101 protein-coding genes and 1 riboswitch (2 of these 102 cut by a window edge) are annotated in these 115343 nt (G+C 45.5%); of the genes, 63 read left to right on the top strand and 38 right to left on the bottom strand.

Going from position 1 to position 115343, the window contains the following annotated elements:
• From CLV59_RS19800 to amaB, 6 genes are all read left to right on the top strand, one after another.
• Nucleotides 1-1305, top strand: partial view of a RagB/SusD family nutrient uptake outer membrane protein gene (locus CLV59_RS19800; RefSeq protein WP_111593801.1) — the 3' portion only. The gene continues 222 nt to the left of window position 1, outside the view; 1305 of the gene's 1527 nt are visible here — the last part of the coding sequence; the start codon falls outside the window, past its left edge; its stop codon occupies nucleotides 1303-1305.
• Nucleotides 1306-1371: 66 nt separating this feature from the next.
• Nucleotides 1372-4455, top strand: coding sequence for a glycoside hydrolase family 2 TIM barrel-domain containing protein (locus CLV59_RS19795; RefSeq protein WP_170137827.1), 3084 nt, complete (start codon nucleotides 1372-1374; stop codon nucleotides 4453-4455).
• A gap of 5 nt (nucleotides 4456-4460) precedes the next feature.
• Complete coding sequence (locus CLV59_RS19790; protein WP_111593844.1) at nucleotides 4461-6365, top strand: MGH1-like glycoside hydrolase domain-containing protein; 1905 nt, start codon at nucleotides 4461-4463, stop codon at nucleotides 6363-6365.
• Between the two features lie 4 nt (nucleotides 6366-6369).
• Nucleotides 6370-8667 carry an aminotransferase class III-fold pyridoxal phosphate-dependent enzyme gene (locus CLV59_RS19785; protein WP_111593799.1) on the top strand — a complete coding sequence of 766 codons (2298 nt, stop codon included), beginning with the start codon at nucleotides 6370-6372 and terminating at the stop codon, nucleotides 8665-8667.
• 12 nt (nucleotides 8668-8679) lie between these two features.
• Complete coding sequence (locus CLV59_RS19780) at nucleotides 8680-9570, top strand: DUF1338 domain-containing protein (protein ID WP_111593798.1); 891 nt, start codon at nucleotides 8680-8682, stop codon at nucleotides 9568-9570.
• Nucleotides 9571-9572: 2 nt separating this feature from the next.
• A complete protein-coding gene (amaB, locus tag CLV59_RS19775) occupies nucleotides 9573-11096 on the top strand; it encodes an L-piperidine-6-carboxylate dehydrogenase (RefSeq protein ID WP_111593797.1) in 1524 nt (507 codons plus the stop codon).
• Between the two features lie 65 nt (nucleotides 11097-11161).
• Here the strand turns inward: amaB and CLV59_RS19770 are convergent, their stop codons facing one another.
• The 4 genes from CLV59_RS19770 to CLV59_RS19755 all read right to left on the bottom strand — a co-directional run bounded on the left by CLV59_RS19770 (nucleotide 11162) and on the right by CLV59_RS19755 (nucleotide 12979).
• Nucleotides 11162-11638 (bottom strand): SRPBCC family protein, encoded by a 477-nt coding sequence (locus tag CLV59_RS19770; protein WP_111593796.1) that lies wholly within the window; start codon nucleotides 11636-11638, stop codon nucleotides 11162-11164.
• A gap of 103 nt (nucleotides 11639-11741) precedes the next feature.
• Nucleotides 11742-12155 carry an SRPBCC family protein gene (locus tag CLV59_RS19765; protein ID WP_245950905.1) on the bottom strand — a complete coding sequence of 138 codons (414 nt, stop codon included), beginning with the start codon at nucleotides 12153-12155 and terminating at the stop codon, nucleotides 11742-11744.
• Nucleotides 12156-12158: 3 nt separating this feature from the next.
• Nucleotides 12159-12662, bottom strand: a complete 504-nt coding sequence (locus tag CLV59_RS19760) for an SRPBCC family protein (RefSeq protein WP_111593794.1) — start codon at nucleotides 12660-12662, stop codon at nucleotides 12159-12161.
• A complete protein-coding gene (locus CLV59_RS19755) occupies nucleotides 12659-12979 on the bottom strand; it encodes an ArsR/SmtB family transcription factor (protein ID WP_111593843.1) in 321 nt (106 codons plus the stop codon). The genes CLV59_RS19760 and CLV59_RS19755 overlap by 4 nt, the downstream gene beginning before the upstream one ends.
• Before the next feature lie 220 nt (nucleotides 12980-13199).
• On the opposite strand from CLV59_RS19755, the gene CLV59_RS19750 reads away from it, so the two are divergent.
• The gene (locus tag CLV59_RS19750) at nucleotides 13200-13829 is read left to right on the top strand and encodes a class I SAM-dependent DNA methyltransferase (RefSeq protein ID WP_111593793.1); all 630 of its coding nucleotides are present in this window, start codon (nucleotides 13200-13202) and stop codon (nucleotides 13827-13829) included.
• 253 nt (nucleotides 13830-14082) lie between these two features.
• Here the strand turns inward: CLV59_RS19750 and CLV59_RS19745 are convergent, their stop codons facing one another.
• Nucleotides 14083-14403 carry a KGG domain-containing protein gene (locus CLV59_RS19745; RefSeq protein ID WP_211323983.1) on the bottom strand — a complete coding sequence of 107 codons (321 nt, stop codon included), beginning with the start codon at nucleotides 14401-14403 and terminating at the stop codon, nucleotides 14083-14085.
• A gap of 268 nt (nucleotides 14404-14671) precedes the next feature.
• Here CLV59_RS19745 and CLV59_RS29235 point away from each other — a divergent pair, with 268 nt between their 5' ends.
• The 3 genes from CLV59_RS29235 to CLV59_RS19730 all read left to right on the top strand — a co-directional run bounded on the left by CLV59_RS29235 (nucleotide 14672) and on the right by CLV59_RS19730 (nucleotide 16509).
• Entirely contained in the window at nucleotides 14672-15199 is a 528-nt protein-coding gene (locus CLV59_RS29235) for a DUF6496 domain-containing protein (RefSeq protein WP_262511905.1), read from the top strand.
• A 96-nt stretch (nucleotides 15200-15295) separates the two neighbouring features.
• Entirely contained in the window at nucleotides 15296-15550 is a 255-nt protein-coding gene (locus CLV59_RS19735) for a hypothetical protein (RefSeq protein ID WP_111593792.1), read from the top strand.
• A gap of 5 nt (nucleotides 15551-15555) precedes the next feature.
• Nucleotides 15556-16509 carry a mechanosensitive ion channel family protein gene (locus CLV59_RS19730; RefSeq protein WP_111593791.1) on the top strand — a complete coding sequence of 318 codons (954 nt, stop codon included), beginning with the start codon at nucleotides 15556-15558 and terminating at the stop codon, nucleotides 16507-16509.
• A gap of 17 nt (nucleotides 16510-16526) precedes the next feature.
• Here the strand turns inward: CLV59_RS19730 and CLV59_RS19725 are convergent, their stop codons facing one another.
• Nucleotides 16527-17663 (bottom strand): histidine decarboxylase, encoded by a 1137-nt coding sequence (locus tag CLV59_RS19725; RefSeq protein WP_111593790.1) that lies wholly within the window; start codon nucleotides 17661-17663, stop codon nucleotides 16527-16529.
• 162 nt (nucleotides 17664-17825) lie between these two features.
• On the opposite strand from CLV59_RS19725, the gene CLV59_RS19720 reads away from it, so the two are divergent.
• Entirely contained in the window at nucleotides 17826-18290 is a 465-nt protein-coding gene (locus CLV59_RS19720; protein ID WP_111593841.1) for an Lrp/AsnC family transcriptional regulator, read from the top strand.
• 2 nt (nucleotides 18291-18292) lie between these two features.
• Here CLV59_RS19720 and CLV59_RS19715 read toward each other — a convergent pair whose 3' ends face one another.
• A complete protein-coding gene (locus CLV59_RS19715) occupies nucleotides 18293-20314 on the bottom strand; it encodes an ATP-binding protein (RefSeq protein WP_111593789.1) in 2022 nt (673 codons plus the stop codon).
• A 190-nt stretch (nucleotides 20315-20504) separates the two neighbouring features.
• Between CLV59_RS19715 and CLV59_RS19710 the strand changes: the two genes are divergently transcribed.
• From CLV59_RS19710 to CLV59_RS19695, 4 genes are all read left to right on the top strand, one after another.
• Complete coding sequence (locus CLV59_RS19710) at nucleotides 20505-21731, top strand: TCR/Tet family MFS transporter (protein WP_111593788.1); 1227 nt, start codon at nucleotides 20505-20507, stop codon at nucleotides 21729-21731.
• A 64-nt stretch (nucleotides 21732-21795) separates the two neighbouring features.
• Nucleotides 21796-22977 carry a BamA/TamA family outer membrane protein gene (locus CLV59_RS19705; protein WP_146616250.1) on the top strand — a complete coding sequence of 394 codons (1182 nt, stop codon included), beginning with the start codon at nucleotides 21796-21798 and terminating at the stop codon, nucleotides 22975-22977.
• A 100-nt stretch (nucleotides 22978-23077) separates the two neighbouring features.
• Nucleotides 23078-24103 carry an outer membrane beta-barrel protein gene (locus CLV59_RS19700; protein ID WP_111593786.1) on the top strand — a complete coding sequence of 342 codons (1026 nt, stop codon included), beginning with the start codon at nucleotides 23078-23080 and terminating at the stop codon, nucleotides 24101-24103.
• Nucleotides 24104-24214: 111 nt separating this feature from the next.
• Nucleotides 24215-26728 carry a LamG-like jellyroll fold domain-containing protein gene (locus tag CLV59_RS19695; RefSeq protein ID WP_111593785.1) on the top strand — a complete coding sequence of 838 codons (2514 nt, stop codon included), beginning with the start codon at nucleotides 24215-24217 and terminating at the stop codon, nucleotides 26726-26728.
• Between the two features lie 54 nt (nucleotides 26729-26782).
• Here the strand turns inward: CLV59_RS19695 and CLV59_RS19690 are convergent, their stop codons facing one another.
• On the bottom strand, nucleotides 26783-28723 hold the full coding sequence (locus CLV59_RS19690) for a glycoside hydrolase family protein (protein WP_111593784.1): 1941 nt from the start codon (nucleotides 28721-28723) through the stop codon (nucleotides 26783-26785).
• A gap of 58 nt (nucleotides 28724-28781) precedes the next feature.
• Nucleotides 28782-29732, bottom strand: coding sequence for an aldo/keto reductase (locus tag CLV59_RS19685; RefSeq protein WP_111593783.1), 951 nt, complete (start codon nucleotides 29730-29732; stop codon nucleotides 28782-28784).
• A 76-nt stretch (nucleotides 29733-29808) separates the two neighbouring features.
• On the opposite strand from CLV59_RS19685, the gene CLV59_RS19680 reads away from it, so the two are divergent.
• The 5 genes from CLV59_RS19680 (at nucleotide 29809) to CLV59_RS19660 (ending at nucleotide 36862) form a co-directional block, all read left to right on the top strand.
• Nucleotides 29809-30618: a DUF6630 family protein gene (locus CLV59_RS19680; protein WP_111593782.1), complete on the top strand. Its 810-nt coding sequence runs from the start codon at nucleotides 29809-29811 to the stop codon at nucleotides 30616-30618.
• An 84-nt stretch (nucleotides 30619-30702) separates the two neighbouring features.
• Nucleotides 30703-31062, top strand: a complete 360-nt coding sequence (locus tag CLV59_RS19675; protein ID WP_111593781.1) for a hypothetical protein — start codon at nucleotides 30703-30705, stop codon at nucleotides 31060-31062.
• A 48-nt stretch (nucleotides 31063-31110) separates the two neighbouring features.
• On the top strand, nucleotides 31111-32514 hold the full coding sequence (locus tag CLV59_RS19670) for a TolC family protein (RefSeq protein WP_111593780.1): 1404 nt from the start codon (nucleotides 31111-31113) through the stop codon (nucleotides 32512-32514).
• Between the two features lie 30 nt (nucleotides 32515-32544).
• Nucleotides 32545-35781, top strand: coding sequence for an efflux RND transporter permease subunit (locus CLV59_RS19665; protein ID WP_111593779.1), 3237 nt, complete (start codon nucleotides 32545-32547; stop codon nucleotides 35779-35781).
• A complete protein-coding gene (locus CLV59_RS19660; protein WP_111593778.1) occupies nucleotides 35768-36862 on the top strand; it encodes an efflux RND transporter periplasmic adaptor subunit in 1095 nt (364 codons plus the stop codon). The genes CLV59_RS19665 and CLV59_RS19660 overlap by 14 nt, the downstream gene beginning before the upstream one ends.
• Nucleotides 36863-37189: 327 nt before the next feature.
• Here the strand turns inward: CLV59_RS19660 and CLV59_RS19655 are convergent, their stop codons facing one another.
• From CLV59_RS19655 to CLV59_RS19645, 3 genes are all read right to left on the bottom strand, one after another.
• Nucleotides 37190-37834, bottom strand: a complete 645-nt coding sequence (locus CLV59_RS19655) for a MarC family protein (RefSeq protein ID WP_111593777.1) — start codon at nucleotides 37832-37834, stop codon at nucleotides 37190-37192.
• A gap of 56 nt (nucleotides 37835-37890) precedes the next feature.
• Entirely contained in the window at nucleotides 37891-38502 is a 612-nt protein-coding gene (locus CLV59_RS19650) for a trimeric intracellular cation channel family protein (RefSeq protein WP_111593776.1), read from the bottom strand.
• Nucleotides 38503-38578: 76 nt separating this feature from the next.
• Complete coding sequence (locus tag CLV59_RS19645; protein WP_111593775.1) at nucleotides 38579-38836, bottom strand: hypothetical protein; 258 nt, start codon at nucleotides 38834-38836, stop codon at nucleotides 38579-38581.
• 288 nt (nucleotides 38837-39124) lie between these two features.
• On the opposite strand from CLV59_RS19645, the gene CLV59_RS19640 reads away from it, so the two are divergent.
• Both CLV59_RS19640 and CLV59_RS19635 read left to right on the top strand, forming a co-directional pair.
• Nucleotides 39125-41308: a S9 family peptidase gene (locus tag CLV59_RS19640; protein ID WP_111593774.1), complete on the top strand. Its 2184-nt coding sequence runs from the start codon at nucleotides 39125-39127 to the stop codon at nucleotides 41306-41308.
• A 158-nt stretch (nucleotides 41309-41466) separates the two neighbouring features.
• Nucleotides 41467-41856, top strand: a complete 390-nt coding sequence (locus tag CLV59_RS19635) for a hypothetical protein (protein ID WP_111593773.1) — start codon at nucleotides 41467-41469, stop codon at nucleotides 41854-41856.
• Nucleotides 41857-41860: 4 nt separating this feature from the next.
• Here CLV59_RS19635 and CLV59_RS19630 read toward each other — a convergent pair whose 3' ends face one another.
• Genes CLV59_RS19630 through CLV59_RS19620 form a run of 3 tightly spaced genes read right to left on the bottom strand, consistent with a single transcriptional unit; the run spans nucleotide 41861 to nucleotide 44048 of the window.
• A complete protein-coding gene (locus CLV59_RS19630) occupies nucleotides 41861-42502 on the bottom strand; it encodes a VIT1/CCC1 transporter family protein (RefSeq protein ID WP_111593772.1) in 642 nt (213 codons plus the stop codon).
• 28 nt (nucleotides 42503-42530) lie between these two features.
• Entirely contained in the window at nucleotides 42531-43772 is a 1242-nt protein-coding gene (gene rocD, locus CLV59_RS19625; protein ID WP_111593771.1) for an ornithine--oxo-acid transaminase, read from the bottom strand.
• 18 nt (nucleotides 43773-43790) lie between these two features.
• Entirely contained in the window at nucleotides 43791-44048 is a 258-nt protein-coding gene (locus CLV59_RS19620; RefSeq protein WP_111593770.1) for an acyl-CoA-binding protein, read from the bottom strand.
• A gap of 153 nt (nucleotides 44049-44201) precedes the next feature.
• On the opposite strand from CLV59_RS19620, the gene lepA reads away from it, so the two are divergent.
• The 5 genes from lepA to CLV59_RS19595 all read left to right on the top strand — a co-directional run bounded on the left by lepA (nucleotide 44202) and on the right by CLV59_RS19595 (nucleotide 50516).
• The gene (gene lepA / locus CLV59_RS19615; RefSeq protein ID WP_111593769.1) at nucleotides 44202-45998 is read left to right on the top strand and encodes a translation elongation factor 4; all 1797 of its coding nucleotides are present in this window, start codon (nucleotides 44202-44204) and stop codon (nucleotides 45996-45998) included.
• A 213-nt stretch (nucleotides 45999-46211) separates the two neighbouring features.
• Nucleotides 46212-46421: a heavy-metal-associated domain-containing protein gene (locus CLV59_RS19610; protein ID WP_111593768.1), complete on the top strand. Its 210-nt coding sequence runs from the start codon at nucleotides 46212-46214 to the stop codon at nucleotides 46419-46421.
• Between the two features lie 78 nt (nucleotides 46422-46499).
• Nucleotides 46500-47042 (top strand): thioredoxin family protein, encoded by a 543-nt coding sequence (locus CLV59_RS19605; protein WP_111593767.1) that lies wholly within the window; start codon nucleotides 46500-46502, stop codon nucleotides 47040-47042.
• Between the two features lie 57 nt (nucleotides 47043-47099).
• Complete coding sequence (locus tag CLV59_RS19600) at nucleotides 47100-49520, top strand: AsmA family protein (protein ID WP_111593766.1); 2421 nt, start codon at nucleotides 47100-47102, stop codon at nucleotides 49518-49520.
• Nucleotides 49521-49565: 45 nt separating this feature from the next.
• Entirely contained in the window at nucleotides 49566-50516 is a 951-nt protein-coding gene (locus CLV59_RS19595; RefSeq protein WP_111593765.1) for a quinone oxidoreductase family protein, read from the top strand.
• 68 nt (nucleotides 50517-50584) lie between these two features.
• Here CLV59_RS19595 and manA read toward each other — a convergent pair whose 3' ends face one another.
• Entirely contained in the window at nucleotides 50585-51793 is a 1209-nt protein-coding gene (gene manA, locus CLV59_RS19590; protein WP_111593764.1) for a mannose-6-phosphate isomerase, class I, read from the bottom strand.
• Nucleotides 51794-51842: 49 nt separating this feature from the next.
• Here manA and CLV59_RS19585 point away from each other — a divergent pair, with 49 nt between their 5' ends.
• On the top strand, nucleotides 51843-52196 hold the full coding sequence (locus CLV59_RS19585; RefSeq protein WP_111593763.1) for a YraN family protein: 354 nt from the start codon (nucleotides 51843-51845) through the stop codon (nucleotides 52194-52196).
• A 181-nt stretch (nucleotides 52197-52377) separates the two neighbouring features.
• Nucleotides 52378-52701 (top strand): hypothetical protein, encoded by a 324-nt coding sequence (locus CLV59_RS19580; RefSeq protein WP_146616249.1) that lies wholly within the window; start codon nucleotides 52378-52380, stop codon nucleotides 52699-52701.
• Nucleotides 52702-52773: 72 nt separating this feature from the next.
• On the opposite strand, the gene purB is transcribed toward CLV59_RS19580, so the two are convergent.
• The gene (gene purB, locus CLV59_RS19575; protein ID WP_111593761.1) at nucleotides 52774-54111 is read right to left on the bottom strand and encodes an adenylosuccinate lyase; all 1338 of its coding nucleotides are present in this window, start codon (nucleotides 54109-54111) and stop codon (nucleotides 52774-52776) included.
• A gap of 36 nt (nucleotides 54112-54147) precedes the next feature.
• Here purB and CLV59_RS19570 point away from each other — a divergent pair, with 36 nt between their 5' ends.
• Both CLV59_RS19570 and CLV59_RS19565 read left to right on the top strand, forming a co-directional pair.
• On the top strand, nucleotides 54148-54903 hold the full coding sequence (locus tag CLV59_RS19570) for a menaquinone biosynthetic enzyme MqnA/MqnD family protein (protein WP_111593840.1): 756 nt from the start codon (nucleotides 54148-54150) through the stop codon (nucleotides 54901-54903).
• 60 nt (nucleotides 54904-54963) lie between these two features.
• Nucleotides 54964-55623, top strand: coding sequence for an NADPH-dependent F420 reductase (locus tag CLV59_RS19565; protein WP_111593760.1), 660 nt, complete (start codon nucleotides 54964-54966; stop codon nucleotides 55621-55623).
• 129 nt (nucleotides 55624-55752) lie between these two features.
• On the opposite strand, the gene CLV59_RS19560 is transcribed toward CLV59_RS19565, so the two are convergent.
• Nucleotides 55753-57387 (bottom strand): M1 family metallopeptidase, encoded by a 1635-nt coding sequence (locus CLV59_RS19560; protein WP_111593759.1) that lies wholly within the window; start codon nucleotides 57385-57387, stop codon nucleotides 55753-55755.
• A 45-nt stretch (nucleotides 57388-57432) separates the two neighbouring features.
• Between CLV59_RS19560 and CLV59_RS19555 the strand changes: the two genes are divergently transcribed.
• Together CLV59_RS19555 and CLV59_RS19550 are read left to right on the top strand one after the other, a co-directional pair.
• Nucleotides 57433-59079 (top strand): ABC transporter substrate-binding protein, encoded by a 1647-nt coding sequence (locus tag CLV59_RS19555; protein WP_245950903.1) that lies wholly within the window; start codon nucleotides 57433-57435, stop codon nucleotides 59077-59079.
• Nucleotides 59080-59181: 102 nt separating this feature from the next.
• Nucleotides 59182-59961, top strand: a complete 780-nt coding sequence (locus CLV59_RS19550; protein ID WP_111593757.1) for an acyl-CoA desaturase — start codon at nucleotides 59182-59184, stop codon at nucleotides 59959-59961.
• Between the two features lie 64 nt (nucleotides 59962-60025).
• On the opposite strand, the gene CLV59_RS19545 is transcribed toward CLV59_RS19550, so the two are convergent.
• From CLV59_RS19545 to CLV59_RS19530, 4 genes are all read right to left on the bottom strand, one after another.
• Nucleotides 60026-60640 (bottom strand): HAD family hydrolase, encoded by a 615-nt coding sequence (locus CLV59_RS19545; RefSeq protein WP_170137826.1) that lies wholly within the window; start codon nucleotides 60638-60640, stop codon nucleotides 60026-60028.
• Complete coding sequence (locus CLV59_RS19540) at nucleotides 60637-61368, bottom strand: SDR family oxidoreductase (protein ID WP_111593839.1); 732 nt, start codon at nucleotides 61366-61368, stop codon at nucleotides 60637-60639. The genes CLV59_RS19545 and CLV59_RS19540 overlap by 4 nt, the downstream gene beginning before the upstream one ends.
• A 129-nt stretch (nucleotides 61369-61497) precedes the next feature.
• Nucleotides 61498-62829, bottom strand: a complete 1332-nt coding sequence (locus tag CLV59_RS19535) for an FAD-binding oxidoreductase (RefSeq protein ID WP_111593755.1) — start codon at nucleotides 62827-62829, stop codon at nucleotides 61498-61500.
• On the bottom strand, nucleotides 62829-63716 hold the full coding sequence (locus tag CLV59_RS19530) for a decaprenyl-phosphate phosphoribosyltransferase (protein WP_111593754.1): 888 nt from the start codon (nucleotides 63714-63716) through the stop codon (nucleotides 62829-62831). Before CLV59_RS19530 ends, CLV59_RS19535 begins: the two co-directional genes overlap by 1 nt.
• Before the next feature lie 102 nt (nucleotides 63717-63818).
• Here CLV59_RS19530 and CLV59_RS19525 point away from each other — a divergent pair, with 102 nt between their 5' ends.
• From CLV59_RS19525 to CLV59_RS19510, 4 genes are all read left to right on the top strand, one after another.
• Nucleotides 63819-65462, top strand: a complete 1644-nt coding sequence (locus CLV59_RS19525; protein WP_111593753.1) for a hypothetical protein — start codon at nucleotides 63819-63821, stop codon at nucleotides 65460-65462.
• A gap of 321 nt (nucleotides 65463-65783) precedes the next feature.
• On the top strand, nucleotides 65784-66401 hold the full coding sequence (locus CLV59_RS19520; protein WP_170137825.1) for a CGNR zinc finger domain-containing protein: 618 nt from the start codon (nucleotides 65784-65786) through the stop codon (nucleotides 66399-66401).
• On the top strand, nucleotides 66402-67307 hold the full coding sequence (locus CLV59_RS19515; RefSeq protein ID WP_211323981.1) for an EamA family transporter: 906 nt from the start codon (nucleotides 66402-66404) through the stop codon (nucleotides 67305-67307).
• A gap of 276 nt (nucleotides 67308-67583) precedes the next feature.
• Nucleotides 67584-69758, top strand: coding sequence for a bifunctional alpha,alpha-trehalose-phosphate synthase (UDP-forming)/trehalose-phosphatase (locus CLV59_RS19510; RefSeq protein ID WP_111593751.1), 2175 nt, complete (start codon nucleotides 67584-67586; stop codon nucleotides 69756-69758).
• 87 nt (nucleotides 69759-69845) lie between these two features.
• On the opposite strand, the gene CLV59_RS19505 is transcribed toward CLV59_RS19510, so the two are convergent.
• Nucleotides 69846-71627 carry a glycoside hydrolase family 15 protein gene (locus CLV59_RS19505; RefSeq protein WP_111593750.1) on the bottom strand — a complete coding sequence of 594 codons (1782 nt, stop codon included), beginning with the start codon at nucleotides 71625-71627 and terminating at the stop codon, nucleotides 69846-69848.
• 168 nt (nucleotides 71628-71795) lie between these two features.
• Between CLV59_RS19505 and glk the strand changes: the two genes are divergently transcribed.
• The 7 genes from glk (at nucleotide 71796) to CLV59_RS19470 (ending at nucleotide 78438) form a co-directional block, all read left to right on the top strand.
• Nucleotides 71796-72848: a glucokinase gene (gene glk / locus CLV59_RS19500; RefSeq protein ID WP_245950902.1), complete on the top strand. Its 1053-nt coding sequence runs from the start codon at nucleotides 71796-71798 to the stop codon at nucleotides 72846-72848.
• A gap of 12 nt (nucleotides 72849-72860) precedes the next feature.
• Nucleotides 72861-72934: riboswitch (Fluoride riboswitch) on the top strand.
• A 45-nt stretch (nucleotides 72935-72979) separates the two neighbouring features.
• Nucleotides 72980-74293 (top strand): voltage-gated chloride channel family protein, encoded by a 1314-nt coding sequence (locus CLV59_RS19495; protein WP_111593749.1) that lies wholly within the window; start codon nucleotides 72980-72982, stop codon nucleotides 74291-74293.
• Between the two features lie 35 nt (nucleotides 74294-74328).
• Nucleotides 74329-74997, top strand: coding sequence for a RipA family octameric membrane protein (locus CLV59_RS19490; RefSeq protein WP_111593748.1), 669 nt, complete (start codon nucleotides 74329-74331; stop codon nucleotides 74995-74997).
• Between the two features lie 474 nt (nucleotides 74998-75471).
• Nucleotides 75472-75819 (top strand): hypothetical protein, encoded by a 348-nt coding sequence (locus tag CLV59_RS19485; RefSeq protein WP_111593747.1) that lies wholly within the window; start codon nucleotides 75472-75474, stop codon nucleotides 75817-75819.
• A 38-nt stretch (nucleotides 75820-75857) separates the two neighbouring features.
• Nucleotides 75858-77162, top strand: coding sequence for an AAA family ATPase (locus CLV59_RS19480; protein ID WP_111593746.1), 1305 nt, complete (start codon nucleotides 75858-75860; stop codon nucleotides 77160-77162).
• Entirely contained in the window at nucleotides 77155-77787 is a 633-nt protein-coding gene (locus tag CLV59_RS19475; protein ID WP_111593745.1) for an HNH endonuclease, read from the top strand. The genes CLV59_RS19480 and CLV59_RS19475 overlap by 8 nt, the downstream gene beginning before the upstream one ends.
• A 27-nt stretch (nucleotides 77788-77814) precedes the next feature.
• Nucleotides 77815-78438: an SMI1/KNR4 family protein gene (locus CLV59_RS19470; RefSeq protein ID WP_111593744.1), complete on the top strand. Its 624-nt coding sequence runs from the start codon at nucleotides 77815-77817 to the stop codon at nucleotides 78436-78438.
• Here CLV59_RS19470 and CLV59_RS19465 read toward each other — a convergent pair.
• Genes CLV59_RS19465 through CLV59_RS19455 form a run of 3 tightly spaced genes read right to left on the bottom strand, consistent with a single transcriptional unit; the run spans nucleotide 78428 to nucleotide 82444 of the window.
• Nucleotides 78428-80020 (bottom strand): MFS transporter, encoded by a 1593-nt coding sequence (locus CLV59_RS19465; protein WP_111593743.1) that lies wholly within the window; start codon nucleotides 80018-80020, stop codon nucleotides 78428-78430. The genes CLV59_RS19470 and CLV59_RS19465 overlap by 11 nt on opposite strands.
• Before the next feature lie 5 nt (nucleotides 80021-80025).
• On the bottom strand, nucleotides 80026-81102 hold the full coding sequence (locus CLV59_RS19460) for an HlyD family secretion protein (protein ID WP_111593742.1): 1077 nt from the start codon (nucleotides 81100-81102) through the stop codon (nucleotides 80026-80028).
• Between the two features lie 4 nt (nucleotides 81103-81106).
• Nucleotides 81107-82444 (bottom strand): TolC family protein, encoded by a 1338-nt coding sequence (locus tag CLV59_RS19455; RefSeq protein ID WP_170137824.1) that lies wholly within the window; start codon nucleotides 82442-82444, stop codon nucleotides 81107-81109.
• Between the two features lie 86 nt (nucleotides 82445-82530).
• Here CLV59_RS19455 and CLV59_RS19450 point away from each other — a divergent pair, with 86 nt between their 5' ends.
• Together CLV59_RS19450 and CLV59_RS19445 are read left to right on the top strand one after the other, a co-directional pair.
• The gene (locus CLV59_RS19450) at nucleotides 82531-83349 is read left to right on the top strand and encodes an AraC family transcriptional regulator (protein WP_111593740.1); all 819 of its coding nucleotides are present in this window, start codon (nucleotides 82531-82533) and stop codon (nucleotides 83347-83349) included.
• 80 nt (nucleotides 83350-83429) lie between these two features.
• Nucleotides 83430-84968, top strand: coding sequence for a S10 family peptidase (locus CLV59_RS19445; RefSeq protein ID WP_111593739.1), 1539 nt, complete (start codon nucleotides 83430-83432; stop codon nucleotides 84966-84968).
• Between the two features lie 81 nt (nucleotides 84969-85049).
• On the opposite strand, the gene CLV59_RS19440 is transcribed toward CLV59_RS19445, so the two are convergent.
• Entirely contained in the window at nucleotides 85050-85817 is a 768-nt protein-coding gene (locus CLV59_RS19440) for an outer membrane beta-barrel protein (RefSeq protein WP_111593738.1), read from the bottom strand.
• Nucleotides 85818-85832: 15 nt separating this feature from the next.
• Entirely contained in the window at nucleotides 85833-86903 is a 1071-nt protein-coding gene (locus tag CLV59_RS19435) for a PCMD domain-containing protein (protein ID WP_111593737.1), read from the bottom strand.
• A gap of 41 nt (nucleotides 86904-86944) precedes the next feature.
• On the opposite strand from CLV59_RS19435, the gene CLV59_RS19430 reads away from it, so the two are divergent.
• From CLV59_RS19430 to CLV59_RS19415, 4 genes are all read left to right on the top strand, one after another.
• The gene (locus tag CLV59_RS19430) at nucleotides 86945-87469 is read left to right on the top strand and encodes an FUSC family protein (RefSeq protein ID WP_111593736.1); all 525 of its coding nucleotides are present in this window, start codon (nucleotides 86945-86947) and stop codon (nucleotides 87467-87469) included.
• 54 nt (nucleotides 87470-87523) lie between these two features.
• Nucleotides 87524-88372, top strand: a complete 849-nt coding sequence (locus CLV59_RS19425; RefSeq protein ID WP_170137823.1) for a phosphatase PAP2 family protein — start codon at nucleotides 87524-87526, stop codon at nucleotides 88370-88372.
• 318 nt (nucleotides 88373-88690) lie between these two features.
• Complete coding sequence (locus CLV59_RS19420) at nucleotides 88691-89131, top strand: hypothetical protein (protein ID WP_111593735.1); 441 nt, start codon at nucleotides 88691-88693, stop codon at nucleotides 89129-89131.
• 21 nt (nucleotides 89132-89152) lie between these two features.
• The gene (locus CLV59_RS19415) at nucleotides 89153-89689 is read left to right on the top strand and encodes a hypothetical protein (RefSeq protein WP_146616248.1); all 537 of its coding nucleotides are present in this window, start codon (nucleotides 89153-89155) and stop codon (nucleotides 89687-89689) included.
• Between the two features lies 1 nt (nucleotide 89690).
• On the opposite strand, the gene CLV59_RS19410 is transcribed toward CLV59_RS19415, so the two are convergent.
• The 5 genes from CLV59_RS19410 to CLV59_RS19390 are packed head-to-tail and all read right to left on the bottom strand — an operon-like array spanning nucleotide 89691 to nucleotide 93914.
• A complete protein-coding gene (locus CLV59_RS19410) occupies nucleotides 89691-90353 on the bottom strand; it encodes a phosphatase PAP2 family protein (RefSeq protein ID WP_111593733.1) in 663 nt (220 codons plus the stop codon).
• 3 nt (nucleotides 90354-90356) lie between these two features.
• Nucleotides 90357-91346, bottom strand: a complete 990-nt coding sequence (locus CLV59_RS19405; RefSeq protein ID WP_245950901.1) for an MBL fold metallo-hydrolase — start codon at nucleotides 91344-91346, stop codon at nucleotides 90357-90359.
• Between the two features lie 4 nt (nucleotides 91347-91350).
• Nucleotides 91351-91794, bottom strand: a complete 444-nt coding sequence (locus tag CLV59_RS19400) for a DinB family protein (RefSeq protein ID WP_111593732.1) — start codon at nucleotides 91792-91794, stop codon at nucleotides 91351-91353.
• Nucleotides 91795-91841: 47 nt separating this feature from the next.
• On the bottom strand, nucleotides 91842-93437 hold the full coding sequence (locus tag CLV59_RS19395; RefSeq protein ID WP_111593731.1) for an MFS transporter: 1596 nt from the start codon (nucleotides 93435-93437) through the stop codon (nucleotides 91842-91844).
• 24 nt (nucleotides 93438-93461) lie between these two features.
• Nucleotides 93462-93914 carry a MarR family winged helix-turn-helix transcriptional regulator gene (locus tag CLV59_RS19390; protein ID WP_111593730.1) on the bottom strand — a complete coding sequence of 151 codons (453 nt, stop codon included), beginning with the start codon at nucleotides 93912-93914 and terminating at the stop codon, nucleotides 93462-93464.
• A gap of 127 nt (nucleotides 93915-94041) precedes the next feature.
• Between CLV59_RS19390 and CLV59_RS19385 the strand changes: the two genes are divergently transcribed.
• Together CLV59_RS19385 and pncB are read left to right on the top strand one after the other, a co-directional pair.
• Nucleotides 94042-94872 carry an ion transporter gene (locus tag CLV59_RS19385; protein WP_111593729.1) on the top strand — a complete coding sequence of 277 codons (831 nt, stop codon included), beginning with the start codon at nucleotides 94042-94044 and terminating at the stop codon, nucleotides 94870-94872.
• Nucleotides 94873-94898: 26 nt separating this feature from the next.
• Nucleotides 94899-96077: a nicotinate phosphoribosyltransferase gene (gene pncB / locus CLV59_RS19380; RefSeq protein WP_111593728.1), complete on the top strand. Its 1179-nt coding sequence runs from the start codon at nucleotides 94899-94901 to the stop codon at nucleotides 96075-96077.
• On the opposite strand, the gene ypfJ is transcribed toward pncB, so the two are convergent.
• Entirely contained in the window at nucleotides 96074-96943 is an 870-nt protein-coding gene (gene ypfJ, locus CLV59_RS19375; protein WP_111593727.1) for a KPN_02809 family neutral zinc metallopeptidase, read from the bottom strand. The two genes, pncB and ypfJ, sit on opposite strands and share 4 nt — an antisense overlap.
• 160 nt (nucleotides 96944-97103) lie before the next feature.
• Between ypfJ and CLV59_RS19370 the strand changes: the two genes are divergently transcribed.
• The 6 genes from CLV59_RS19370 (at nucleotide 97104) to CLV59_RS19345 (ending at nucleotide 103490) form a co-directional block, all read left to right on the top strand.
• A complete protein-coding gene (locus tag CLV59_RS19370; RefSeq protein ID WP_111593726.1) occupies nucleotides 97104-97877 on the top strand; it encodes an ABC transporter ATP-binding protein in 774 nt (257 codons plus the stop codon).
• A 27-nt stretch (nucleotides 97878-97904) separates the two neighbouring features.
• On the top strand, nucleotides 97905-98666 hold the full coding sequence (locus tag CLV59_RS19365) for an ABC transporter permease (RefSeq protein WP_111593725.1): 762 nt from the start codon (nucleotides 97905-97907) through the stop codon (nucleotides 98664-98666).
• An 85-nt stretch (nucleotides 98667-98751) separates the two neighbouring features.
• Nucleotides 98752-99762, top strand: a complete 1011-nt coding sequence (locus CLV59_RS19360) for an NADP-dependent oxidoreductase (RefSeq protein WP_111593724.1) — start codon at nucleotides 98752-98754, stop codon at nucleotides 99760-99762.
• 37 nt (nucleotides 99763-99799) lie between these two features.
• Nucleotides 99800-100630, top strand: a complete 831-nt coding sequence (gene fdhD, locus CLV59_RS19355) for a formate dehydrogenase accessory sulfurtransferase FdhD (protein ID WP_111593723.1) — start codon at nucleotides 99800-99802, stop codon at nucleotides 100628-100630.
• Between the two features lie 15 nt (nucleotides 100631-100645).
• Nucleotides 100646-102940, top strand: a complete 2295-nt coding sequence (locus tag CLV59_RS19350; RefSeq protein ID WP_111593722.1) for an FdhF/YdeP family oxidoreductase — start codon at nucleotides 100646-100648, stop codon at nucleotides 102938-102940.
• A gap of 1 nt (nucleotide 102941) precedes the next feature.
• Entirely contained in the window at nucleotides 102942-103490 is a 549-nt protein-coding gene (locus tag CLV59_RS19345; protein WP_111593721.1) for a putative glycolipid-binding domain-containing protein, read from the top strand.
• Between the two features lie 110 nt (nucleotides 103491-103600).
• Here the strand turns inward: CLV59_RS19345 and CLV59_RS19340 are convergent, their stop codons facing one another.
• Together CLV59_RS19340 and CLV59_RS19335 are read right to left on the bottom strand one after the other, a co-directional pair.
• Nucleotides 103601-104686, bottom strand: a complete 1086-nt coding sequence (locus CLV59_RS19340; protein ID WP_111593720.1) for an NAD(P)H-dependent flavin oxidoreductase — start codon at nucleotides 104684-104686, stop codon at nucleotides 103601-103603.
• A 27-nt stretch (nucleotides 104687-104713) separates the two neighbouring features.
• Nucleotides 104714-106633, bottom strand: a complete 1920-nt coding sequence (locus CLV59_RS19335; protein ID WP_211323980.1) for a BamA/TamA family outer membrane protein — start codon at nucleotides 106631-106633, stop codon at nucleotides 104714-104716.
• A gap of 239 nt (nucleotides 106634-106872) precedes the next feature.
• Between CLV59_RS19335 and CLV59_RS19330 the strand changes: the two genes are divergently transcribed.
• A complete protein-coding gene (locus CLV59_RS19330; protein ID WP_111593834.1) occupies nucleotides 106873-107034 on the top strand; it encodes a DUF1328 domain-containing protein in 162 nt (53 codons plus the stop codon).
• A 55-nt stretch (nucleotides 107035-107089) separates the two neighbouring features.
• Here CLV59_RS19330 and CLV59_RS19325 read toward each other — a convergent pair whose 3' ends face one another.
• A complete protein-coding gene (locus tag CLV59_RS19325; protein WP_111593718.1) occupies nucleotides 107090-107851 on the bottom strand; it encodes a DUF695 domain-containing protein in 762 nt (253 codons plus the stop codon).
• 424 nt (nucleotides 107852-108275) lie between these two features.
• Here CLV59_RS19325 and CLV59_RS19320 point away from each other — a divergent pair, with 424 nt between their 5' ends.
• Nucleotides 108276-110762, top strand: coding sequence for an outer membrane beta-barrel family protein (locus CLV59_RS19320; RefSeq protein WP_170137822.1), 2487 nt, complete (start codon nucleotides 108276-108278; stop codon nucleotides 110760-110762).
• A 30-nt stretch (nucleotides 110763-110792) separates the two neighbouring features.
• The gene (locus CLV59_RS19315; RefSeq protein ID WP_111593716.1) at nucleotides 110793-111266 is read left to right on the top strand and encodes an acyl-CoA thioesterase; all 474 of its coding nucleotides are present in this window, start codon (nucleotides 110793-110795) and stop codon (nucleotides 111264-111266) included.
• 65 nt (nucleotides 111267-111331) lie between these two features.
• Here the strand turns inward: CLV59_RS19315 and CLV59_RS19310 are convergent, their stop codons facing one another.
• Nucleotides 111332-113110, bottom strand: a complete 1779-nt coding sequence (locus CLV59_RS19310; RefSeq protein ID WP_111593715.1) for an ABC transporter ATP-binding protein — start codon at nucleotides 113108-113110, stop codon at nucleotides 111332-111334.
• A gap of 417 nt (nucleotides 113111-113527) precedes the next feature.
• Between CLV59_RS19310 and CLV59_RS19305 the strand changes: the two genes are divergently transcribed.
• Both CLV59_RS19305 and CLV59_RS19300 read left to right on the top strand, forming a co-directional pair.
• Entirely contained in the window at nucleotides 113528-114193 is a 666-nt protein-coding gene (locus CLV59_RS19305; protein WP_111593714.1) for an MgtC/SapB family protein, read from the top strand.
• 1 nt (nucleotide 114194) lies between these two features.
• On the top strand, nucleotides 114195-115343 hold the 5' portion of the coding sequence (locus tag CLV59_RS19300) for a DUF763 domain-containing protein (RefSeq protein WP_111593713.1). Its footprint extends 51 nt past the window's final position; 1149 of the gene's 1200 nt are visible here — the first part of the coding sequence; the start codon lies at nucleotides 114195-114197; the stop codon falls past the right edge of the window.

Here is a 115343-nt window from a genome sequence, read left to right as displayed (position 1 = left end):
TTCAAAGCCGATGATATCGACAACAATAAGAATGAACCTTACGGTAAGAACATGGCAGCATTTGTAAACGGTACCGACGAATCAGGTCCCTGGAACCTCTGGGCTACCTGCTATGCTGGTATTGGCCGCGCTAACCAGGTAATTGAAAAAGTGCCTGGCATTACCGTAATGACAGATAAAGAACGCAACGAAATTATTGCGGAAGCTAAATTCCTACGCGCTTACAACTATTTCATTCTGGTAAATGGATATGAACATGTGCCACTGGTACTGAAATTCGAAAAAGACCTGAATAAACTGCAGGTGCCACAAGCGCCAGCTGCCGATGTTTGGGCCCAGATAGAAAAAGATCTCACAGAAGCAGAAGGCGTATTACCTGACAGCTATTCCAGTGAATACAAAGGTCGCGCTACTAAAGGAGCTGCAAAAGCGCTACTGGCAAAAACCTACCTGTACCAGGAAAAATGGCCGCAGGCGGAAGCCAAGTTCAGAGAGATCTATGGTAAATATTCCCTGAATACCAACTACGTAGATAATTTCAACGGTACCCGTGAAAACGGCCCTGAGTCTGTGTTTGAAATACAGTTCACCGGCGATCGCTCTGTTTCTGATGAAAGACATCCTTTCAACTTTGAAGCGGCGCCTTACGCGCTGGACGGCTGGGAAATTTTCTATCCATCTGATTGGGTGGTAGCAGAAATGAAGAAAGATAAAACCGATGCAGGTGGCTATAGCGACAGGGTTTATGGTAATATCTTCTTCAATGACCCTAACTCAAAAATGTGGGATCTCGGTACGCCGGCAACACTGGTGCCTTATGCAGATGTTGCAGGTAGCCTTTCCCGCCCTGCTTACTATAATAAATATACCTATCCGAACGACAGAAGCGGCGCTTATGTAGGTTACAATATTCCGCTGATCCGCTATGCAGACGTATTGCTGATGCTGGCAGAAGCTGCCAACGAAAATGGTAAAACGGATGAAGCGATCGGTTTCATCAACGAAGTACGTGCACGTAGCCATGCGAAAGCCATTACAACAGGTAGTTTGAATAAAGATCAGCTGAGAGAGCAGATCCGTAATCACGAACGTCCTGTGGAACTGGCAGGAGAATTTGGTATCCGTTGGTTCGATATTGTTCGCTGGGGCCGCGGTAATACTGCCAAACAAGCGATCAAAACGCTGATGCAGAATCACCAGAAACCATTCGCCAACAACTTCGTAGAGGATAAGCACATTCGCTTCCCAATACCACTGAGAGAAATAAACACCAATCCGCTCCTGAAGCAGAACAATTTGTATTAAAAATCTTTGCCGGCAGGGGATTGCCTGCCGGCAAAATATTTTTTCATAAGCACGGAAATAGAGATGATGAAATACAGTATTGGATGGATAGTGGCGCTATTGTTCTTTTTAAAGACAAGCGCTCAGCAAAACCCGCAACCATGGTGTAACCCAAAGGTTCAAACCGAAAATGCCCTCGCGCCTCATGCCTGGTTTATTCCCGCAGTGTCTGAAACTGCTGCATTACAAAATGCACCTTCGCCGTTCCTGATTTCACTGGATGGTATATGGAAATTTCGCCTGGACTCCGCGCCGGCAGCACGTCCGCAGAACTTCTTCGCGGATAATTTTGATGTGAGCAACTGGAAAGATATTAAGGTGCCAGCCCACTGGCAAACAGAAGGTTTCGATCGTTTTATTTTCACAGACGTGGAATACCCGATCCCTGTAAACCCGCCATACCCGCCGGAAAACAACAATCCTATCGGTTCCTATCGCCGGAATTTCACCATTCCCGATAACTGGAAAGAAAGGAATGTTATTCTCCACTTCGGCGCAGTGAATTCATTTTTCTTCTGCTGGGTAAATGGAAAATATGTTGGGCTGGGAAAAGACAGCAAAACAGCTACCGAATTCGATATTACCCGCTTCCTGCGCAAAGGACAGAATACCGTAGCTGTACAGGTATTCCGCTTCAGCGATGCTACCTACCTGGAAGGACAGGACATGTGGAAACTAAGTGGTATCGAACGTAGCGTGCAACTCATTGCCCGACCAAAAATCGCTGTACAGGACTTCTTCGTAAAAGCAGGACTGGACAGTACTTATACCAATGGGCTCCTCAACCTGGACGTAGCATTCAACACTGCCGCTGAAGGTGGATACATACAAGCAAAACTCCTCGATGAAAAAAATACGGAGATCTGGAAACAACAACTTGCCCTCAATGGTAATGAAAAATATCATTTCACGGCAGCGGTGAGCAAAGTGAAATCCTGGAATGCAGAAAATCCGTGTCTCTATAACTTATTGATATCTTACTACGATAAAAACGGCCGACTGGTAGAAGCCATCCGTCACAAAACCGGCTTCCGAACAGTGGAAATCCGCAATGGGCTGTTGTTAGTGAATGGGGTAGCTGTAAAGATAAAAGGAGTGAACCGCCATGAACATAACATGTACACCGGCAAAGTGATCAACAAAGAAGGCATGCTGGAGGATATCAAAGTGATGAAACAATACAATATCAACGCGGTGCGCAGCAGTCACTATCCTAATAGTCCCGACTGGTACGCACTCTGCGACGAGTATGGTTTGTACATCGTGGATGAAGCAAATATTGAATGTGATGGTATGTCATTCTCCCCGTTGAAAACATTGTCCGACAAACCTGAATGGAAAGATGCGTACATGCATCGCACCCGCAGGATGTTTGAAACAGATAAAAACCATTGCTCCATCATCGTTTGGTCATTAGGCAACGAAAGCGAATTTGGTGAAAACTTCATCGCTACTTATCAATACCTGAAAGGGATAGATAATACGCGCCCTGTGCAATACGAAGCCGCTGGCAGAAATGAATACACCGACATCGTATGCCCGATGTATAAATCTCCCAGTATCATGCTGGAATATGTGAAGAGATGGAATACACGCCCTTTCATTCAATGCGAATACGCACATATGATGGGCAATGGCGGCGGTAACCTGAAAGATTACTGGGACCTGATTTACCGCCATCAGCAATTGCAAGGCGGTTTCATCTGGGACTTCTCCGATCAGACGTTTAAGAAAAAAGATAAGAACGGTCGCGATATCTGGGCCTATGGCCGGGATATGGGACAGGTAGGCCTTACCAGCGATACCAGCTATTGTGCCGATGGATTATTTGCGGCAGACAGAACTCCGCATCCGCAGGCCTTCGAATTGAAGAAAGTGATACAGCCAGCTACATTCGAAACAGTTCCCTTATCGCCGAATCAACTGCGTATCATCAATCGTTTAGACTTCACCAACCTGGATCAGTACCAGTTTTCCTGGTATATCCGCTCCAATGGTGAAACTATTGCAAAGGGACCGCTGGAAGTAGGCGCTATTGCGCCACATGGCGAAAGAACAGTGTCTTTAACACTGCCTGCTCTGAAAGCTAAGCCTGGCACAACCTACTTCCTGACAGTAGAAATGAGAACTAAAGTAGCTACAGCTGCCGTACCAGCAGATCATCTGCTGGCATGGGAACAATTTGAACTGCCATCTCCTCTACAAGAATCTACTGCGCCAGTAGTAGAAAAGAAAGTGAACATCCACAAAGAAGCAGATCAGATAATAGTTACAGGAGAAGATTTTGAACTGGCATTCAATAACCATACTGGCTGGTTATCGGCCTACACCTGGAAACAGCAGCCTATCATGCAATCCCCGCTGGAGCCGCATTTCTGGAGAGCTCCAACGGACAATGATATAGGAAACAGTCAGCAGATACGCTGTGAAGTTTGGAGAGACGCCATTCAATCAGCCCGCCTGGATTCCATGACAGTAACCCCAGAAGGTCCTTACAGCGTAACCATTCGTACCTGGCATTCCCTGCCAACAGTGAAAGCTACCTACCTGGCAGTTTACACCATTACAGGTGAAGGCGCCGTACAAGTGCAGGTGGCCATGAAAACAGGAAAAGAAACCATGCCGGAGTTACCTCGTTTTGGTATGCGTACTATCTTGCGCGGAGAATTTGATAATGTGGCATGGCTGGGCCGCGGACCTTTTGATAACTACCCCGACAGGCACACTGCGGCGGCAGTAGATCTGTATCGTATGAAAGCAGATCAGTTATTCCATCCTTACCCACGTGCTCAGGAAAGTGGCTACAGAACAGGAGTTCGATGGATGTCGCTCACCAATAACCAAGGGATTGGCCTGGTGGCAAAAGGTACGCCACAGATCTGTACCGGCGTACTGCATTTCAACATGAACCATATGGAATTCGACCGGGATGCTGCTGAAAATAATCACGGTGGCAGTATGGTCAATGAAGATCTGGTATGGTGGAACATTGATTACAAACAATCCGGTGTAGGAGGAGATAATAGCTGGGGCGCTACGCCACATGCAGAATTTATGTTGCCTTATCAGGACTATAATTATTCATTTATACTGAGTCCCGCTATAAAATAATGAATATGAGAAGATGGTTGATACTAATACTCGGACTTTCCCTGCAACAGGCAAATGCACAGCGCAGTAAATTTCCTGATGTATTAAACCTGCGCGCAGAGCCGCCAGCGGGCAAAAGCATACTGACGAATGTGTTCAGCGATATGGGGGCATGGCATGCATATGCCTTGCCTTCCAGGAAAGAAGATAACGGCGCTTTTATTGGTCCATTGGTAATGGGCATGGAAGGTAAATGGCTCTCGGGCTCCTTCTCCAGACTAGCGCTCAGTGAAAACAGGCAGGCAGTGGACTTATCGTCTGCCAAAGCTGATATCAGCTATCTCCCTGGTATGCTACAGCAAAAGTTAGAAATAAATAATCTGATCATCCTGCAGCAATTGATTTTTGTTTCAGGAAGAGAAGCCTTGCTGCATACCACTATCACCAATAAAGGAGTTAGCGCAAGAACGCTGAATATCCGCTACTATGGACAATCCAGAAAGAGCATTACAGTTGACAACGGAACGTCGTCTGTCCAATCTGCTGGCTTTGTATCTGTATTCCCATCAGGAACGGTACTGACGGCAGATAGCATCAGTTACAGCGCCAGCAATGATGGAATTGTCATCGCAGCTGGCAAAAGCTATAAACAAACACAAGTACAGGCTTACTACCCTGATTCAGTGCGTATTCCTGCTACATATGATTTTGGTAAATCTTTGCGGGAGAATGAGATTCGGTGGAATACTTATATCTCCCGCTATATCTCCGCTGCTCCGCATCTGACGGACTCACAGAAACGATTGGCCGTGAAATGTATGGTAACATTGATCACCAATTGGAGGAGCAGTGCCGGAGATATACTCCATGACGGCGTTTTCCCATCCATCAACTACCAGGGCTTCTATGGCGTCTGGAGCTGGGATAGCTGGAAACAGGCCGTTGGAATTGTGACCTTCCATCCCGAACTGGCAAAAGATAATATTCGCTCCATGTTCGATTACCAGGATGAACATGGTATGGTGGCGGATTGCATCTATGCGGATAAATCAGAGAATAACTGGCGGGATACTAAGCCGCCGCTGGCCGCATGGGGCGTTTGGGAAGTCTATCTCCAAACAAAGGATACCTCTTTTGTAAAAGAAATGTTGCCTAAACTGATCCGCTATCACGAATGGTGGTATGCCAATAGAGACCATGACCAGAATGGTTTATGCGAATATGGATCTACAGATGGCACCCGTATAGCGGCAGCATGGGAAAGTGGTATGGACAATGCAGTACGATTTGATAGCGCAGTAATGCTGAAAAACAATGAAGGCGCATGGTCGCTGGATCAGGAAAGTGTAGATCTCAATGCATACTTATACGCAGAGAAATTATATCTTGACAAGTTATTGGCCGTAGCCGGAGAAAAGGCCCGCTATAGTGCACAAGCAGCGAAACTGGCGGAACAGATCCGCAGTAAATTCTATGATGCTAAAAGAGGATACTTTTATGATCTGCGCACAGCAACTGCTACACTGGTGACAGTTGATGGTCCTGAAGGCTGGATTCCGCTGTGGACCGGTGTAGCAACCAAGGAACAAGCGGCAATGGTGTTACGGAAGATGAATGACCCTCGGAAATTCAATACCAAAGTACCGCTGCCCACACTCGCAGCCGATCATCCTGCATTTGACCCAATGAAAGGTTACTGGCGAGGACCGGTATGGTTGGATCAGGTAGCCTATGGCGCAGCAGGCTTACGCCGCTACGGATATAAAAAAGAGGCGGCGAAATTTGAAAAGCAACTCCTGGAAAATGCCGCAGGACTGCTTACAGACGGACCAATATGCGAAAACTATCATCCGCTTACCGGTAAAGGATTGAATGCGAAAAATTTCAGCTGGTCCGCAGCACATTTGTTAATGATACTGAAAAATAAATAACGTCATGGAATTTACAGCAAACGAAGTAAAGCAGCTGGTACAAAAAAACTACCTGCTGGCAGTAGAGGTGGACCCTCTCCAGGGTTACGATGAGTTCAATTACAAGATTACTGATACCTCCGGGCGGAAATTTATCCTCAAAATAACAGGGGAGGAAAAACAATACTCCTTCCTGGACGCACAATTGCGAATACTCGATCATCTAACCGTGACAGAAGTCGCATGGAAATTCCAACAGATATTAAGGAATAAAAATCGGCAGGAACTGACTCCCGTATTTAAAGACGGTAAACAATACTACGTCCGCATCCTCACCTGGCTGGAAGGAGATTGCTGGGCAAGGGTTCCGGTGAAAAACAAAGAACTCTACCTGGATCTGGGCCGCTTCATGGGCAAAACTGATGAAGCCATGAGAGAATTCCAACACGATGCCCTCCATCGGCATTATACCTGGGATATCAGCACGGCAGCGGATTGTAACAAACTGCTCCCACATATTCACGATCATGAGAAGAGAAGACAGGCAGGATATTTCCTCCTGGCTTTCGACACAGAAGTAGTGCCCGTGCTGCAAGAGCTACGCCATGCCTGTATCCACGGCGATGCAAACGACTATAACGTGCTGGTGCAGGATGGAAAAATCAGCGGCCTCATTGATCTCGGCGATATGGTGTACACTGCGCTCGTGAATAATGTGGCCATCGCATGTACCTATGCAATGTTCAGAGCGGAAGATCCATTGCAGGCTGCCGCTTGGGTGATACAAGGCTATCATGAAGCATTCCCGCTCACAGCGCAGGAAGTAGATCTGATCTATTATCTGATCGCAGCGCGTATGTGCATCAGCGTTACACAGTCGGCCTACCAGGCCTCCCTGGGCTCTTCCAATGATCATCATTTTGTTACCGAGAAAGATGCATGGGATCTGCTGAATACACTCATTCGAATCAACCCATTGCGTGCAGCAGATACCTTCCGCAAAGCATGCGGTATGCCTGCTCTGATCAATAAAGCAGATGATTACAGCCAACTCCTGGAAGAAAGGAAGGCTGTCATTGGCCGCAACCTCAGCATCAGCTACCGTAAGCCGCTGAAGATTGTTAAAGGCGCATTGCAATACCTCTACGATGATAAAGGAGATACCTACATCGACTGCGTCAACAACCCTAGCCATGTAGGACACTGCCATCCGGTGGTGGTAAGAGCTATGCAGCGACAAATAGCAACACTTAATACTAATAGTCGCTATCTGAGCGACCACCTGGTGGAATACGCTGAAGAACTGCTGCGCACATTGCCATCCAATCTTGCAGTGGTATACTTTACAAATTCCGGTAGCGAAGCCAATGACCTGGCTATTCGTATGAGTCGCCACTTCACTGGCCGCAAAGACGTAATGGTACTGGATCATGCCTACCATGGTACCTCTACGGTAGCGATGGAAATGAGTCCTTATAAATTCGATGGTAAAGGCGGTTTCGGACAGATGCCTTATATCCATAAAGCGGTATCGCCCGACTTATACCGTGGCGAATTTCGCTACGATGATCCACTGGCAGGTGAAAAATATGCTATAGATGTACAACAAATCCTGGAGAAAAATCCTGGAAAAATTGCTGCATTCATATGTGAAACTTTGCTCGGCGTAGGTGGCCAGATTCCTTTACCAGACCATTACCTGGAGAATGTATATAAGCATATTCGGGCCGCTGGCGGCGTTTGCATTGCAGATGAAGTGCAGGTAGGTTTTGGAAGAGTAGGCGAAAAATTCTGGGGTTTCGAACTGCAGGATGTACAGCCCGATATCGTTGTATTGGGTAAGCCAATTGGCAACGGTCACCCACTGGCCGCAGTGGTGGTAACAAGAGAAATAGCAGATGCCTTCAATAATGGAATGGAATACTTCAATACCTTCGGTGGAAACCCGGTATCCATGGTGACTGGCAGAACGGTACTGCAGGTAATCCAGTCGGAACAAATGCAACAACATGCCCTCGAAACGGGTAACTTCCTCATGGAAGGACTGCGGGACGTAATGAGCAAGCATCCCATCATCAGCGATGTACGCGGATATGGATTATTTGTAGGCGCAGAAATGGTGAAAGACAAAACCACTATGGCTCCGGCAGTGGATGAAATCAATGCAGTAGTAGAGAAAATGAAGGAAAGAGGATTCCTGCTTTCTACAGACGGACCACTGTATAACGTACTGAAAATAAAACCGCCAATGGTATTTAACAAACAGAACGCGGCAGATATGGTACGTCACCTCGACGAAGTATTAACTGAACTTAATTTCTAATAAATCATTGTCATGAATAATCTGGAATTAATCCTGGACGGATTGATGCGCCGCTACAAAGAGCGCGTACCGGATGTGAACCGGGTAATATCAGCCATGATAGCAGAAGGGCTGATCAAAGAAGAACAGGAAATCGAAAACGACCATATTGCTTTTCGCACCATCGGAGTGCCGCATCTGGGGATACAATCACTGGAAAAGATTTTTATCCATCACGGCTATACGAAGAAAGATTATTATTTCTTCGAAGAGAAAAAACTGGACGCATACTGGTATGCGCCACCAGATCCCGCACTGCCACGCATTTTCATCAGTGAGCTGCGTGTGAAAGATTTATCCGCTACAGCACAACAAATCATTCATAGCTACACCGATGAGGTAACGTCCGATCCTGTGGATGCACTAAACCTGGATAATCCTGCACAGGTGGATGAGTTCCTGCATAGCGGTCTGTGGCGACTCCCAACATATGCGGATTTCTCCGCGCTGGCTGCAGAGAGCGAATACGCTTCCTGGACTATCTATAACCGGTATTACCTGAATCATTTCACCATCAGCGTACATAACCTGCAAGAAGGGTATAATCATATTGAGCAATACAACCAGTTCCTGGAGAAACATGGACTTAAACTCAACGATGCTGGCGGTAAATTCAAAAAATCTCCCGATGGTTTGCTGTTGCAGAGTTCTACAGTAGCAGGTATGATCGAAGCCGCATTTGCAGATGGAGAAAAACATCGTATCGCAGGTTCCTATGTAGAGTTTGCAGAACGGAGATTGCTTCCGGAATATCAGCAGTTGCAAAGTATGGAAGTGCGCAGAGAACATCGCCGCGAAGGCTTTGAGGCTGCCAATGCCAATAAGATTTTTGAAAGTACGTATTCATCTCAAACTAATAAGTAGTAATGAAATTCTTAGCAGAATTAGGTATAAAGGCAGAGAACCCGGGCGTCAGCACTGGTAGAAAGTGGATGCAGGGCAGCGCAGGAAGTATCTCTTCCTGGTCGCCGGTAGATGGCCAGCTGATTGGACAGGTAGGCATGGCGGGAGAGGAGGACTATGCGCAAGTAATTGCCACCGCCGCCAAAGCCTTTGAAGAATGGCGCACCATACCCGCTCCTCGCAGAGGAGAAGTAGTACGTCAGATTGGAGAAGCCTTGCGTGCCCAAAAGCAGGCACTGGGCAGCCTGGTGAGTTACGAAATGGGTAAGAGTTTACAGGAAGGCCTGGGGGAAGTACAGGAGATGATTGATATATGCGACTTCGCGGTGGGATTGAGTCGCCAGTTATATGGCCTCAGTATGCACAGCGAACGCCCTTCTCACAGAATGTATGAACAATGGCACCCACTTGGTATTGTTGGCATCATATCCGCCTTTAACTTTCCAGTGGCGGTATGGAGCTGGAACGCTATGCTGGCGATGGTTTGCGGCGACGTGTGTATTTGGAAGCCTAGTGAAAAAACGCCTTTGTCCGCCATTGCTTGTCAACATATAATAGCAGAAGTACTGGAACGTAATAATGTTCCGGAAGGAGTACTCTGCGTTATCAACGGAGGCCGTGAAACAGGTGAGCTGCTGGCTGCAGATCTGCGTGTTCCGTTACTATCAGCCACTGGTTCTACCCGCATGGGCAAAGCCGTAGCAGCTACAGTTGCGGCAAGACTGGGCCGTAGCCTGCTGGAATTAGGCGGTAACAACGCTATTATCGTTTCCCGTGATGCGGATCTGGATATGGCGCTGATCGGAAGTCTCTTCGGAGCTGTAGGTACGGCAGGACAACGTTGTACCACCACGCGCCGATTGATTATTCATGAATCAGTATATGACAGCTTTAAGGAAAAACTGGTAAAAGCATACGGACAACTTCGTATTGGTAATCCGTTGGATGAAACCAATCATGTTGGACCACTGATTGATAAGGACGCTGTGAATGCTTACCTGGCGGCGATTGCAGCCTGCAAAGAGCAAGGCGGTCATTTCGTGGTAGAAGGAGGCGTATTGAGCGGAGCCGGTTATGAAAGCGGATGTTATGTGAAACCATGCATTGCAGAAGCCAAACCAGATGATGCCATTGTGCAGACAGAAACCTTTGCGCCTATACTTTACCTGATGAAATATAGCACGCTGGATGAAGCCATTGCTATTCAAAATAATGTTCCTCAGGGACTGTCGTCCGCAATTATGACCATGAATCTCCGGGAAGCTGAACTGTTCCTCTCCGCTGCTGGTAGCGACTGTGGAATTGCCAATGTAAACATTGGTACATCAGGAGCAGAAATCGGTGGCGCTTTTGGCGGTGAGAAAGAAACTGGCGGTGGCCGCGAAAGCGGTAGCGATGCCTGGAAAAATTATATGCGCAGGCAAACTAATACCATTAACTACGGTACGCAGTTGCCATTGGCGCAGGGAATTAAATTTGATTTATAGGTGTCAACTGATAGATGAAAAAAAGGTCACTTTCCTGGAAAGTGACCTTTTTTATGCGGTTGTATTTACTGCTTCGGTTGATGTTGGCGTTTGACATACGCCGCCAATTTCTCCAGTGATTGCTCCGTACCTTTTTCATTGTCTTTAGGATCAATACCGGAAGGAATTTGCTTAAAGGTCATAGTCACCAATGTAGCTACAGGGCCTTTCTCCTCCAGTTGCACCTCCATGATCATCTGGCCTTCAAATTTACTCTTATCCGAATCGAAGCGAATAGCCTGTACAATTTTTTCATAAGGCTGCAACTCCAGGAATGTAGACTCGAAGCGGTCTTCATTACCAGTTGTCTTCCCGCCAGATTCACTATCCAGGTAAAACAATGACATCGTATATCCTCCACCTACTTTCAGCTCAAAATGATGCACCTTTCCCTCCATGTTGTTTGGGGCGAGCCAGTATGCCAATGCAGTTTTGTCAGTGAAAGCATTGTAAACTGTTTCCCTGGAAGCTGGAATCAATTTGGAATTCGTTGTGGTGGCCATATGATTTGTTTTTTGGGATATTAGCCATTGCACAACTTTCATTCCCAAAAATAGGACAGGCCCGTATTTCACGAGCCTGTTTCCTATGTGTACTACTTTTCCCTTAGTTATTTTCTGCGTACTGCTTAAAGTTATTCAGGATTGCCTGCCAGCCATGTTTTTGCATTTCTACCGGGTTTTGATCCTCCGGATCAAAAGAAACAACAATATCTGTTTGGTGGCCGTTGCCATTGAAATCAACAGATGCCTGTCGGCCATTGGGCATGGTATACGTAAAGCTTTTACCAGGAGTGATGGCGTCATAGGTTGCTTCGAAATCAAATCCGAAACTGCCATCTTTAGCTTCCATTCTGGCTACATATTTTCCGCCAATACGCATGTCATTAGTAGCGGAAGGACATTGCCAGGAAGGATCTGCAAAATTCCAATGTGTAATATGTTCAGGTGTGGTATAATAATTCCACACTTTGTTTGCATCTGCGTTGATGGTGGCATTCACCGTTACTTTGCTACTCATTATTTATTTTTTAAGCGTTAACAATAATTCATCGAGTTTTTCCAGGGTAGACATCATTCCTTCTTCCATTCCCATCTTAATCACTGCTTCCAGGTCGGAAAGGGAGTTGAAAGTAACGACTGTCTCCACTAATGTATTTTCTTCTTTGTCTTTGAAGGTGACAAACCATTGGGCAGGAGGGAGGTCCGTATTGATATTGCCTGCCTCATCACAGAAGGCATCCTTGGCAGTATACCAGTCAATCGGATGTATTTGCTGATATTGGGTCAGCCCCCAGTATTCAGTGCCGTTGGGTTCCACCATGGCATAATGCCATCTGCCGCCTTCCCGGAAATCCATTTCCTTTGTTTTTGTTGTTAGCGGCTTTGGTGCAAACCACTGATCCAACAATTCGCTTTTAGTATAACAATCCCACACCAATGGGCGCTCTGCTAAAAATTCACGTCTCATGGTGAGGGTGTTGTCGGCTTTATTTACCAGGAAATCAAATTGCAATTGTTGTCTCATTTTTGCTGTTTTTTTATGGCGGATAAAAGATCGTCGAGCTGACTGAAACGAGTTTCCCAGATTTTGCGGAATTGTTCCAACCATTTATCAATCTCTTTCATTTTCTCTATTTCTAGTAGATAGTAAATTTCTCTTCCCTGATATTGCTGTGTCACCAGCTCACATTCTGTCAATACTTTCAAATGCTTCGAAACCGCCTGCCTGGTAGTGTCGAAATGAGTTGCCAGGTTGTTGGGCGTCATGGCTTGTATCGCCAGCAGAGCGATGATGGCTCTCCTTGTCGGATCTGCAATTGCCTGAAATATATCCCTTCTCATCTGTGGTATTATTTGTATGAAACCAACTGGTTGCAAATATACGTGCAACTAATTGGTTTCGCAAAATTATTTTTGAAAAGGTAGAGGAGTGATAGTAGATTACCATAGCCAGCAAAAGAATGAATTGTACGGCAGGTCAATATTTGCAGACTTTTAACCCTGTTTTTTTCTGCAACAGAAAACGCAAAAAAAGATTAGTTTTACATAAATGCAACGGAACATGTCTATTAGAGAATCCTATAATAGCTGGGCGTCACAGTACGACTCCAACATTAATAAAACCCGTGATATGGAAGCCGTATCCCTGAGGGAGAACCTGCATCCATTTACTTTCAATAATATTCTTGAAATAGGCGCAGGTACCGGAAAGAATACTTCCTGGCTGGTGGATCAGGCGCCGAAACTCACAGCGGTGGATTTCTCCGAAGAGATGATGGCCATAGCCAAAACTAAATTTCAGGACCATCCAGGTATCCGTTTTGTACAGGCGGATATCACTACTCCCTGGAACTTTACCACCGAAAAATTCGACCTGGTTACCTTTAGTCTTGTATTGGAACATATCGAGAACCTGGATCATATTTTTGCGGAAGCCTCCAAACTCCTGAATAGAGGCGGTATCGTCTATATCGGGGAATTACATCCATTCCGCCAGTATGGAGGCAGTAAAGCGCGTTTTACCACAGAAGAAGGCGAGAAGGTATTGGAAGTTTACATCCACCATTTATCCGAATTTGTGCAAACGGCTGCATGTCATGGATTGCAGGTCTTTGATGCAAAGGAATATTTCGATAATGATGATAAGACGACTGTGCCGCGTATTCTCGTTTTGTTACTGAGCAAATCTTAATCACAAGTACCAGATGCGCTGTTGTGTGGGAAAGATTCCCCACCATGGCACTTGTCGCGGTTTAATAATAGATGAGGCAACAGTTAAAGAGATAACACGTATCTCCCGATACCTGGCCTTCTATTTAATTAGGATTCCTTTTTAAATAATTTTCCGGATATAGGGAGACACGATCTTCCTGCTCCGGAAACGATACAAAATTACAAAGCCTGTCGTGCGTGCGACAGGCTTTGTAACTTATATCTTTCAGGATTTACAGTACATGTTGCTGTTGATCCTTATGTTTGTTTTTTCCGCGATTGGTGCCCCCTTTACGGCCGATAGCAGCCATATGTTCCCTGTTGCGACTAACAGCTTCACCACCTTTCTTACCTGCTGCGCGGGCTTCCTCAGAAGTGAATTTGTGGGCAACTCCTTGTTTATGGGCGGCACGACCACCTTCTCTGGATATGGCTCTCTGCTGCTCTGGGTCCATAGATGCGAAACCCCTTTTACTATGACGAGGTTTTTCTACCGCACCATGCTGCGGATTGGGATTGCCTTGGGGAAATGATTGATAAGTCATGTTTTCCATACTGCAATTTTTATAGTGTAGTGAACAAATAACTAGTAGGTGGCTATCAATATTGGTGCCATCGGCTGAAAGTCAATGCCATACAGCCTTTTTTTGAGGTGTTCCACTGTGGTATTAGTGCAATTCATTACACACTTAATAGAAAAATACACACACTGCCCACCCTGATTCCACATATTTACCCCCCAAACCCCCTGATATTTACTGGCTTGTGTTTTGTAGCATTCACAAGTGTTATCACTTTTTATAACCCATTCAATCTTCTATTATGGCAAAGTATTCGAGCGCTGTACAGCGGAAAGTGAAAAAAGTCATGGATGAAATGAAAGCAGGGAAACTTAAAAGTGGCAGAAGTGGAAAGAAAGTCACCAACCAAAAACAGGCTATCGCAATTGGCTTATCTAAAGCCCGTGCTGAAGGTGATAAAGTCCCCAAAAAATCATCTTCAATGAAATCTTCTTCCTCCCGGAAGACCACCACGAAAAAAGCAGCCGCAAAAAAGACAACGTCACTTAAAAAAGCAGCAACAAAATCAAAAATGACTGCTCATAAACCGATGGCTAAAAAAGCTACCGCTAAGAAAGCAATGGCTAAGAAAGCTATGGCTAAAAAAACAACCGCCAAAAAGGCAACTGCTAAAAAGGCGACCGCTAAAACAGCTGCTGGCAGAAAAATGACTGCCAAAAAAACAATGGCAAAAAAAAGTATCAAATCCGCCGCAAAAAAAGCAGCGCCCCGTAAAAAAGCAGGTGCCCGGAAAATGGCCTCCATTCGCAGGAAAGCAGCACACGCCTGATATATCCTGCTTTATAGATATTTATATACGAAAAAAGACCGGTATCTGGATGACACCGGTCTTTTTATATGGCATATACCTTGCCGCTGATATAATATGGAACAACATCATGTAACAGTTATTATCAATGGCAGGTCATATGGACTAAACATCACGGTAAATAACCAGATGCATGAAACCTTTTACGAGGTAGTGCCAGATGTGAGACCATTTGTATTAGAGGATTTTTCTCCCCAGTATACCCAGTTTACCGCCGATCATACGGACACAATAGCAGAACGAATCAGGATTGTGGAAACGGAACAGATTGCCCGTATTATCTGGACAGAAATCCTCAATAAAATGGGTTAATCCCAATGACCCCAAGCCTTCCCATCATACCACTGCCATTTGGCAGTAATGTACACCATTTGTACATTTACAATCCTATGATGGTAACAGACGAAGTTTATAAGAAGAAAAACCAAAAGGAACGGATGCTGTTCCTCGCCAAACTATTGGTATACCTGGCAATTGTTTATTTTAACCTGGATCACGCGGCTGTATATAATAAATTTACCTGGCTGTTCAGAATAACAAATGCCATGTCCTTTTTTCTGGGCGCCAACCTCGTCATCTCGCTGGCATGGCTGGTTATCCTTTCCTGGTATACCCGCCGCCGCCTCAATAAACCGGTAGAGAAAGATAACTTCATGCTGGGGTTAAATCGCATCAGCTCTGTTCTAAATACCATCTTCTTCTTACTCGCGGTAATGGTCCTTTTTGGGATAGACCTCTTTAAGTTCGTTACCAGTATCACTATCGTGGCCGCCGCCGTAGCCCTGCTATCGAAAGACTATATCACCAACATGATCAATGGCCTCATTATTATGTTCTCTGATCAGCTCTCCCTCGGAGATCATGTCCGTATCGGCGACTATAAAGGCAAAATTCTGGATATCACCCTCATCAATCTGATCCTGCTCAACGATGACGACGAACAAATTCTCGTGCCCAATTCCCTCGTATTTACAGCCGTAGTAACGAACCAGTCCAAACAAAATGTTAAAAAAGTTACCATCGAATTTGAACTGGACCGCAAACTACCTTATACGCCCGACCAGATTGAAGAAAGATTGAAAAAGTCCATCGAAGGCTATAACAACACCTATGTAAAAGATAGCTTCCGCCTCCGTACGATGGACATTAAAAAAGATCATGTTGTCTTCAAAGTGCAACTCACGCTTCCTTTTGTTGATAAAGCCCTGGAACAGCGATTACGCCGTATTCTAAACACAGAAATAATTACCATCGCTGAAAAAGGGGGCTGATAAGTCCCGGGGCATTATTATCCTACCAATACTGCCGCTGCTGCCATCTCCGCGATGAAGCTATCTATCAATGCCCTGGTAACACCTGGCATACAGATGATATGCGACCATCCATTTTCAGATGCCAATTGCCACTTACGACGGATATGCTCCTCCGGCTCCGGAAATACGACCGTTAAGGTGTCTTTATTCCGCCACGCAGGTATGCCAATGGCCTGCAACTGCTCCTCTGCATAAGCGGCTATTTCCAATGCCTGATGCGCCCTGGCAGCCAGTCCTTCCATACCCATACTCTTCACCGCATACCAGAGGAAGAGTGGACTATGACCATTGCGGGAGCCTGTGATGGTGGTATCCAGCGTACCGATGTAGGCCACACTACGGGCGATACGGTCGCGGTACGACTTCTGTGCCACCACCACACCGCATGGAATGGGGGAACCAATGAACTTATGGCCGGATATCGCAATACTGTTGGCGCCATCAGCAAAATCAAATGCCGGACGATCCTCCAGGAAAGCGCTGTAGCTACCAGATAAAGCGCCATCTGCATGGATATAATGCTGACGGATGGCCATACGGTTCAAAATATGCTTGATCCGTTTGACATCATCACGCGCTTCTGTCATGGTAGTACCAATATTAGCAAGCACTATCGCCGGTAAATGACGGTGCATACTGATCATATTTTCTAAATCATCATAATCCATCTCCCCATTTTCCTGGGTACGGATCACTATAGATGGCATATTGAGCAGATGTAGATTCTTCTGTACGCTGTAATGCGTTGCGCCACTATAATAAACCATCCCCTTTGGATATAATTCCCTGGCCAGATATAAGGCATATAAATTCCCCTCAGAACCGCCATTGGTAACATATCCCCACCAGTCACTGGCAGGAGCCCTGAAAAGACGCGCAAAAAATTCTACTACTTCTTTTTCCAGTTCCCGGGTGCCCACACTATACGTAGAAGGAATAAACGGATCGCCCAAGTTATTCAACGGATATTGGAGAAATGGCATGAGCGCGGAGTAATCAAATTCCTTCGCAACAGGATATCCCAGAAAGTTGGCTGTGCCAGCTCCAACGGAGGCCAGCAACGCCTCCAGCTTCGATTTGTCGGCCGGTGGCAAAATGGAACTAGTATTCATGGTAATTACAGGTGTATGATGCTGCGAAGCTATTGATATATAATGCAATAAAACTACCTATATGTGTATTTCAGAAAATATATACTAATTTTGAGGAAAATATAGGGAGACACGACTACGGCCTGCGGCAATTTGCCTTCCCGGCAGAAAAATCAAACTACCATGGATACGCTGGATAAAACAGACAGACACATTTTGCAAGTCCTCCAACAGGATGCAAAACTGAATACAAAAGAAATAGCATATCGTATAGGCCTCTCCGTTACACCCACTTATGAGCGACTGAAAAAGATCGAGAAACTGGGGATTATCAAAAGTTATGTTACACTGCTGGATGGAGAGAAACTAGGCAAATCGCTGGCAGCCTATTGTAACGTAAGCCTGCAGTTACACTCGCTGCCCTTACTGCGGAAATTCGAAGCGGCGGTACGCTCGCTGGAAGAAGTAATGGAATGCTATCACCTGGCCGGAAACTATGATTACCTCCTGAAAGTAGTGGTGGATGATATGAAAAGTTATCAGCATTTCATTACCAATAAACTGGCAACCATTGAGAATATTGCACAAGTGAACAGTTCTTTTGTAATGACAGAAATTAAGCACACTACGGCTTTTCAACTGGTTTAGCGCTACTGGTTCAATACGCTCATGCCACTGCTCCCACGATCCTGCACAATAATCGTGTAGCCGCGATTGTTACTATCCGAATCTTCAGACAATGGAACGGTAAAAGAAAAGCTACTACCACTGCCTGGGGTACTATGAAACCAGATACGCCCCTGGTTGCGCTCCACAAAGTCCTTCGACAAATGTAATCCCAGTCCGCAGCCCTTTTCATTGCGGGTACCGGTAGTGGAGTAATAAATATTGGAGAAAATACGATGTTGATTTTCCAGCGGTATCCCCGTACCATTGTCTTTCACTATCACTTCTGCAAAAGTACGGTCAATACGGGCACTCACTGTAATACGACCGCCACCGGGCGTAAATTTAATAGCATTATTAATTAGATTGCGCAGTACCATTCTGATCATTTCAGGATCTGCGTACACCATTACTGCGCCTGGGATTTCATGTTGCAGGGTAACCTCTTTTTGTTTGGCTAACGTCTGTAATAATTCAAATTCCTGATTGAGCAATAAAGTCAGATCAAAATCATCTGCCTTTACCCCGATACCCTTCATCTGATTGCTGGCCCACTGCAGCATATTGTCCATCATATAGGCGGTGTTCTTTACATCTCTCCATAACTCGTCTGCATAAAAACGAAACTGGGCGGCATCGATTTTTTCATCCCTTAATAAAAAGAGCAAACCCTCCAGTATGGCGAGGGGAGACCGCAGATCATGCGATATCACAGAAAAGATTTTATCCTTTACCTGGTTGAGACTTTCCAGTGTAGTATTCTGTTCCAGGATGATATGATTCTGCAGAGATACTTCCTGATTTTTACTGTTCAGCGCACGGGTCAGTTCCTGTTGTCGTTTATACATACGGTAAAGGATAAACGTAATGATCAGCAGAATGACGAACAGCAGGGCCGCTGAAAGTACCAATACCCGCTGTTGCTGGATGGTGGCCAGATGTATCTGTTGTTCCTTTTTCAGGAGTATATTTTCTCTTTGCTTTTTTTCCGCTTCATATTTTTCCTGGGATCTGGATATTTGCCGGCTCTTTTCCAGGTTGAAATAGGCCATATTACGCTCCGTGAAGGCCTTGTAATTATTGAAGGCAGCAAGGTAATCTTTACGGGCGCTATCCAGTTCATAACGGATCTTATAATAGATCATTTCATTCTTCACATTCTTCAAAACCCGGTTGATTTCATAAGCCTTACGGAGATTTTTCTCCGCCGCCGGGAAGTTCCCCATAAAGGTCTGGACTTCTGCCAGGTTCAGGTTGGATTTGACAATGCCCAGCTGGTTGTCGGCCGACAGATAACAAGATGCAGACAGCTGATGATAGTGCAAGGCATCCTGCAGGCGATGTTCCAACATGGCCACCAATCCCAGGTTCTCGTAGGTATATGCCAATCCCCGCTGATCATTAAGCGCCAGTTTCAATTGTTCCGCCTGATGTAAATAAATAAGGGAAGAGTCCAGAATATGCAATGCCAGGTAAGCAGAGCCAATATTGTTGAGGGTTTTACTAATTTCCGGGGCTTCTTGTAATTTTCTTTTGATGACCAATGACTTATGTAGAAAGGGCAGTGCATCACGCGGACTATTCTGTTCCGTAAAGATATTGCCCATATCATTATAGAGGATGCTTAGCGTATGTTGTTCGTTCAGTGCCTCCGCGAGTTTGAGGGAACTGAGCGTTAATTGCATTTGTTTGTCCAGGTGACCACGGGTATTTTCCACAAGGGCGAGGTTACGCTGAGCCCAGATCCGGCCATTGGTATATCCCAGTTGTTCACTGATATTCAGGGCTTCCTTGGCATATTTTTCTGCGATGCTTGCGTCGCGGGTGAAATAACTGCGGGAAGCGCTGTTGAGGATATCTACCCGGGCATTATCTTTTTGAGGGTGCTGGACTAAGGCAACTGCAAAGCTGTCGGAAACAGGTGTTTGTGCGCGGCTTCCGGGACTGAGCAGCAGCAGGTAAAGGGGGAGAAGTAGGCATTTTCTCAAAGGATTGGCCGGGAGCATATCGTCTGATTATTGTTGGCATTGGTGGAACGATTCAGGGGTCGTCCACGAAATTTGAGATAAAAATAATCATAATGCGTGATGATTCAAAAACTGAATTGCAAATCATTGTACTTTCCGCGGATTTTTGTGAACGGAACAACTGATATTCAATTAGCTTTGTATCTTTCCAAAAAATTTAACCTGCCACATGCCTGTTAAAAAAAGCGCCGCTCTGGGCTTCATCTTTGTTACTCTACTTATTGACGTTATTGGATTTGGAATTATTATACCGGTTATGCCTAAGCTGATCGAATCCCTCACAGGGGAAGGTTTAAGCGGCGCTTCCTGGTATGCTGGATGGCTGACATTCGCCTATGCTATAACGCAGTTTTTTATGGCCCCTGTGATCGGGGGACTAAGTGATGCCTATGGCCGCAGGCCAGTATTGCTGTCCTGCCTGATGGCATTTGGCCTGGATTATCTGTTCCTGGCCTGGGCGCCCAATATCGCCCTGCTGTTCGTAGGCCGTATTATCGCTGGTATCACTGGCGCCAGTATGAGTACAGGCGCTGCGTATATCGCGGATATCAGCGCTCCGGAGAAAAGAGCGCAGAACTTCGGTATGATCGGTGTTGCCTTTGGTCTGGGCTTTATTATTGGCCCGGGATTAGGCGGTATCCTCAGCCACTGGGGACCACGCGCGCCATTTGTGGCCGCCGCCGCGATCACCTTCCTGAACTTCCTGTATGGCTTGTTCGTATTGCCGGAATCGCTGGCCCCAGAAAACAGAAGAGCTTTCGATCTCAAACGCGCCAATCCATTTGCCGCACCTGCGCAGCTACGCAAGTATCCGGTAATTTCCGGACTGCTCGTCTCCCTGATACTCATCTATATCGCCAACTTTGCAGTGCAGTCTACCTGGTCTTTCTATACCATGGAGAAATTCAAATGGTCAGAAGAATGGGTGGGTTATTCCCTTATGTTCGTAGGACTCATGGTGGCAGTTGTGCAAGGTGGAATTATTCGTATAGCCATTAAGGTATTCGGACAAAAGAAATCCGTTATTATCGGATTAGGATTATATACGGTGGGACTGGCTTTGTTTGCATTCGCATTCAAAGGCTGGATGATGTTCGTAGCACTGGTGCCGTATTGTTTGGGTGGTATCTGTGGTCCATCTCTACAAGGGATTATGAGTAGCCAGGTGCCGCCAACAGAACAAGGAGAACTGCAAGGCGCAATGACTTCATTAGTGAGTCTTACTATGATTATCGGTCCGCTGATGATGACCAGTATCTTTACCGTTTTCACGAAAGCCAGTGCACCAGTATATTTTCCTGGAGCGCCTTTCCTGACAGGATGCGTACTAATGATACCAAGTATTGTTCTGGCTATCATCTCATTTAAAAAGAAACATGCGCCTGCAACTGTCTGAAAATTAATCGAAAACTAACCGGCTACTGCGCGGTATAATGATATTCCCTTTACATTTGCAGACTATGTACAGGAAACTATTTGTTGCGGCCCTATTGTCTTTATCGGCCATAGAAGTGAATGCTCAACAGGATTCGTTGGCTTACCGGGAAAAACCTCTTTTTGGAACACTGGATACGGTACCCCGTAAACGAAGTTTCTTTCCATTACCAGTATTAGGATATTCCCAGGAGAAAGGCCTGGAAATAGGGGCGGCAATGTTGTATTCCTTCTACACAGACAACAAAAACCCATCTCCATTTACAAGGAATTCTTCTATCAATCTGATTCCGGCGGTTACAACGGAACATCAGTTCAAGGTAGATCTGAAAGCAAATATCTGGACAAAGGATAATCTCTGGCATTTCAGAGGGAACCTTCGTTATCAGAATTTTCCATTGTATTTTTTTGGTATGGGAGACACGACGCTTCAGGCCAACAAATCGTTACTCAATAACATCCGTTACAGGTTTGCATTTGATGGAGAACGCAGATTTGGAAAGTTTTTTTATGCTGGCGCCACCTTATCTTACCAGCATGATACCTATAGCAGTTCTGATATGAAAGGGATCTATCAGACAATGCCGCTGGTCGACAAATCCGGTGGATACGTTACCTTCATTGGTCTCACAGGTATTTTTGATAACCGAGATAATCAGAACTATACCCGCAGAGGTACCTGGTTAAGACTGAATGTGGCCTATGCGCCTTCTTTTCTCAGCAGTCAGGAACTCTGGAAGATAGATGCACAAGGCGTGCATTTTGTTACCATCTCCAGGAAAAGTACCCTTGGTTTCAATGGCCAGTTTAATTCCTTACAGGGAAGCGCATTGCCATTTTACCTGGTGCCAGAAATGGGAAATGATAATATGATGAGAGGCTACTACCAGGGAAGATACCGGGATCAGAACCTCCTCGCCGGTCAGGCAGAATATCGTTACCTGATCGATCCGAAAATTCGTATACGCGTCTGGTTTTTAGATGTACAACCTAAATTTGCATTGGCTGCTTTTGCCGGAGCAGGCAGCGTTTTCAATAACAGGGATTTTCACCTCAACGGGTTTAAACCCAGCTACGGCGCAGGTATCAGGTATTTCTACGACGAAAATTCCCGGCTCACTGTTCGTATAGACTATGCCGTAGGAGAGAAGCGTCCGGGCGAATCCCGTCAGAAAGGTCTTTACTTGTCACTCGCAGAAGCATTTTAATTTTAATCAAGGATAGGTCGCTTGTTATGTGGTAACAATTCTTTAACTTTCAATTAGCTGTGAAAAATTACAGCCTGTTATATCACCAAAACCACTGTTTATGAAACGACCTATCCTGGCAACCGCAATGGCCCTTGCGTTTGCCGTCACAACCTCCGTATCTGCACAGGAAAAATCCACGCGGCCCCCACACTCAAAATTCTATCTGAAAGCTAGCGGGGGGTATTTTTTTAGTATCACACCCGGACAATTTCCAAACGTTGGCCCATATCCTCCACAGGATTTGCATACCCAGTATAATCCTGCTAATGCTAACCCACTGGATACCCTCAGTCGCAAAGTACTGACAGGTTCCTATGGTCAGGGCGTACGCGGCGGCCTTAGCGTGGGCTACAACATCAATAAATATATTGCCGTTGAAGCCTCGTTCAACTACTACCACAGTAGTAAAAACCTCATGACGCGCACCCTCACCACTGTAGTGGGTACCAACCAGGTATTGGCACAGATTAACTCCCACGGCTATGTGAATGCAGTCGACTTTGCGCCAAGTGTCGTATTCAGTCCAGGATTTGAGAGAGTAAATCCGTATGTACGCTTTGGGGTGGTAGTTCCTCTCTGGGGCCGACTGTACATCGAAACAGATGCACTAAATACCTCTAATCCGCCAGCCGGCGCACCATTACCTCCAGGTACAGTAATCCGTACAGAAATCCATCGCAAGGAAGAAATAAAACCGAATATCACCATCGGTATGCAAGGCGCCCTCGGCGTAAACTTCAATATCTCTCCCCGTTTCGATGTTTTCGTGGAAGCAGAATACCGCAACGTACCTGTTAAAAGCAAAAGCAAAGAAGTTACGAAATACTCCGAAACTAATACTGCTGTCAACGGCTCTACAGGCGCAGTTATCGCCGTGGTTAGTACCCGCAATCTCAGCCAGCTGAGCGAAGCAGAAAGATATACAGACTACGTAACCACCCTGGATAAAAATTCCAATACGCCCGTTTCTCAACAAGGTACCGTTACGATCTATAAAAATAATAACGCTCCTGCCAACGATCTGAAATCTTACATCAACATCGGTGGTATGGGCTTCAACGCAGGACTGAAATTCAGACTGTAAAAAACACTAGCTGATAATCAGGGCATTGTAAATAATTGTAATATTTGTTTAGTTTGGGTAAACATTTGTTTATATTAGTAGGATATCCTTTTGTTTTAAATCCTATTGACAATGAAAAAATGTTATGCCCTTTTGCTGGCCTTATCATGCATACAGCCAGCGATTTCCCAAACTAAGAAAGTATTACTGATAGGCATCGACGGCTGCCGGCATGATGCGGTGCTGGCAGCTAACGCGCCTACCCTCGATTCCCTACTGAGCAACAGTATTTCCAGCGTGGATGCACTAACAGAAACCCCCACCTGGAGCGGCGTAGGCTGGAGCGCCATGCTAACAGGCGTCTGGCGCAATAAAACAGGCGTTATCGACAACACCTTCTCCGGCTCAGATTACTCCGTTTACAAATCATTCCTCGAACGCGCAGAACTAACAACAGCCGCCCGCAGAACCGTTTCCATCGTCCACTGGACGCCCCTCAACACCTATATCATCAAAAACATCGATGCAACAATCAACCTCACGACCGACCTGGACGTGAAAAATGCTGCAGTAACGGAACTCACCTCCAATAATCCTGATGTCCTGTATGTTGATTTCGACGATGTAGACCATGCGGGACACTCGTATGGGTTCAGTCCCACCGTATCCCAATACACCAACGCCATCGCTACTACGGACACGTACATACGAAATATTCTGACTGCCTTAAAAAGCAGACCAAATTATGCGAATGAAGACTGGCTGGTGGCTGTATCTACAGACCATGGTGGAAATATGGCCGGCCACGGAGGAAGCTCCTTCGAAGAACGGAATATCTTCACCATCTTCTCAAATCCTCATTTCACCCCCACCACCATTTCAAAGAGTATAGTACAGTTTAATATGGGAGGCAACTATCTCTCTTTTACCAATGGCGCCTACGTAAAATCGCCCGCCGCGATTTACAACTTCGGTACTGCCACTGATTTTACTATCGAGTGCAGAGTGAAGCTGAAAGCAGGTTTCAGCGGAGACCCCGTTATCATTAGCAATAAGAACTGGGCCAATGGAAAGAATAAAGGTTTTGTTCTATCTGCCATCAATGGAAACTCCTGGAAGTTTAACCTGGGCGACGGTACAAACAGAGTAGACATGAATGGTAATATCATTGCAGATGGGAAATGGCATCACCTGGCTATCGTCTGTAAACGCAACGGGGATGTACGCATGTACGAAGATGGCACCCTGGTAGGAACACAGCCACTGGCAAGTATAGGCGATGTTAACAGTAATTTGCCCCTGGCTATTGGCCAGGATGGAACCTTGACCTATGGCTACCACCTGGATGGAAATGTAGCGGAAGTACGCATCTGGAACAAAGCTACCGAGGAGTCACAACTGATCGCCTGGATGTCGCAGCCAGTAACTACAACACATCCCGGCTGGAGTAACCTCCTCAGTTACTGGAAAGGTAATGATGGCAGCGGATCTTCCTGGGCCGAACTGAAGGGAGGCAATAATGGTATCATAACGGGCACGCCTTTGTGGCAAGGACCCGCGTCTGCGCCAGCGGCACTAAATTTTGCTGCGGCCTACGCTAAACCTGTCACCAGCTCTACTTATCAATTTGACACCGGAAATTTCACCATGGAATGTAAAGTGAAAATTGCTTCCTGGTCCGGGGACCCGGCCATACTGGCGGATAAGAACTGGGCCAATGGTAAAAACAAAGGTTATATCCTCGCTGCCACCAGTAGCGGCGGATGGAAGGTAAACATCGGGGATGGTACCAACAGAGCGGATGTAAATGGAGGTACGATCGCAGATAATGCCTGGCATCATATAGCCTTTACCGTTACCAGAGGCGGTAATCTGATCACCTATCAGGACGGCGTTCAGGTAAGCTCCGCTTCCCTCTCAGGCGTAACCGGCAGCATTGCTTCCGGATTACCTTTTGCCATTGGCCAGGACGGTACGCTGACCTACAGCTATAAGTTTCCTGGTAATATCAGCGATGTCCGTATTTGGAATAAGGCCCTCAGTGCAGCTACTGTCAATACCTGGAAAGATTCGGCAATCACTGCAAGTCACCCGGATTATAGTATGCTTTCCGGCTACTGGCCCGCACATGAAGGAAACGGCACTACGCTATATGCTACTGGTCCTGTTGTAAATAATGCCACAGTTTATGGAACCGCTGCCTGGCAAACTGCGCCTCCGGACACAAGTTTTACCTATGGCGTTTTCAATAACACACCCAGACAAGTAGATATGGCGGTGACCTGCCTGGATTTCCTGGGGATTCCTATTGATACTGCCTGGCACCTGGACGGTAAAAGCTGGATACCCGCTACCACCGCATTCATGCAGGCAAAATCGGCCGGAGTAACCGAAGCGTCTTTGATCATCACGCCCAACCCTGTGCACACGCATCTACAGATGCAGCTGTCATCTCCCAATGATCATCCTGCAATTGTATCTATCTATAATCTCCATCATCAGGTGGTTAAATCCTATAAAATTCAGCCGAGAAAAGGAGTGCAGCAGTTGCAGCTGGATCTGCCACAACTGCCGACCGGCATGTATTTGCTGGAAGTACAAGGTACTGGCTACCGCCAAACTGCTAAAGTAATGGTGGTACAATAATAATTGAGCCTAATGAGAACGGTCGGTACAAGTTAGTGCCGACCGTTCTGATTTTTATAATGCTCTGCTTCGTGTAGAGGATGCTTTACTATTTGCATGAAATGATAAAGTGATATCTCCCTCAGACGCTGCTATCACAAATGGGATGGCTTCCAGTCCAGGTACAAAATTAAAAATTCGTTTACCCGTTACCGGTAGTATGCCGAGGGCATGTCTGGAGGTCACTACCACCTTGCCACCAGGTTTTATAATCTCGTAGGTATTGGCATTGATACGATTCCAGGGTTCTGCCGAAGCGGAAATCACTGGCAGGATAAACTGCGTCGGCAACTGTTGGGCATCGCAGGAGTACTTGATCTGTACTGCATTTCCTTGAAACGTATAGCTGATATCCGCCTGTATTTTTCCTGTATCAGGCGATTGCTGATCGCCATTAACCAGTGTAGACCGGGTATGTATAATGGTATCAGTACCTTTTTTATCATTGTAAAATGTAGCGCTCTGGTCCTGAATATTCATATAGGTTTGACCGTTATGAATGAGTTGGAGTCGTGGTGTAAGTGGCATCGAATTGGGATCGTTGTCTGCCTGCATATTATCTGCCTCGAACATTTGGTATTCGTTCATGCTGGCGCAGAGAATTACACCCAGCTGCTGATGCCAGAGCATAGAGAGTGCGCCGCCGGAAGTGTGGCCCGACTTAAATTTTTTATAATTTCTATCATAGGTAGTTACAGTGGCTCTTAGCTTGTCTGTCGCTACCAGTATGGTTTGCAGGTCTTCTATGAATTTTGTTTGATGGGGAACCTCTCTGGGCAGTTGAATGCTTTCCGGGTTAGTTGCTGGAATTTTATATCCTTTTTCTACCGTTGTTACCAATGCTTTAATATGGCAGAAAGTATGATGCAGACAAGGCGTAATGTCATGGGAATGATAGTGCGGCCCTCCATACAAAATACCATCATGGGTATGCTGTTGTAAAAGTCTTGTATTTTGTAATGCAGCTTTATAGAAGGCAGGGTCTTTATGTGCCAATAGTGCAAATGCAGGCTGGCAGCCGTCAGACGTCCTGCTACCCCAATAGGTCCATTTGTAGTTACGGGTACCCCAACTATTGTCCCAACCGCCATCCGGTAGCATAAATTGCAGGTGAGCCTTCAGGGAAGCAGTGAGTATTTCCAGCAGTTCATTATCCTTATTGAGGATGGCGTATTGTATCAGTGAAGGAAGCGATTCTTCCACATTATAGCCCAGATCCACACTGAAGCACCCTTTAGGACTTGGAATATCAAGTGGGCCGCCTTCACCGCTTAGCAAGTGATCTTTCTTAGTGAAGTACTTAACGGCAACATCTGCCAGTGCCTTTGCCTTTTTACGATAGGATGGTACATCCAGCAGTTCATCCAATAACGTTAACGCATATGTGGCAGCAATTGGATAATTGATATTACCATAGTCAATAGAGAAATTTTGGGAGATGTAATCTCCGCTTTTATGCAGCCGGTCTCTTATTTCCTGTCTGAAGTTATTATCCAGCAGATGTCCATAATGCAGCAGTGATTCTGCCAGGGCGATAGTGGTAAACACGGTGGTGCCTTTCCAGGAACCTGCTTTGGGCTCATTGAGCCAGGAGCCATCTGGTTGCGAAACGGTGCGCTCCATCCATCTGTAAAGTATTACAGCCGCATCTGCATAGGCATGATTCCCTGTAGTGGAAGCCAGGTGCAGGAATGGGTGAATAGTATCTCCGGAGCGGCCATGGATGGCATTTTCAGTAGGTAGAATAATAGTGCCGTAATTTTGACTGTGGCTGTCTTTCACCTGGAGCTCCAGTAGCTTTGTACCCCAGGTGGAGATCAGGGATTTACATACATCCCCTAATGGATCTTGAACTACTGTATTCGGAAATGCAAGACTGCTACCAGCGTACATGGAAACTGCCAGGCCGGCAGTGCCGGCAGACAGGTGTCGGATAAATGTTCTTCTTGTTGGCATATCGTGGAAAGAATAAGGGCTGATTAATGATATTCATCAGCCCTGAAAAATGAATCGGTTAGTATGCACTTGATTTATTTAACAATGCCAGATCTTCCTGATCTAGCGTCATGGTAACTCCATGCATTAATTCGTGTAGTTGTTCTTTGGTGGTTGCGCTGGCAATTGGAGCCGCAACAGCAGGCCGTGTCAGCAGCCAGGCCAGGGATATGGCAGATGGCGTGGTTTTGTGTTTTGCTGCGCAGATGTCCAACGCCTCGAGAATGCGAATCCCCCTCGGTGTCAGGTAGGAGAGCGCTTTCTGTCCACGTGCTGCACTTTTCGTACTGTCCGCAGCATTCCGGTATTTCCCGCTCAGGAAACCGCTGGCCAGCGAATAATAATTGATCACACTGATGTTCCCCTTCACACAGATGTCGGCATACAGTTGTTCATATTTCTCCCGGTCATACAGATTGTATTCCGGCTGAAATGTTTCATACCGGGGATAGCCATGGCTCTCGCTCGCACGGAGACTGGCCAGGAGTCGCGCAGGACTCATATTCGAAGCGCCTATGGCGCGTATTTTCCCAGCTTTAATAAGGGTATCGTATGCCTCCAGGGTTTCTTCCACCGGCGTCTCCTCGTTATCATAATGGGTCTGATAAAGGTCTATATAGTCAGTTTGTAAACGCTGGAGAGAGTCCTCCACACGTTTAAGGATATACGATTTAGAGACATTCATACCTTCTCCCATATCTGCGCCTACTTTTGTGGCTACTATTACTTTATCCCGGTTGCCCCTGTCTTTCATCCATCTGCCGAGAATACTTTCTGATTCGCCACCTTTGTTGCCAGGTACCCAGCGGGAGTATACATCCGCAGTATCTACCAGGTTAAAGCTGTTTGCAACAAATTCATCCAGCAGGGCAAATGATGTTGTCTCATCAGCTGACCAGCCGAAGACATTACCTCCAAAAGCCAATGGCGCTACTTCTAATCCTGAGTTCCCTAGTTTTCTTTTTTCCATATGTAATGTGTTTTGAATTATTCTGTCTGAGGTCCACACTAATTTAACTATTTTTGAGCTTTATACTACTAACTTTATGATGATCGATATATCACTGGAAACATTCAATTGGCTGACATCCAATTATGGTAAAATTAATGGGAACTCTTTCCTGGACGCCAGGGAAAATGTCACCCATGAAATATTTCCTGATAAAGTAATCATTGGCTCCAATTTCATTAACTGTGCCACCTATCAGGTATATTTCACAAACGACCATCTGCATGTGACTAAATTTGAGCTGGATAACCCACTGTTGGAAGAAAGTGCTAAAATGGTGCACGGAGATATGACAGAGGAGGATCAGACGGAATTACAGTTGAGATGGAATACCATGGTGCGCGACCTCCAGGCAGCTGAAAAATTGCAGAACAGCGGCAATGCCCGCAATGCACTGGCAAAGCTGTACCTGAATATATTTGAGGAAGACCAGGCATTGGAACTGATAGATGAGTTACCTTCTCTTGTTAAACCAGCACCCACCGCCGTATGGGAAGAGCTGGCAGTAGCTTTGCAGAATAGTGGCAACCTGGTTGAATTCGAATGGTCGGATCTCACAGATACCGGCATATATGCACTCAATGAACTGGAACCTATCCAGATGGCGGGCATCGTACTGGATGTTCCCACCGAAGAAGAATATGAGGAAATTATTGCTGCAGATGATTTCGCCAAAGCTTCCCTGGAATTTGTCAATCAGCAGCTGAAAGAACATGATCTGAAAATTGTAGCCATTGGTACCGTCCTGGATGAATTCCAGGCATTTACCTGTCTGCCTGCCCATGATGGGAAGCTGGCACATGCACTGGCCCACCTGACAGAACTATGTCTTGTCTATCTTTACTAGCTTAAAATCACGTTAAATATGATCAGCGGTGCTAACCTTCCCATTGAAATGCAATAAATTAGGGTATCGAAAATTTCATTTAGTGTGAAGGTTGCCAGGCTGATAATAATATTTATCCTCGCTGTATTTCTGATTCCCAATGGAACAGAAAGCGGTCGTACAGCCGTTACCGGTAAACTTCCCCGATTTTCCACCAGTTTTATTTCCATACTTCATCCGGCTACAGAAACCGGAGCGAAGGAGTATACTTATAAAACAACTGTTAACAGATTTAAGCGCAGACCTGTTGGAATCAACGATTATAGTTATTTCCCTTGTGCAGTACCTGTTATCTCCCTCAAATACAAATTTATCTATGTGCAGCATACCACAGGGTATCTGCCTGATTCCTATCATAGCGTACACGTTCCCCTCAGAAGCTGGAGAGGCCCACCTACAGCCTGATCTCATCTAATCTTATCCTATTATTTCATTAGTATTTGATCACGGTATATGAATTTATATAACCTCGTGAAGCATTGCTATGTGATATTGCTATGCGCAGTAGTCACCAGTAAATGCTTTGCGCAAACGCCAGCGGACAGCTTCACGTTGCATATGGCTATATCCAGGACCCTCCAGCATTACCCGGATATGAAAGCCAAAGAGGCACAAGTGAAAGCAGGCAAAGCAAGTCTGACAGATGTAAAACACAACTGGTATCCCGCACTTAAATTACACGAACAGCTGGACCTTGGAACAGATAATAGTATTTATGGTTCCTACTTTACAATGGGCATGATTCCATCTACTTCAGGTGGTATCCGTAATGAGAATAACAGTCAGCTCATGAGCGGTAATATTGCCATGGCCCAGATGCAATGGGAAGTCTACAATTTTGGCGGATATGCTTCTCAACGTAATGCTGCCCAATCCGATCTGAAAGTACAGGAAACCAGCCTGAATAATACGGCAAACCAACTGACAGCGGGCGTCATCCAGGATTACCTGGAATTACTCCGCCTCAGTGAACTGCGGAAAATTCAGACAGATAATATACACCGCACAGAAGATGTGCAACGCGCAGTGAATGCCATTGTTAAACATGGTCTTAAACCTGGGGTGGACAGCGCCATCGCAGCTGCGGAACTCTCCAGGGCAAAACTCAACCTGATTGATGTAAATACGCTCTATAACCGACTGAGAATTGAGCTCTCCACATTTACTGGACTGGACACTGCGGTTATTAAAGCTGATTCTACCTACAATCCTCAACTGGAAGGATTGCTGGCAGACTACCTGCCACAACAGGATACTGCTGCGCATCATCCTTTGCTGGAATACTACCATGCCCAGTACCTGCAACAACAGGCACAGGAAAATGTGATCCGGAAAAGTACCATGCCGAAAGTAAACCTGATGGCAGCCGGATGGATGCGTGGTTCCAGCGGAGAATACAACGATTACTATAATAATAATCTCTGGAGCGGAGTGGGATACAGCCGGTATAACTACCTGCTGGGATTGGGTATCACCTATAATCTAACAGATCTGAAACGCACCCGCGAAAAAGTAGCGGTACAGCGCTATAAAACGGAAGCGGCAGAAGAAGATCTGGAAAGTACCCGCCTGAAACTGGAACAATCCATGCGCCAGTCGCAGTCCGATATGGCCATTGCAGAAGAACGGCTACACGAAATTCCGGCCCAGCTCAATGCAGCCCGGGCTGCCGCTACACAGAAAACGGCGTTGTACAAAGCCGGGCTTACCAATATTATCGAGGTAACCAATGCGCTGTTCTTACTGAACCGTGCGGAAACAGACCTGGTGCAAGCCCGCGATGCCGCCTGGAAAGCCTTGTTCAGAGCTGCTTATGCAGGAAACACCATTCAAACATTATTGCAGCACCTGCAATAATATGGATTAGTTGATTCTAAAAAGATTATTATGTCACTAGTATCCTCGGCACTAAAGAAACCAATAGCGGTGGTCGTTATTATGACAGGAATGCTCCTGTTTTCTTTTCTGGCCATCTTCAAGATTCCCATAGATATTTTTCCAAAACTGAACCTGCCTACGATCTATGTAATTGAGTCCTATGGCGGGATGTCGCCCCAACAGATGGAAGGCTTTTTTGCTACCCGACTACAAGATCAGTTTCTCTATGTGAATGGAATAAAGAATATTTCAAGTAAAAATATCCAGGGACTTACCCTGTTAAAACTTACTTTCTACGAAAGTACAGATATGGCAGAAGCCTCTGCGCAAGTGGCTTTGCAAGTGAATCGAGCAATGAACTTTTTTCCTCCGGGAGCACAACCGCCGCAGGTAGTACGTTTCGATGCGTCCTCTCTGCCGGTGGGAGAGCTGGTATTAAGCAGCCCTACCCGGAACCTGAAAGAACTGGCGGACCTTGCTGCCACCCGTATCCGTCCGATGTTTGCAACTGTACCCGGACTCTCGGCGCCGCCGCCATTTGGCGCTAATACGCGTTCAGTAGTGATAAATGTAGATCCGCAGAAGTTGCGCAGTTTCAACCTCTCTGCCGATCAGGTAGTGGAAGCCATCGCGAAGAATAACGTCATGACGCCCTCCGGGAATATTCGTATAAACAATACCATGTATGTTACTACCGTCAATTCCCTGGAGAAACAAGTGGCTCAATTTGGAGATATCCCTATCACCAGCAACGGCGCCAGTAACATCTTTATTAAAGATATAGCGAATGTAGCAGATGGGGCAGACGTAACGGTAGATTACGCCCTGGTAAATGGTAAGCGCTCTGTTTATATACCAGTGGTGAAAACGGCAGATGCCAGTACATGGGATGTCGTGAAAACATTGAAACAACGCATTCCGGAAATGCAAAATCTGCTGCCGGATGATGTGCATATCAGCTATGAATTCGATCAGTCTGTGTTTGTGATCAATGCCGTGAAAAGTCTGATGACAGAAGGTATCCTCGGCGCATTGCTGACTGGTCTCATGGTACTGCTATTCCTGAAAGACCTGCGCAGTTGCCTTGTAGTGGTGATCACCATCCCTATCGCGATTCTGACAGCAGTGATGTTCCTGCACCTCAGCGGACAAACCATCAACATCATGACGTTGAGCGGACTCGCTTTAGCCATTGGTATCCTGGTGGATCAGGCCACAGTAACGATAGAAAATATACATCAGCATCTGGAGATGGGAAAACCCAAACGTAGAGCTATTTACGATGCATGCGAGGAAATTTCCTTCCCATTGCTGCTGATATTATTATGTATACTAGCCGTGTTTGCGCCGTCTTTCATCATGACAGGCGTACCACGTGCGATGTTCCTGCCACTGGCCCTCAGCATTGGTTTCGCTATGATTGCTTCTTATTTTGCTGCGCAGACGCTGGTCCCTGTGGTCAGCAACTGGTGGCTCAAAGCAGAGAAGTATCAACACGCCCCGGCAGGACTGGCATTGGACCACGAAGAAGTAGTAGAGATCAATTCCCAATTGCATCACGAGGAAGCGCATGAAAAACAACTGAAAGGTTTTGATCGTTTCAAACATCGTTTTATCCGGCTACTGGAACGTATGGCGCCTAAGTCCAAACTGATAGTAACCGTGTATCTTATAGGCGCTATCGCTTTGGCCGCTGGATGCTATCTCTTTATCGGAAAAGACTTGATGCCGCATATCAATGGCAGTCAGTTCCAGCTTCGCCTCCGTGAACCCGATGGTACGCGACTGGAAAGAACCGAAGCCCGTGTTCATCAGGTACTCGATATGATCGATAGCGTAACCAATGGCCATGTCATGATTAGTTCCGCTTATGTTGGACTGATTCCAAGCAGCTACGGTACGAGTAACTTGTATGTTTTCAATAGCGGTACGCATGAAGCAGTATTACAGGTCAACCTGGATGAAGACTATAAAGTGAATATGGACGACTTGAAGGATACGCTGCGAAGCCATATAGCCGCTGCATTCCCGCAGACCCGTGTCTCCTTTGAACCAATAGACCTGACTGAAAAAATAATGAGCCAGGGCGCCAGTAATCCAATAGAAGTGAGAGTGGCAGGAAAGGATATGAAGGAGATTGCCGGCTATGCAGAAAAGGTAGTGGCCAATATGCAGCAGATACCGTATCTCCGCGATGTTCAGATTGCACAACCTTTACATTTCCCAGTTATCAGTATATCCATAGACCGGTTCAAACTGGCGCAGATGGGACTCACCATTGGTCAGGTGGCCCGCTCTGTTACCGCATCTACCTCTTCCAGCCGCTTTACAGAAAAAAATCAGTGGCTGGATGAAAAGGCAGCTTATACCTATCAAACACAAGTGCAGATTCCGGAATACAGTATGACTGAATTAAACGACCTGAAGGAAATTCCACTGGTAAAAGGCCAGCCACGGCCGGTATTGGGGGATGTCGCTAATTTCTCTATGACGGAAATGCCGGGTGAATTCGACAGAGCCGGTCCTCGTAGATTCGTTACCGTTAGTGCAAACATTACGGGTACTGATCTGGCTACTGCTACACAGGCAGTACAGAAAGCCATCAAAGATGCCGGCGTTCCGCCGAAAGGATTAGTGACAGAAATTAAAGGCGCTTCCAGTCTCCTTACAGAAACGCTGGGCAGTCTGCAAAATGGACTGGGGATCGCAGTAGTGGTGATCTTCCTGTTACTGGCAGCTAATTACCAGTCATTCCGACTTTCATTAGTGGTACTAGCAACAGTACCGGCAGTAATTGCAGGTGCGTTAATTGCACTTTTAATTACCGGTGCAACGCTTAATCTGCAATCGTATATGGGGATGATTATGTCTACCGGCGTATCCGTAGCCAATGCGATTTTAATTGTAACCAATGCAGAAAAATTAAGATTGGAATATCATGATTCTTTCCGGGCAGCGATTGTCAGTGCCGGCGTCCGACTCCGTCCGATATTAATGACGAGTTTAGCCATGGTAGCTGGTATGATACCAATGGCATCCGGCATGGGAGAGGCGGGAGACCAGACTGCCCCATTGGGACGCGCCGTTATCGGGGGACTGATAGCGTCCACATTTGCAGCTTTACTTATTCTGCCACTGGTCTATGCCAGAGCGCAGTGCAAATCGAGCTATGCTTCTCCGTCGCTGATGCCAGCAGAAAAAATTACTTCTCATCACTCTCAAAACTCAATGCATGCAACCGTATAAAACATTCGTTCAAATATTGCTGGTAGCTGGTACAGCCGTGATGATGACTTCCTGTCATCATTCCGATGCGAAAGCGAAAGTGAAAATTCCCACGCCTAAAAAATACGCATTAGCTACCGTCGTAAAACAGCCGCTGGCAACAAGTTTACAGCTGCCTGGTGTTTTAGAGGCGTTTGAGAAAGTCAGCATCTTTCCAAAGGTCAACGGTTTTATTAAAACGGTGGCAGTAGACCGCGGTAGCCATGTACATAAAGGGCAGCTGCTCTTGCAACTGGAAGCGCCGGAAATAATGGAACAGTATCTGGCTGCTCAATCCCGCTATTTGCAGGCATCCGCATTGTATGCCGCCAGTAAAGATAATTTCGAGCGTATGCTGGCCACCAGCGAAACGCCAGGAACCATTGCACCACATGATCTGGAAATGGCCCGTGCAAAAATGCTGGCAGACAGTGCCCTGATGAACACCGAAAAATCAAATCTCGCCGCAGCGCAGGTGATGAAAGGCTACCTTATTGTTACGGCCCCTTTTGATGGCGTGATAACAGAGCGTAATATCCACCCGGGCGCATTGGTGGGGCCGGCCACCAAAGTGGACGACAAACCTATGTTGATGTTGGAACAAGAAGGTAGGTTGAGGCTGGTGTTGCAGGTGCCAGAGATATTAAGCGCACAGCTGAAAGAAGCCGCTCCGGTGACTTTTCAGGTGAATGCATTACCAGGCACTACGTTCAGAGGAGCGATCAGCAGGCAGGCAGGTACGCTCAGCGATCGTTACAGATCTGAAGCTGTGGAGATAGATGTCCCTAATAAGGATAATTCGCTTAAATCAGGAATGTATGCAGAAGTAACATTACCTGTAGACGGCTCCGCAAAAGCGGTAGTAGTGCCAGGATCGGCGGTGGTAGCATCTACAGAAAGAAAGTATGTGGTAGTGGTAAAAGATCATCATGCGAAATGGATAGATGTACAAGAAGGAAATCATCATAATGATTCTACAGAAGTCTTTGGCGATTTGCATGAAGGCGATCAGGTAATTGCCGTTGCAACAGATGAAATAAAAGAAGGCGCCATCATAGAATAGGTATGCCCTAAAATACCGGCCGTCCCGAAGAATCGGGACGGCTTTTCTGCTAACTGTTCCGTCTATATTGATTTTAATGTTCCTATTGAAAAAAGGGAACGATAACATCCACCTAGTAATCAATAACGGATTTTACCTGTTGTTAATCGAAAAAATATACTGCATCACCTAAGGTGACGAAAGATTTTATTTTACAGTAAGTAAAAAGGATTGTCTCTGTTTTTCAGATCGGGTAGGGGCCGATTTTTCTCTCTAGCTCTACATGTCAGTATTTATACCTTTATAACACAAGGCAAAATGAAATTGTTTTGTTCGGGGAAAGAAAAATCAAAGTTTGAATAGCTCCATGGCTCCAAGAGCAAGCATCTGTACGCCAATAACGGCCAGGATTAAGCCCATCATTTTGGTTATCACCATCATGACATTGGTTCCAATGACTTTCACAATTTTATCGCCGGCAATGAACAGCATATAAGTAATATAACAGATCAGCGCATAGACAGCCATTACAATCAGAAGATGATATACGTCTTTAGCAGCAGAATAACTCATAGAGGTGGTAATAGTTCCTGGGCCGGCCAGCAGGGGCATTGCCAGTGGCGTAATAGCCACACTGATACCTTGGTCCGCTTTTACAGGTTGATCGCCCAGTTTAGGATTTTGTTTGTCTTCTCCTTTTCCACGCACCATTTCATAACCGATAACAAATACAAGAATCCCACCTGTAACACGCAACGCAGCTAATGTAATACCGAATACATGAAAAATCAGTTTACCCGCCACACTGAATACAGCGATAATGGAAAAGGCAATCAGCACGGATTTGGTAGCAATGTTCCGCCGCGAGGGCTTATCCATATTGGAGGTCAGCTCCAGGAATACCGGAATAGCAGAAATAGGATTCACAATCGCGAGCAATCCCATGAACACGGTGGTAGCAAATGCAAAGTAGTTATCGAATAATTCCCTCATAACAGCAATATATGAATTTTATTACTGATAAGGTATAATATTATAGTGGTAAAAATTTATGCGCGGAGTCGCGGTAGCTGCCAGTTATAGCGTAAACTTACCAATCTAATTGTGACTATAACGGTAACGGCTATACTCTGAATTAAACCTGGATCTGCATGGTAATATGCGCCTGCTACATAGAGCGTTCCGCCAGCGATAGAAGCGGCGGCATAGATTTCTCTGGTGAATAGAATAGGTTGTTCTCCGCTGATAACATCGCGCAACAAGCCGCCGAAAGTACCGGTAATAGTGCCTAGCGCCACACAAATGGGCATGGGAAGACCAGCCGCAATCCCTTTATTGATCCCGGTTACGGTAAATAAGGCTAAACCGATTGCGTCGAAAATAGTCAGCCAGTGATGCAGTCTTTTGACGTAGGAGAAAAAGAGAGCGGCAATAACAGCAGCAATGATAATAGCGCTATTACTCAGTTCATCCGTCATCCAGGCCACAGGTGTGGCTCCTATAAGCAGGTCGCGGATAGTACCGCCCCCAATGGCAGTTACAAACGCCAGTGTAAGCAGTCCGATGACATCATAAGATTTGTTGATGGCTGCTGTTGCCCCGGATATGGCAAACGCAAAAGTTCCCAATAACTCCAATACTTGAATGAAGGTAAGCTGCATTCGGTGATATTACATTTAGGGGTGCAAGATAAGTAATCCCCGCCTGCCTACAGCAATTCCGATGCAACTAACCAAATCAATAATCGTAGTCGTATTCGCCACGGAGCGTACGCTCGATCTGATCTTGCAGATCGCTGCTGAAACCTTCTACTTCAATTTTTGGGTGGTGATCCAGATTGATACGGAAACGACCTTTCTCTTTAATAACGAGATCGTAAATATCTTCCAGTAAAGCGTACAGTAACTTCTTCGTGTTTTCTGCCAGTTGTGCCAGGAATGAATCTTCGAGTTGGTTGAATTCGCGGTTCTTATAAGATAATGTCAGTTGAATCATAACTATTATGGTTTTTCTATCAGGATAAAATTTTCAGAATTTCAGGCAGGTAAACATACTTAGGTCTTAACCGGCTGATTCTCATTAACTAATTATTATTTCTTGCATAAAAATAGATAAAATCATATGAATATTTTTGCTTTATACATAACTTTTTATCCACATAATCAAAAATAGCACAGATTTTATTATACCTTTCCAGGTCGTTGCCTCTCATAACGCCCGCATCGGGCAAATGTTCGCATTGTTTTTATTTTTTTGTTACCATTGCAACTTATTTAAAATCAGATGAAAAGAATTACCCTGTTAATGTTATTCCTGCAGGGGGCGGTACTCCTGTTGCAGGCTCAGCCGGGCCCCATGTTTCAATGGAGTAAAGAAGGATCCGGTACCTATCAGATGCAAAAAGATGGTATCGCTTATATGCCCTGCAATGGAGAGGCGTCCACGCTTAAAGTGCCTGTAAGCCTGATGACCCCCGCGGGCTCCAAGGAGCCACTGGACGTGCAAAGCTTCCAGTTTTACCAGCAGGATTCCCGTGTATTATTGTTTACCAATACCCGCAGAGTCTGGCGTTATGAAACCAAAGGCGACTACTGGGTACTGGACCTGAACACCAAAAAACTACGCCAGTTAGGTAAAGGCAGACCTGCTTCTTCCCTCATGTTTGCCAAGATTTCCCCAGACGGAAAGAACGCTGCATACGTCAGTGAGCATAACATTTACGTGGAAGACCTCAATACCGGCGCAATAAAAGCCCTGACCACAAATGGTAACCGTCACTTTATTAACGGTACATTCGACTGGGTATATGAAGAAGAACTGGATTGCCGCGATGGATTCCGCTGGAGTCCTGATAGCAAAAGCATTGCCTACTGGCAGCTGGATGCTACCAAAACACGCGACTTCCTCATGATCAATAACACAGACTCTATCTATTCCTTTACCATTCCGGTGGAATATCCGGTTGCTGGCCAGGACCCATCCGCATGCAGAGTAGGGGTAGTAAATATTCAAACGGCCCGCACCAACTGGATGAATGTGCCCGGAGATCCCCGGCAGCACTATATTCCAAGAATGGAGTGGATTCCAAATTCTAATGAACTGATCATTCAGCAGCTGAACAGACGCCAGAATGAAAGTAAGATTATGGTATGTCGTGCCGACAATGGCGCTACCAGAACCATCTACACTGAAAAAGATGCGGCATGGATAGACACCAAAGGTACCTGGGATGATACCGGTATCAGAGGCTGGGACTTCCTGCCTGATGGAAAGTCCTTCCTGTGGCTGAGTGAAGAAGATGGCTGGCGTCATATATATCATGTCTCTCTGACTAATAATACCGTAAAACTCCTGACACCAGGTAATTACGATGTCATCAAGTTGTTACGTGCAGATGAGGCTACTAATGCTATTTATTTCCTTGCTTCTCCTGATAATCCAGTGCAGCAATACCTCTACAAAGTGCCTATGACAGGAGGCCCGGCGGAAAAGCTGACCCCTGCTGCATTTAGCGGTACCAATAAGTATGAAATGTCGCCTAATAGCTTGTGGACATACCATTCCTTGTCTACCTGGAAACTATATCGTCCGCTGAATGAATTCATCAACCTGAAGGAAGCGCCGGCCGTAAGTAAGAAGATGGAAGAAGGATTGACAAAATTTGCCAACCCTGCCAAGAACCTGGAGTATGTGCAGGTAACAACAGTTGATGGCGTAAAGATGGATGGTTTTATGGTGAGGCCGACGAACTTCGATCCATCCAAAAAATATCCTGTCATATTTACGGTGTATGGAGGTCCTGCCGCCGCTACCACACTGGATTCCTGGCATGTGGGCAGAGACAGACTATACAAAGGTAACATGGCAGATGACGGGTACGTCTATGTATCTTTCGATAACCGTGGTACGCCACTGCCTAAAGGAAGAGAATGGAGAAAAGCCATCTATCAGAAAATTGGCGTAATTGATACCCGCGATCAGGCGATGGCAGCAAAAGCGCTGATGGAAAAATATTCATTCATCGATTCGTCCCGTACCCTTATCTGGGGCTGGAGCGGCGGCGGTACCATGACGCTGAACCTGCTTTGTCAATATCCAGGCGTGTTCAAGTCCGGCGTTTCTATCGCGCCTGTAACGAATTTGCTGACCTACGATAATATTTACCAGGAACGTTATACGGGTTTACCGCAGGAAGATATGGAAGCCTATAAGAAAGGTTCGCCGGTATCTTATGCAGAACATATGGAAGGTAATCTGTTGATGATTCAGGGAACAGGAGATGATAACGTGCACTATCAGAATTCTGAAATGATGCTGAACGCCCTGATCAAATATAACAAGCAACTGCAGTTCATGGCCTATCCGAATCGTTCACACAGTATTTCAGAAGGAGAGGGAACAGATGAACATCTGTCTACGCTCTTCACCAATTTCGTGAGGACGCATTGCGCTCCGGGCGCCAGATGATTTCACGCAAAGAACGCCAAGGGGCAAAGGCCGCAAATAAGAGAAATAAAGTTGTTTAGATTTTAAATAATATATTTCAACATAACTCCTTTGCGTTCTTATTTTCTCTTTGCGTCTTTGCGAGATACCCTTACCTTCGCTTCCCTAAAATGAGTTTTATGTCTATAACCAGGATTATTGGTATCATCGCCTCGGCAGTAATTATTATCTGTGCTTTCCTGCCATGGTCAGAAATCAATGATGTGCATTTGAAGCATTTGATATTTACCGGTGTGAATACAGTAGGTTCCAGCTATGGAGAACCGGGAAAACTGAATATTTTCCTCTCAGTGGTAGCGCTGGCGATGTTTGCATTGCGCAAAAAATGGACGTTGCGTGTAAATCTGTTTGTATGCGGATTCCTGCTGGCATGGACATTCCGGAATATGATGATATTCTCTCGTTGTGAGATTGGTATCTGTCCACAAACTCATATTGCATTATATATCTCTGTAGCGGCTGCCCTGGCAGCATTTTTATCCGTACTGTTTACCAGAGTAGATAAATAAACGCTTACCATACTTTCTGCAGGATCCAGGCGCCTGCTAAAATACCAGCGCCCATTAACCAATAGCGAATAACAATTGGTAATGGGCGCTGTGCTGTTAATCTGGCTTTGATAAAGCTGAATATAGTTAATCCCAGGAAAACCAGCATCATGCTGGTTTGAGAAGCAGCATTGAAATTTTCATTAGCGAGATACGGATACACCGACAAGCCTCCGCCCATCAGAAAAAAGAGTCCCGTGAATATAGCGCTGCTGATAGCACGGCCACGACTATACGTAGTTTCCTTTACCTTTTCTTCTGCCAGTGTACGTTCCCATAGGTCCGCATCTTTTTTCATTTCGTCGGCGATATGATCGATGGTCGTTTCACTGATATCTAATCCTTGTAATTTTTGTTTTTCTTCAGGAGTGAGCAGGGGATTATCATGTTGCAGATCTCCGCGATTGGCACGGAAAGCGCTGAACATAACCAGCAACGTACCAATCAGCCAGATGGCCAACTGGAGGTTGTAGAATTTTTGCACTTCCATTGGGAAGTGCTGTATCACCTGCGTAGAGAAAAAAAGCAGGAATAACCCATCAGGAAAACCGATGAGCAGGTCGGTACTCCATCCGGAGCTCCGGATGGCTTTGTGGCTGTCCGCCATGTATCTGATAATTTAATATTCCGGGTATTTAGCGATGGAATGTTGATTCCAGACTGCGCTGAATAATGCTGACACAATCCATCACCTGTGCTGCATTAATGGGCAGCGGTGGAGCGAATCGGATTTTATCGCCATGGGTGGGTTTTGCCAGCAGGCCGTTGTCTTTTAAAGTAAGGCAGAGATCCCAGGCTGCTTCCGGATCATCGTGTTGAACAACAATGGCATTCAGCAGTCCTCTTCCGCGGATGGTGGTAATGTAAGGAGATTGTATATCCTGCAATCCTTTACGGAGCAAGATGCCCATCGCCTCGGCATTTTCCGCCATTTTTTCGTTTTTGAGTACTTCCAGTGCAGTCATGGCTACTTTACAAGCAAGGGGATTACCACCATAAGTGGAACCATGTTCTCCTGGCTTGATCGTCAGCATAATATCGTCATCGGCGAGAACAGCACTCACAGGCAGGGTTCCACCTGACAATGCTTTACCAAGTATCAGAATATCAGGTCTTACATTTTCATGATCACAGGCCAGCATTCTGCCGGTACGCGCCAGGCCGGTCTGGATCTCGTCTGCCATAAACAATACATTCGCATCTTTACAGTATTGGTAAGCCTGTGCCAGATAGCCCTCGTCTGGGACTACCACACCGGCTTCTCCCTGGATGGGTTCTACCAGGAAACCTGCTACGTTTTTATCCTGTAAGGCCTGTTCCAATGCGGACAGGTTATTGAAAGGAATAATTTCATAACCAGGCATGTAAGGACCAAAATTGTTTCTGGCGTCCGCATCGGTACTGAAAGAAATGACATTTAAAGTACGGCCGTGGAAATTATGGCCGCAGACGATAATCTTAGCCTTGTTTTCCGGTATTCCTTTTACCTGGTATCCCCAGCGACGGCACAGTTTCAGGGCTGTTTCCACCGCTTCCACCCCAGTGTTCATCGGCAGTACCTTATCATATCCGAAGAAACGGGTGATATATTCTGCATACTCTCCCAGTAGGTCGCTATGAAATGCCCGGGAGGTTAAAGTAAGTTTTTGTGCCTGTTCTATCAGCGTGGCAATGATCGCCGGGTGACAATGCCCCTGGTTAACAGCGCTGTAGCCTGACAGAAAATCATAATATTGTTTACCGTCAACGTCCCACAGGTATACGCCCTTGCCTCGGTCTAAAACCACTGGCAGCGGGTGATAGTTATGCGCGCCGTACTGTTCTTCCAGATCCAGAAAATGTTGGGTTCTTTCCGTTATTGTATTTGTGGGTATCATTATGTAAAATTAAATCAATTATCCTTTTAATCGCTGCACCAGTGCTACGTATTCTTTCATCGCATCTTCTTTGGATTTGCCCTTTAGTTCTTCCCAGGCATTATGCTTTGCTTTTGCCACAAAATCAAATGGATTGGAAGGTGCTTCTCCGCTGACATCCCCTTCAGTGGCTTGTTTATATAATGAATATAACTGCAGCAGAATCTCATTAGAGGGCTTTTCGGAGAGCGTTTTACTGTTTGCGACCGCTTGTTCAAATTCCTGTGTAAGTTCCATAGATCCTAATTTTAAAAGAATGAATGATCGTTGTTTTACTAAGGTGCAGATAAATTAAACATTCACCAAATAAACCAACTAATTTTAATACCTTTGCGGGCTGAAATGGCCTGATCTGCAATAAGATCATCCATCGTACCAGTAAATTATCATATGAAGAATATTCGCAATTTTTGTATTATTGCCCATATTGACCACGGTAAAAGTACCCTGGCTGACCGTTTGTTGGAGTTTACCAAAACAATTTCAGACCGCGACATGCAGGCGCAGGTACTGGACGACATGGATCTGGAGCGTGAAAAAGGGATTACCATTAAGAGTCACGCTATTCAAATGAACTACACCGCCAAGAACGGTGAAAAATATACTTTTAACCTGATTGATACGCCCGGTCACGTGGACTTCTCCTACGAAGTATCCCGCGCACTGGCCGCTTGCGAAGGAGCTCTCCTCCTGGTAGACGCTGCACAAGGTATTCAGGCACAAACAATTTCCAACCTCTACCTGGCACTGGAAAACGACCTCGAAATCATCCCTGTTATCAATAAAATTGATATGCCAGGCGCTATGATCGAGGAAGTAAAAGACCAAATCATTGAACTGATCGGCGTTAAAGACGAAGATATTCTCCTGGCATCCGGTAAAACCGGTATCGGTATTGAGGAAATCCTCGAGTCTATTGTAACCCGCATTCCAGCTCCTAAAGGAGATCCGGAAGCGCCCCTTCAGGCTCTGATCTTTGACTCTGTATTCAACTCTTTCCGTGGTATTATTGCTTATTTCCGCGTATATAACGGTACTATCAAGAAGGGAGACAAAATTCGCTTTGTTAACACAGGCGAAGAATATGAAGCGGATGAGGTAGGTATCCTCAAACTCGGCCTCGAACCTAAGAGCGAGGTAAAAACCGGGGACGTAGGGTACATTATCACCGGTATTAAAAATGCCAAAGAAGTAAAAGTAGGGGATACCATCACCCTGGCCAGCAACCCTTGCCTGGACGGCATTAAAGGTTTCCAGGAAGTAAAGCCAATGGTATTCGCCGGTATCTTCCCGGTAGTAACAGAGGATTTCGAAGAGCTCCGTGATTGTATGGACAAACTCCAGCTGAACGATGCTTCCCTGACTTATGAACTGGAAACTTCCCAGGCGCTTGGTTTTGGTTTCCGTTGCGGATTCCTCGGTATGCTCCACATGGAGATCATCCAGGAAAGACTGGAACGTGAGTTTAACCAAACCGTTATCACCACCGTTCCGAACGTAGGCTTCATCGCGTACGATACCAAAGAAACGAAAGCCATCACGGTAAATAACCCGTCAGAAATGCCGGACCCTACCAAGATGTCCAGCATCGAAGAGCCATGGATTCGTGCGCAGATCATCACCAAGCCGGATTATATCGGTAACATCATGACACTCTGCCTGGGTAAACGCGGTATCCTCCTTAACCAGAGCTACCTCACCACCACCCGCGTGGAACTGATGTTTGAGCTGCCACTGACAGAAATTGTATTCGACTTCTACGATAAACTGAAAAGTCAGACCCGCGGATACGCGTCATTTGACTATTCCCCAATTGGCTTCCGTGAAAGCGATATCGTGAAAATGGATATCCTCCTGAACGGCGATAAAGTGGATGCTTTGAGCGCCCTGATTCACCGTAGCCGTGCACAAGACTTCGGTCGTAAACTCTGCGAAAAGCTGAAAGAACTGCTGCCACGCCAGCAATTCCTTATCGCTATCCAGGCAGCCGTTGGCGCGAAAATCGTTGCCCGTGAAAACATCAGCGCTATGCGTAAAGACGTAACCGCGAAATGTTATGGTGGCGATATCTCCCGTAAACGTAAGCTCCTGGAGAAACAGAAAGAAGGTAAAAAACGTATGCGTCAGATCGGAAACGTAGAAGTGCCACAAGAGGCATTCCTGGCCGTACTGAAACTGGACGATTAGTAAAGAAACTACTTCAGATAAAAAAGGGATGGACGTTGCAAAACGTCCATCCCTTTTTAGTTTTCATCATGCAGAGAAATTATATAAATCATTGTAAAGATTGTATAACAGTTCCCGGCCGCAGGAGAGCGACCTTTGAATGGTCAATAAGCAAACCGCCTAAAACGGTAACGGTTATACGCTATTTACTAAATGTTTAAAATTCGAATCAATATGGAAACTTACAAATTCAAAACCAACATCAATTGCAGTGGCTGTGTAGCAGCAGTTACGCCACACCTGAACAAAGAAGACGGTATTGGCCACTGGGAAGTTGATACAAAAGTGAACGAAAAAATTCTTACCGTTGAAGCCCATGGCAAGACACCTGAAGAGGTAGCAGCTGTGGTAGCGAAAGCCGGTTTCGAAGCCGAAAGAATCTAATGTAATCAGGCAATCAGGTCATTCTGATACATAGAGATAAATTAATCGGGAGTCAGTATATTTGAGTAAAGCAATTTTATGAAAAATATACTGCTCCCGTTTTTGTTTGTACTCATCTCTTTTGCTGCCTTTGCCCAACAAACGCCGCCTCCAGCTAAGGAGGTACTCCAAGAAGCTGCTAAAATAGCGTTGAAAGAGAAGAAGCATGTATTTATCATGTTCCATGCCTCCTGGTGTGGCTGGTGTCATAAAATGGACGATGCCATGAACGACCCCAGTGTACATTCCCTTTTCGATAAAAACTATGTAATCCGACATATTACCGTGCTGGAAAGAGGCGCTAAAACTGCTGAAGAAAATCCCGGAGGTATGGAAATGCTTACCCAATATCATGGAGATAAAGGCGGTATTCCCTTTTGGCTCGTATTTGGCCCGGATGGTAAACTGGTGGCCGATAGCCGTATGAAAGATGAATCAGGAAATCTTGCTAATGTAGGATGTCCTGCCCAACCCGGGGAAATAGCTTTCTTCCTGGATATCCTCAGGAAAACTTCCCGCATGACCGATAAAGACCTGGCTGCCGTAAAAGAAAGATTTGGCAGGATTAATGCCAGGAATTAATAACGTCCTACCGAACATCCCTTGCCTGATTGGTGTTTAAACCTATAAACCTCTGGCATGCGTAAATGGCTGCGGCTAACTCTATTTATTGCAGGCGGAATTCTCGGAGTTCTGATACTGTTGTTTCTTGGACTGGCATTATATATCAGGGCCAACAAGGCCGACTTTCTGAAACAAATCACCGAACAGATTGACGGCAGAATTTCCGGAAAGTTAACCATTGGAGACATGGAACCCTCTCTGGTCAGGAACTTTCCTAATATTTCACTGAACCTCAGCAAAGTGCAGCTGCAGGACAGTCTCTTTGCGTCCCATCATCGTTATCTGCTCGATATTCAGCATATCTATGTGAAGCTGAATACCTGGTCCCTGTTGAAGAAAAGAGTGAAGATTAAAGAAGTAATTCTGGAGAACGGAGGTATTTGTCTGTATACCGACAGTACCGGCTATACGAATACCAGCGTCTTTCAGCATAAGTCCACTTCTTCCCCCTCCAAACAGGCAGACATAGGCGAGTTGAGAATGGAGAATGTCACCTTTGTTATTGAGAATAAGCAGAAGCAAAAATACTTTGATCTGCTGGTTAAAGAAATGTCCGGTAGCATGATGAATCAGGGCGATTCTGTTGCTATCACCCTACATACAAAAATTCGCTCCCGTCACTTTGAGTTTAATACCGTCAAAGGCAGTTACCTGAAAGATAAAGAGATGGACCTGCCACTGAAGCTTTCCTTTAACCGTAAAACCAAGGTACTGCATATACCTGGTCAGAAAATCAGTATAGATGGTAAACCCGTAACACTGGGAGGCAATTTTGTATTTGATGAAAAACCACCGGCTTTCAGTCTGCAAATCATCGCCAATGAACTGCTACTTAAAGAAGGCGCTTCCTGGCTGCCACCCGGCATTTCAGGAAAACTAAGTACCCTCGGACTCCAAAAGCCACTGGATGTTACTGCTAACATAGACGGCTATATGAAATACCGGGATACGCCACATGTGATTGTTTCCTGGAAGACCACAGACAACGTTTTGCAGAGTTCTCTCGGCGCCTGGTCCAGTTGCAGCTTCACCGGACGTTTTAATAATCAGGTACTGGATATTCCGGATCATACAGACGCCAATTCCGCAGTGAGTATATTTAACTTGGCCGCCACCTTAGGTACCGTGCCTGTAAAAGCGGATACTATCAGGGTGGTAAACCTGAAGCAACCCTTGCTGAGAGGACATTTTCAGTCTTCTTTTCCATTGGCTAACCTGAATGATAATTCCAATTCGCTGCCTCTGCATTTTAATGCAGGACAGGCAGTGGCAGACCTGAATTACACCGGGCCTATTATGAAAGACGACACATCCGCCTCTTCCCTGATGGGGGTTGTACAAGTCAATGGCGCTGGGTTTACCTATGCGCCCCGTTCTTTGCAATTCAAGGATTGCAATGCCACACTGCGTTTTACCGGACAGGATCTGCTACTCGAAAATGTCAAAGTGCAGTCGGCCAACAGCACACTTTTCATGAACGGGAAAATGAAGAATGTATTAAACTTCTATTTCACGGCGCCAGATAAAATTTTACTGGAATGGAATATCCGTAGTCCACTGGTAGACCTGAATGAATTCCGTTCCTATCTGAGTCCCCGCCAGGGAAAGAAACCCTCCGCAGCTGCCAGGAAGGCGCATATCGGGAGAGTGGGTAATCAACTGGAATCCGTACTGGAAGCCTGCAACGTGAACATGCAGGTACAATTGGATAAAACTGTTTATAAACATTTTACCGCTCAACAAGTAAAAGCCACCTTGCTGCTAACAGCGGATGATATCCTGCTGAACCGCATCTCCCTGCAACATGCCGGCGGAACACTGGGCCTGCAGGGAAAAATACACCAGCAGGGCATCAACAACTATTTTGATATTGCCGCCAGTTTAACGAATGTAAATATCTCACAACTGTTTTATGCCTTCGATAACTTCGGTATAGATGGACTCACCTATAAGAACCTGCAAGGCATCGCCACCGTCAAAACCAATATGAAGGGCAATGTACTGGACAATGGCACTCTGGCGAAACGCTCGCTGAACGGGACTATTCAGCTGAACATGAAAAAAGGCGCGTTGCTGGACTTCTCACCGCTGGGAGATATTGGAAATTTCCTCTTCCGGAAACGCAGACTGGACAGCATCACATTTGCCAATCTGAACAATACTTTCCGTGTAGAGAACGGTAAGGTATATATTCCGCCGATGCGTGTAGCATCCAGCGCGGTGAATATAGATTTGCAGGGAGTGTATGGTATTGGTGGCGGTACCAATATTCAAATGGAAGTACCATTGCGAAATCCCAATAAGGATACCTCTGTCACCGATCCTACAGAGCGTTTCAAACGCAGTCGAAAAGGTATTATTCTGCGGTTGCGCGCGATAGACGGACCGGATGGGAAGGTCAAAATCAAAATGGGAAAAGGAGATGAATCCAAATAGTTGTGCTGGAAATAAAGTAAATTTAAGAAGACAAAAATCAATGTCATGAAAGCAGTTGCTATAAAGAAAATCAAAGGAGTTCCTGAGCTGATGGAACTTCCCAAACCGGAATTACGGTCTGGTGCTATCCTGGTAAAAATGGAAGCCGCTGGGATGAATCCGTTCGACTGGAAAATGATTGACGGCATCCTGCAGGATAAAATGAAACACCAGTTTCCCATGATATTGGGCGTGGATGGCGCCGGCGTAGTGGAAGACGTAGCTGAAGGCGTAACAAGATTTAAAAAGGGAGATAAAGTTTTCGGACAGTTCCTGCATGTTCCCGTAGGTGAAGGTAGTTATGCAGAATACATTGTAGTGCCTGAAAAAGCAAATATTACACATGCGCCCAAAACAGTTACAGCTGTAGAAGCAGCGGCTGTGCCTACAGCCGGCATGACTGCTCAGCAGTTGCTGGATGGGTTGCATCTGCATAAGGGTGATTTATTGCTCATCCTGGGATCTACCGGCGGCGTAGGCTCATTCGCCACGCAGATGGCTGCACAGGAAGGGATTAAAGTAATTGCTACCGTTTCAGATAAAGAAGGAGGGGAAAGAATGAAGAAACTGGGCGCAGCATATACAATTAATTATGAAGAAGCGCCAGTGGCAGATCAGGTGCAGCGTCAGTTCCCTGAAGGCGTACACGGCATTATAGATTTGGTGAGTCCGGCTGCTGGATTCAGTAAGAACCTGAGTTTACTCCGGCCTGGAGGAGGCGCTTTTACTACGGTGTTTGTAGCGGACGAAGCAGAGATGAAGCAAAAGGGAATCCACGGCGGCAACTTTGAAGCAAAAGGATCGCCGGCAGTATTTGATAAACTGGCCTCCATCATAGACAGTGGGGAAATTAATATTCCTGTAGAAACAAAAATTCATCTGGAAGAAGTGCCAGATGCGATTTTGGAGAGCCGGCGCGGAAGAGGAAAAGGAAAAACTGTGATCGTCATGTCCTGATAAAATAAAAGAAAAAAACCTCCGCTTGTGAACAGGCGGAGGTTTTTTTATACGATCTATGCATCCAATTATTTAACGGGTACGGTAGCTTTATAAATAGCTGCGTTATCGTTAGTGGTAATGTTGTAATTGGCGCCAATGGCTACAAAAACGCATTGCCCTTTTTGGAGAGTAATGGTTGTTTCAGCATCGCTGATGGTGGCATTGCCACTCATTACAATCATAATTTCTGGCGCATTGGCAGCATGGTTATATGTTTGACCGGCCTGTATATTGATATCGCTGACAACGAAATCCGGAGCTGGTGTTGGATAGATGGTTTCCAGTCCGTCTGTGGTTTTATCGCCGCCGATAATATGCGGATGTACTGCCTCAAAGCGGGTATGTTTCAGGAGTTCAGGCACATCGATATGTTTAGGGGTGAGACCGCCGCGCAGCACATTATCAGAATTTGCCATCAGTTCTACGTTCTGACCTTCGAGGTAAGCGTGCGGAATACCGGCGTCCTGGAATACAGCTTGTCCTGGATGACAATGTACAATATTGAAGAAATAGATAGAGAAGATACCCCTGTCCAGTTTTTCTGCGCTGGCAGGATCATTGAGAACTGCTCTGGCAGCCCAGAAGGCAGGATCTGATTTTTGTAACTGATTATTTTTATACAGTGGGATAGCGCGTTCAGTAAGTGGGCGCAGGAGAATATTCACCATTGCCTGCGGCATTTCCATCACTGTTTTATACAAACCAAAGTAACCTTCCGCATCGTATATACTTACCAGTGAGGTAAATTCCGGCGTATCCAGGAGTACTTTTTTCAGTTGCGCTTCTGGGAGGAAACCGTGGAGCAGCCAAAATTCGCTGAGGGCCACCATGATTTCCGGTTTATGGTTGGCATCTTTATAATTTCTGTCAGGTGCATTGGCAGGTAATCCTGCTGCATTTTCTCTGGCAAAACCTTTCTCCGCTTCTTCTTTTGTTGGATGTACCTGGATAGACAACATGTCTTTTACATCCAGAATTTTAAACAGATATGGCAGCTGGCCGAATTGGTCCTGGATCTGCTGGCCAATGGTAGCCACCGGATTCTCCTGGATGAGCGTATTGAGGGCTACAGGGCCATTGTCTGTAGTGATGGTGCTGGGAGCGCTTACGTGAGCACCCATCCAGTATTCAGCACTGGGCTTGTCAGTAGCTGCAATTCCCAGTAACGCCGGGATATATTCATATCCTCCCCATGCATAGTGTTGAACTTTTCCGTCCAGTCTGAATAGTTTCATATTGAGTAACGCTGTTTGTAATGTTGAATCGCAAAAATAATAGATTATTATGAACAGTAACGGTGATATAGGAAAACAAGGGGAACAGCTCGCAGTGCAGTATACGGCCGGCTATTGCAGTATACGCCATGTAAACTGGAGATATGGCAGATATGAGCTGGATATTATAGCAGAGAGAGCAGGTACTATTTATTTCATAGAAGTAAAGACAAGAACCGGTACCTATTTTGGATTTCCGGAAGACGCGGTTACGCCAGCCAAAGAAGCGCATATCAGAGCAGCGGCGGCACACTATCTGGAAACATTTGATCTGCATCCGAAAGCGATCCGCTTTGATATCATTTCCATCGTACTGCGCGGCAATAACAGTCCTGAGCTAGTACACCTGAAAGACGTATTCTGAGCGGGTTTCAGCGTTAACTAACACTTAACAAAAAACACATCTATGAAATTTATTTAATTCAAATAGCTGTTATATCTTTGGAGGGTAATAATGCTTAACCCTCGGTGTTAACGATCGATCTTCCTCGAAAAACTCCATGATGAAATGTATCATCTGATTATTCATTCATTAACCAATGATAATGGATCAGTGGAGCTTTATATTAGTGGCCTCGCAATTGGCCGGTATATTTTCGGTGGGAGAGAAAGCATATACCATTCGTCAGGATGGAGCATATGCTAACCGATTTGAAATAAGTGTTGCTGGAGATAAAGTTAGGGGGCCTGTGATACTGACTGTACTGAATGATCAGCATATACCTGTACGTATCATCCCGTTTGAGCCCAGCAGCTTTGCATCCGCACAGAAGGTGCAGCTGACCGGTCTACCATCCGGCAAATATATTTTTAATTTTTCCCTGACCGGGAAGGCAGGGGAGAAAGCATTCGAAATTAGGCAGGAGTAGGAATTACTGCCAGGTTGCTTTCGGGAGTCATTTAGAAAAAGTCCGCAGTAATTACTGCGGACTTTTTATTTATTACCAGATACCGGTATAATTCTGCGGAGTGATCGCTTTGAGTTCTTTTTTCAGTGCAGCACTGATTTTGAGCCCGTCGATAAACTTGTGCATGCTTTGCTTGGTGATGGCATCGCCGCCACGGGTGAGCGCTTTCAGCGCCTCGTATGGCTGCGGATAGTTTTCACGGCGTAAAACTGTCTGGATAGCTTCTGCTACTACGGCCCAGTTTTGTTCCAGGTCGTTATGCAGTTTCGCTTCATTCAGGATCAGTTTAGACAAACCTTTCTGGATAGATTTAGTGGCCAGGATAGTATGTCCGAATGGAACGCCCAGGTTGCGCAGCACGGTAGAATCGGTCAGATCGCGTTGCAGACGGGAAATAGGCAATTTGGCGCTAAGGTGTTCGAAGATAGCGTTTGCCAGGCCCAGGTTACCTTCTGCATTTTCGAAATCGATCGGATTCACCTTGTGCGGCATTGCGGAAGAACCTACTTCATCTTTCTTGATTTTCTGTTTGAAGTAATCCATGGAGATATAAGTCCATATATCACGACTGAAATCAATGAGGATGGTATTGATACGTTTCAGGGTATCGAACTGAGCGGAGATATTATCGTAATGTTCGATCTGCGTGGTGTATTTCATTCTTTGCAGGCCGAGGGTGTTGTTCACGAATTTCTCCCCGAATTTCTCCCAGTTAATTTTAGGGAACGCCACGTGGTGTGCATTGAAGTTACCAGTAGCGCCACCAAATTTGGCTGCAAAAGGAATTTCGCTGAGCAGTTTAATCTGTCCTTCCAGTCTTTCTACAAATACCATGATTTCCTTCCCGAGAATGGTCGGAGATGCTGGTTGTCCGTGTGTACGCGCCAGCATAGGTACTTTCATCCAGGCTTTAGCCATTTTGGTGAGTTCCAGTACCATGTTTGCCATTGCGGGCATGTATACATGCTCGATCGCGTCTTTCCAGAACAGCGGGGTAGCAGTGTTGTTCACATCCTGGGAAGTCAGACCAAAGTGTACCCATTCCAGTTTGTCTTCCAGACCGAGGTTTTTCAGTTCATTTTTCAGGAAGTATTCCACTGCCTTCACATCGTGATTGGTGATCTTTTCTGTGTCCTTGATCAGTTGGGCATTCTCTACCGTAAATTCCTGGTAGATCTTGCGCAATGCGGGTACTTTGGCTTTTGGCAGCGTAAATAATTTTTGCTCTGCGAGCGCAATAAAGTATTCCACCTCTACCATCACACGGTAACGGATCAACGCAAATTCAGAGAAATAATTGGCCAGCTCGTCCAGTTGCTTGCGATAGCGCCCGTCCAGCGGAGAAATGGCAGTTAATGGTTGTAATTGCATAATTTAGTTACTTTTGCAGCTTCAAAATTACAGAAATTGGAACGGAAAGTAAAAGTAGCGGCTGTAAGTTATTTGAATACGAAGCCTTTATTGTATGGATTCAGGAATCATCCGGTGATGGATATGATGGAATTATCAATGGATTATCCGGCTAAAATAGCACAGCAACTGATCGACGGAGACGTAGATGTGGCGCTGGTACCAGTGGCCATCATCCCTAAATTGAAAGAGTATCATATCATCGCTGATTACTGCATTGGCGCAGAGGGACCTGTGGCATCTGTTTGCCTCTATAGCGAAGTACCCCTGCATGATATAAAAAGAATATACCTGGACTATCAGAGCCGTACTTCGGTAGCGCTCCTGAAAGTACTGGTAAAAGACTACTGGAAGTTGGATGTGGAATTCGTAGCCACCAACGGGGACTATGAATCCAATATCAAAGGAACAGACGCCGGCCTCGTCATCGGTGACCGCGCCCTGAAACAACGCAAAATTTCTCCATTTATCTACGACCTGTCAGAACACTGGATGCGTTTTACCAGCCTGCCATTCGTATTTGCCGCCTGGATTAGTAATAAACCGCTGCCGGCCGACTTTATCACCGCATTCAATAATGCCACTGGTATCGGTATGGGGAATATTCCTGCTGTAGTAGCCGAGAATCCGTATGATGTGTACGACCTCACTACCTACTATGTACAGAATATCAGCTACCCGCTGACGCCTGCCAAACGTCAGGGAATGCAGAAATTCCTGGGCTACCTTATGGCTGCACAACCAGTAAGCTAACACCTTTTTTGTTTAGCAGGATTTCCGTAACTTCATAGTTCACCCAATCACTAAGGGGCTATGAAGATTGGTATCCTGGGTAGCGGTCCTGTAGGACTCACCCTTGGTAAAGGCCTTATTCAGACAGGGCACCAAATCACAATAGGCACCCGCAATCCAGCTCGGGAATCATTGCAACAATGGGCCAGACACCAGGGAGACCAGGTGGCCATTGGTACCTTTCGTCATGCGGCTGAATTCGGGGAACTTATTCTGATCTGTACCAGCTGGATCGGTACACAAAAAGCAATTGAATCTGCCGGTATCTGGAATTTCAAAAACAAGACCGTTGTAGATGTCACCAATCCTGTGGATGGTAAAGGCCCGGACGAATACGGACGCCTGAACCTCGTTATCGGGCATAATCATTCTGCCGGAGAACAAATCCAGGCCTGGCTGCCGCCAGATGCCAGCGTAGTGAAAGCGCTCAGCTGTATCGGGCACGAACATATGCTCCTTCCCAGTTTTCAGGAAGGTACGCCTACTATGTTCATCGCCGGCAACAACCCGGAAGCCAAACACCTGGTCAGAAAACTGCTCCATCAAATGGGATGGCATGATATAGCAGATATGGGCAGAATCGAAATGAGCAGAAATATAGAACCACTGTCTGTCCTATGGGCCGCCTACGGTTTCCTGAACAACAGCAGAGGACATGCTTTTAAATTATTGAAGAAGTAATCGAATCAACCCCACGTGTGGGCTTGCGGTACGACTACTTCGTGTCTGCGGTAGCAACACTACAAGACTTTAAAAAAATCCCCCGGCATGATCAAATGCCGGGGGATTTTTATTGCAGCTAGCAAAGAGCTATTTTACTTCTTTTACATTGATATAGAAATTGGGATCTACCATAAAGTCTTTCGGACTATGTAAGGTGAAACTGGCGGTATGCCACATCGTACCCGGGTAAATCAGCGTGTACCCGCTTTCATTCAGTTTCACTTTTACCGGCATATTGAAATCCTTCACCTCACTCACCCAGCGGAATTGCAGCTGTTGCCCGATGATCCGGTATTCCAGCGTAGGCAACGTAGTTTTGGTAAGGTATTGTTCATACATCTTATCCAAATTGATTCCCGTAAATGAATTGATATAATTCTGAATCTGTCGGCCGGTAACCGTCTGATGCCAGAAGGTTTTATTCATACCACGGAGCATTTGGCGGAAAGCCTCGTCATTACCCATGATCTGACGAATCATATGAATCATCTGAGCGCCCTTGTAGTACATATCTCCACTTCCTTCTGCATTCACGTTATAGGCTGGGATAATCGGAACATCATTTTTGATATTATGACGAATGCCATGTACATATTCGCTGGCGGCCTTCATACCATACTGGCAAGTGGTAAAGAGGGTTTCGGAATAGTTGGTGAATGCTTCATGTACCCACATATCGGCCAGGTCCTTAGTAGTGATATTATTACCAAACCACTCGTGACCGCTTTCGTGTACAATGATAAAATCCCATTTCAGTCCCCATCCGGTACCGGAGAGATCTTTACCACGATACCCCATCATAAAATTGTTGCCATAGGCCACGCCGCTCTGGTGTTCCATACCGAGGAAAGGCGTTTCGATCAGCTTATAGCTGTCTTCATAAAAAGGATATTTCCCAAACCAGTACTCGAAACATTTCAACATTGGTTTCACCACTTCAAAATGTATTTTAGCGGTGTCCACATTATAATCCAGCACCCAGTAAGCTAAATCCAGCTTACCGCCTTCGCCTTTGAAACTGTCTTTGATTTCCGTGTAATGGCCGATATCCATGGTCACATCGTAATTGTTGATGGGATTAGATACATGCCATTTGTAAGTTTTGGTCCCGTCTGCGTTGGGAATGGTCTTTTTGAGCCGGCCATTGGAAACGGCCATCAGATCCGCCGGAACGGTGAGGAAAATATCCATATTATCTGGTTCATCTGACTGATGGTCTTTATTCGGCCACCAGGCGCTGGCGCCAAAGCCTTGTACGGCGGTACCAATCCATGGGCGCCCTTGTTTATCTTTCGTCCATACTACGCCGCCATCCCATGGAGCATTTCGGGCTACATGCGGTTTACCGGAGTAGTAGATAGTTATTTTAGCGGATTTTTTGGGCAGTTGGGGAGACTTGATCTTCACGAACCATGCATTGCCATCTCTGGTAAACTCCAGGGAACGTTTATCCTGCAAGATACTGTCTATCACCATTGGCTCCTGCAGGTCTATCTGCATGGTGCTGTCGGTTTTCAGGATATTGTAGGTGATGGTGTTAAAGCCGTTAATGGTGGAGTCTTCCAGGTTAACGTTGACATGGAGTTCGTAGCTGGTAACGTCCCACCAGGCTCTTTCTGGCGTAATACTACCTCTGAGGGTGTCTGCCCTTGTAAATTTGGTTTGAGCAAAACTGGCGCCGGTGGCCAGCATTGCCAGGCAGAGCAATTTAATGCCGCGCATATTTCGATATGATTTATTTCAGGAAAGATATTAATTTACTGCCAAATGAAAAGTTGTTATTGTCAGGCGGTTATATTTAGATATACTTTAATGGCTGCCGTTTTGATTTTCGGGGGTTGTGGCCCTTCCGGAAAAACAGATAAGCAGGTATTTCGCTACAACCAGGTGGAAGGAATTGCCAGCCTTGATCCCGCTTTTGCCCGCAACCAGGCAGTATTGTGGGCGGTTCATCAGTTGTATAATACGCTGGTGGAGATAGATGACCAGTTACAGATGAAGCCCTCGCTGGCGAAAAGCTGGGAGGAATCTCCGGACCATCGGACGTTTACTTTTCATCTCCGTACAGATGTTTATTTCCATGACAATGACATTTTCCCGCAGGGAAAAGGCCGCCGGATGGTAGCCGAAGACGTGGTGTATAGTCTGCGCAGGATCATGGACCCGGCCACTGCATCCAGTGGGGCCTGGATCTTTAATGGCCGCGTCCCGAAGGATTCCGCTTTTCTGGCTGTAAATGATTCTACCTTTCAACTCCGGCTCCTCCAACCATTCCATCCTATTCTGGGCATTCTCAGCATGCAATACTGTTCTGTAGTACCGCATGAGGCTATAGAAAAGTATGGAAAAGACTTCCGTAACCATCCCTGTGGCACCGGACCTTTCCAGTTTTTCCTCTGGGACGAAGGTCAGGCCCTGGTACTTCATAAAAATCCTCATTACTTCGAAAAGGACAGTGCCGGCCACCAGTTGCCATACCTGGATGCAGTGCAGGTAAGCTTCCTGGAAAGTAAAGCGACCGAGTTCCTGTTGTTCCGCCAGGGGCAACTGGACTTCATGAACGATATAGATGCTTCCTTTAAAGATGAAGTACTCACCCGCAGAGGAGATCTCAAAGCAGAATGGAAAGACAAAATGGTGCTCAGTAAGCATCCATATCTGAATACCGAGTACCTGGGCATCTTATGCGACAGCAACCTGGAGGTGGTCCGTCAATCTCCACTGCGATTGAAAAAGATCCGGCAGGCGATTAACTACGGTTTCGACCGTACGAAAATGATGACCTACTTGCGAAATGGTATCGGTACGGCGGCAACGTCGGGGTTTGTACCGGCAGGGTTGCCTTCGTTCGACAGTACCCGCGTTCCCGGTTATCATTATAATCCAGCTAAAACCCGACAGCTGTTAAAAGAAGCAGGATTCCCGGATGGGAAAGGACTTCCCGTTATCAAGCTGTTGTCTATTCCCATCTATGCTGATCTGGCCAACTATGTAGCCAATCAACTCCAGGAGAGTGGTATTCGTATACAGGTGGAGGTGATTCAGAAAAGCTTGTTACTGGAGCAAACCGCCAAATCTCAGGCGCTGTTTTTCAGAGGGAGCTGGATTGCCGATTATCCGGATGCAGAAAGTTACCTGGCCATGTTTTACAGTGAGAATCCTGCACCGCCGAATTACACCCGGTTTGCCAATGCGGCCTATGATAAGTTATATCTCCAGTCTCTCCAGGAAACGAATGACAGTTTAAGGTATGCAGCCTATCAGGCCATGGATCGTATCATTGTAGAAGAAGCGCCGGTGGTGCCTTTATTCTATGATGAGGTGATTCATCTTATCCAGCCTTCAGTGCAGGGAATGGAAAGTAACGGATTGAATCTGCTGGAGTTACGAAGGGTCAGGAAAAGTTTACGTTAGGATAATTTAACATTTCCTTGGGTATTATCAGGTATGTTTTCCTTTCAGTTCCAGCTATTTAAGTTACCTTTACTGCTTATTTGTCAACTTATAAACTAGAAAATGACAGCAATCCTGATATTCTTCTGTGTGCATTGGTTCGCTTCTCTGTTCTTTCACACGTTCTATTTGCACAGATACGCGTCTCACCAGATGTACACCACCAGTAAATTCTGGGAGCGGTTCTTTTATTTCTGCACCTGGTTTTTCCAAGGTTCCTCTTACCTGATTCCAAGAGCTTATGGTGTGATGCATCGTATGCACCACGAATACAGTGATACTGAGAAAGATCCGCATTCTCCACACTTCTTCAAAGATGTATGGACAATGATGATGCATACCAGAGATATTTACAATGGTTTTGTTACAAACACCAGCAATGTAGATCCGCAGTTCCTGGAAGAGCCATTACCAAGATGGGATGCTATGGATAAATTCGGAGATAGCAATATCACCCGTGTTATCTGGATGGCATTATATGTTGGTTTCTATATTGCATTTGTTCCTGCTGGTATGTGGTATCTGTACCTGCTGTTGCCTATTCACTTCCTGATGGGACCAGTGCAGGGTGCAGTAGTGAACTGGTGCGGTCATAAATATGGTTACAGTAACTTCGATAACGGCGATCAGTCTAAAAACTCTTCACCAATCGGTATCATCCTGTTGGGTGAACTGTTCCAGAACAATCACCACAAATTTAAAGACAGTCCAAACTTCGCTAAGAAATGGTTTGAACTGGATCCTAGTTACCAAGTAATGAAATTGCTGAACGCAGTAGGCATTATTAAACTGAAGCCGGCCCTGATTACACCGGCGCAGCTCAAAGACGCAAAAGCTGCATAATTACACCGGAATCAATCTGTATCAATAAACAAGGAGTCCCGCCAATTGGCGGGACTCCTTGTTTTTATATATCTGCGTAGGAAACTGTTCCCCTGAAAGGCCTGAAATGGGCATAATTCCCAGCCAGTGCCAGCATAGGTTTATCCCCCGAACTATCCCCATAGGCATAGATATTCGTATAGTCCTGCAGGTGATATACCCTCCTGATCCTTTCCACCTTTTCTTCGCCATTGCAGTTGATTCCCTGAAGCTTACCAGTAATCATTTCATGTCTTACTTCCAGCTCAGATCCTATACATTTTATACCCATGGCCTGGCACCAGGGCGCTACCCAATGCGTTGCCGAAGCAGTAACCACGACCACCTCGTGCCCTTGTTGCTGGTGCTGACGTATTGCCTCTAATGCCTGTTCGCGTATAAACCCAGGAAGTGCCTCCTCACAGAAACGGTTACACGCTTCCGCAAATTTGGCCGCTGGCATATTGCCAAAGAAATGAGTCAATACCTTTTCCTTCATTTGTTGCGCAGGAATGCGCTGTAGCTTAAACCCCAGGAGGGAAGGTAGAAGTCGCACTACACCCGACACCAATGCAGTTTGACCACGCTGAAAACGAATGATCTCCCAGAGTGTATCCTTGGTAGTTATAGTACCGTCGAAGTCGAAGAATGCAATCGTCACAGTTTGAGTTTTTTGAATATCCCTTCCGGAATAGATTTAATAATCAGCATGATATAGCGCCAATGCCATTTCACATAGATGGTATTCTTTTTCTTCACCACACCTTTATATATAGCGGCAGCCACATCTTCTGGTTGCCCAGTGATAACCGGCGGCAGTTTTAAATGCTGGGTCATACGGGTGTTCACAAAGCCTGGTTGTACACTCATCACATGAACACCTTTGTGAAACAGTCGGTTACGCAGGCCGCTGAGATATGCCGTGAAACCGGCTTTCGCGCTGCCGTACATATAGTTACTCATCCGCCCTCTTTCTCCGGCTACAGAGCTGATACCCACGATCACCCCTTTGCCACTGGCAGCATAACTTTCTGCCACTACATTCAGGATGCTTACCGCCCCGGTATAATTGGTGTGAATAATGCGGGCAGATTCCTGCCAGTCTTCCTGCGCCTTTTCCTGCTCGCCCAGGTATCCAAACACACAAATGGTGATGTCGGGGATCTGGGGCAGACTTTTATAAAATGCAGTATGGGTATCGAAGGCCAACGCATCAAAATCATGCACGGTAGCTTTTACATTAAAACGTATCTGGAGGTCTTGCTGTAAAGGGACTAATGCCTGGCTGTTTCTACCAGCAAGGAGTATATCATATTTTTTAGCGGCGAATTCACGGGCTATAGCTACAGCCATATCCGATCCTGCGCCTAAAATTAGTACGGAGGCCATGGGATTTTTAAAATTTTTATTTTCTCGCAAAGTGCGCATAGAAGTTAAGTTCGCAAAGGAAAAGAGGTTGATGACAATATTGCGCCTCCTTTGCTGCTCTGTTGCTTATGATGCTTTGCGAGCAAAAAACTACTTCGTTAGTAACAATCGCTCTGACTGTAGGGATGTAAATCGTTTATCCGGATTATACTGTTGTACGATGGAAGCGAATTTCTCTGCGTTGGGATAACTCTTCCAGAATACTTCCTGCTTCATGCGGGCATCTTTGGAGAGGTATAGGCGGCCTCCGTACTGCAATACGATTTCATCCAGTTCATCCAGGAATTCAAAGAGCCCTTTCCGCACCGGGAAATCCAGGGCAAGGGTATAGCCTTCCATAGGGAAAGAGATCAGGCTGTTCTGGTTGCCGAATACTTTCAATACTGCCAGGAAAGAACCCCAGCCTTTGTCGCTGATCCTTTTCAGGATAGCTACGAGGCCATCTTTATGTTCCAGGGGCAGTACAAACTGATACTGTACGAAACCTGCTTTACCATAGCCACGGTTCCAGTGGAGAATAGCATCCAGCGGATAGAAAAACGGCTCATAAGGAACCACGTTATTGATTTCCCTTTTGAGGTTTTTATTATAATAGAGCCAGTTGAATATTTTGACTGTCAGCGTGTTCAGAATGAAGGAAGGCAGATTAAACGGAACGGCCAGTTTTCGTTTAGTCGGCAAGGTGAGTGGGGCTTTCCGTTGCTTGTCACTAAGTTCCTCTGGTTGGGCATGTTCTCCTACGATCAGGATACTTCTGCCAAAGGCATCGCCTTGCTTGAGGCAGTCGATCCAGGCCATGGAGTAGGTATAATGTTTATACTCCTCGAACAGGCGGATGACATCTTCCAGGTTCTTTGCTTTGATCTGTGTTTGTTTGATATAGGCGGTCTCAATTTTTTTGAGATCGAATTTCACGCGGGTGATAACGCCGGTGAGTCCCATCCCGCCGCAGGTGGCCCAGTAGAGTTCCGTATGCTGGGTAGGTGAGCAGGTAACGGTTTCCCCGTTGCCTGTAATCACATCCATATCAATGATGTGATTGGAAAAAGCGCCGTCTACATGGTGGTTTTTACCATGTACATCAGAAGCGACTGCACCGCCGATGGTAATGAATTTTGTACCAGGGGTGATAGGGAGAAACCAGCCTTTGGGAACAATGATATCCAGGATCTGATCCAGTGTTACACCGGCTTGTGTTTCCAGGATACCTTTTTCCGTATCGAACTGTAGTACCTTGTCATATTTCAGCATGGAGATGCTATGTTTGCCTAAGGAGGCATCACCATAGCAGCGGCCGTTTCCGCGTGCAATCAGTTCATGGTTGCTGGAAATGAAGTTCCGCAACTGATCTTCCTGCGTAAAAGAGCTTTCCTCACTGGCTATCGCGGGGTAGTTACCCCAGTTTGCTAACCGTTTTTGCATTATTCAAAGAATCTTACGTTAGTGGGTAAATAAATTAAAACATAAAAACTCAGGACCCAGAGGAAAATGGTTAATTGAATAAAACGGTCTTTATATAGGATCTTGGTGGGAGAACCAGTATTGTTCTCCACGTAGGTTATTTGCAAATATCGTAATAATCCCCCAATAACAAAAAGGGAGGTATAATAAAGCCGGTAGGTTTGGAAACGGGCCTGTGTTTCCGGAGACATAGTATACATCAGGTAGGCCACTATTATCACTGCAGAAACGAGCGACAACATTACATTCATAAAATCCAGGTTATAGCCTTTGGCAGCTTTACGCATCTCCTGCCCGGAGGAAATCTTGATAAGCACATCATCCCTTCTTTTCGCAATAGCCATAAATAAGGCTAACAGAAACACCATGATCATCAGCCATTCCGACATTGCCACATCGGAGGCAACGCCGCCTGCTTTTACCCGCAATACAAAACCGATGGCCAGGATAATAATATCAAGGATAGAGATATTCTTCAGGCCGAAGGAATAACCCAGGTTCAGGAGGAAGTAAATACCCACCACGAAGGCGAATTTTTGCTTCACATAATAGGAGAGACCTAATCCCACGATAATGCAAAGAAAGAAAATCACCAGGGCAACAGGTTTGGAGATCTCCCCTGAAGCCAATGGACGTTTACACTTTACCGGGTGCTTACGGTCTGCTTCAATATCCTGGTAATCATTGATGATATAAATGCTACTGGCAGTAAGACTAAAACCAATAAATGCGATTAACAGTTCAGCAATTTTCTCCAGGTTAAAGAGTTGGCCGGCAAAGAAGAGCGGAATAAACAAGAAGGCATTTTTAGCCCAGTGCTTGGGGCGAAGTAGTTTCAAATATTTCATCGGGGGACAAAGTTGACGCGACAAGATACAATTTATTCACCTATTTTTGAACCACTTAATGTTACCATTAGATTACACAAGTAGCGAATCCCAAGAATTCTTATGCCGAAATTATCCCTTAAGCCTCAACGCTGGGCTTTCATCGAAATCTTGCTCATCATTGGCGTTGCCTTGATTCCTTTGTTCATGACATTTCCTTACCGGGTGAATATATTCTTATCCTGGGAGGGCGCTTATCGTATTTCGGAGGGGCAGATGCCTTATAAGGATTTCGGTATGCCGCTGGGTTATGGATTCTGGATTGTACCAGCCCTGTTCTTCAAAATCTTTGGCCCTCAGCTAATTACATTGGTAAAAGCGCAGGTCTTTCTGAATATCCTGGCCGGGCTTTCCTTCGCCAGTATATTAAAGACACTGGAGGTACGACCAGGCATCCGTTTACTGAGTGTGCTGGTCTTCGTTATCTCTTATAGCTTTTCTAATTTCTGGCCCTGGTATAATCATACCGTTATTGTATATGAACTGGCAGGACTGAGTTTTCTACTGCGGGGATTATTCATGGAGCAGAAGTTATCAAGATGGCTGTTTATGACGGTAGCTGCCTTTTTCCTCTTCCTGTCTTTTTTCACTAAACAAGACGGCGGAGGCATGGCATTGCTGATTGCCCTGGCGCTAGTGATGTATAATAGTATCGTTACACGTCGTTGGCTGGATATCCCGGTATTTATATTGCTATATACCGCTATTGCCGTATTGATGATCAGGCCACTGGGATCTGGTTTCAGTTACTGGTTCAATCATGGGCAGGCTCCGCATAACTCCCGGTTCGACCCTTACGACATTTTCACAGAGGTAATGACTTTCTCCGTTTGGATCAAAGCTTACTTCCTGCTGGTCGTTTTCAGTGTAGCCGCTGGGGTTAGTAATTTTCGTATATGGCTGACCGACAGAAAGCAGGTCCTTTTCACATTATTGACGCTGGGTATCCTTACAGAAGCGGCCATCTTCCAAATTACCAGCTATACGCCGCCAGATAACAATATCTTCTTCCATGCATTTGCTTTCGCATTTATTGCCAGTATGTTATGTCATAAACTGGATATGAATGCTGATAGCGGGAGATTCGTGTCGCTCGGGTCACTACTGGTACTCTTATGGTGGTCTGGGACCTATTGGAAATACTTTGATCGTATTACAGAGCGACTCTTTCCGCACCATACGACGGATCAGGTAGCTGTAGTGGGCGGAGAGAATGTTGTCTCCCGACATAACTATATGATTGTTAAACCAGACACAACCTTCACCGATGAACCCGTAGGCAAATGGATCTTCTCGCCACTTCCCGTTTTCAAAAAGATCTATATGCCAGCTTCTACCGTAAACGGTATTAACCGGGTGATGCAACTGCCTGTGGTACAATCGAAAAAAGAAGGCCTACAGGTCCTCAATATGACAGAGTTGACTCCTCTGGCCGCAGCGATGCCTTACCGCCTGGAAACAGGCCCGGATTACCCTTTATGGTACCATCTCGGCGTGGGGATGTTCAACCGACAACTCAATGAGTTCGAAAAGAAGGTCAAAGCGCATCACTACGACCTGGTCATGTACGAATATGCACCCTCCCTGAATAACTTCTATCCGTTCGCGCTTAGAGACGTTCTCAAAGAAAACTATCAGCTGGTAGATACCTTTTTGGCGCCTCGCCGCCCGACAAATGCCGTCATAGAAATCTACATAAACAAATAGGTAAATTTTATAACGTTAGTAATTAAAATATATATAACTTGCAGACAGCATCTCCTTGCTGTCTGCATTTCTTTTTTGAAGCTATCCTTACATCTTCCTCCGCTTAAAATGCTATCACTTCAGCCGCTGGTACGCTAATAATTATTAAATTTTTAAATCAATCTAGTAATTGATTATTAATTAGTTGCTATTGCTATGATTAACCAACACTTTAATTAGCTTTTTTCTCCCCGCAGCCACTGGAAATTACTAACCATCAAAAATACTTTCACTGGTTAAAACTTCTTCGTATCTTCCTTTTCCCAACAAATCATTATGCAAATGGATAGTCAGTCTTCCATCAGCGATCTCCGATTAACAGGTGGCGACCTCTGCCTGGATTTTATCAATACGGTCCCTCATCGGTTTAAACCAGAAGAGGGAGATTACCTCCAGTCCTTCCGGGACATCACCGCCTGGTATCATCACATCCAGGGCATGACTCCCAAGACCATTCAGACACTGGATCGCCTGGCCAAATCCTACCCTCAGAAAGCGGCACAGGTGTTTACTAAAAGTATCCAACTCCGGGAGCTGCTGTACCAGATATGCTTACAGGTAACCACTGGAAAGGCGCCTGCCCCCCATGACCTTATCACCCTTTCCACTTATATCGCCGAAGCCTATACGAACATGGAACTCAGTTGGCAGAAAGAACAGGGCCGGCTACAATTGCAATTCAATGCCCCGGCATTGGAACAGGTCAACTGGCATATTGCCCAACATGCTTTGCAACTATTAACCAATGGGCCATTGAAACAGGTGAAACAATGCCCCGGCTGCGGCTGGATATTTCTGGATAAGAGTAAGAACAGCTCCAGACGCTGGTGTAGTATGGCTACCTGTGGAGATATAGATAAAGTAACCCGCTTTCAGCAACGAAATAAAAAACGTAAGTAAATGAATATGCAGTCATCTGGTAAAGGTATCAGTACTCAAACATGGCTATACCTGTTTGCGGTTTATATCATCTGGGGCTCTACCTATTTAGGTATGAAGATCGCCACCGCGACAGTACCGGCTTTCTACCTCTCTGCCATGCGCTTTTTCCTTGCAGGAATTGTACTGCTGGCCATTGGCATCTACAGAGAGCAAACAATGCCTACGCTTCGCCAGGCACTGTCGGCCTCCTTCGTAGGGATATTACTGATAGGTACCGGCAATACCACCGTAGCCCTGGCGGTCCACTATATGCCTTCAGGATTAGTGGCCCTGCTGGTGGCGGCCATGCCAGCCTGGTTTATGGGACTGGACTGGGCTTTCTTCAGTAAGAACCGACCTTCGGCTACCACCATGATGGGAATAGGTGTCGGTTTCGTAGGGCTGTTCCTGTTATTTAATCCTTTCCGGCAGGAAAACGTACAGTCCTTTCCGTTATGGCCGGTGCTGATTGTGATCCTGGGGAATATCTGCTGGGCCACTGGCTCACTGATGGTACCCCGCTTACCTATGCCACCGCAGATTACCTCCACCGCCATTCAGATGCTGGCTGGAGGGATCTTCGCCTTGCTGGTTAGCTTCATTACGGAGCATAATGCTACCACCAGTTTCCTGGAAATGCCACATAGCGGCTGGATGGCTTATTTCTACCTGGTATTTATCGGATCACTGGTAGGATACACCTCCTATAGCTGGCTAACGCGCAATGCACCTCCCAAACTGACTGCTACCTATGCCTATATCAATCCAATCGTAGCACTTTTCCTCGGTTGGGCCATTGGCAACGAAAGTATTACCGCCATGGTCATCGTAGCTGCCACCATCGTCATCGGCGGCGTAGTCTTAATGACTTTAGGAAAAAAGTAAATTTAAACAGGCCGGGGGATCAGCTTTCCCCGGCTTTTTTAACCCCTTCGTTTGCATACCCCCTTCATTTTCTGTATATTGTGAACCATTGCTTTTGATTGCATTTATTTCTGGGAAAGCCCTGTCCATCTCCGGATAACCCACCTGAAGAACCATCGCTACTGTACGCGCATGATTAGCTATTATTTACCGGTTCCGCTCTACGGGTACATTTATTGATTTGTGTGTGCTGTCTCCCATCAGAACGTATTTTGAAAATAGATATATAATAAGACTATGAGAAAAACGATTATTGTATCGAACAGGTTGCCGGTTAAGATTCAGGAACAGGACGGAGCATATGTCCTGCAGACAAGCGAAGGAGGACTGGCTACCGGTTTGGGGTCTATTTATCGGGAAGGTAATAACATCTGGATTGGATGGCCCGGACAATTTATTGACGAGAAAAAGCAACAGGACAAGATCACTACGCAGCTTCGACAGATGAATCTGCTCCCTGTTTTCCTCACTGAAGATGAAATCAACAGTTATTATGAGGGATTTTGCAACGAAACACTGTGGCCTGTTTTCCACTATATGTCCGTTTATGCCCGCTATGTAGAAAGTAACTGGGACGCCTATTACCAGGTGAACCAAAAATTTCGTGATAAGGTACTCTCCGTAGCAGAACCAGGAGATACCATCTGGATACATGATTATCAACTCTTATTGTTGCCGGGAATGCTCAGGGCGGAAATGCCGGAAATCTCCATTGGTTTCTTCCAGCATATTCCCTTCCCATCCTTTGAGTTATTCCGATTGATACCCTGGCGCGCTGAGATACTGGAAGGAATGCTCGGGGCTGACCTGATGGGCTTCCATACTTTTGATGATACCCGCCATTTCCTGGATGCAGTGGCCAGATTACTGCCGGCACAGACCTCCGCCAATGTTGTTTCCTTTAATGATCGTGCTATTGTAGTAGAAACATTCCCTATGGGGATTGATGAGAAGAAATATGCTACCCTGGGAATGGACCCTGAAGTGAAATCGAATATGGCGCAGCTACAGGAAGCCTTTAAAACGGAGAAAATGATTCTCTCCATCGACCGACTGGATTACACCAAGGGAATACTACAACGACTGGAAGCTTTTGAACAGTTACTGGAGCTGTACCCGCAATATGTAGCGCAAGTAGTGCTGTATATGATTGTAGTTCCTTCCAGAGACACCGTTCCTCAATATAAACAGCTCAGAGAGGATATAGATCAGAAAGTAGGACATATCAACGCCCGTTTCAGAACCCTGAACTGGCATCCGGTCCAATATTTCTACCGTTCCTTTCCAGTGGAGATGCTGTCTGCCCTCTACAACTTTGCCGATATATGCCTGGTGACGCCTATGCGTGACGGTATGAACCTGGTAAGTAAAGAATATGTAGCCAGTCGTATCAATAATGACGGCGTATTGATTCTCAGCGAGATGGCCGGTGCATCTAAAGAACTGGTAGACGCCATCATTGTAAACCCCAATAACGTTGGCGCTATGAGAGAAGCCATTGTGGAAGCAATCAAGATGCCGCTGGAAGAACAACAACGCCGGATGAAGCTCATGCGTCAACTGGTGGCCAAGTTCAATATTAACCACTGGGTAGAATTGTTTATGACGCGACTGAAAGAAGTAAATGCCATGCAACAGAAAATGCTGGCGCGACTCGTGTCGCCAGAAACGGCGATGTACCTACGTCAGGAATATCGGAAGGCTAAAAGCCGCATCGTGTTCCTTGACTACGATGGGACACTGGTCGGCTTTCAGACAAACATTGACCAGGCAGCTCCAGATCCGGATCTCTACCAGTTACTCCGGGAACTGGCAGCAGTACCGGGAAATAGAGTTGTCATGATCAGTGGTCGCAACCATGAGACACTGGGAAAATGGTTTGGCCATATGCCACTGGATCTGGTTGCCGAACATGGCTCCTGGCAGAAGACAAAGGATGGCGACTGGTATCAGCTACCGGGCCTCAGCGATAAATGGAAACAAGATATTATGCCTATCCTGGAAACAGCCACAGACCGTACGCCTGGTTCCTTTATTGAAGAGAAGAGCTATTCGCTGGTTTGGCATTACCGAAAAGTAGAACCGGGACTGGGAGAGCTGCGTGCCAATGAGTTGATGGCTACCCTGAAATACTATACCAATGAAAGGGGACTCCAGATTTTGCCAGGAGATATGGTGATTGAAGTAAAGAATGTAGAAATCAATAAAGGGAAAGCCGCTGAATCCTGGCTACGGGAAGGCACCTACGATTTTATAATGGCGATGGGAGATGATGTGACGGACGAAGACATATTCAAAGCATTGCCGCCGGAAGCCTATACCATTAAAGTCGGCAGTCAGGTTTCCGCTGCCAGATACTACTTGCGTAGTCATCATGAAGTAAGACATTTCCTCCGGACATTAAAGAAGTAAAACCTTCGTACCAACGGAAAGATAATACAAAGGCGCAAAGGAGCATCTGATTCTCCTTTGCGCCTTTCTGACTTAGTGCGACTCTTATTATAAGAATATGGGCGTATCTAGTTTCATCGCAATTCTGTAAGCGGCATTCATGAGTCCCACATGACTATAGGCCTGCGGGAAATTTCCCCACTGGCTGCCGTTGCCGGATTCCACGTCTTCACTAAACAGCAGCAGATGGTTACTGAATTGGAGGAGCTTCTCAAATTCCTGTTGCGCTTCTTCCACTCGCCCTACACAGGCCAGGGCTTCCACATACCAGAAGGCACATACGAGGAAAGTGGTTTTAGGCTTTCCGAAATCATCAGAATGCAGGTAACGGTAGAAGAGACCGTCCTCTGTTTTCAATTCTTTCTCCAGAGCCTCCAGGTGATCTTTTGCCCGCTGGGACGTTGGGTCAAGATAGTTCATCATGATAAGTTGCAATGTACTGGCGTCGAGATAGTCGCTGCCGGCGGCATTGGTATATACTTTCCTTTTGGGATCGTAGCAACTCTCAATATGTTCAGCCGCCCTGGCTTTCAGCGCTACGGCCCGTTGGATCAATTCTTCATTTTTAATAGTTCTGGCCATCTTCTCGGCTGCACTACAACCTGCCCACTGGAAGAGATTCGTATAGCAGTGAATGTTAGCCATATTCCGGAATTCCCATATACCTGCATCTTTCTCATCGATGGTCCGTTCTATTTTCTCCAGCAGGAGGGTCAGCCACCGGGCGCTGTCTTTTCTTTCAGAGAAGATAAAGCGGTGATCTGTATACAAGGGCAGTATAGAGATCAGCACCTGGCCGTAGATATCATTCTGGATATGTTCATATGCCTGGTTCCCAATACGTACGGGCTGATTGCCCATATAACCATCCAGATGGGGGAGTACTGCTTCTACTAGATCTTTTTTCCCGGTAATACCATATAGCGGCTGGTAGCGGAAATCGCCAGAGAAGGAGATATCAGTAATGTAGCCGAAGAAACGTTCCATTTCCTCAAAGTGGGCGATGTGGTTCAGAGCCGTCAGCGTATAATAGGAATCACGCATCCAGCAGTAACGGTAGTCCCAATTTCGGCCACTGGTGGGAAATTCAGGTAAGCTTGTGGTGCTGGCGGCAATTATAGCGCCTGTATCCTCATACTGATGGATTTTCAGGGTGAGGGCAGAACGGATAACAAAAGGTTGGTAATAATTGGCGATGGAAGATTGTTTGATCCAGCTGCGCCAGTAGAGCGTTGTTTCGCGGAGGAATCTTTCGGCTGTACTGACGAGGGCGGCTTCCAGCGGATGGCCATAGGTGAGAATGAGGTATCTGGTATCATTCAGCACGAACAGATCTTCATCAATGATATAATTAATGGCAATGTCTGTAGTCAGGCGGATACGGTCTTCACATCCAATGAATTCTACGTGACTACTACCACGAAGAGGGCCTAGTTGCCTGGCGCCATAATCGCATACTGGTTTACATTTCACACGGATGCGCGGAGATCCTTGCAGCGGTTCCACTTTACGGATCATCATGAGCGGCTTGAATTGTCGCTCATATTGAAGAAAGCGAGGCGCAAAATCCGTGATGCGATAGCCGCCTTCCTCCGTGGTGATTTCTGTACAGAGGATATTGGTATTCTCCATATAATACTGGTTCGTTTCATATTTTCCTTCAGGGAGAATAGAAAATTCACCACCCTTATGTTTGTCCAGCATACCCCCGAAGAGAAAGGTGCTGTCCATACGGGGCCAGCAAAGCCAGTCTACATTCGTGTTCATGTTGATATGCGCAATAAAGGAACAGTTACCGATAATTCCAGTCTGATAAGTATGTCTTTCCATAATACAGTATTATTTTAACGGGAGCTTTATCAAATACATTTCTGTTGTCAAAATGTTCTGGTGGCAAATGCTGTTCCACAATTGGTTATCCTCGTTTAAGTAATCCAGAATCATGCGTATAAACTTTTCATAATAATCCCTATTTTTAAGCATCACAAAGCCTTTACGATGACTCAGACAATGAAAAAGCTGCAATATCTTCCCTGTTTCCAGGAAGCAGAGCATACTCATCAGCGTATATATCTGCTGGCAGGGGATTTGGGAGGGACCAAAACCAATCTGGCACTTTTCAGTGCATTGGATGGAGAACTGGATGTAGTCAGGGAGCAGACTTATGTTTCGAGAGACTATGCCAATATCACGGATATGTTCACCGACTTTTTACAGCATAGCAGCGATACTCCTGTACAGCGTATATGCATTGGCGTAGCGGGTCCGGTTTTTAATGGGAGAGTGGAGCTGACTAATTTGTCGAGAGAATTAACCACAGACGAAATTCGTCAGGCCACTGGCGTAACACATGCCGCATTGATCAATGATTTGGAGGCGACGGCTTACGGACTGGCCACTTTATCTCCTAATCAATTAACCACTTTGCACAGAGGGTCAGCTTCGCATGCCGGCAATATGGCGATCATTGCGCCAGGTACGGGTTTGGGGATGGCTGGATTATTCTGGGACGGTCAGTTGCATCATCCGTTTGCATCGGAGGGTGGGCATGCTGATTTTGCGGCCAGGAATGATGCTGACATCCGGTTATTAAAATACCTGCAGGAGAAATATGAAATTGTGAGTTGGGAAAGGGTAGTGTCGGGGCCGGGCATCCGGGATATTTATGCTTTCCTGCGTGATGTGGAAGGTTATGAAGAAAGCGGAGCCTTGAGAGCGGCATTACAACAGGGAGATGAATCGGCTGTTATTAGTAAATCGGCATTGGCAGGGGAGACAGGGATTACAAAAAAAACAATGGAGTTATTTGTGCGATATCTGGGGCGGGTGTCAGCAGATCTTGCTATGAAATATAAATCTACTGGCGGGCTCTTCCTTGGAGGAGGTATTCCACCAAAGATTGCCCCGTTACTGGAAACTGGTGATTTTTATAATCATTATATCCAGGGCGATCGCATGGCGGAATTACTGAGTAGTGTGCCATTGCATATAGTGGATAATGATAAGACAGCACTCTGGGGAGCAGCATATTATGCACAAGTTTTAAAATAAAATTATACTTTTGTAGCCATAGGAAATGGTGTCTTCCTACATTCAAACCGTTTCGCATCGCCGAAGCTGATGGCGCCTACAGATGTTAGACAGGGTAGTAGTCTCCCCTGATTAAGTTTATTTGTAGGAATATGAAACAGAACAAATATCTTCCCAAAGAACAATTTACGATTGCGTATCAGCTACTTCGCTGGACTTTATTAGTTACTCCTGTTGCGATTGTTACCGGATCGCTGGTGGCTTTATTTCTGTGGCTGTTGGATACGGTGACGCATATACGCTGGGAGCATCCTTGGTTATTATTTCTATTACCGGTAGCGGGCGTACTTATATATTATATGTATAAGCTGGCAGGAAAGAATGCTGAGAAAGGTAATAATCTGATCATGGATGAGATTCATCAGCCGGGAGGAGGTGTGCCAGCCAGGATGGCGCCGCTGGTACTGATCACTACCATTGTCACCCATTTATTTGGCGGATCTGCCGGCCGGGAAGGTACTGCAGTACAAATTGGCGGAAGTATGGCCGGTTGGATCGGGCGTACGTTGGGACTCACGCAAAGGGATACACGCTTATTATTGATGACAGGAATTGCTGCGGGTTTCGGGGCTGTATTTGGAACGCCCGTAACGGGAGCTGTCTTCGCGCTGGAAGTACTGGCAGTAGGCGTCATGCGATACGATGCGCTGGTGCCTTGCCTGATAGCCGCCGTGCTGGCGGATGTGGTTTGTAGTGCCTGGGGATTGACGCATACGCATTATCATATATTATATCAGGCTATTCCTTCAACGGCTGGAGTACCGTTTCTACATATGGATCTCTGGTTGCTGTTAAAAGTAATAGTAGCCGGGGTAGCATTTGGACTTACCAGTTGGTTATTCAGTACGTTGATGCATGCAATCAAACATAACGCCAATGCCTATATTAAAATACCCTGGTTGATTCCGGTGATCGGCGGTCTTGTCATTATATCGCTTTGTTATATATTTCAGACGACCGATTATCTGGGCTTAGGCGTTACCAGCGAGCATCCGAATGGGGTTAGTATTGTGAACGCATTCAAGGCAGGCGACCAGATAAGCGACTGGAGCTGGTTGCTGAAGTTAGTTTTCACCGCTATTACTTTGGGAATGGGATTTAAAGGCGGCGAGGTTACGCCGTTGTTCTTCATGGGCGCAACGCTGGGCCATGCGATAGCTGGCTGGCTGGGCGCCCCAGTAGATCTGATGGCAGGACTTGGATTCATTGCGGTATTCGCAGGCGCCACTAATACGCCGTTGGCCTGTACGATTATGGGCGTTGAATTATTTGGAACCTCACACGTTATTTATTTCGCTGTAGCATGTTTTACGGCCTATTATTTCAGTGGTCACGCGGGAATTTACAGTGCACAGCGGCCAGGCGTAGCCAAATATTTTGGAAAGAATCATACAAGCCAGGGATAAAAGATATATTTGCAGCTTTGTAAGAATCCCAACATATGACTGAATCCAACCAAGAAACTACAGCTGAAGAATCCATGTCGAAAGAGGATTTGAAATATACGCTGGAGAGATTATATAAATGCCGGGACCTCGAGATTTCTAATCTTTGGCAGCGGTCTGTATTCCTTTCCGTTTTTCTAATTTTGTGCTTTACTGCCTACGGATACCTTGCGTTAGAGATATTAAAAATGTCGGAGCAGAAACTAGTATTCCATCTCGTTTGTTTGGGCTTAACTGCTGTAGGTGCAATTTTTTCAGTTATCTGGATTCTTATGGGCAAGGCATCAAAGGCTTGGTATGAAGTTTACGAGACGGCGATAACCAAATTTGAGCATAGCCATTTTAAAATTCTGGGGTTGCCAAAAAAGAATATTATGGGCAATATGGAATTTCCTGCTGATCAGAAAAACAACAGCATATTCAAGACAAGCGGAGGAGCATATTCACCTTCTAAAATCAATATTGGTATTGGTGTGGTCAGTCTTTTTTTATGGATGATTCTGGGAGCGATACATCTTTTTTTTGGCTTGGCAAATCTCCAGGACTGTAATGCCCAAGGGGATTTTTATATTGTCCTAGGAATGGTAACAATCGTATTTGTAACGATTATAATAATAATGTGCTTCACCCGTACCAATTTCCTTAGAAGCAACTTCCTGGAATAATCTGAATAATTTGACCCATTAAATGGGGGAGCAAGTCGCCAGAGAATTTTATGGAGTTCTCTGGCGCTACATGTACTTCAAATAACCCCAAATATCCCCCAAAAAACTGCCGCTGAAAATTAAATATCCGGGGTGTAGGCCACATAAAATATTTTTATCGCATTCTCAGCGCCTTCATTTTCAACTAAATAAGTCAGTAAAAGAAAATTTTTTTCGCCGCCAGGCGCGAAGCGCCAAAAATTTTTTTAAAAAAACAGCGTCGCGTTGAGCTCACATAATGTGTTCCAGATTTGTCTGATAATTTATGTTATGTTAAATAGAAAATTGCTTGGGGATCCTTTTAAAGACCCTTCTGCCCGATTATAGGCAAGGTCAATTTTTTGACATTTTTCATGGCCGCAGCGGGACGTTGCTGCCTGATTCCAATACTCGTTCTCTTGAGGTAATTGTTGAAAATCAATTATATTGCTCACCATGAAAGAAATAGTTACTTTATACAGACCTGTGAATGCGAAAGAACTGGAGCTCATTAAACAATCCGAATGGAAAGCATTTCCACCGCGATTGCCTGACCAGCCTATCTTCTATCCTGTATCCAATTTTGAATACGCGAAACAGATTACTGTTGAATGGAATATTCCGGCTTACGGCAACGGCTATGTGACGGAGTTTGATGTAGATAAGAATTTTCTCTCGCAGTACCGCCAGGAAAACGTTGGCGCTGACTTGCATAATGAATACTGGATTCCGGCGGAGGAATTGCCGGCGTTTAATGCCCATATTGTTGGACAGATCCGCGTTGTTTACGAACAACATGCCTAATAACGATTTCCCTTTAGCCTGAAGAATTATACTATCCTATGATACGGAGTCTTGTCTTTCGTAATAAAGAATACAGATTTATAAATACTGCCAGTTACCAGGAGCCGCATAATGCATTTACCGTATTGGTCGGTAAGAATGGTACTGGAAAAAGTACTTTGCTTAGTGCATTGGTTAATAGACTCGCGCCTGAATATAGTGAGGAGGATAAAGCCATTCTTATTGATAATATTACTTTGCCGTTTTTGGTTGCTGAAAATCTAGATAATGTAATTGCTGTTTCATCCAGCCCTTTTGATAAATTCCCAATTGTATCCAGATATAAGAATCTAACTCGTGGCAAATACCGTTATTTAGGCTTAAGGGATGGGAATGGTCAAAATCTAGGACTCTCCTATATGGCCAAAATTATTTCGGATCTAATAGACAGTATCCAACGAGATAACGCACAGTGGAGTAATTTATCGGAAGTATTGTCCTATCTAGACTTCAAAAACGAAATAGTTGTAAAACTACAATGTAACATTTCTCGGGCATTAATCGAATCCATTATAGAAGAAGGTGTTTATCCTCCTATGTTATTCAATGACCGTCAGAGAAGTGATTTAATAGTTGAGGCATTACGCACTATTTATGGCAAAGAAAAAGCACGGACCCAATCAATGAATATTTTTCTAGACATAAATGAAATGGGGATCAATGCTTATAATCGCAAAACTGTTTTTAATAGTGAACAGATTATTACCTTAATGAAGGTTGGTATTCTGACGTTAAAGGATGTAGCGTTGGTAAAGAATGGTCAAAACACTTTGTTCTCTATCAAAGATTCTTCTTCTGGAGAACAAAGCGTAATATTAAGTGTCCTGGGTATAGCTAGTCATATCACCAATAACTCAGTGATCTTTATTGACGAACCGGAAGTGTGCCTACACCCTGAATGGCAGCAAAAGTACATTCAAATGCTCTTAAGTACTTTTAAGAAATTCACTGGCTGTCATTTTATCATTGCCACCCACTCCCCTCAGATAATCGCCAAACTGGAAAGCGAAAACTGCTATGTCGTTTCCATGGATACGGCCAGTATTACTGATGCCGCCGAATTAATCAACAACTCTGTGGACTTTCAGTTAGCACAGGTTTTCAAATCACCAGGATTTAAAAATGAATACCTCAGTCGTTTGGCCTTTAATTTATTTGTGAAGGTTGGAAAGCATAAACAGTTTGATGAAGAAGATCTTGCCAACTACCAAGTATTGAAATCATCCCATAAATTACTGGAAGACGCTGACCCAGTGAAAGAACTTATTACTGTCATTTTAAGCCTACATAAAAGATATGCCTGATATTAAGAACGCGTATATCTATTCAAAAGACTTTGAGGATCGCTTAAAAGCCAAGTTCCCTAAAGACAACACCAATCATTTACAATGGTCAGATGAGGATATTGCAGACATTAGATCGGACATAAGAGAGTTTTACCGTCAGCAACAGAAGGGAAAATGTGCCTACTGTATGAACGACCTGTCTTTAAGTGCTGCAGCTAATTGCCAGGTAGAACATGTGGTACCCAAATCCTCACATCCAAACTTCATTACGGAAAGCCGGAATCTTTGTGTTGCTTGCGCAGACTGTAATGGCATAAAAAAAGATAAGCCAGTCACGGTTAAAGACAACTTAGCCAGATATCCCAAGACCGGCAATGCTTTTAAAATTGTCCATCCCCATTTTGACTGTTTCGATGATCATATTTACGAAGTGAATGGCTATTATCTGGATATTACAGATAAAGGTGCTCATACAATTCAGATCTGCAAACTGAACCGAAAACTGCATAAGCTGCGTTATGTTGATGATGAAACGGATTTTGCAGAGATGACAATTCTCAGCACTGCTTTCCTAAACGAAAAAGATGAGCGGAAGCGGAAATTGATAATGAAGAAAATGAAGAAGCTATTAATATTCACTTAGTCATCCACCTGCTTTAGTACCATTGCAATGAATGAAGATTTTGAGATACTTATTAGAGAGACCGCCAGCTCACTCTCCACTCCCATTCCTCTTTGGTACGCCGATTTCCTCCAAAGTCAGGATCTGCGTACCAGTCGCTATTATAACAATACCACAGTGCTTTACGGCCTGGAAGAGTTAACCGAATTGAATATCGCCTACGAGATCCAACAATATATGCCGGGCTATCTGCTAATTGGGTCCGACAGCGGCGATTTTGGACTTCTTATAAACAACAGTACTTCCAATATCTACCTGGTGGAACTAGGTGCTTTGACGCCTGATGATGCCGCCGTGATGGCATGGTCATTGGAGGAGTGGCAGCAGAAAAACTTTAGTAGTCATGAGGAAGACATCTCAGCGCCAAGTCCTTATACCGTAAGAAGAAGTATGGCCTTGCAGGAATACTCCCTTACTCCTGACGCCGCCTGGTACGCTGCATTACAGGAGATGCAGCTACAACAAAAAACCCTGGAACAATCCAGGGCTTTAAAAACTATTTCATTAAAAGAATATCTGTTACAAAAACAACAGCTAATAACGGCGATGAATACACTAACAGCTGCAAACAAAGGCTACCTGAGTTTCCAGCAATGGTGGCCTAGAAAGTAGCCGCTGCAGGTTGCTTCGCTCTAACGTTAATGATTGTACGATTGATGAAAGGCGCCATGATAATCACCAACATGATTACCCCGATCAAAATAGCTACCAACGCATAATAATCCATCGCATACTGGAGGAATGACTGTTTCTGTACTGCGCGACTCAACAAGCCGGTGGAGGCCCTCGCAGCCAGATCCGGCGGTAAGCCCCTAGCCTGCAATGCCGACTGGTAGGTATGTAGTCTCACCGGTAACTCATCATCTACGGCAGTGATATGATCACTCATCCGGGTAGCATGAATCTTCGCATAGAACAGACTGAAGTAATTAATCGTGGCTGTGCTGGCACTGAAGAACGCAAAACGAACGAATACGCCAATCGCAGCGGCCGACTGGCTCAGCTCAAAAGGCACCGATGAAATGGTAAAGAGAATAATGGGCGTCATAAGCAACCCCGCTCCTGCTCCTTGTATCAGTAATGGGAAAATAAACGTCTGCTGATCTGCTTCTGATGCAAAATGGAAATACATCCAGGCATGAAATACAAATAACAGAAAGAATCCCACGAGCCAGATAAACTGTGTTGGTCGCTGCCGGATGACCAGTCGCGCCGCAATTACAGTTCCAATGGCTATCCCCAGGATATTGTAAATGAAGAGTTCATAAATATGTTGCGGATCCATACCCAACACAGTAGAGAAATAGGTGGTGGTCACATTAAATGCCCCACGGATAAGGTACAACAGTCCTATTAAGACTAGTCCAAAAACAAAACCCTTATATCGGAACACTTGCATGTGTATCATGGGCCGTTTGCGAGTCAGTTGTCTCACTACAAATACAAAGCCCAGGCCTACCACCGCTATGATACTCCATACGATGGCAGGGTCCTGAAGCCAGTAATATTGCTGTCCATAGATGAGCACATAACCCAGACATACCAGGAATGGCGCATAGAGGACAAAGCTGCCCCAATCCAACTGGTAAAGAGGTACTCTCCTGACCAGATGGATCCGGTTCATCAGTAACAATAGTAATACCGCGCCTGGTACAAATACGTAGATCATTACCTTGTACAGCACATTGTATTCATAATCATCAATGATCGGGGCGGTAACTAATGAGGTAAAAGAAGAAGCACAAAGTATCAGTGCATAAAAAAAAGCATAACCGATTTCTCGGGAATGCTCAGACTTAAGCCGGGAAAACAACAGGGTCAGACAGATACTGGTAACGCCACAGTTCAGTATCCCCTGTAGAAATCGGCATATAAATAAGATAGAGAGTTCGCGGGTATTATAAATGCAATAGGTCACAATTACCTGTAACACTATACATATCAGGAAATACTCCTTAGTGGAGATTCGACTGAAAAAACGTCTTTCCAATGGCGTAAAAGCCGCCAGGGCTGAATAATACACGAGCATGGAGAACTGGATGTCCTGCGGCTCCACCCCATAAAACCCCGTAGCTGCGTTCACGTTAGCTGTAGCTAAGGCAAACAGCATAACAGTTGGCAACATCACCAGGATGATAGTGAGTCGGATCAACCATTCCGGCGCCCAGGATCTGAAATTTGCATCTGTAGACATAACAATCAGTTCCTTTCTTTTTTCACAGCAACAACAGCGCTCATTCCGGCAGAAAGCTCTCTCAGTTCTTCACTATTACCTTCCAGGCGTATACGAACAGGAATACGTTGGGCTATTTTTACAAAGTTACCAGTGGCATTATCGGGAGGCAGCAGTGAAAACCGGCTGCCAGTGGCTCCCGACAAGGATTCAATCACGCCCGTAAAGCTTTTTCCGGGATAAGCATCCACTACAATTTTCGCCTTCTCGCCTATCTTCATATGGCGAATCTGGGTTTCTTTATAATTCGCAATCACCCATTTTCCGGCTTCGCGGTCAACAATAAAGGCCAGCGTCTGCCCTGCTTGTACCAACTGTTTTGGCTGAATGGTACGGCGACCCATTTTACCATCGTATGGAGCCAGTATAACCGTATAGGACACGGTGAGATCATTTCTTGTCACGACGGCCTCTCTCCTTTTGATTTCCGCGTCCAGCGCTTTCAGTTGCACTTTCGCATCTTCTATACGGGATAAGGAAGCTTCGTAGGAACTGATGGCCGTCTTATAATCTGAACGGGCTACGTCCAAGGCGGCGGTTACTCTGTCCAGTTGCTGTTTGGTGGCTGATTCTACGTCGTAGAGTTTTTTGTAGCGGTCATATTCTTGTTCCTGATTAGTAAGTTTCGCTTTGGCCGCTGCAATTTGAGATTGATATACTTTAGAGGATTGATCGGTGGTCTTTACATTACTTTGAATAACAGCAATTTGTGCTTTAGCGTTCATTAATGCAGCTTCCGCTTCCTGTTGAGCAGCCGCATATTCGCTGTTGTCAATGACCACCAGCGTATCTCCTTTCTTTACGTCCTGGTTTTCATCGTACCGGATTTCTTCAATATAACCGGTCACCTTGGCAACCACAGGGTTAATGTATTCATCTACCTGCGCGTCATTCGTTTCTTCAAATCTGGCCTGGCGAATCAGCGTTCGGATGCCCCAGATAGCCAGACATATCACTACTATAGAGGCGACTATAGTCGTTACTCTGGAAATTATTCTGTCCGTTCTGTTGGTGTTAGTATTTGTGTTTGTTCCTTTGTTCATAAAATTATAGGTTGCCTGTTGCTTTCAATAATTGATAGTATTGCAGTTGAGCCGTTACCTGCGCGGTTGTAAGATCAAAGCGGGATTGCAGTAATTGTGTTTCTGCATCCAGCAGGTCTGTTAACAGCGACAGTTGATTGAAGTAGGTGTTATTGACGATCCGGAAATTCTCCTGGGCCTGTGCTATATTCTCTTTGGCGACTTGTATACGTGTAATTGCCTCAGTATAGCGCAAATAAGCAGATCTCACATCTTCCCGCACCCGGTCTTGCGTATCCGAGTGTTCAATCTCCTGACGCATGAGGTTTATCTTAGCTTCCGCCTTTCTGTGTTTATTCAGATACAATTGGGAGATGGGTAGCGAAGCCTTTACGCCGGCCATTCCCAGTCCGTATGGATTAAAGGAATACGGATACATGAGGATCTGTGGGAAGGAATAATTGTACTCCGCAAACAGCCCCACCTTGGGAAGGATATTTGCTTTTACCTGTTGAAGTTTTAGCTCGCTAAGCTTTGTTTCTTTCTCTGAAATTTTAAACTCAAAGGAATGCGTATAGGCATCCTGTAGAAAATCTTCGTAGGTACGTTGCTGTGAGACCTGATCCAGCGAATCTGCAGCCACGTGAATAATAGCCGTATCCGGCGTTCCCATCATGATGTTGAGTCGCTGTGTGGCTATCTTCAGGCTATTGCGTATTTCCAGCAGGGTCATTTTCTGCTTGGAGAGTTTTAATTCCGCCCTTAGCACATCACTTTTCAGGACAACGCCATTCTGTAACAGGTGACGTATCTCTTCCAATTCTTTTTCCCGTTCCGCGATATCCTGCAACATGACGCTTTCATACTGCTCATTGCGGTAGATATCGAGATAATAGGCCGCTGCCTTGAACCTGATTTCAGATTCAGTCAGATGTTTTTGTTCTGTTGCCAGCTCTGATTCAGTGGTAGCTGCGGTGATTTCACGATTCAGCTTACCGCCATTATACAGGTTGAAATATGCTTCACCACTGACTTTATAAGTCCCTTTCTTTTCGATGGGGATCTGTGTTGGCGCCTTTAGGAGGCCGTCTTCAAACAAAGCAAAATTGGAGAACCGGCCATACATGCCATTGGCACTCACTTCCGGTAACTTTTCTGATTTGGCCGTTTTAACGCGTTCATCAGCGCTTTCTACTTTCAGTTGCTGCATCTGCAACTGTTTATTGTATGCTGCGGTTCTTTTCCAAACTTCTGTAAGGGTCAGGGTGTTTTGCTGTTCAGGGTCCTGGCTAAAGGCCTTCATGCTGCCCGAAAGTGCTATTAGCAACACTCCCGCCAGCATCTTATTACTAAATGTAGACATACTTGTGACGATGAAGCTGCAAAGTTCCATTCAGTTGAGTAATTATTTTTTCTATAAATTGCCATAAAATTGTTAGAACCGGCCAAATGGAAAATATTAACTACGACCAGATTCTCGCCGACGCAGATGAATTACCTCAGTCGGCCTACATATGGCACTGGAAAACCGAACACCACTTTCCTTTTCATAAGCATAACAAAGGACAACTGACGTATGTTGAAGGAGGTGCGGCTTTTTTATACACGAGGGAGAAGACCTATTTCCTTCCGGCCAGGCATTATATGTGGGTACCTGCGGGGGTAGAACATTATTTTGCACACCGGTATCCTGCGAATTATGTGCGTACAATATATTTTTATTCAGAGAGGGAAGACAAGCAGCATCCATTCTACAGTACTACCGGCATTTACCCGGTGACTAATCTCCTGCTGGAAATGCTCCTCTATACGGCCAAGTGGGAAGGTAATGTGCTGCCGGGCTCCCGCCCCTATGCATTTATTCAGGCTATGAAGAATATATTGCCGGATATCAGTACCAGTCCGCTCCCCATTACCTTACCGACCAGTGATCATCCGCGTATGCGGCCCATTCTGAAGTATATCCAGGAAAACCTCGCCGAGCCATTGTCTATGGAGAGTGTATGCCATCAGTTTAATACCAGCGAGCGTACCCTTACGAGAATGTTCCGTTCCAACATGGATATTTCCTTTTTCCAGTATCTTAAACTGGCCCGTATGTCGCGGGCAATGGGTTATCTTATTGAAACAGATAAAACAATCAGTGAAATTGCCTGGGATACGGGCTATAACAGTGTTTCCGCCTTTAGTAATACTTTCTTCAAATTAACAGGTAAGCGTCCTTCTGATTATCAGCATTTGAGTAAAAGTATTCCGCCGGAGGAATAGCCATTTTTCCGCTCAGAGAAAAGCGCTTGTATTTAAGATCTATTTGTGCAATCTTACCGTACAATCAAGATCTAAATCACATGAACCCACTTAAAAAGCACCTGCTGATCCCACTGCTGATCAGCGGTATCAGCGCCACTACAGTGATGGCGCAGCAGAAAGCCAACAAACCCGCTCCAGTGGCCGGAGAATCCGCCAAACCATCAGTGACCCTCAACCCTGATACCACTATCACTAGTCAGCATGAGGTCACGATTAAAGGACAGAAAATCTCCTATAAGGTAACCTCCGGAACACAACCGGTATGGGATGAGAATGGTAAAGCGCTGGCAGGAATCTTCTTCAACTATTATGAAAGAACGGATGTAAAAGACAGAGGCACACGTCCTTTGGTGATTTCCTTTAATGGCGGTCCTGGCTCTGCCTCCGTATGGATGCAGATAGCCTATACTGGCCCCAGGTTGCTGAATATAGATGAAGAAGGTTATCCGGTACAACCCTATGGCATACACGAAAACAATCAGTCGATCCTGGATGTAGCAGATATATTATATGTAGACCCAGTAAACACGGGCTTCTCCCGCATAGTATCAAAAGATACGCCCCGGGAAAAGTTCTTTGGCGTAAATGCCGACATGAGGTATCTGGCGGAATGGATTAATACTTTTGTCTCCCGCAATAGCCGTTGGGCCTCTCCTAAATATCTGATTGGCGAAAGTTATGGTACGACAAGAGTAGCAGGTCTGGCCCTTGAACTGCAAAACGCCCAGTGGATGTACCTGAATGGCGTTATTCTCGTATCGCCCACTGAATTGGGTATCAATCGTAGTGGCCCTGTGAATGCGGCGCTGCGTCTTCCTTACTTCGCAGCTACTGCCTGGTATCACAAGGCATTAGCGCCGGAGTTACAACAGAAAGACCTGACAGCTATGCTGCCTGAGGTAGAAGCATTTACTATCAATGAACTGATCCCGGCTATTAGCCAGGGCGCTTTCCTGGATGATGCCAAGCGTAAGGCGATTGCTGCGAAAATGGCCAGGTATTCAGGACTGTCCGAACAGGTAATTCTACAATATAACCTGGATGTGCCTACGGACTTCTTCTGGAAAGAATTACTGAGAGATAAAGGCTTTACAGTGGGAAGACTGGATAGTCGCTACCGTGGTATTGACCGTCAGTTGGCTGGCGAAAGACCGGACTTCAACCCTGAGTTGATGAGTTGGTTACATTCATTTACACCTGCTATCAATATGTATTTAAGAGATGAACTGGGATTCAAAACAGATCTTAAATACCAGATGCTGGGTCCTGTGCATCCATGGGATTTTAACGGAGATAATTCAGGAGAGAATCTACGTCAGGCTATGGCCGAGAATCCTTACCTGCATGTGATGATACAGTCTGGATACTATGATGGCGCCTGCGATTATTTCAATGCCAAATACAGTATGTGGCAGCTGGACCCAGGTGGCCGTTTGAAAGACAGGCTGTCCTGGAAGGGTTATCGTAGCGGGCATATGATGTACCTGCGTAAAGATGATCTTAGCACCGGAAATGAAGATATCCGGGAATTTATTAAAGCATCCACGCCTAAAGGTGGCGCAGCTGCGAAATACTAATAGCAGTTTATACAAATAAGAAAGCCGTTTCTAATGTGTAGAAACGGCTTTCTTATTTTGTTTAGGGAGACACGATTCTCTCTATATCTTATAGCTTACCCCCAGCATCATATAGATGTTATAAAGTGGAAAGTCGAGTCCTTTGAAATCTTTCGGGAACACAGGTGTTAAGCCCCAGGAGAGATTTCCCATTACGCTCAGCTTTTTACCTACTCTACGTTCTGCGCCACCTTGCAGGCCTGCATCGAATTTGCGTACATCGCCGCCGAAATCGAAGGAGGCTTCATCCACGATGATCTTTTCGCCGGTAGGCCCTCCGTTACGGATATAGCCATCGGAAACGGTACCGTAGAAGTTACTGCTGAATTTCCAGGAGAAATAGCCTCCGAGGGAGAAACGCCAGTCGTTATTAGGAGTGAATACCGCACTTACCGGGAACGTGACATAAGCATTGCGTACAATGGTTTTGTTTTTACCACTGAAGGTACCTTCAAAAGTACCAGTGGATGAACCATCTTTAACGGTAATTACCGTTGGGAAATACATCACTTCATCTTTAGTGCCCATTCCTTTAAAATCCAGTTTCACGCCTATTGCAGCGCCCCATTTAGGAGTAGCGCGTAATGACAGCTCATAACCCAGTGCCGGCGTAAATTCAGGCCAATAGCCCTTAATAGCGCGAATGGTATTAGGCAGTCCCACCGGAGCAGTAGCGCCGAAGTTAAAGCCTGCGATAATTCTATGTTCCAGGAAAGGTTTAAAAGTGCGGGTAGTATCCTGCGCCTGAAGAGATCCTGCAGCAGCGATTATCAAAAATAAACCTATCAGTACTTTATATATTCTTCTCATTGTAGCGTTGGTTCTTTATTCGTGAATAATCTTCAAACTGTCTACCAGCAGGCGGCTGCCAATAGCCCCTTCGTATTTATCGCCATTCTGACTGGAAGAAATAACAATAGCGAGCATCATGCTGCCAGTGGTTATAGCTCCTGGTTTATACACGAAAGGCAGATCAAATCGGGTGAAATTCCCTCTCGCAGAGCCGTCGGGGAGCTGGGCAACGGCCACAACTCTGTCGGATGTATGAATATTGGTACCGTCCAGGCGGGTAGTTCCTCTGTAGAGCACAGCATAGATAGAGCAGGAATCTATAGCGCCATCGACAGGCTTTCCGGCTTTATTCTGGTAAACGGCTCCCGGGCGATATTTATAGTATCCGGTGAATCTGGCTGCCCGGCCCAGATAAGGCTGTCCGAACTGTGTAGCTGCCAGTGGCTGCGTGAGTGCATACTTACTGTCGAATACGCCGAGATAAAGAGAACCGGCAAAAAGTCTTATACCCATGATGCCTGACAAGGTAGTACCGCCACGTGTTTCCAGAACGGCGGAGTAATTACCGTGATAAGCCTCTGTAGTATCGCGTAGTGGATAAGCAGATGGATCTTTTGGAACGCCTGCCAGCGATACGCCTGGGTTTCCGGAAGACCATATCTGCGTAGAATCTGGTTCAATTGGATAGAGATACTTGGAAGTAGGTTGAATCATCCAGTTTTCAAAATCCCATGCCCATGTACCGATATTAACAACATTAACAGTGTACACTTTATGGTATTTCCCGCTTTGGGAAGTGACGGTGTACTGTTGGGTTCCGGTAGAATCAAATCGGAGCGTATCTCCGGTGGGTGGTGTGATAGTAGCGCCTGGCGTTACTACAATTCTTGGCACAATGCCACTGTCATAAGCGCTCTTTTTCAGGTATAACAACACTTTCGCGTTGGCCTGGTCAATAAATACGTCGCTGGTGAGGAACTTCTTATCGACGATAAAAGAGTCAATGTCTGCTTCCGGGTTAAGCGGGGCATCCTTGATGCAACTGGTAAACAGTAGTACAAACAAAGCGATAGCCGCCAGGAAGCCTGGTTTCCGTAAATTCATCTGTTTCACTATTATATTCAAAAAATCGTTAACATTGCGCCATGCCAGATAAAGAAAGAATCAAACGTGTAAGTATATACGCAGCGAAATGCGTTACAGGTGTTATTATTGTAAGCCTTCTTTCATGGTTAATTGGCTACAAAGATACTGTATGGGTGCTAATTTCGGTAATGCTGGTGCTGTCGCCGGACGGATCTGACGCGGTTACGCTGGCGGTTACACGTATCAAAGCTAATCTGATCGGGGCTTTGTCGGGTTTCCTTTTATTTGTCATTCACCTTCATTTGGCATTGAACATTGGTATTGTAGTGGTCATGAGTATTGCCGTAATGATAACGGTAGTACTTTGTAATTTATTAAAACTGGAAGCGGCTACCCGTACTGCCTTGGCGGCAACTATTATTGTGATGACGCATGAGGCTGGTTTACATGTTTGGGATACGGCTATTGAAAGGGTCGTTTCCGTAGTAGCCGGATGCCTTTTAGGCCTAGTTATTACATTTATTTTCCATAACAAATTCACACAAAAGACTGTATCTCAATCAGATCTGCATCAGGAAGCCTAATACAGATTTCCTACAGAATTGACTATTATTTTTGTTTGCAACAAGGAGTGTTGCATGAAGAAATTGATATTGATGGTGGGCATTACCCTCTCTTGCCTGGAGACCATTACCGCACAAGCGCCGGTTGCTAAAGATTCAACGGCCAATAACCATTCTGATACTGTTGTAAATGATTCTATTCCCCTTAATGCGCTCAAGCCTGCACCCACAACTGTTAAACTGCGTAATGGTTCGGAAACACATTTCAGGAGTTCAGCGGCAGGATTAATTATCCCATCTGCGATGGTTGCCTATGGATTCATTGCCCTGAACAATCCGTCTCTGAAAAATCTCAATCATAGCACCAAAGCCGAAATATTGGAAGATCATCCCAAATTCAATTCGGGGGTCGACAATATCATGCAATACACTCCAGCGGTAGCGGTATATGTGTTAAATGCTGCCGGTGTTCATGGTGCGCATAATTTCCGGGACCGTACTATCATTTTGGGAATTGCAGCTGTGCTGACGGCAGGTACTACCCGTATTCTCAAAACCACCACAGCGGAAGAGCGGCCGGATGGAACGAATTCCCTGAGTTTTCCCAGTGGCCATACCAGCAATGCTTTTATGGGAGCGGAATTTCTGTACCAGGAATACAAAGATGTATCTCCATGGATAGGTATTGCCGGTTATGCTATGGCTACAGCTACAGGCGCCATGCGTATGTACAATAACCGCCATTGGCTCAGCGACGTGGTGGCCGGCGCTGGGATAGGTATCCTGGGAACCAAAGCTGCCTATTGGATTTATCCGTTAGTACAACGTAAATTATTTCCAGGAAAAAAAGATATGGTAGTGCTACCATACTATAATGCGGAATGGAAAAGTTTGGGATTAAGCCTATCGCTCACGAGGTTCTAAGCGCTATGCATAAGTCTTACTCAAAGTGGCATAGTGGGGATTTCTTTTTATCTGCATAATATAGCAAATGATTATGCTGTTGGGGGTTTTCATTTGCATCTATCTAATGAATGAAACCCTAAAGATAACACCATGGTAATGAACACCATCTTAAAATTAGCAGATGGCAAAATTCATTAAATTCTCCCGATAATTTTGTAAACAGCTCGTTAATTAGAGAATTTTAAATCTAGGTTCCAAAAAATCCGGTTTTGTTAACATCTAATAAAGGAATGCCCCAAAAAATAGAGATAATTTCATTCTGATTTAAAATCAGCTATGATTTATTCTATTATTCTACCCATTGCAGTTGTTGGACTCTGTATTTTCACTTTTGTATTGTTGTTGACTACGGAAAGTTACCTCTCACAAACCCAGGTACCAGTGGCAGAAAGTACTGAGCCCCCTCCGACCCATTCGTCTATTCCTCCTGAAGAAGAAAAAGTACCCGCCCTTGAAGTGGTGTCGTTGGTAAAATATCCTATTTCTGATCACAGTGAGGAGGCTGTTGAATACTTGCGCAATAACGGCCAGGCTTCCGTAAAAGTAACCGTCAGACAAGAAAAATGCTGTGCTGCCAAGTGGCAGACGAGTCTGCTCGTATTTAATAAAGTACTTCCCGGCGAGGAAATAGAACTGGGCTTCGCCGGCCACGACGAAACTGAAGATGATATTATTAGTGCAGCACACACCATTTTATCCGCTGAGTACCTTTCCTGATCATATTTTAACCTGGATTTTATGTACGCACCTTTTATTTTTCTTTCTGCCTGTATCATTACCTACTTACTTTACAGATCCCGAACGCTTAGTAAATCCATGAAGAAAAAGCGGCAGTTCCAGCCATGGGATGGAGAAGATGCCATGACAGATGCCCGCATAGTAGGCGTTTCAAATCAGCTGTTTCCATTGTCCAGGTATATGCGGAGCATTCGCAATAACTCTAATTCCAGATGGATGACGGTAGCAGTCAAACAAATAATCAGGACAGACATGGGGGCTACCTGTGATACAAGACTCATCACCAATATCGCCCCAGGTGAAGAAAGAAGACTGGGCCATGCGGATGATGTACAGGAAGGAAAATATCGCATCTTTATTGGCTACGAAATTATATGGGCCAGGTATACGCCAATACCCAAATGGTATCAGCCTAAGCCCAAACGCTTTCCAACACCAACAGAAATGTATGATGAGGTAATGCGAAAGTATAAGCCACAGTCTATCCGGGAACTGGAACAGCAGGAAGGCTCCCTCACTGACGGACTATGGCCCTGAACTAAGATTTCATACCAGCGGCATATCCCTTTCCATCAATAAAGGCCAGCCAGGCAATGGTGAGAAATACGCCCAACGCAGAACCAGCGGTTACATCTTCAAAGAAGTGCTGACTCATATACATTCTGGAATAGCCTACCAGCATCGCCAGGAGCAGAAATACCATCATCAGGATTCTGTTCTTCGCAAAATATGCCAGCACTGTAGCTGCTGTAAAGGCACAAATGGTATGACCTGATGGGAAGCTCCGGAAGTTATCCAGTACATCCACTCCCGGTACATAGTAAATATGCTGAATCCGTGGGTCAACGGTAGCCTTTTGGATCAACTGTTCAAAATAGCGGTGCGGCCTTGGAAAAGCCACCATAAATTTCAATACAAAGCCTACCAAAGAAGTAAAACAGTAGGCCGTCGCTAGTACGAAACTCGCTCTTCTGTTAAAAAAGAAAAGTACGACTACCAGCATCACGGCGGCGCCGGTACTTCCCAGATGTGTAATAAGCGGAAAGAACCAGTCGCCCCATGCTGTGTGCAACCCATTGACGAAGAAGTAAATGTCTTCCCGACTAGCAGAAAGCTTTATGCCTATTAATACTGCCAGCAATGGCAGGTATGCCCAGATAAAATACTTTAATTGTTGATATACCTTCTGTAATTGATTCATTCCTTACTGCTTTATGTTTCTCCACCAATAGCTAATGTTGTTTTCCAAGGGTAGTTGGCCCGTTACTCCTGGTACCGGTAGCCAAAGCTTAACGCCTTTTTCAGCGGCCAGTTTAATGATGGTTTCTGCTGGTTCGTCCCAATCATGGAAAGCCAGGTTAAAGGTACCCCAATGTACCGGTAGCATTATCCTTCCTTTAAGATCCAGATGTGCCTGGAGAGCTTTTGCCGGTCCCATGTGAATATCTGGCCAATGAGGATCTGATGCGCCAATTTCCAGGATGGTGAGGTCGAATGGACCAAACTGCTCGCCTATTTCTTTAAAGCCAGGGAAGTAGCCGGAATCGCCTCCTATAAAAACGGTACTATCCTTCCCCTGTAATACATAGGAAGACCAGAGGGTATTATCTCTCTTCAACCAGCGGCCGGAGAAATGTCGTGCAGGCGTAGACGTTAGTGTCAGCCCATTTACCGACGTATTTTGGCCCCAGTCAAGGATGGTGATCTTTTCAGCTGGCACGCCCCATTTTTCAAGATGCTTATTCACTCCCAGCGGACAAATAAACCGGGGTGCTATATTGGCCAGGTATTTCATCAGATGCCTGTCCAGATGATCGTAGTGATCATGCGAGAGCACTACTGCTGACAGTGGCGGAAGCTCCTGTGGCAATACCGGGGAGGGAAAAAAGCGATGCGGTCCCATGAAAGGAAATGGCGACGCTCTGTGAGCAAAAACCGGATCTACCAGCAACCGGGTACCTTCCAGCTCCAGCAGATAGCCTGAGTGGCCCAGCCATGTAAACTGCAACTCTTGCGAAGGCGTCTCGCTAAGCGCCGCTTTGCTGACCGGAAAAGGGCCCAGTGGCCCAGGCGGTGTTCGCTTACCTTTATAAGTAAGAAACTTCCAGAGTATGGCGGGCATACTACCGGTATTCAGTGCCGTAGGAACGGTGTTAAAGAACTTATGTCCGTTATAGTGTTTGGGATAAGCCAAAACCTTATTTAATTAGTCTGCGGTGATAATTGATTTGCCCGGTATGATAACGGAAATGACCATACAGATGTGTCACAAATGTGCCGTAGGTCATCGGTTGATTCATGGGGTTATCTTTAAAATCAGCGACGAGTAGCTCATCAGACAGCGTTGGGATAACCGTAGCAATTGTTTTACGGGTATCTTCAATTGCTTCCAGTAGCACAGATCTGGGAAGATCTTTTGCCGCGAATTCGTAAGGCCTGTCACGTTGATAACCCGTGTCTCCCAAAACTGCCCCTACAAAATGTCGGATATTACCACAAAGATGCAGGCACAAATTTCCGCCAGAGTTAGCAATGCCTGGCGCCACTTTCCATATAGCAGCTTCCGTCTCATAAAGTTTGATCTCTTCTTTCAGCGCATCTATTGCAATATCAAATAGCGCTGGTAATATTTTATTGAGCATATATTAAATTTCAGATACACAAAATACGAATTATCCGGCAACAGCTTTCAGGTGTCGAGCAGACTATAACTATTTCTATGCTGAAGATAATGGGCATCCAGCTGCCGCATAAGTAATACCGTTATAGTCATGATGAGACTGATAAACCCCAGCGCCGTATAGATGTCCTGGCCCGCCAACATGATGACCTGCTGTTGCACCTTTCCCTGCAATAAGGCAGTAGCTGCGGCTTGCGCCTGATTGCTGTCCATTCCCTTTGACTGCAAGGTAGCCTGGCTTCCCCGCAGGAAATTATGCAGCGCATAATTATCCAATCCCATTTTTTCCGTTAGCAGCATCAGTTGCTGCCGCTGTGCATGAAAGGTCCATTCTCCCAAAATGGCGGCTGTAACCGGCATCGCTATTACAAACCGGGAGGCAACGCTGAATACAGCCCGATGTCCGTTATACTCTTTGGGTACGTTCGTCGAAGCGTAATAGGACAAGGTGGTAATAGTAATGCCATAAGCAGCGCCTTTCAACATTTGGGGTAGTATCAGCAATCCTTCTTCCAGCTCCGGATAAAAGAGTTTGGCGGTGAGGAAATAGTATACCGTAAACAAAGTAAATCCAATGGCCAGTAGAATGCGTACCGAATAATGTCTGTGTAACAGTAGGCCGGTCAGCGGAATCACCACCAGGAAAGATGGAATCATGTAGAGCATCACGGAAGCGACATACTCATGGTCGTAACGTAATACCCTCTCCATAAAAGCGGTCTGGATAGCGCTTGTGTTATATACCAGGTACAGCAGTATCATAAATGTAATGCCTACACGTACCTGGAAATATTTCTTCCAGGTATCCAATCGGATAAAGGGGCGCTTGACGGTTAGTTCCCTGGCCAGGAACATAATGACAGCGAATAGTGCCATACCAGCCCCCAGCCTTATATCCGGAGATTCGAGCCAGTCGAGCCGTTCACCGAATACGCAAACGTAACTCAGACTGAAAGTAAATAACACAAAATAAAAGCAGCCTGTCCAGTCCATCTGATACAAAGGGATCTTATGACCGGTACGGTTAGGATGCATCAGAAAGGTTACGATGGCCATACTACTGGCTATCCCGGGAATAGCCACATAATAGGTGAATGACCAGTCGTAATGGATAATTCCCCAGGCGGCCAGGAAGCCAGCCACTTGACCTCCTATAAAGGATATGGGGTAATACATACCATAGAACAGTCCTCTGCTGTTTTGTTGATTGAACCGGGCCATGAACATACCAATACCGTCGATCAGGCAGATACATTTCACTGCTCCCATGAGGAAGCTGACTGCTACAAATTCCCATCCATAGTTCAGGAGAGGCGCCACTAAGCAAAGGATTAACTCAAGTGTGAGGGCAATAAGAAGTAATCTTTTACGTATCCAGAATTGACGGAGGCGATAATAAATGGGCAACATGGTAACCAGTCCGATACTACTACCGTAAAAGGCTATACGAATAATCTCATTTTCCTGTCCCAGACCAGCGGTCACCTCGTTGATGGAATAGGAAGAAACGCCGCTGATGAGTGTTTGTGCCAACAGAAAACCTATAAGACAACCGTCTTCCAGTGGCCTGGGGACCCAGTGGTAAAAAGGTGAATTTGCAGCCATGCGTTCAGCAACGTTAAGGTAGGCCTATCGTTTCAGATTCCGGCAAAGTGTTTCCAATGTTTCTTTAACCTTTAAAATATCGTCTTTGTTCACGCCGTCTTCGGCCATAGCTACCACACTTAACGCCAGCGGATAAACGGTATCCTTCAGTTGAAGGCCATGAGATGTTAGCCAGACACGTTTGCCTCTGCGGTCTTCATCGTCCATGGAGCGTCGCACCAGTCCTCTTTTTTCCAGGTTATCCACTAGTTTGGTCAGGCTCGCTTTATCCTTATCTGTTTTGTCCGCCAGTTCCTGCTGACGGCAACCGTCCTGGTCTCCCCAGAGATGGCGCAGAATAAAATACATATCCGGGGTGAGGTCAATACCTTTCTCCATGAATACGGAGAGCAATTTTAGCCGAAAGGCAGTATGTGCACGTGTAATATGACGGCTGACTGCAGAACGCAGTACATCCGTAACTTCAGGTTCACTCATTGGTTCATTGGGTTTAATCACGAATATTGGTTAACTAAAATAGCAAATCTATGCCAGCTAAATCTGATTATCATTGATTTTAAACATATATTAGCCGCTGTTTGTTTCATAAAAAGAATTCAGGAGGATGACGATCGAATCACGTAAAGCCCAGTCCACACTACAAAAGAAATTATTCAAAATTATCTTCATGGCGGATACTACTGCCGGAAGGATCTTTGATATCTTTCTGCTGCTGTTCATCCTCGCCAGCGTAGTGATTGTGATGATGGAAAGTGTACAGTCCCTCCAGGGAAAATACGCGAACATCTTCAATGTATTTGAATGGACCTTCACCGGATTGTTTACCATAGAATATCTGCTGCGTATCTGGTGTAGCCCCCAGCCCAGAAAATACATTTTCAGCTTTTACGGGGTTATAGATTTACTATGCATTATCCCTACCTACATAGAGTTCCTTGTAGGCGGCGGACACTTCCTTATATCTATACGTATTTTAAGGCTACTACGGATTTTCAGAATCTTTAAACTGGTACCTTTTTTACATGAAAGCCGGTTCCTGATCGTTGCATTACAGCGGAGCAGGCGTAAGATAGCCGTTTTCTTTTTCTTCATTATGTTGATGACGGTTGTGCTGGGCTCCATCATGTATGTGATTGAGTCGGGCCATAACTCCGGTTTCACTAGTATCCCGGTAAGTATCTACTGGGCGGTAGTCACACTGACTACCGTTGGTTATGGAGATATAGCTCCTGTCACCCCGCTGGGACAAGCCTTTTCGGCGGTCATTATGATTATGGGGTATGCAATCATTGCCGTGCCTACTGGTATTGTGACTGTGGAAATGAACAACATTCGTACATCCACAGACGTTAGTGCAAGAGAATGTCCCGCATGTCAACGCAAGATTGCGGATGTAGATGCGATCTTCTGTAAGTATTGCGGTAGTCATCTCTGATTATATTGCTTCATTCAACCTATAACATGAGTACAGGAAAATTAGCGTCCATACTGGACAATGATTTCTACAAATTTACTATGCAGCATTGTGTGGTAAAATTGTTTCCAAAAGCGAGGGCTCGGTATAAATTCATCAACCGGGGCAAGCATGCCTTTCCTCCTGGATTTGCGGAAGCGTTACGCGCAGCCGTGAATGACATGGAGCATTTGCAGCTGACAAAGGAAGAGAAACATTACCTGGCCGTGACCTGTCCTTACCTGGACCCTACCTATCTGGATTTCCTCCAGGGCTATCGGTATAATCCGGACGAGGTGCATATATCGCAGCATGGTGAAGAGCTGGAAGTAGTGGTAGACGGTTATTGGTACCGTACCATTCTATGGGAAGTACCTATCATGTCGCTGATTTGTGAACTGTACTATGAGCTGACCCATCAGGAAAGAGTAAGTGATGAAGAGGTCATACGCATTACCAGGGAGAAGATTGAGAATTATGCCAAAATGCAGATTACGATTGCAGACTTTGGCTCCCGGCGGCGTCACTCACTCGCCGTACATAAATTGGTCGTACAAACCTTGCGAAAATACGGCGAAGGCTGCTTTATAGGTACCAGTAATGTACACCTGGCGATGCGAAACGGGGTCATTCCTGTGGGAACGCATGCTCACGAGTGGTTTATGTTCCATGCCGCCAAATACGGCTTTAAAATGGCCAATATGATGGGCCTGGAACATTGGGTACAGGTATATCGCGGAGATCTGGGAATTGCCTTGTCTGACACCTATACCTCCAAAGTATTCTTTGAACAGTTTGATAAGAAATTTGCTAAACTCTTTGACGGCGTACGCCACGACAGCGGAGATCCGCTGGAATTCGCAGATGCTACAATAGCGCATTACATCAGTAAAAATGTAGACCCGCTCAGTAAAACGATTATTTTTTCAGATGGGTTGGACTATCATAAGGTGGCAGAGATTGCCAGTTATTGCCGGGGGCGTATTGGGATGTCTTTCGGGATTGGGACCAACTTCACGAATGATGTAGGGCTGGAAGCGCTGAATATAGTGATTAAAATGTATGAAGCCCATCCCGAAGATGCTCCGAGATGGACTCCTGTAGTAAAGTTATCTGATATCAGCGGTAAATATACCGGGGATGAAGGCACCATTGAACTGGCAAAAATCATCCTGGGGATAGATTAATTCGCCGCAGTACCCAGGCCTATTCCGGTATCGCCCTGGTGGATATCACCGGTTTCATAACCTTTCTTGAACCAGGACATACGCTGTGCAGCGGTACCATGGGTAAAGGCATCTGGTACTATACGACCGGTAGCGGCCTGTTGTAATTTATCATCTCCTACTGCGCTGGCAGCATTCAGACCGGATTGAATATCTCCTGCTTCCAGGATCTTTTTCATCTGGTCTGCGTGGTTCGCCCAGAGGCCAGCAAAGAAATCTGCCTGCAACTCCAGCATCACGGAGAGTTTATTATATTCTTTCTCACTCAGTTGCGAGCGCATAGACTGTACTTTGCGACTGATACCGAGCAAATTCTGCACGTGGTGTCCTACCTCATGGGCAATCACGTATGCTTTCGCGAAATCGCCCTGTACACGGAAACGCTCCTCCAGCTCCTGGAAGAAAGAAACATCCAGATATACCTTTTTATCAGCCGGGCAGTAGAATGGTCCCATGGCTGCTTCTGCAGCGCCGCAACCAGAAACTGTAGCATCGGTGAACAGTTTCATCTTCGGCTTTTCATAGGTCATACCCATTTTAGCAAACTGGTCTGTCCAGACATCTTCTGTACTATGCAGTACTTTAGCAGAAAATTGTTCGATGGGAGAACTGTTGGCTTTGGTCAGCTGCTCTGTAGTACCGCCGCCCTGATCGGGGCCCTGTACCTGTTGTACTGCCTGCATAACCGTTTGCGGATCCTGTTTCAGGAAGAGTGCAACCAATAAGATGAAGATGGCGCCAATACCGCCGCCAATTACACCTTTCTTCATGCCGCCACCCGTCTCCTTCTCGACATTGTCGCTCATTTGTTCATCGTCTAAACGCATAGTTGTAGTAGGGTTTAATTTGATTGAAATTTTCAGCCCGAAATTACATTTTTGCCGGTGATTTCCCCGCAGTTCACCGAGAATTCAATTTTGCTGACCGATCGTCCATTGGCTAAGCTTTCCAGTGAGGATACTTTTGTAGTATCAAAATCACTTAGCCATGTCACAGATACTTTATACCTCAGGATTACAGAAATCCTATAAAACCGGAAAGGAAACCATCCCCGCTGTAAATGGCGTGGACCTGGAAGTATTCAGTGGTGAAATCTTCGGTTTTCTCGGACCCAATGGCGCTGGTAAAACGACTACCCTGCGCATGCTGACAACATTATTACAGCCCGATGCCGGAGAAGTTTCTATCTGCTCTTATGATCTCTATCAACAACCAGAAAAGATCAGAGAAGTAATTGGGTATGTCAGTCAAAGTGGTGGGGCCGATAAAGATGCTACCGCCTGGGAAGACTTGATATTACAGGCCCGGCTTTATGGGATGTCCAAAAGAGAAGCCGCTGCCAGAGCAAGTGATCTGCTGGCCGCATTAGGACTCGAATCTATCGCAGACAGAAGGCCGGCCACTTATTCCGGCGGACAAAAACGCCGGCTGGATATTGCCATTGGCATGATTAACCGCCCTAAAATCCTTTTCCTGGACGAACCTACCACTGGTCTTGATCCCCATAGCAGAGAACAACTCTGGGACGAAGTACGCAAACTGCGGGATCTTGGAACCACCATCTTCCTGACCACACACTACATGGAAGAAGCAGATGCGCTATCAGACCGTATAGCCATCATGGACCAGGGACAGATAGTCCTTACCGGTACGCCGGCCTCCCTGAAAGATGCGATTAGTAGTAGCGGCACACAAGCCTCTTTGAACGACGTCTTCCTACAGCATACCGGCAGATATAATAAATCCGCTCAGATAGCTTAGTTACATCACCCTGAAACCTCCTTATATATGACCTTCCTCAGCAACCTTCAACTCTTTTATTCCCGGAAAATCCGGGAAGCCCTGCGTAATCCGGCTTTTGTCATGATGACATTGACGATCCCGCTATTGTATTTATTACTCTTTGCGCCCATGCTCAAACGCTTTACTGGCATGGCCGAATTTGGCAGTACCAATGTCCTGAACTTCTTCCTACCGGGTATGATTGTAGTACTGGCCGTTTTCGGAGGACTGTTTGTTGGATTCGGTATGATAGATGAAATCCGACAAGGCGTTATTGAGAGATTCCGGGTAACACCTGCCAGTCGCCTCGCACTTTTATTTGGCGCAGTACTACGCGATGTTACTTCCGTCATGGTCCAGGCCATCATTATTATTGCGGTAGCTATTCCATTTGGATTGAAAGTCAACATTCCAGGATTGTTACTGATATTTCCACTGATCGCGATGTTAACGGCTATCTTTTCTGCTTTTTCTTATGCACTCGCATTGATATTTAAAAGCGAAGATGCGCTGGCGCCTATCACACAGGGAATATCTATGCCTATCACCTTACTGGCAGGGTTCCTGTTGCCAATGAGTCTGGCCCCCGGCTGGCTACAGGTAGCGGCACATTTCAATCCGGTATATTACGCTATTGAAGCATCCAGAACGCTGATGAGCGATCATATCGATGCGCAGGTTGTGATGGAAGCTTATGCTTTTTTAATACCGTTGCTGGGTTTAGTTTCCTGGTGGGCTATACGTAAATTTAAAACTGTAATCAGCTGATCTCCCTGTTTTTTTGATATGGTGATTATGTTGGATTGTAGTAAATTACAAATACCAGAACAATCCATTTCAAAAAAACGGTATTATGAAAGTACAGCAGATCCTGCTTGCAGCAAGACCCAAAGGCTTACCCACACAGAGCACCTTTAAAACGGTAACGGTAGAATTACCGGAGCTGCAGCAGAACGAAGTTTTAATCAAACCAGTATATTATTCCGTAGATCCTTACATGCGGGGCAGAATGAATGACACTAAATCTTACATTCCTCCCTTTGAAGTTGGCAAACCTATTGAAAGCGGCGGTGTGGCCACTGTTGTGGAAAGCAAAGATAATAATTTCCACCCCGGGGATTTAGTGATGCTGACAGCCTCCAGGCCCTTGCTTCCATGGTCTACAGCTTCCATTTATCCTGCGTCTTCCTTAAAAAAAATTGATAACAATATCCCTCCCAGCTATTACCTGGGTATCCTGGGAATGCCAGGCCTGACCGCCTATTTCGGATTACTGGATATAGGCAAACCTAAAGCTGGCGAGACGATTGTGATTTCAGGAGCCGCAGGCGCAGTAGGAATTGTAGCCGGACAAATAGGCAAAATTTACGGATGCCGGGTTGTAGGTATTGCAGGCGGTGCGGAGAAAGTAAAAATGCTGACAGACAAATTCAATTTCGATGCGGCAATTGATTATAAAGGCAACAACGATATTCAGGCCTCTGTTGCCGCCATCTGTCCGAATGGCGTAGATGTTTATTTCGATAATGTGGGCGGGGAGATATCCGATGGCGTAATGGCCCACCTGAATAACTTCGCCAGAGTCGTATTATGTGGCCAGATTGCATTGTATAACAGTACAGAAGTACCTGTGGGTCCGAGACCTCAGCCCCTCCTGCTTACCAGAAGCGTATTGATGCAAGGCTTCGTGATTGGCAACTATGCTACCAGATTTGCAGAAGGATTTAAAGACCTGGTAGAATGGGTGAAGACAGGGAAACTTAAATATACCGAAACTACGATGGAGGGATTTGATAAACTGCCGGAAGCCTTCCTGGGGCTCTTCGCCGGCAAAAACAGCGGAAAATTGATTGTCAAGGTATAGTAGTCGGAATTTGCAGTGAGATTACGTATTTTTAGGCATGACAAAGCCGGTTATACATACACGCATCAAAAAAGTACTGGACAGCGGCGTAATGGATACAGATGATATACTGGCCACTGAAGAACCGCTGGAAGTAAAACTGATATTCGGGCCGTCCCATAATCGCCGGCAGCAGAACATCACCGTTACCATGCGCACGCCTGGTAATGATGAAGATCTGGCTGCCGGTTTTCTTTTTTCTGAAGGCATTATCAGCAGTTATGACGCCATCTCCCAGCTAAAGGCGGTTGAGTCCAGAGATGGAAGCGCCATGACAGTATCTTTGAAAGAAAATGTGATTCCCCACCTGAGCAATAATAACCGGAATTTCGCCGCTACCGCCTCCTGTGGGGTCTGTGGAAAATCAGATCTGGCAGATATTCATACAGGCGTTTCCGTTACTAACGGCAACGCACATATCAGTAGCGCTACTATATTACAATTACCTCAGACATTACGAGTACAGCAATCCCTCTTTGAAAGTACCGGTGGCATACATGCCGCGGCGTTATTTGACTTGCAAGGGAAATTATTGCTGTTACAGGAAGATATAGGCCGTCATAATGCAGTAGATAAAATCATTGGCGCCGCTCTGCGGGAAGGGATGTTCCCCTTAGACCAACACCTGTTGTTGCTGAGTGGCCGCGCAGGATTTGAACTGATACAAAAAGCCGCCATGGCAGGTATTTCCATTATTGCCGCCGTAGGAGCTCCTTCCAGTATGGCAGTACAGATGGCAACAGCATGGAACATTACTTTGATAGGATTTCTGCGGGAAGGTAAATTCAACATTTACAGCGGAGCACAGCGTGTTATCTTATCTTCATAAACTAATATTTCGAGTATGCAGGGAGATCAGAATCCGGTGAAATTCACAGGGCTAAAGCTCACCAAACCCAAGACAGCAGCTGCCGGCGTTCCAGCCGTATACTACAGTATGAAGCAGGTGTTCGAGGAAGCCAATATTTTCCGCGGCATGAAAGCGCTGCTGAAAATGAACCAGAAAGGCGGCTTCGATTGTCCGAGCTGCGCCTGGCCTGATCCTGACGACGACCGTTCCCCTATCGGCGAATATTGTGAGAATGGCGCAAAAGCGCTGGCCGATGAAGCCACCACCAAACGACTCACCCCCGATTTTTTTGCTACGCATAGCATTGCCGCACTGGGCGAACTAAGCGATTATGAAATCGGTAAGAAAGGACGCATTGCCCAACCTATGTACCTTGCTCCGGGCGCAACACACTATACGCCATTGTCCTGGCAGGCAGCCTATGATAAGGTAGCACAGCATTTGCAGTCCCTCGACTCGCCCAATGAAGCCGTTTTCTATACCAGTGGCCGGACCAGCAACGAAGCCGCTTTTCTTTATCAGCTAATGGTGCGGGAATACGGCACTAATAATTTGCCCGACTGCTCCAATATGTGCCATGAATCCAGCGGCGTAGCATTGGGAGAAGCCGTCGGCATTGGTAAAGGCTCTGTGAAACTGGAAGACTTCTATGATACGGAAGTAATTATTATCCTTGGTCAGAATCCAGGCACTAATCATCCCCGCATGCTAACAGCCTTACAAAAGGCAAAGGCAAATGGGGCCTGTATTATTGCGGTAAACCCATTGCCGGAAACAGGACTACTGGGATTCATGAATCCACAAACCGTCAGCGGCTGGCTTCACCGTCCTACACATCTGGCAGATATTTTTCTACAGGTGAAGATCAATGGAGATATGGCTTTGCTAAAAGCTATATCTCTCCTGTTACTGGAAGCGGAAGAACAACAGCCAGGCAGAATTTTCGACCAGCAGTTTATTGCCCGTAAAACCGACGGATATACAGCATACCTCCAACATCTGCGACAGCAGGATTTTCATCAACTGGTAAAAGCTTCCGGTGTGCCGGAGGAAAAAGTCAGAGAAGCTGCCAAGGCATTAATGCATAAACATAAAATTATTGCCTGCTGGGCCATGGGACTTACCCAGCATAAAAATGCTGTGGATACTATCCGCGAAGTGGTCAACCTCTTGTTGCTGAAGGGCAGTATTGGTAAGCCAGGAGCAGGTACTTGTCCTGTACGCGGGCATAGCAATGTGCAGGGCGACAGAACAATGGGAATTTATGAACAACCCGCTCCCGCATTATTAGATAAGTTACAAGAAGTATATGGCTTTCAACCGCCGAGAGAACATGGCTATGATGTGGTACATGCCATTCAGGCCATGCATCGTGGCGATGCAAAGGTGTTCTTTGCAATGGGCGGTAACTTTTTGTCGGCCACACCTGATACTGAATTCACGGCGGCAGCCTTAAGGAACTGTCGTCTCACCGTTCATGTCTCTACGAAATTAAACAGAAGTCATGTCGTTCATGGGCAGGAAGCGCTGATACTTCCTTGCTTCGGGCGTAGTGACAAGGATATACAACAGGGAGAAGCACAGTTTGTTACCTGTGAAAACTCTATGGGCGTTATTCAGTCATCCAAAGGCGTTTTACAACCTGTGTCAGATGATTTAAGAAGTGAGCCACAGATAATTTGTGAGCTGGCGCAGACACTGTTCCGGGAGAAATCGGCTACCCCATGGGGGCAGTATATGCAACATTATGATCATATCCGTAATGATATTGAAAAAGTTATTCCGGGATTTGATAACTATAATGTGCGGGTACGGCAACCTGGCGGTTTTTATCTGCCCAATGGTTCCAGAGTAGGACAGTTTAACACCCTGAGCGGCAAAGCGGGCTTCAACGTGGCGGACCCTGATATCATTACATTGGATGAAGGGGAATATATCATGATGACGATCCGTAGTCATGACCAGTTTAATACGACGATATACGGACTGGATGACCGTTACAGAGGAATTTACCATGAGCGTCGGGTGATCCTGATGAATGAAAAAGATTTGCAGAAGGCAGGCTTAAAAGCTGGAGATGTTGTAGATTTGTACAACACTTTTGAAGGAGTGGAACGTGTAGCCAGAGGCTTTATTACAGTTGCCTACGATATTCCTGAAACCTGCACTGCCACTTATTTTCCTGAGACCAACGTATTGGTACCAGTAAAAAGCGTTGCTGCAAAAAGTAATACGCCTACTTCAAAGATGGTCATCATCACAATAAAACCTTCCGCAATAAAACGATAGTATGGAGCCTATTGTATGGCAGGCCGTCCGATGGACAGCCACCGAATATTTTACACTGGAAAATAAAGGGCTTTATAAACTTGCTCAGGGGAATATTACCGGCATTGTAAGAGATCTGCCCTTCTCCATTCATTATGAAGTTGAGATTACCAATGACTGGAAAACAGACTCTTTCCTGATCCGCTCTCATGGCCCGGATGCAAAGGAGTTGAAACTGACTTCCAATTTACTTGGGCAATGGTATGATAAGGATGGTAAGCAAGTAACCGCATTGGATAACTGCCTGGATATTGATATTTCATTGACGCCTTTTACAAATACCCTACCGGTAAAACGACTGCAACTCAACAATGGCGAGAGTGCGACCATCAATGTTATCTATATTCTCCTCCCGGAATTCGAGCTGCAACGGGTAAAACAACGATATACGAAAATCAGCCAGGACACCTGGTTGTATGAAAATCTGGACTCAGGATTCAGTTCTCAGTTATATTTTGATTCAGAAGGAATCATGAACGATTATCCTGGTTATATTCAGAGAAGATACTAAGTCGAAAGGCCATATTAAAAGGGGATTGACGTCTGCGATGTCAATCCCCTTTTAATATTTTGTAGTTCCACCCCATTGAGACCGGAGGAGGAAAAAGAGTGAATGAACTATTACGATTGTCCTTTCAGGGAAGGAATTAATTGCTCCGCTCCTTCCACTAATGCTTTCAACACATCTGTTGTATTCACCCCTTTCTTTGCCATTCCCGCTGCTTGCCCGGCCCACATAGCTACAAAGGAGGGATTATCCAGTGCTTTGGAGGCTTTTCTCGCAGGTTGCGTCAGGGCATCCTGGTAAGGGTAAGGGAGTATAGAAAGCTCAGATTCTTCCACCGATGCAATCAGCGTATTGGATAATCCTCTGGCCCAGCGGCCAGAGAATGCGCGGGTATAACGTGTAGTCGTGTCCGTTGCCGCAGCGATAGCTGCTTTATGCGCTTCACTGGCCATACTTTCTTTTGTTAACAGGAAAGCGCTACCGGGTTGTACACCTGATGCGCCCAGCATCAGTGCTGCAGCAACGCCGCGGCCATCCATAATACCTCCGGCGGCTATAACGGGAACCCCTACACGATCCACGATTTGTGGTACCAGCGCCATAGTGCCAATCTGTGGAAAGGCGCCTGGAAGGAAGGTACCCCTGTGGCCACCCGCTTCCATTCCCTGAGCTACTATTATATGTATGCCTTTCTGCTCCAGCTGTACGGCTTCTTCCAGGGAGGTGGCCGTTCCAATCATGATTACATTACGCGCTTTCAGTTGATCCAGGCTTTGCGTATCCGGGATACCAAAAGTAAAGCTCACAATAGGTATATTCTCTTCCAGTAAGATGGGAAGAATATCTTTATAAGAAAATAGTTCTAGCGTTTTCAGATCTACGGTAGGAACGCCTAATCCGCTCCGGGTATAAGTAGTTTGCAGATGTGCCTGCATGGCATCAAAAGAAGAATTATCCGGCGCGATAGGAATATCATAGGTGAACAAATTCACCGCAAAAGGTTTGCTGGTAAGCGTTTTCGTCTGTTGGATCAGTGCGCGCACATTCACGGGATCAATATTACCTACCGGCAGGGAGCCTAGTCCACCATAATTACTGATAGCTGCCACCATTTCAGGAGTAGTGATTCCTAACATAGGGGCCTGAATAATGGGATAGGAAATGTCTAATAACGCTGTTAGTTTATTATTCCATTGCATGTGTATCCGTTTTTTGCTACAATAAATTTAACGGAAACTGAGCAAAGAAGGAGCACGTAAAGCATATATATCAAATCGAAAATCTACAACTGTGGTAATTTCAATGCGGATATTCTGTACAGGATAAGGTGCATTTGGATAATAGTAGGCAGAGAGCTTCAGCGTATTAAGAGAAAGGTTTTCGTTTCTGATCCTGGCGCCACCGCCAATTCCCCAGAATAGTGGATTACGTAAGAGATCGTCATTCTTATAGTTCAACATACTTGCCTGAAGAGAGGTAAAGAAGTTAAACTTGAATCCCATTATTTTCAGAGGACTATAGTAAACTGTTTCGGAATTAAGGTTCAGTCGCTGGTATCCGTTAATCACAGTATTCCGGTATCCCCAGATGCCTTGTTCCATATTTATGTTCAGTGGCTTATAGAAATAAGGATTAGGACAGGTCAGATAATCGGCACTGAGGAATTGCCGGAGTTTTACTTTGTGAAGACTAAGTAGCCGGCTGTAATACTCTACCCGGCCATGAATAACGGCATCTTCCGACTTCGCATTCTGCCAGAAACTACCGATTCCGAAATTAGTATTAAATAATCCCTGGTGTTTGGTCAGCCAGAATTTCTGCCATTCTGTTCCGGCATAGAAACGTTTGCGGTCTTTCCAGGTTTCCCAGCCGCTGGTAATATTCATGTTGTAACCGAGCGGTATATCTTCCGTTCGGCCAAAGCCAAACAGGTGGTGGGTTTTGAAGTAATCCAGGCGATATGCCTGGAGCTGACCCAGATAATATCGGTGGTTATTGTAAACCGGGTCCATTTTGTATTGTAGCTGATCCGGCGTTCGCTGAAAGTATAAATTATAGTGACGCGCCAGGAAGGCTACATTGGGTTTCTTACCACTGCGACCATTATGGTCATAATTATTGATGAAGTTATAGCCCAGCCAGCCATCAATAATGGTATAACGATAATCCCGGTAGAGCGTATCGTTATATCCATGAATATTAATCGAAAAGTTTTCTGCGAGCGTAAGGCCGCCCACCAGTTTGGCAGAATACCGGTACTGTGGGCGATTGAAATTGATATAATACGTACCCTCATACACGTTAGAATCCAGCACATTGGAATTATTCAGGGTGGAATAGCCAACTGCCATATCTATAAAGGAGCCGGCGATATTGTTTTTAGTATATCTGACCTCTGTATTCCAGGTGGGACTATAATCACTTCTCCAGTTGAAGCCTATTTGCAGGCCTTGTCCGGCGCCGAGGAGGTTATTGTTATAAATTTTTCCGCCAACATTCGTGGCGCTGACCTGGGAAAGGTCGCCACCATATTCAAATACATCCTTTGTGACTACTTCAATATCTATGGAATCGGCGGATTTATCTCCTGGCATTACATATATACGGGCATCCTGTATGAAGGGACGGTTACGAAGGTAACGTTCGTTATCTGCCATCTCATAAGGTTGCAGGCGCTGGTTTTCCCGGAAGAAAAGGTTCTGCCGGATCATCCAGTCTTTCGAATCATAATGTAGTCGGTTCGCCAGTTTAAGCAGCTTCATCGAGGTGGTGAAGGTGGTATCATTGATATTGGCCGGACCGAATACTTTCACCCTTCGGTAATGGATATTCCGTATCACTTTACCAGCAAATGGGGTAAAATACTCCTCACTTTTTACGATAACGCTGTCATTATGGGGAATGGGTTCGGGTTCATTTTGTTTGGTTATTCTATGGATGAGGGAATCTCTGAAGGCTTTATGTCGCAGGGAATCTCTGTAATCTACAATTCGTCGGAATATACCGTTATGAGTACGTAAAGTGGACGTATCGCCTACTGGCGGACGGGCCAGATGGGGTTTTACGGTATCTCCGATAATAGGAAGCCCGAAACGGGGAGTGATGTGAGGACGCCCCGTATCGCTGTTAACCGGTATCTGATCCATAGAAACAGCCATGCGAGCGATCGCCGGCTGCGTATACAGCAGTATTATAACAGTTATAGTGTTTAATATTTGTCGTAAAAACCTCAAATTGTTCCCTGGTGAAACAAGTATAAATAAAAAAAACGGATTGGCACTGCGTTCCTCCTATTTTCCTTAAACGGGAATGATTATTGAAAGTTTCAGTCAGTGAAGGATTTTTTTTGGGGGAATATATTCTGGTAAACAAAAACGATACGCTTATGTTACGCTGGACATTAATTTTCTTCGTAGTCGCGATAGTTGCGGCGATCTTTGGTTTTACAGGAATTGCAGCAGGAGCTGCATCCATCGCGAAAATTCTGTTCTTTATTTTCCTGGTGATGTTTGTAATCTCCTTAATAGCGGGAGCGATAAGGAAATAGATATGGGCAGACATCCTTCATTCAGACCTGAGTGGCCTGAATGAAGGATACTGATTTATTTCATAATGCTGGTTTCCCAGCCATCATATTCGGCATTCACCTGCTGCGCCACTTCCCAGAGCGTCATTACAATGGTATCGATAGCAGCTTCTGTAGCCTTATCCGGGCGGGAAATACAAAGGCGGTAAGGATATTCCTGGTTATCCTCTGATAGTACATCATGTACCAGTGTGAAGCCAATCTCCTGGATATGTTTCCAGAACAGATCCTTTTCTTCCACCGTTTTGAAATGTATCCAATGTTCGATAGGACGTTCTTTTTCAGAAACGTCGCCATGTTTACGGAGCATACGCAGCACCTTACGATTCTGTATACGCTGAAACTCGTAAACATCCGGGAAGAGATAATCAAAATACAATTCCCAGTTATTATCATCCTTCACACCGTAATCATAACGGTACTGAGGAAAATCGATCATTGCATCCGCAATAAATTTATCATGCAGCAAGGTACTTCCTGCATAGAAATAAAAGTCCCTCACACCATTTGAAAAAGTACGCCCTACAAAATGAGCATCCAGCTTGCTTTGCAGCTGTTCTACCAATCTGTCCTCAATTTCTCCCATCATCGCGAATTCATCGTTGTGAGGAAATCCGTCTTCCCTGGGATTGTTCAGATAAACTGTTATATATATGGCATTCGGCTTCTCCTTCAATGGTGCAAATCGTCTCAGATCAAGGTCAAGGCCTATTACTGCTGGACTCTCTTCAATATGGCACGTATAAATATCCCAGTCCGGTCGGTAATCCTTATGCATATAAAAAAATTAAAATAACGCAACAGCTGGCTGTAAAGATACGTCTATCTCCATTACTACTGAAAAGATAAAGGCCTTTCTAACCGCTTTTTTATCCACAAAAACCAAATCCGCACTAATTTCTACCGATTACGGTACCGGGAGAACGAAATTTTTATCACAAATCAGTACATATATATTATTTTAATTATTTATAGAGACCCAGTTCCGCTATCCTTCCGGCTTAACACTAATTAACATTCCTCCATTATCAATTACTCATTTCTTAAACCAGCTACCACAAACAATTCTGCGCAATTCTGAAGTTCAAACGTCTGACAGTAGTGTATTTCATACGCCATTCATCCCTAAAAAACCGATTTTTCAGATTGATTACGACTAACTTTATGCCCGCTATAAAATGTTGGAAGCTAGTATTTGTATTATGAGAAAAATTATTGTGCTCTTAACAGGATGGATTTTACTGTCACATTTATCAACCTACGCCCAGCAACGCCCTGGGGGCAAACCGCCAGGCGAAAACAACGGGTCTCTCTACGGGAAATTATTAGACGCTCAAACGGGAAAACCAGTTGAATACGCATCAGTGGCTGTATTGAAAGCAGATTCCTCTGTACTCACCGGTATGTTGTCTAAACCTAACGGCGACTTCTCCTTTGAATCGCTCCCACTAGGTAAATACTTACTGCGTATCAATTTCATCGGTTATGAAACCGTCTATAAATCCGCGGTCCTCGCTGCCAAAGGCAACAACGTGGACGTAGGTAATATTAAACTGAAATCAAACACAAAAACACTGAACGCGGTGAATGTAGTCGGCGAAAAACCTGCCTACACCATGGCGATTGATAAACGCGTCTTCAACGTAGACAAGAACCTCTCCAGCATCGGCGGCACCGCCACCGATGTAATGAAACAGGTGCCTTCTGTAAATGTAGACATCGATGGTAACGTAACCGTTCGTAACGGTGCTCCCACCATTTTCGTAGACGGCCGCCCTACCACACTCACGCTGGATCAGATCCCGGCAGATGCCATCGAAAAAATTGAAGTGGTCACCAACCCATCTGCCAAATATGATGCAGAAGGGATGAGCGGTATCCTCAATATCGTACTGAAGAAAAATAAAAAAGCTGGTATCAACGGTATGTTGTCTGCCGGCGGTACTTCCCTCGGAAGCTCCAACGGTGGCGTCGATTTCAACATGCGCCAGGAAAAATTCAATTTCTTTGTCAACTATAATTTCCGCAACAGAGTATCGCCGATGAACAGCCGCCTGTTCCGCAAAAATATCGGACAGGATACTACCACTTATACGGAACAGCTCCAGAGCGGCGACTTCTACCGCCGATTCCAGAATGGCCGCATCGGATTCGACTGGTTCATTGATAACCGCAATACGCTCAGTATCTCTGAGAACCTTACCAGCGGTAACTTCAATAACTACAACGACCAAACGGTAAATGAAAGCGATATTAACCACCAGAAAGTTCGCTACGGCACCGGTATCAACAATTCTAAAAACGGATTTCGTAACTATAGTACACAAGTCGGTTACAAACACAACTTCGCAAAAGAAGGTCATGAACTGACAGCCGACTTCACCTATAACTATGCAACCAGCGATAATACCTCCAATTATTCGCTGCAGTATCATGATCTGAAAGGAGACGATATCTTTGATCCGATCCCACAGCTGAGAAATGGTACCGGTGGCGGTAATACATCTTATCTTACTGGCCAGGTAGATTACGTTAATCCAATCACAGAGAAATCAAAAATCGAAGCCGGCTTACGCAGCAACACCCGCCAATTCACCAACTATACTAATATGTATGGCCTGAATTATCCAGGCAGCGATTTCAAACTGGATTCTTCTTTGTCGAGCAACTATAAATACTCTGAACAGATCAATGCTGCCTATGCTACCTACACAGGCGCTATCGACAATTTTGGCTACCAGGTGGGTTTAAGAGCAGAACAATCTTTCTATAAAGGAGAATCTTTCCTTGGTACTTACCAGTCCTATAAAGTAGATTATCCGATAAGCCTCTTCCCTAGCCTATTTCTGTCGCAGAAACTGAAAGGAGACAACGAACTGCAATTGAATTACAGTCGCCGCATCCGCCGACCATGGTTCAGAGATCTGTTGCCCACTATGGACTACAACGGACAGTCCGCCAGCACCGGTAATCCTTCTCTGAGCCCGGAGTTTACCAATTCATTTGAATTCTCTTACCTGAAAGATTTCAACAGGAAAGTGAATCTGCTCGTCTCTATTTATTATCGCAATACAGAACATGCCATCACCGATTTTTACCAGGATACTGTATTGACATTGAACGGCCAGCAGCAACATGTACTGTTGTCATATCCTATCAATGCCAGTTCCCGTAATTCCTATGGAGCTGAGTTCACCGTGCGTACGCAGGTTACAAAAGGCTGGGATATCACCGCCAACGCCAACCTGGCACAAACAAAAATCAACGCTACACAAGGCGACAACAGTCTGACAAACCAGGGCTTTACCTGGTTCGGGAAACTGAACAGCACTACTAAACTCCCTTGGAACCTGACTTTCCAGGTGAATGGCGAATATGAATCTAAACAGATTTTACCGCAGGGAGAGAAAATGCCTAAGTGGTCTGTAGACGCTGCCCTCAAAAAGGATCTGCTGAAAAACAAAGCGCTTTCCATTTCTCTTGGTATCAATGATATCTTTAATACCGACAGAAACCTGAGCTATACCACCACCTCTTTCTCCGATCAGGAAAATTATCGCAAACGCCTTACCCGTGAGCTGCGACTGAATGCTGTATGGCGTTTCGGCAAAATGGACACCAAACTGTTCAAGCGCAAAAACAGCAAACCAGAGAATGGCGGAGATATGGGAGGAGGAGATAACTATTAATTTGTAATTTGGTATCCATAATTAATGTCTATGGATTCCATCAATCACTCGATTACATTAAGATTTCTTGCAGAGCCCTCAGATGTAAATTTCGGAGGAAAGGTACATGGGGGCTCCGTCATGAAATGGATAGACCAGGCAGGATATACCTGTGCAGCCAGTTGGAGTGGTCAGTATGCCGTCACGGTTTATGTGGGCGGCATTCGTTTTTTTAAGCCCATTCTGATAGGCGATCTGGTGGAAATCACCGCCAGTATTATTTATACCGGCAAAACCAGTATGCATATTTCCGTAGATGTTTCCGCCGGAAATCCGCGCCAGCAGGCGAAATCAAAAACCACGCACTGCGTAATGGTTTTCGCTGCAGTAGATGATAATGGGAAAACCATCCCAGTTCCGAAATGGGTTCCCCGCACTGCAAATGAAATTAGCCTGGAAGCCTACGCACAAAAGTTGATGGATCTGCGAAAAGATATAGATGAAGAAATGAAACCTTACTTATAAAAAGAAAGCGTCTCTACTGAGTAGAGACGCTTTCTTTTTATATCGTTTATACTTAACAGTTAGTATTAGCTGCTAAACTGCATCTCGCTTAGAGTACGGTATAATCCACCTTCCAGCTCTATCAATTCCCAGTGAGTACCTGACTCCACAATCCGTCCTTTATCCAGAACGATAATTTTATCTGCTTCACGTACAGTTGCCAGTCGGTGAGCAATCACGATGGAAGTACGTCCTTCCATCAGTTTGTCCAGCGCATCCTGTACCAGTTTTTCGGATTCGGAATCCAATGCTGATGTGGCTTCATCCAAAATCAGAATACGTGGATTCTTTAACACCGCTCTGGCGATGGCAATACGTTGGCGCTGGCCGCCGGATAACTGTATGCCACGTTCTCCGACTACTGTATCCAGCCCTTGAGGGAAGCGTTGTATGAATTCCCATGCATTGGCCTTTCTGGCTGCCTCTTCCAGCTCTGCGTCTGTGGCATCTGGCTTTCCATAGGCAATATTTTCCCGTATAGTACCTCCAAAAAGGAATACGTCTTGTGGCACCACTGCCATCTGGCTGCGCAGCTCAGATAACGGAATGCTGCTCCCCGGACGGCCATCGAAACAAATTTCTCCTTTAATAGGATCGTAAAAACGTAGCAGCAGGGAAACGATGGTAGATTTACCGGCGCCGCTTGGCCCTACCAGCGCTACTTTCTGGTCAGGAGAAACTTCGAATGACACGTCATTCATGATATTCAAATCCGGACGGGAAGGATAATGGAAAGATACGCCACGGAAGCTGATACTGCCATCCAGATGATTCTCCTCAGCAATCTTGGTCACTGGTGTTAGGTCTTCCACCGGCTCATCCAGGATTTCCAGCAGATGTTCTGTAGCGCCAATGCTCTTTTGCAGGTTTGTATATACTTCTGCCAGACCAGCCACGGAGCCGGCGATAAACACAGAGTATAGTACGAAAGTCATGAGTTGTGCGGGATGAATACCCAGGGAGACACCTCTCCAAATGACTGCTACCAGCGCTCCAAAGATACCCAGGATGATAAAGGATGAAAAAGCGCCCCGGTATTTCCCGCCTTTAATGCCGACACGCGCGGCTTCATTGGTGCGGGATTTATAACGCGCAATCTCAAAAAACTCATTCGCGAAGGCTTTTACGTTAACAATACCTGCCAGTGTTTCTTCTACCACAGTATTCGAGGAAGCTACCAGTTCCTGCACCTGTTTAGAGAAACGGCGGATAAATTTGCCGAAGAATACCGCCAGCACCATCATCAGTGGAAGAATTGCCAGCATAAAGATGGTCAGTTTAGGCGCAGTAACTGCCAGAATAGTAATACCCCCAATGATCATAATCATTTGACGGATAAATTCTGCCAGTGTGGTGGTAAATGTTTCCTGCAGGGAGGAAATATCCGCCGAAATCCTGCTGCTCAACTCACCTACTCTCCTTTCCAGGAAAAATTTCATGGGGAGTTTGATGAGGTGGCTGTAGACGGTTTGCCTCAGGGTGGCGAGGGTTTTCTCCGTCACATTTACGAACAGTAAAATACGGAAGAAAGAAAATACGGCTTGTCCTATCAATAAAGTCACCAAAACGATGGCAGACTTATTCATTCCATGGAACAAATCAGATTTGCTGTTGGGATCTACCAGGTTACCAAGGAGTTGAGGGAATGCTAAGCCAGCCAGACTGGAAACAAGGAGAAAAATCAATCCAAGTGCAAACTGTGGCCAGTAAGGTTTAACATAGCGGAACAGGCGTAATGATTTCTTAAGGGACGCTAATTTTAGTGCAGGCTGCTGCACGGGGGCATTATTCGTGTCGTTTTGCATGTATCTGTGCTATTGGTTTCACATAAGAGGAAGACGATTACGAAACAAAGATATTGCATTCAAACGACCAAATATTTCATGCGCTAATTTCCAATAGTGCAAGAATATACCAGTAGACTCATAATTGCGGCTAAACTTACTGCCATAAATAATTTATATAGGAACAATTTCATATAATAGGCTTTATGAATAAAGTATGTTTCAAAATGTGTTCCATATATAACGAACAGAAGGACAAAAAGTTTAATAAGTGGAAAAATATTTATGAGTGGCGGATATAGGGAGACATGTGGTAATCAAATATAAAAAGCTACTATATGAATAAGTCAGAGAATTCGAAATACCTATCCTGCGTCTGCTAAAATAAAATTAAATTAGAAGAGATTCACCCCTAAATTTGTAACAGACCATCGTTTCATGAAACATATTGTAGAAATCATCAGTCAAGACCAAATACTGAAAGTTCTGTTATCCTTGATAATGGGCGCTATTATGGGCTTGGAAAGGGAATACAAACGCAAGGCAGCAGGAATGCGTACCATGACGCTCATCTGTATGAGTGCGACGGTTTTCACCATTCTCTCTGCAGAATTGGGAAATCCGGGAAGTCCAGACCGCGTTGCCTCCAACATCTTAACTGGCGTTGGTTTTATTGGCGCTGGCGTTATTTTTAAAGGGGAATTTGCCATCGATGGCATCACGACAGCAGCCAGTATCTGGATCGCTACGGCTATGGGAATGGCCATCGGAATGAGCCAGTATCTGCTGGCCACATTCGCTCTGACAGGAGCGATGATTGTTCTGGTGATCCTGAAATATGTGGAAGAATATGTTGCTATCGTAAACGATAAGCGGTTTTATACTATTTATTTTTACCAGGATAAACTCCCCTATGTAGAGCTGGAGAAGCAACTGCAAGAGTTGAAACTGAAATATTCACGCATGTTAATAGTAAGGAAAGAGACGATGATAGAAGTAGGTTATGCAGTACGCGGGCATAAAGAGAGAATGCAAAAACTGGATAACTACTTGTTGGAGAACAGCAACATCTGGCAATACCAGGTGCAAAACAATCCTTTGTAATATGCCATCATATGCCGATCTGCCCTTACATTACGGGCATGTGCCACAATGGTTGGCAAGGCGCATGAGCCTTCTGGGCGGCGCTATCACGGAAGCCATCATTATGGATTACGGTCAGGACGAATTCCTCCGCCGTATGAGCGATCCCTGCTGGTTTCAGGCATTGGGATGCGTATTGGGGATGGACTGGCATTCCAGCGGCATCACCACCAGCGTAATGGGCGCACTGAAAAAAGCAATCAATCCTCGCTCCGCTGAACTGGGATTATATATCTGCGGCGGAAAAGGAAAGCATAGCAAAGAAACGCCCAATGAACTACGCGTCATTGCCGATAAAACGGGCCTTCCGGGAGACCAGTTGATTTATAGCAGCAAAATGACCGCCAAGGTCGATAATACCGCCATTCAGGATGGCTTTCAATTATACCTGCACTCCTTTATCCTCTCTGCCTCCGGAGAATGGGCTGTCGTGCAACAAGGCATGAACGATGCCAGCAGTATGGCCCGCAGATACCATTGGCATTCTTCCGCCTTTCAGTCTTTTACCTCCGCCCCGCATGCTTTTATCTATGGCAAAAATCAGGGCCAGATTCTGAATCTGACGGATAAGCAGGCTGATATAACCAAACAAGGTATCATGACTTTACTGCAGGAAAAACCTGCACACCTGTTACCGGAAATACGTAACCTGATCATGCCCTCCCATCATGAAGTAAGGGCGGAAAATGTAAACCTGAAACGCCTCGGCAGCGTGCTCGCATTAGCATACGATACGCGTCCGCAGGACTTCGAGGCTCTGCTGATGCTGGAAGGCGTAGGTCCGCGAACGTTACAGTCACTCACCCTGGTGAGCGAAGTCATTCATGGCACTCCCTCCCGCTTTGAAGACCCCGCGCGATTTTCATTTGCACACGGCGGTAAAGACGGACATCCGTTTCCAGTGCCATTGAAAATTTATGACGAAACAATTTCGACATTGAAGGATGCCCTCTACAAAGCGAAAATAGGCGCCTCCGACAAAAAAGACGCTATCAATAAACTGTCTGTCATGTCCGCGGAAATTGAAAAGAATTTTGTTCCCAATACCAATTTTGATAAATTGATTGCAGAAGAAAGACAAAACTCCTGGCGTCACGGAGGCAGAACCGTT

Origin of the sequence: Chitinophaga dinghuensis, from assembly GCF_003259435.1 — a bacterium.
Classification (GTDB): Bacteria; Bacteroidota; Bacteroidia; order Chitinophagales; family Chitinophagaceae; genus Chitinophaga; species Chitinophaga dinghuensis.
This window is presented reverse-complemented; position numbering and strand designations above follow the sequence as displayed.

Coding starts and splice junctions, on each gene's coding strand:
- CLV59_RS19795 (WP_170137827.1), top strand. CDS start 1,372: ATGAAATACAGTATTGGATGGATAGTGGCGCTATTGTTCTTTTTAAAG.
- CLV59_RS19790 (WP_111593844.1), top strand. CDS start 4,461: ATGAGAAGATGGTTGATACTAATACTCGGACTTTCCCTGCAACAGGCA.
- CLV59_RS19785 (WP_111593799.1), top strand. CDS start 6,370: ATGGAATTTACAGCAAACGAAGTAAAGCAGCTGGTACAAAAAAACTAC.
- CLV59_RS19780 (WP_111593798.1), top strand. CDS start 8,680: ATGAATAATCTGGAATTAATCCTGGACGGATTGATGCGCCGCTACAAA.
- amaB (WP_111593797.1), top strand. CDS start 9,573: ATGAAATTCTTAGCAGAATTAGGTATAAAGGCAGAGAACCCGGGCGTC.
- CLV59_RS19770 (WP_111593796.1), bottom strand. CDS start 11,638: ATGGCCACCACAACGAATTCCAAATTGATTCCAGCTTCCAGGGAAACA.
- CLV59_RS19765 (WP_245950905.1), bottom strand. CDS start 12,155: ATGAGTAGCAAAGTAACGGTGAATGCCACCATCAACGCAGATGCAAAC.
- CLV59_RS19760 (WP_111593794.1), bottom strand. CDS start 12,662: ATGAGACAACAATTGCAATTTGATTTCCTGGTAAATAAAGCCGACAAC.
- CLV59_RS19755 (WP_111593843.1), bottom strand. CDS start 12,979: ATGAGAAGGGATATATTTCAGGCAATTGCAGATCCGACAAGGAGAGCC.
- CLV59_RS19750 (WP_111593793.1), top strand. CDS start 13,200: ATGTCTATTAGAGAATCCTATAATAGCTGGGCGTCACAGTACGACTCC.
- CLV59_RS19745 (WP_211323983.1), bottom strand. CDS start 14,403: ATGGAAAACATGACTTATCAATCATTTCCCCAAGGCAATCCCAATCCG.
- CLV59_RS29235 (WP_262511905.1), top strand. CDS start 14,672: ATGGCAAAGTATTCGAGCGCTGTACAGCGGAAAGTGAAAAAAGTCATG.
- CLV59_RS19735 (WP_111593792.1), top strand. CDS start 15,296: ATGGAACAACATCATGTAACAGTTATTATCAATGGCAGGTCATATGGA.
- CLV59_RS19730 (WP_111593791.1), top strand. CDS start 15,556: ATGACCCCAAGCCTTCCCATCATACCACTGCCATTTGGCAGTAATGTA.
- CLV59_RS19725 (WP_111593790.1), bottom strand. CDS start 17,663: ATGAATACTAGTTCCATTTTGCCACCGGCCGACAAATCGAAGCTGGAG.
- CLV59_RS19720 (WP_111593841.1), top strand. CDS start 17,826: ATGGATACGCTGGATAAAACAGACAGACACATTTTGCAAGTCCTCCAA.
- CLV59_RS19715 (WP_111593789.1), bottom strand. CDS start 20,314: ATGCTCCCGGCCAATCCTTTGAGAAAATGCCTACTTCTCCCCCTTTAC.
- CLV59_RS19710 (WP_111593788.1), top strand. CDS start 20,505: ATGCCTGTTAAAAAAAGCGCCGCTCTGGGCTTCATCTTTGTTACTCTA.
- CLV59_RS19705 (WP_146616250.1), top strand. CDS start 21,796: ATGTACAGGAAACTATTTGTTGCGGCCCTATTGTCTTTATCGGCCATA.
- CLV59_RS19700 (WP_111593786.1), top strand. CDS start 23,078: ATGAAACGACCTATCCTGGCAACCGCAATGGCCCTTGCGTTTGCCGTC.
- CLV59_RS19695 (WP_111593785.1), top strand. CDS start 24,215: ATGAAAAAATGTTATGCCCTTTTGCTGGCCTTATCATGCATACAGCCA.
- CLV59_RS19690 (WP_111593784.1), bottom strand. CDS start 28,723: ATGCCAACAAGAAGAACATTTATCCGACACCTGTCTGCCGGCACTGCC.
- CLV59_RS19685 (WP_111593783.1), bottom strand. CDS start 29,732: ATGGAAAAAAGAAAACTAGGGAACTCAGGATTAGAAGTAGCGCCATTG.
- CLV59_RS19680 (WP_111593782.1), top strand. CDS start 29,809: ATGATGATCGATATATCACTGGAAACATTCAATTGGCTGACATCCAAT.
- CLV59_RS19670 (WP_111593780.1), top strand. CDS start 31,111: ATGAATTTATATAACCTCGTGAAGCATTGCTATGTGATATTGCTATGC.
- CLV59_RS19665 (WP_111593779.1), top strand. CDS start 32,545: ATGTCACTAGTATCCTCGGCACTAAAGAAACCAATAGCGGTGGTCGTT.
- CLV59_RS19660 (WP_111593778.1), top strand. CDS start 35,768: ATGCAACCGTATAAAACATTCGTTCAAATATTGCTGGTAGCTGGTACA.
- CLV59_RS19655 (WP_111593777.1), bottom strand. CDS start 37,834: ATGAGGGAATTATTCGATAACTACTTTGCATTTGCTACCACCGTGTTC.
- CLV59_RS19650 (WP_111593776.1), bottom strand. CDS start 38,502: ATGCAGCTTACCTTCATTCAAGTATTGGAGTTATTGGGAACTTTTGCG.
- CLV59_RS19645 (WP_111593775.1), bottom strand. CDS start 38,836: ATGATTCAACTGACATTATCTTATAAGAACCGCGAATTCAACCAACTC.
- CLV59_RS19640 (WP_111593774.1), top strand. CDS start 39,125: ATGAAAAGAATTACCCTGTTAATGTTATTCCTGCAGGGGGCGGTACTC.
- CLV59_RS19635 (WP_111593773.1), top strand. CDS start 41,467: ATGTCTATAACCAGGATTATTGGTATCATCGCCTCGGCAGTAATTATT.
- CLV59_RS19630 (WP_111593772.1), bottom strand. CDS start 42,502: ATGGCGGACAGCCACAAAGCCATCCGGAGCTCCGGATGGAGTACCGAC.
- rocD (WP_111593771.1), bottom strand. CDS start 43,772: ATGATACCCACAAATACAATAACGGAAAGAACCCAACATTTTCTGGAT.
- CLV59_RS19620 (WP_111593770.1), bottom strand. CDS start 44,048: ATGGAACTTACACAGGAATTTGAACAAGCGGTCGCAAACAGTAAAACG.
- lepA (WP_111593769.1), top strand. CDS start 44,202: ATGAAGAATATTCGCAATTTTTGTATTATTGCCCATATTGACCACGGT.
- CLV59_RS19610 (WP_111593768.1), top strand. CDS start 46,212: ATGGAAACTTACAAATTCAAAACCAACATCAATTGCAGTGGCTGTGTA.
- CLV59_RS19605 (WP_111593767.1), top strand. CDS start 46,500: ATGAAAAATATACTGCTCCCGTTTTTGTTTGTACTCATCTCTTTTGCT.
- CLV59_RS19600 (WP_111593766.1), top strand. CDS start 47,100: ATGCGTAAATGGCTGCGGCTAACTCTATTTATTGCAGGCGGAATTCTC.
- CLV59_RS19595 (WP_111593765.1), top strand. CDS start 49,566: ATGAAAGCAGTTGCTATAAAGAAAATCAAAGGAGTTCCTGAGCTGATG.
- manA (WP_111593764.1), bottom strand. CDS start 51,793: ATGAAACTATTCAGACTGGACGGAAAAGTTCAACACTATGCATGGGGA.
- CLV59_RS19585 (WP_111593763.1), top strand. CDS start 51,843: ATGAACAGTAACGGTGATATAGGAAAACAAGGGGAACAGCTCGCAGTG.
- CLV59_RS19580 (WP_146616249.1), top strand. CDS start 52,378: ATGGATCAGTGGAGCTTTATATTAGTGGCCTCGCAATTGGCCGGTATA.
- purB (WP_111593761.1), bottom strand. CDS start 54,111: ATGCAATTACAACCATTAACTGCCATTTCTCCGCTGGACGGGCGCTAT.
- CLV59_RS19565 (WP_111593760.1), top strand. CDS start 54,964: ATGAAGATTGGTATCCTGGGTAGCGGTCCTGTAGGACTCACCCTTGGT.
- CLV59_RS19560 (WP_111593759.1), bottom strand. CDS start 57,387: ATGCGCGGCATTAAATTGCTCTGCCTGGCAATGCTGGCCACCGGCGCC.
- CLV59_RS19555 (WP_245950903.1), top strand. CDS start 57,433: ATGAAAAGTTGTTATTGTCAGGCGGTTATATTTAGATATACTTTAATG.
- CLV59_RS19550 (WP_111593757.1), top strand. CDS start 59,182: ATGACAGCAATCCTGATATTCTTCTGTGTGCATTGGTTCGCTTCTCTG.
- CLV59_RS19540 (WP_111593839.1), bottom strand. CDS start 61,368: ATGGCCTCCGTACTAATTTTAGGCGCAGGATCGGATATGGCTGTAGCT.
- CLV59_RS19535 (WP_111593755.1), bottom strand. CDS start 62,829: ATGCAAAAACGGTTAGCAAACTGGGGTAACTACCCCGCGATAGCCAGT.
- CLV59_RS19530 (WP_111593754.1), bottom strand. CDS start 63,716: ATGAAATATTTGAAACTACTTCGCCCCAAGCACTGGGCTAAAAATGCC.
- CLV59_RS19525 (WP_111593753.1), top strand. CDS start 63,819: ATGCCGAAATTATCCCTTAAGCCTCAACGCTGGGCTTTCATCGAAATC.
- CLV59_RS19520 (WP_170137825.1), top strand. CDS start 65,784: ATGGATAGTCAGTCTTCCATCAGCGATCTCCGATTAACAGGTGGCGAC.
- CLV59_RS19515 (WP_211323981.1), top strand. CDS start 66,402: ATGAATATGCAGTCATCTGGTAAAGGTATCAGTACTCAAACATGGCTA.
- CLV59_RS19510 (WP_111593751.1), top strand. CDS start 67,584: ATGAGAAAAACGATTATTGTATCGAACAGGTTGCCGGTTAAGATTCAG.
- CLV59_RS19505 (WP_111593750.1), bottom strand. CDS start 71,627: ATGGAAAGACATACTTATCAGACTGGAATTATCGGTAACTGTTCCTTT.
- glk (WP_245950902.1), top strand. CDS start 71,796: ATGACTCAGACAATGAAAAAGCTGCAATATCTTCCCTGTTTCCAGGAA.
- CLV59_RS19495 (WP_111593749.1), top strand. CDS start 72,980: ATGAAACAGAACAAATATCTTCCCAAAGAACAATTTACGATTGCGTAT.
- CLV59_RS19490 (WP_111593748.1), top strand. CDS start 74,329: ATGACTGAATCCAACCAAGAAACTACAGCTGAAGAATCCATGTCGAAA.
- CLV59_RS19485 (WP_111593747.1), top strand. CDS start 75,472: ATGAAAGAAATAGTTACTTTATACAGACCTGTGAATGCGAAAGAACTG.
- CLV59_RS19480 (WP_111593746.1), top strand. CDS start 75,858: ATGATACGGAGTCTTGTCTTTCGTAATAAAGAATACAGATTTATAAAT.
- CLV59_RS19475 (WP_111593745.1), top strand. CDS start 77,155: ATGCCTGATATTAAGAACGCGTATATCTATTCAAAAGACTTTGAGGAT.
- CLV59_RS19470 (WP_111593744.1), top strand. CDS start 77,815: ATGAATGAAGATTTTGAGATACTTATTAGAGAGACCGCCAGCTCACTC.
- CLV59_RS19465 (WP_111593743.1), bottom strand. CDS start 80,020: ATGTCTACAGATGCAAATTTCAGATCCTGGGCGCCGGAATGGTTGATC.
- CLV59_RS19460 (WP_111593742.1), bottom strand. CDS start 81,102: ATGAACAAAGGAACAAACACAAATACTAACACCAACAGAACGGACAGA.
- CLV59_RS19455 (WP_170137824.1), bottom strand. CDS start 82,444: ATGTCTACATTTAGTAATAAGATGCTGGCGGGAGTGTTGCTAATAGCA.
- CLV59_RS19450 (WP_111593740.1), top strand. CDS start 82,531: ATGGAAAATATTAACTACGACCAGATTCTCGCCGACGCAGATGAATTA.
- CLV59_RS19445 (WP_111593739.1), top strand. CDS start 83,430: ATGAACCCACTTAAAAAGCACCTGCTGATCCCACTGCTGATCAGCGGT.
- CLV59_RS19440 (WP_111593738.1), bottom strand. CDS start 85,817: ATGAGAAGAATATATAAAGTACTGATAGGTTTATTTTTGATAATCGCT.
- CLV59_RS19435 (WP_111593737.1), bottom strand. CDS start 86,903: ATGAATTTACGGAAACCAGGCTTCCTGGCGGCTATCGCTTTGTTTGTA.
- CLV59_RS19430 (WP_111593736.1), top strand. CDS start 86,945: ATGCCAGATAAAGAAAGAATCAAACGTGTAAGTATATACGCAGCGAAA.
- CLV59_RS19425 (WP_170137823.1), top strand. CDS start 87,524: ATGAAGAAATTGATATTGATGGTGGGCATTACCCTCTCTTGCCTGGAG.
- CLV59_RS19420 (WP_111593735.1), top strand. CDS start 88,691: ATGATTTATTCTATTATTCTACCCATTGCAGTTGTTGGACTCTGTATT.
- CLV59_RS19415 (WP_146616248.1), top strand. CDS start 89,153: ATGTACGCACCTTTTATTTTTCTTTCTGCCTGTATCATTACCTACTTA.
- CLV59_RS19410 (WP_111593733.1), bottom strand. CDS start 90,353: ATGAATCAATTACAGAAGGTATATCAACAATTAAAGTATTTTATCTGG.
- CLV59_RS19400 (WP_111593732.1), bottom strand. CDS start 91,794: ATGCTCAATAAAATATTACCAGCGCTATTTGATATTGCAATAGATGCG.
- CLV59_RS19395 (WP_111593731.1), bottom strand. CDS start 93,437: ATGGCTGCAAATTCACCTTTTTACCACTGGGTCCCCAGGCCACTGGAA.
- CLV59_RS19390 (WP_111593730.1), bottom strand. CDS start 93,914: ATGAGTGAACCTGAAGTTACGGATGTACTGCGTTCTGCAGTCAGCCGT.
- CLV59_RS19385 (WP_111593729.1), top strand. CDS start 94,042: ATGACGATCGAATCACGTAAAGCCCAGTCCACACTACAAAAGAAATTA.
- pncB (WP_111593728.1), top strand. CDS start 94,899: ATGAGTACAGGAAAATTAGCGTCCATACTGGACAATGATTTCTACAAA.
- ypfJ (WP_111593727.1), bottom strand. CDS start 96,943: ATGCGTTTAGACGATGAACAAATGAGCGACAATGTCGAGAAGGAGACG.
- CLV59_RS19370 (WP_111593726.1), top strand. CDS start 97,104: ATGTCACAGATACTTTATACCTCAGGATTACAGAAATCCTATAAAACC.
- CLV59_RS19365 (WP_111593725.1), top strand. CDS start 97,905: ATGACCTTCCTCAGCAACCTTCAACTCTTTTATTCCCGGAAAATCCGG.
- CLV59_RS19360 (WP_111593724.1), top strand. CDS start 98,752: ATGAAAGTACAGCAGATCCTGCTTGCAGCAAGACCCAAAGGCTTACCC.
- fdhD (WP_111593723.1), top strand. CDS start 99,800: ATGACAAAGCCGGTTATACATACACGCATCAAAAAAGTACTGGACAGC.
- CLV59_RS19350 (WP_111593722.1), top strand. CDS start 100,646: ATGCAGGGAGATCAGAATCCGGTGAAATTCACAGGGCTAAAGCTCACC.
- CLV59_RS19345 (WP_111593721.1), top strand. CDS start 102,942: ATGGAGCCTATTGTATGGCAGGCCGTCCGATGGACAGCCACCGAATAT.
- CLV59_RS19340 (WP_111593720.1), bottom strand. CDS start 104,686: ATGCAATGGAATAATAAACTAACAGCGTTATTAGACATTTCCTATCCC.
- CLV59_RS19335 (WP_211323980.1), bottom strand. CDS start 106,633: ATGGATCAGATACCGGTTAACAGCGATACGGGGCGTCCTCACATCACT.
- CLV59_RS19330 (WP_111593834.1), top strand. CDS start 106,873: ATGTTACGCTGGACATTAATTTTCTTCGTAGTCGCGATAGTTGCGGCG.
- CLV59_RS19325 (WP_111593718.1), bottom strand. CDS start 107,851: ATGCATAAGGATTACCGACCGGACTGGGATATTTATACGTGCCATATT.
- CLV59_RS19320 (WP_170137822.1), top strand. CDS start 108,276: ATGAGAAAAATTATTGTGCTCTTAACAGGATGGATTTTACTGTCACAT.
- CLV59_RS19315 (WP_111593716.1), top strand. CDS start 110,793: ATGGATTCCATCAATCACTCGATTACATTAAGATTTCTTGCAGAGCCC.
- CLV59_RS19310 (WP_111593715.1), bottom strand. CDS start 113,110: ATGCAAAACGACACGAATAATGCCCCCGTGCAGCAGCCTGCACTAAAA.
- CLV59_RS19305 (WP_111593714.1), top strand. CDS start 113,528: ATGAAACATATTGTAGAAATCATCAGTCAAGACCAAATACTGAAAGTT.